Origin of the sequence: Bordetella genomosp. 13 (assembly GCF_002119665.1) — a bacterium.
GTDB lineage: Bacteria > Pseudomonadota > Gammaproteobacteria > Burkholderiales > Burkholderiaceae_B > Bordetella.
This window is the reverse complement of the sequence record NZ_CP021111.1, coordinates 2,088,318-2,201,474: the sequence shown is the minus strand read 5'-3', so window position 1 is coordinate 2,201,474 and position 113,157 is coordinate 2,088,318. Positions and strand designations below refer to the sequence as shown.

106 protein-coding genes and 2 tRNA genes (2 of these 108 running past the window's edge) are annotated in these 113,157 nt (G+C 67.3%); 79 read left to right on the top strand and 29 right to left on the bottom strand.

Annotated features, from left to right (window positions below):
* Together recA and recX are read left to right on the top strand one after the other, a co-directional pair.
* Window positions 1-384: the 3' end of a recombinase RecA gene (gene recA / locus CAL15_RS09960; protein ID WP_086078449.1), read on the top strand. The gene continues 690 nt to the left of window position 1, outside the view; the window shows 384 of its 1,074 coding nt (coding positions 691-1,074); the start codon falls outside the window, past its left edge; it ends in the stop codon at window positions 382-384.
* Entirely contained in the window at window positions 384-1,049 is a 666-nt protein-coding gene (gene recX, locus CAL15_RS09955; RefSeq protein ID WP_086078448.1) for a recombination regulator RecX, read from the top strand. Before recA ends, recX begins: the two co-directional genes overlap by 1 nt.
* 265 nt (window positions 1,050-1,314) lie before the next feature.
* Here recX and CAL15_RS09950 read toward each other — a convergent pair whose 3' ends face one another.
* A complete protein-coding gene (locus tag CAL15_RS09950) occupies window positions 1,315-2,235 on the bottom strand; it encodes a LysR family transcriptional regulator (protein WP_086081024.1) in 921 nt (306 codons plus the stop codon).
* A 155-nt stretch (window positions 2,236-2,390) separates the two neighbouring features.
* On the opposite strand from CAL15_RS09950, the gene metE reads away from it, so the two are divergent.
* The 14 genes from metE (at window position 2,391) to CAL15_RS09885 (ending at window position 16,243) form a co-directional block, all read left to right on the top strand.
* Entirely contained in the window at window positions 2,391-4,739 is a 2,349-nt protein-coding gene (gene metE, locus CAL15_RS09945) for a 5-methyltetrahydropteroyltriglutamate--homocysteine S-methyltransferase (protein ID WP_086078447.1), read from the top strand.
* Between the two features lie 367 nt (window positions 4,740-5,106).
* On the top strand, window positions 5,107-5,733 hold the full coding sequence (locus CAL15_RS09940) for a DUF2889 domain-containing protein (protein ID WP_086078446.1): 627 nt from the start codon (window positions 5,107-5,109) through the stop codon (window positions 5,731-5,733).
* Window positions 5,734-5,745: 12 nt separating this feature from the next.
* Entirely contained in the window at window positions 5,746-6,906 is a 1,161-nt protein-coding gene (sucC, locus tag CAL15_RS09935) for an ADP-forming succinate--CoA ligase subunit beta (protein ID WP_086078445.1), read from the top strand.
* Window positions 6,907-7,009: 103 nt separating this feature from the next.
* Window positions 7,010-7,891 (top strand): succinate--CoA ligase subunit alpha, encoded by an 882-nt coding sequence (gene sucD, locus CAL15_RS09930; RefSeq protein WP_086078444.1) that lies wholly within the window; start codon window positions 7,010-7,012, stop codon window positions 7,889-7,891.
* A gap of 377 nt (window positions 7,892-8,268) precedes the next feature.
* A complete protein-coding gene (locus CAL15_RS09925; protein WP_086078443.1) occupies window positions 8,269-8,964 on the top strand; it encodes a YjbE family putative metal transport protein in 696 nt (231 codons plus the stop codon).
* Window positions 8,965-9,093: 129 nt separating this feature from the next.
* Window positions 9,094-9,813 (top strand): TerC family protein, encoded by a 720-nt coding sequence (locus CAL15_RS09920; protein WP_086078442.1) that lies wholly within the window; start codon window positions 9,094-9,096, stop codon window positions 9,811-9,813.
* Window positions 9,800-9,922 (top strand): hypothetical protein, encoded by a 123-nt coding sequence (locus CAL15_RS24765; RefSeq protein WP_269768321.1) that lies wholly within the window; start codon window positions 9,800-9,802, stop codon window positions 9,920-9,922. The genes CAL15_RS09920 and CAL15_RS24765 overlap by 14 nt, the downstream gene beginning before the upstream one ends.
* Window positions 9,923-9,924: 2 nt before the next feature.
* Window positions 9,925-10,869: a hydroxymethylbilane synthase gene (hemC, locus tag CAL15_RS09915; protein WP_086078441.1), complete on the top strand. Its 945-nt coding sequence runs from the start codon at window positions 9,925-9,927 to the stop codon at window positions 10,867-10,869.
* Window positions 10,870-10,882: 13 nt separating this feature from the next.
* Window positions 10,883-11,668 carry a uroporphyrinogen-III synthase gene (locus tag CAL15_RS09910; RefSeq protein WP_086078440.1) on the top strand — a complete coding sequence of 262 codons (786 nt, stop codon included), beginning with the start codon at window positions 10,883-10,885 and terminating at the stop codon, window positions 11,666-11,668.
* Window positions 11,669-11,705: 37 nt separating this feature from the next.
* Window positions 11,706-12,917, top strand: coding sequence for a uroporphyrinogen-III C-methyltransferase (locus CAL15_RS09905; protein WP_086078439.1), 1,212 nt, complete (start codon window positions 11,706-11,708; stop codon window positions 12,915-12,917).
* Window positions 12,918-12,920: 3 nt separating this feature from the next.
* Complete coding sequence (locus CAL15_RS09900) at window positions 12,921-14,603, top strand: heme biosynthesis HemY N-terminal domain-containing protein (protein WP_086078438.1); 1,683 nt, start codon at window positions 12,921-12,923, stop codon at window positions 14,601-14,603.
* Between the two features lie 3 nt (window positions 14,604-14,606).
* The gene (ppa, locus tag CAL15_RS09895; RefSeq protein WP_086078437.1) at window positions 14,607-15,137 is read left to right on the top strand and encodes an inorganic diphosphatase; all 531 of its coding nucleotides are present in this window, start codon (window positions 14,607-14,609) and stop codon (window positions 15,135-15,137) included.
* A 262-nt stretch (window positions 15,138-15,399) separates the two neighbouring features.
* Window positions 15,400-16,095, top strand: coding sequence for a fumarylacetoacetate hydrolase family protein (locus tag CAL15_RS09890; RefSeq protein ID WP_086078436.1), 696 nt, complete (start codon window positions 15,400-15,402; stop codon window positions 16,093-16,095).
* Between the two features lie 16 nt (window positions 16,096-16,111).
* Window positions 16,112-16,243, top strand: a complete 132-nt coding sequence (locus tag CAL15_RS09885) for an entericidin A/B family lipoprotein (RefSeq protein ID WP_086078435.1) — start codon at window positions 16,112-16,114, stop codon at window positions 16,241-16,243.
* A 97-nt stretch (window positions 16,244-16,340) separates the two neighbouring features.
* Here the strand turns inward: CAL15_RS09885 and CAL15_RS09880 are convergent, their stop codons facing one another.
* Window positions 16,341-18,296: a metallophosphoesterase family protein gene (locus tag CAL15_RS09880; protein ID WP_086081023.1), complete on the bottom strand. Its 1,956-nt coding sequence runs from the start codon at window positions 18,294-18,296 to the stop codon at window positions 16,341-16,343.
* 126 nt (window positions 18,297-18,422) lie between these two features.
* Entirely contained in the window at window positions 18,423-19,028 is a 606-nt protein-coding gene (locus tag CAL15_RS09875) for an NAD(P)H-dependent oxidoreductase (RefSeq protein WP_086078434.1), read from the bottom strand.
* Window positions 19,029-19,261: 233 nt separating this feature from the next.
* On the opposite strand from CAL15_RS09875, the gene CAL15_RS09870 reads away from it, so the two are divergent.
* From CAL15_RS09870 to CAL15_RS09830, 9 genes are all read left to right on the top strand, one after another.
* Complete coding sequence (locus tag CAL15_RS09870; protein WP_086078433.1) at window positions 19,262-19,528, top strand: hypothetical protein; 267 nt, start codon at window positions 19,262-19,264, stop codon at window positions 19,526-19,528.
* Window positions 19,525-20,922 (top strand): pilus assembly protein TadG-related protein, encoded by a 1,398-nt coding sequence (locus tag CAL15_RS09865; RefSeq protein ID WP_086078432.1) that lies wholly within the window; start codon window positions 19,525-19,527, stop codon window positions 20,920-20,922. The genes CAL15_RS09870 and CAL15_RS09865 overlap by 4 nt, the downstream gene beginning before the upstream one ends.
* A complete protein-coding gene (locus CAL15_RS09860; protein WP_157666634.1) occupies window positions 20,919-21,608 on the top strand; it encodes a hypothetical protein in 690 nt (229 codons plus the stop codon). Before CAL15_RS09865 ends, CAL15_RS09860 begins: the two co-directional genes overlap by 4 nt.
* Before the next feature lie 128 nt (window positions 21,609-21,736).
* Window positions 21,737-22,420 (top strand): hypothetical protein, encoded by a 684-nt coding sequence (locus CAL15_RS09855; protein WP_157666633.1) that lies wholly within the window; start codon window positions 21,737-21,739, stop codon window positions 22,418-22,420.
* On the top strand, window positions 22,417-23,259 hold the full coding sequence (gene cpaB, locus CAL15_RS09850; protein WP_086078429.1) for a Flp pilus assembly protein CpaB: 843 nt from the start codon (window positions 22,417-22,419) through the stop codon (window positions 23,257-23,259). Before CAL15_RS09855 ends, cpaB begins: the two co-directional genes overlap by 4 nt.
* 134 nt (window positions 23,260-23,393) lie before the next feature.
* Window positions 23,394-24,725, top strand: a complete 1,332-nt coding sequence (locus CAL15_RS09845; protein WP_086078428.1) for a type II and III secretion system protein family protein — start codon at window positions 23,394-23,396, stop codon at window positions 24,723-24,725.
* Window positions 24,722-26,383, top strand: coding sequence for an ATPase, T2SS/T4P/T4SS family (locus tag CAL15_RS09840; protein ID WP_198299249.1), 1,662 nt, complete (start codon window positions 24,722-24,724; stop codon window positions 26,381-26,383). The genes CAL15_RS09845 and CAL15_RS09840 overlap by 4 nt, the downstream gene beginning before the upstream one ends.
* Complete coding sequence (locus CAL15_RS09835; protein ID WP_086078426.1) at window positions 26,380-27,225, top strand: type II secretion system F family protein; 846 nt, start codon at window positions 26,380-26,382, stop codon at window positions 27,223-27,225. The genes CAL15_RS09840 and CAL15_RS09835 overlap by 4 nt, the downstream gene beginning before the upstream one ends.
* 12 nt (window positions 27,226-27,237) lie before the next feature.
* Window positions 27,238-28,104: a type II secretion system F family protein gene (locus CAL15_RS09830; RefSeq protein ID WP_086078425.1), complete on the top strand. Its 867-nt coding sequence runs from the start codon at window positions 27,238-27,240 to the stop codon at window positions 28,102-28,104.
* A 239-nt stretch (window positions 28,105-28,343) separates the two neighbouring features.
* On the opposite strand, the gene CAL15_RS24640 is transcribed toward CAL15_RS09830, so the two are convergent.
* The gene (locus tag CAL15_RS24640) at window positions 28,344-29,147 is read right to left on the bottom strand and encodes a BPSS1780 family membrane protein (protein WP_232468170.1); all 804 of its coding nucleotides are present in this window, start codon (window positions 29,145-29,147) and stop codon (window positions 28,344-28,346) included.
* A 64-nt stretch (window positions 29,148-29,211) separates the two neighbouring features.
* Window positions 29,212-30,180 carry a homoserine kinase gene (locus CAL15_RS09820; RefSeq protein ID WP_086078423.1) on the bottom strand — a complete coding sequence of 323 codons (969 nt, stop codon included), beginning with the start codon at window positions 30,178-30,180 and terminating at the stop codon, window positions 29,212-29,214.
* Between the two features lie 180 nt (window positions 30,181-30,360).
* Between CAL15_RS09820 and dusA the strand changes: the two genes are divergently transcribed.
* On the top strand, window positions 30,361-31,350 hold the full coding sequence (gene dusA, locus CAL15_RS09815; RefSeq protein WP_232468223.1) for a tRNA dihydrouridine(20/20a) synthase DusA: 990 nt from the start codon (window positions 30,361-30,363) through the stop codon (window positions 31,348-31,350).
* 92 nt (window positions 31,351-31,442) lie between these two features.
* Here dusA and CAL15_RS09810 read toward each other — a convergent pair whose 3' ends face one another.
* Together CAL15_RS09810 and CAL15_RS09805 are read right to left on the bottom strand one after the other, a co-directional pair.
* The gene (locus tag CAL15_RS09810) at window positions 31,443-31,925 is read right to left on the bottom strand and encodes a CBS domain-containing protein (RefSeq protein WP_086078421.1); all 483 of its coding nucleotides are present in this window, start codon (window positions 31,923-31,925) and stop codon (window positions 31,443-31,445) included.
* A gap of 26 nt (window positions 31,926-31,951) precedes the next feature.
* Window positions 31,952-33,280 carry a YihY family inner membrane protein gene (locus CAL15_RS09805; protein ID WP_086078420.1) on the bottom strand — a complete coding sequence of 443 codons (1,329 nt, stop codon included), beginning with the start codon at window positions 33,278-33,280 and terminating at the stop codon, window positions 31,952-31,954.
* Window positions 33,281-33,297: 17 nt separating this feature from the next.
* On the opposite strand from CAL15_RS09805, the gene CAL15_RS09800 reads away from it, so the two are divergent.
* The 15 genes from CAL15_RS09800 (at window position 33,298) to CAL15_RS09730 (ending at window position 50,550) form a co-directional block, all read left to right on the top strand.
* Window positions 33,298-33,669, top strand: a complete 372-nt coding sequence (locus tag CAL15_RS09800; RefSeq protein WP_086078419.1) for a DUF2069 domain-containing protein — start codon at window positions 33,298-33,300, stop codon at window positions 33,667-33,669.
* Window positions 33,670-33,868: 199 nt separating this feature from the next.
* Entirely contained in the window at window positions 33,869-35,380 is a 1,512-nt protein-coding gene (locus CAL15_RS09795; protein WP_086078418.1) for a protein adenylyltransferase SelO, read from the top strand.
* 197 nt (window positions 35,381-35,577) lie between these two features.
* Entirely contained in the window at window positions 35,578-36,948 is a 1,371-nt protein-coding gene (locus CAL15_RS09790; RefSeq protein ID WP_420042542.1) for a putative bifunctional diguanylate cyclase/phosphodiesterase, read from the top strand.
* Between the two features lie 36 nt (window positions 36,949-36,984).
* Complete coding sequence (gene aroC / locus CAL15_RS09785) at window positions 36,985-38,043, top strand: chorismate synthase (protein ID WP_086078417.1); 1,059 nt, start codon at window positions 36,985-36,987, stop codon at window positions 38,041-38,043.
* A gap of 95 nt (window positions 38,044-38,138) precedes the next feature.
* Entirely contained in the window at window positions 38,139-38,975 is an 837-nt protein-coding gene (locus CAL15_RS09780; RefSeq protein ID WP_086078416.1) for a M48 family metallopeptidase, read from the top strand.
* Between the two features lie 220 nt (window positions 38,976-39,195).
* Window positions 39,196-40,599: a 3-isopropylmalate dehydratase large subunit gene (gene leuC, locus CAL15_RS09775; RefSeq protein ID WP_086078415.1), complete on the top strand. Its 1,404-nt coding sequence runs from the start codon at window positions 39,196-39,198 to the stop codon at window positions 40,597-40,599.
* A gap of 11 nt (window positions 40,600-40,610) precedes the next feature.
* Complete coding sequence (leuD, locus tag CAL15_RS09770; RefSeq protein ID WP_086078414.1) at window positions 40,611-41,261, top strand: 3-isopropylmalate dehydratase small subunit; 651 nt, start codon at window positions 40,611-40,613, stop codon at window positions 41,259-41,261.
* Window positions 41,262-41,392: 131 nt separating this feature from the next.
* Entirely contained in the window at window positions 41,393-42,466 is a 1,074-nt protein-coding gene (leuB, locus tag CAL15_RS09765) for a 3-isopropylmalate dehydrogenase (protein ID WP_086078413.1), read from the top strand.
* Between the two features lie 145 nt (window positions 42,467-42,611).
* Entirely contained in the window at window positions 42,612-43,742 is a 1,131-nt protein-coding gene (gene asd, locus CAL15_RS09760; RefSeq protein ID WP_086078412.1) for an aspartate-semialdehyde dehydrogenase, read from the top strand.
* 251 nt (window positions 43,743-43,993) lie between these two features.
* Window positions 43,994-45,910 carry a type IV pilus assembly protein FimV gene (locus CAL15_RS09755; protein WP_086078411.1) on the top strand — a complete coding sequence of 639 codons (1,917 nt, stop codon included), beginning with the start codon at window positions 43,994-43,996 and terminating at the stop codon, window positions 45,908-45,910.
* Window positions 45,911-45,913: 3 nt separating this feature from the next.
* Window positions 45,914-46,717: a tRNA pseudouridine(38-40) synthase TruA gene (gene truA / locus CAL15_RS09750; protein ID WP_086078410.1), complete on the top strand. Its 804-nt coding sequence runs from the start codon at window positions 45,914-45,916 to the stop codon at window positions 46,715-46,717.
* A 160-nt stretch (window positions 46,718-46,877) separates the two neighbouring features.
* A complete protein-coding gene (locus tag CAL15_RS09745; RefSeq protein WP_086078409.1) occupies window positions 46,878-47,966 on the top strand; it encodes a TRAP transporter substrate-binding protein in 1,089 nt (362 codons plus the stop codon).
* Window positions 47,967-48,025: 59 nt separating this feature from the next.
* The gene (locus tag CAL15_RS09740; protein WP_086078408.1) at window positions 48,026-48,685 is read left to right on the top strand and encodes a phosphoribosylanthranilate isomerase; all 660 of its coding nucleotides are present in this window, start codon (window positions 48,026-48,028) and stop codon (window positions 48,683-48,685) included.
* Between the two features lie 30 nt (window positions 48,686-48,715).
* Window positions 48,716-48,792 (top strand) — tRNA-Val (locus CAL15_RS09735).
* A 279-nt stretch (window positions 48,793-49,071) separates the two neighbouring features.
* Window positions 49,072-50,550 carry an FAD-dependent monooxygenase gene (locus CAL15_RS09730; protein ID WP_086078407.1) on the top strand — a complete coding sequence of 493 codons (1,479 nt, stop codon included), beginning with the start codon at window positions 49,072-49,074 and terminating at the stop codon, window positions 50,548-50,550.
* A gap of 69 nt (window positions 50,551-50,619) precedes the next feature.
* Here the strand turns inward: CAL15_RS09730 and CAL15_RS09725 are convergent, their stop codons facing one another.
* Both CAL15_RS09725 and CAL15_RS09720 read right to left on the bottom strand, forming a co-directional pair.
* The gene (locus CAL15_RS09725) at window positions 50,620-51,006 is read right to left on the bottom strand and encodes a hypothetical protein (RefSeq protein WP_086078406.1); all 387 of its coding nucleotides are present in this window, start codon (window positions 51,004-51,006) and stop codon (window positions 50,620-50,622) included.
* Window positions 51,007-51,010: 4 nt separating this feature from the next.
* Window positions 51,011-51,757: a response regulator transcription factor gene (locus CAL15_RS09720; protein ID WP_086078405.1), complete on the bottom strand. Its 747-nt coding sequence runs from the start codon at window positions 51,755-51,757 to the stop codon at window positions 51,011-51,013.
* Window positions 51,758-52,184: 427 nt separating this feature from the next.
* Between CAL15_RS09720 and thrS the strand changes: the two genes are divergently transcribed.
* The 7 genes from thrS to CAL15_RS09685 all read left to right on the top strand — a co-directional run bounded on the left by thrS (window position 52,185) and on the right by CAL15_RS09685 (window position 58,805).
* Window positions 52,185-54,137, top strand: a complete 1,953-nt coding sequence (gene thrS, locus CAL15_RS09715) for a threonine--tRNA ligase (protein WP_086078404.1) — start codon at window positions 52,185-52,187, stop codon at window positions 54,135-54,137.
* A gap of 18 nt (window positions 54,138-54,155) precedes the next feature.
* Window positions 54,156-54,704, top strand: a complete 549-nt coding sequence (gene infC / locus CAL15_RS09710; RefSeq protein ID WP_086078403.1) for a translation initiation factor IF-3 — start codon at window positions 54,156-54,158, stop codon at window positions 54,702-54,704.
* A gap of 164 nt (window positions 54,705-54,868) precedes the next feature.
* Window positions 54,869-55,825 (top strand): glutathione synthase, encoded by a 957-nt coding sequence (gene gshB / locus CAL15_RS09705; RefSeq protein ID WP_086078402.1) that lies wholly within the window; start codon window positions 54,869-54,871, stop codon window positions 55,823-55,825.
* Between the two features lie 82 nt (window positions 55,826-55,907).
* The gene (locus CAL15_RS09700) at window positions 55,908-56,309 is read left to right on the top strand and encodes a PTS sugar transporter subunit IIA (protein WP_086078401.1); all 402 of its coding nucleotides are present in this window, start codon (window positions 55,908-55,910) and stop codon (window positions 56,307-56,309) included.
* A 92-nt stretch (window positions 56,310-56,401) separates the two neighbouring features.
* On the top strand, window positions 56,402-56,671 hold the full coding sequence (locus CAL15_RS09695) for an HPr family phosphocarrier protein (RefSeq protein WP_086078400.1): 270 nt from the start codon (window positions 56,402-56,404) through the stop codon (window positions 56,669-56,671).
* 109 nt (window positions 56,672-56,780) lie between these two features.
* Window positions 56,781-58,475, top strand: coding sequence for a phosphoenolpyruvate--protein phosphotransferase (gene ptsP / locus CAL15_RS09690; protein ID WP_086081021.1), 1,695 nt, complete (start codon window positions 56,781-56,783; stop codon window positions 58,473-58,475).
* A gap of 132 nt (window positions 58,476-58,607) precedes the next feature.
* Window positions 58,608-58,805 (top strand): hypothetical protein, encoded by a 198-nt coding sequence (locus tag CAL15_RS09685; RefSeq protein ID WP_086078399.1) that lies wholly within the window; start codon window positions 58,608-58,610, stop codon window positions 58,803-58,805.
* A 7-nt stretch (window positions 58,806-58,812) separates the two neighbouring features.
* Here CAL15_RS09685 and CAL15_RS09680 read toward each other — a convergent pair whose 3' ends face one another.
* Window positions 58,813-60,105: an Nramp family divalent metal transporter gene (locus CAL15_RS09680; RefSeq protein WP_086078398.1), complete on the bottom strand. Its 1,293-nt coding sequence runs from the start codon at window positions 60,103-60,105 to the stop codon at window positions 58,813-58,815.
* A gap of 120 nt (window positions 60,106-60,225) precedes the next feature.
* Entirely contained in the window at window positions 60,226-60,651 is a 426-nt protein-coding gene (locus CAL15_RS09675) for an OsmC family protein (RefSeq protein WP_086078397.1), read from the bottom strand.
* 226 nt (window positions 60,652-60,877) lie between these two features.
* Between CAL15_RS09675 and CAL15_RS09670 the strand changes: the two genes are divergently transcribed.
* The 7 genes from CAL15_RS09670 (at window position 60,878) to CAL15_RS09640 (ending at window position 67,557) form a co-directional block, all read left to right on the top strand.
* Window positions 60,878-61,819, top strand: a complete 942-nt coding sequence (locus CAL15_RS09670) for an ornithine cyclodeaminase family protein (RefSeq protein ID WP_086078396.1) — start codon at window positions 60,878-60,880, stop codon at window positions 61,817-61,819.
* 138 nt (window positions 61,820-61,957) lie between these two features.
* Complete coding sequence (locus tag CAL15_RS09665; protein WP_086078395.1) at window positions 61,958-63,115, top strand: ABC transporter substrate-binding protein; 1,158 nt, start codon at window positions 61,958-61,960, stop codon at window positions 63,113-63,115.
* A gap of 158 nt (window positions 63,116-63,273) precedes the next feature.
* Complete coding sequence (ehuB, locus tag CAL15_RS09660) at window positions 63,274-64,206, top strand: ectoine/hydroxyectoine ABC transporter substrate-binding protein EhuB (RefSeq protein WP_086078394.1); 933 nt, start codon at window positions 63,274-63,276, stop codon at window positions 64,204-64,206.
* Window positions 64,207-64,217: 11 nt separating this feature from the next.
* Window positions 64,218-64,862 carry an ectoine/hydroxyectoine ABC transporter permease subunit EhuC gene (ehuC, locus tag CAL15_RS09655; RefSeq protein ID WP_086078393.1) on the top strand — a complete coding sequence of 215 codons (645 nt, stop codon included), beginning with the start codon at window positions 64,218-64,220 and terminating at the stop codon, window positions 64,860-64,862.
* On the top strand, window positions 64,859-65,530 hold the full coding sequence (ehuD, locus tag CAL15_RS09650) for an ectoine/hydroxyectoine ABC transporter permease subunit EhuD (protein WP_086078392.1): 672 nt from the start codon (window positions 64,859-64,861) through the stop codon (window positions 65,528-65,530). The genes ehuC and ehuD overlap by 4 nt, the downstream gene beginning before the upstream one ends.
* The gene (ehuA, locus tag CAL15_RS09645) at window positions 65,527-66,297 is read left to right on the top strand and encodes an ectoine/hydroxyectoine ABC transporter ATP-binding protein EhuA (RefSeq protein ID WP_086078391.1); all 771 of its coding nucleotides are present in this window, start codon (window positions 65,527-65,529) and stop codon (window positions 66,295-66,297) included. The genes ehuD and ehuA overlap by 4 nt, the downstream gene beginning before the upstream one ends.
* Window positions 66,298-66,447: 150 nt before the next feature.
* Window positions 66,448-67,557 carry an NADH:flavin oxidoreductase/NADH oxidase gene (locus CAL15_RS09640; RefSeq protein WP_086078390.1) on the top strand — a complete coding sequence of 370 codons (1,110 nt, stop codon included), beginning with the start codon at window positions 66,448-66,450 and terminating at the stop codon, window positions 67,555-67,557.
* 6 nt (window positions 67,558-67,563) lie between these two features.
* Here CAL15_RS09640 and dut read toward each other — a convergent pair whose 3' ends face one another.
* The 3 genes from dut to CAL15_RS09625 form a co-directional block, all read right to left on the bottom strand.
* Entirely contained in the window at window positions 67,564-68,013 is a 450-nt protein-coding gene (gene dut / locus CAL15_RS09635; protein ID WP_086078389.1) for a dUTP diphosphatase, read from the bottom strand.
* Between the two features lie 103 nt (window positions 68,014-68,116).
* Entirely contained in the window at window positions 68,117-68,695 is a 579-nt protein-coding gene (locus CAL15_RS09630; protein ID WP_086078388.1) for a hypothetical protein, read from the bottom strand.
* Between the two features lie 14 nt (window positions 68,696-68,709).
* Window positions 68,710-69,345 (bottom strand): DedA family protein, encoded by a 636-nt coding sequence (locus tag CAL15_RS09625; protein ID WP_086078387.1) that lies wholly within the window; start codon window positions 69,343-69,345, stop codon window positions 68,710-68,712.
* Between the two features lie 112 nt (window positions 69,346-69,457).
* Here CAL15_RS09625 and CAL15_RS09620 point away from each other — a divergent pair, with 112 nt between their 5' ends.
* A complete protein-coding gene (locus CAL15_RS09620) occupies window positions 69,458-70,495 on the top strand; it encodes a metal-dependent hydrolase (RefSeq protein ID WP_086078386.1) in 1,038 nt (345 codons plus the stop codon).
* Window positions 70,496-70,510: 15 nt separating this feature from the next.
* Here the strand turns inward: CAL15_RS09620 and CAL15_RS09615 are convergent, their stop codons facing one another.
* Window positions 70,511-70,966 (bottom strand): Lrp/AsnC family transcriptional regulator, encoded by a 456-nt coding sequence (locus CAL15_RS09615; RefSeq protein WP_086078385.1) that lies wholly within the window; start codon window positions 70,964-70,966, stop codon window positions 70,511-70,513.
* 127 nt (window positions 70,967-71,093) lie between these two features.
* Between CAL15_RS09615 and CAL15_RS09610 the strand changes: the two genes are divergently transcribed.
* Window positions 71,094-72,053, top strand: a complete 960-nt coding sequence (locus CAL15_RS09610) for a nucleoside recognition domain-containing protein (RefSeq protein WP_086078384.1) — start codon at window positions 71,094-71,096, stop codon at window positions 72,051-72,053.
* Window positions 72,054-72,127: 74 nt separating this feature from the next.
* Here the strand turns inward: CAL15_RS09610 and coaBC are convergent, their stop codons facing one another.
* The 4 genes from coaBC to CAL15_RS09590 all read right to left on the bottom strand — a co-directional run bounded on the left by coaBC (window position 72,128) and on the right by CAL15_RS09590 (window position 77,806).
* The gene (gene coaBC / locus CAL15_RS09605) at window positions 72,128-73,330 is read right to left on the bottom strand and encodes a bifunctional phosphopantothenoylcysteine decarboxylase/phosphopantothenate--cysteine ligase CoaBC (protein ID WP_086078383.1); all 1,203 of its coding nucleotides are present in this window, start codon (window positions 73,328-73,330) and stop codon (window positions 72,128-72,130) included.
* Between the two features lie 147 nt (window positions 73,331-73,477).
* On the bottom strand, window positions 73,478-73,987 hold the full coding sequence (lspA, locus tag CAL15_RS09600; RefSeq protein WP_086078382.1) for a signal peptidase II: 510 nt from the start codon (window positions 73,985-73,987) through the stop codon (window positions 73,478-73,480).
* A 2-nt stretch (window positions 73,988-73,989) separates the two neighbouring features.
* Window positions 73,990-76,851: an isoleucine--tRNA ligase gene (gene ileS, locus CAL15_RS09595; RefSeq protein ID WP_086078381.1), complete on the bottom strand. Its 2,862-nt coding sequence runs from the start codon at window positions 76,849-76,851 to the stop codon at window positions 73,990-73,992.
* Window positions 76,841-77,806, bottom strand: a complete 966-nt coding sequence (locus CAL15_RS09590) for a bifunctional riboflavin kinase/FAD synthetase (RefSeq protein ID WP_086078380.1) — start codon at window positions 77,804-77,806, stop codon at window positions 76,841-76,843. Before CAL15_RS09590 ends, ileS begins: the two co-directional genes overlap by 11 nt.
* A gap of 193 nt (window positions 77,807-77,999) precedes the next feature.
* Here CAL15_RS09590 and purN point away from each other — a divergent pair, with 193 nt between their 5' ends.
* Together purN and CAL15_RS09580 are read left to right on the top strand one after the other, a co-directional pair.
* On the top strand, window positions 78,000-78,602 hold the full coding sequence (purN, locus tag CAL15_RS09585) for a phosphoribosylglycinamide formyltransferase (protein ID WP_232468222.1): 603 nt from the start codon (window positions 78,000-78,002) through the stop codon (window positions 78,600-78,602).
* Window positions 78,599-80,320 carry an RsmB/NOP family class I SAM-dependent RNA methyltransferase gene (locus CAL15_RS09580; protein ID WP_232468169.1) on the top strand — a complete coding sequence of 574 codons (1,722 nt, stop codon included), beginning with the start codon at window positions 78,599-78,601 and terminating at the stop codon, window positions 80,318-80,320. Before purN ends, CAL15_RS09580 begins: the two co-directional genes overlap by 4 nt.
* A gap of 35 nt (window positions 80,321-80,355) precedes the next feature.
* Here the strand turns inward: CAL15_RS09580 and CAL15_RS09575 are convergent, their stop codons facing one another.
* Window positions 80,356-80,748, bottom strand: a complete 393-nt coding sequence (locus CAL15_RS09575) for a hypothetical protein (protein WP_086078378.1) — start codon at window positions 80,746-80,748, stop codon at window positions 80,356-80,358.
* A gap of 242 nt (window positions 80,749-80,990) precedes the next feature.
* Between CAL15_RS09575 and CAL15_RS09570 the strand changes: the two genes are divergently transcribed.
* A complete protein-coding gene (locus tag CAL15_RS09570; protein WP_086078377.1) occupies window positions 80,991-82,199 on the top strand; it encodes a DesA family fatty acid desaturase in 1,209 nt (402 codons plus the stop codon).
* A complete protein-coding gene (locus tag CAL15_RS09565) occupies window positions 82,196-84,475 on the top strand; it encodes a UvrD-helicase domain-containing protein (protein WP_086078376.1) in 2,280 nt (759 codons plus the stop codon). Before CAL15_RS09570 ends, CAL15_RS09565 begins: the two co-directional genes overlap by 4 nt.
* A 289-nt stretch (window positions 84,476-84,764) precedes the next feature.
* Here CAL15_RS09565 and CAL15_RS09560 read toward each other — a convergent pair whose 3' ends face one another.
* Genes CAL15_RS09560 through dapC form a run of 5 tightly spaced genes read right to left on the bottom strand, consistent with a single transcriptional unit; the run spans window position 84,765 to window position 90,782 of the window.
* Window positions 84,765-86,684: an ABC-F family ATP-binding cassette domain-containing protein gene (locus CAL15_RS09560; protein WP_086078375.1), complete on the bottom strand. Its 1,920-nt coding sequence runs from the start codon at window positions 86,682-86,684 to the stop codon at window positions 84,765-84,767.
* Entirely contained in the window at window positions 86,681-87,580 is a 900-nt protein-coding gene (prmB, locus tag CAL15_RS09555) for a 50S ribosomal protein L3 N(5)-glutamine methyltransferase (protein ID WP_086078374.1), read from the bottom strand. The genes CAL15_RS09560 and prmB overlap by 4 nt, the downstream gene beginning before the upstream one ends.
* A gap of 6 nt (window positions 87,581-87,586) precedes the next feature.
* Window positions 87,587-88,729: a succinyl-diaminopimelate desuccinylase gene (dapE, locus tag CAL15_RS09550; RefSeq protein ID WP_086081019.1), complete on the bottom strand. Its 1,143-nt coding sequence runs from the start codon at window positions 88,727-88,729 to the stop codon at window positions 87,587-87,589.
* The gene (dapD, locus tag CAL15_RS09545) at window positions 88,726-89,547 is read right to left on the bottom strand and encodes a 2,3,4,5-tetrahydropyridine-2,6-dicarboxylate N-succinyltransferase (protein ID WP_086078373.1); all 822 of its coding nucleotides are present in this window, start codon (window positions 89,545-89,547) and stop codon (window positions 88,726-88,728) included. The genes dapE and dapD overlap by 4 nt, the downstream gene beginning before the upstream one ends.
* Window positions 89,548-89,585: 38 nt before the next feature.
* Window positions 89,586-90,782 carry a succinyldiaminopimelate transaminase gene (gene dapC, locus CAL15_RS09540; protein WP_198299194.1) on the bottom strand — a complete coding sequence of 399 codons (1,197 nt, stop codon included), beginning with the start codon at window positions 90,780-90,782 and terminating at the stop codon, window positions 89,586-89,588.
* Window positions 90,783-90,827: 45 nt separating this feature from the next.
* Between dapC and CAL15_RS09535 the strand changes: the two genes are divergently transcribed.
* From CAL15_RS09535 to CAL15_RS09510, 6 genes are all read left to right on the top strand, one after another.
* Window positions 90,828-90,913, top strand: a tRNA-Leu gene (locus CAL15_RS09535).
* A 107-nt stretch (window positions 90,914-91,020) separates the two neighbouring features.
* On the top strand, window positions 91,021-92,601 hold the full coding sequence (locus CAL15_RS09530; protein WP_232468168.1) for a sensor domain-containing diguanylate cyclase: 1,581 nt from the start codon (window positions 91,021-91,023) through the stop codon (window positions 92,599-92,601).
* 132 nt (window positions 92,602-92,733) lie between these two features.
* Window positions 92,734-93,018 carry a hypothetical protein gene (locus CAL15_RS09525; protein ID WP_086078371.1) on the top strand — a complete coding sequence of 95 codons (285 nt, stop codon included), beginning with the start codon at window positions 92,734-92,736 and terminating at the stop codon, window positions 93,016-93,018.
* 47 nt (window positions 93,019-93,065) lie between these two features.
* Window positions 93,066-93,386 (top strand): hypothetical protein, encoded by a 321-nt coding sequence (locus CAL15_RS09520; RefSeq protein WP_086078370.1) that lies wholly within the window; start codon window positions 93,066-93,068, stop codon window positions 93,384-93,386.
* 331 nt (window positions 93,387-93,717) lie between these two features.
* Window positions 93,718-93,921, top strand: coding sequence for a cold-shock protein (locus tag CAL15_RS09515; RefSeq protein ID WP_086078369.1), 204 nt, complete (start codon window positions 93,718-93,720; stop codon window positions 93,919-93,921).
* Window positions 93,922-94,338: 417 nt separating this feature from the next.
* Window positions 94,339-94,545 carry a cold-shock protein gene (locus CAL15_RS09510; RefSeq protein WP_086078368.1) on the top strand — a complete coding sequence of 69 codons (207 nt, stop codon included), beginning with the start codon at window positions 94,339-94,341 and terminating at the stop codon, window positions 94,543-94,545.
* Window positions 94,546-94,648: 103 nt separating this feature from the next.
* Here CAL15_RS09510 and CAL15_RS09505 read toward each other — a convergent pair whose 3' ends face one another.
* Complete coding sequence (locus tag CAL15_RS09505) at window positions 94,649-95,227, bottom strand: TIGR00645 family protein (RefSeq protein ID WP_086078367.1); 579 nt, start codon at window positions 95,225-95,227, stop codon at window positions 94,649-94,651.
* A gap of 191 nt (window positions 95,228-95,418) precedes the next feature.
* Here CAL15_RS09505 and tig point away from each other — a divergent pair, with 191 nt between their 5' ends.
* The 4 genes from tig to lon all read left to right on the top strand — a co-directional run bounded on the left by tig (window position 95,419) and on the right by lon (window position 101,560).
* Window positions 95,419-96,729 carry a trigger factor gene (tig, locus tag CAL15_RS09500; RefSeq protein ID WP_086078366.1) on the top strand — a complete coding sequence of 437 codons (1,311 nt, stop codon included), beginning with the start codon at window positions 95,419-95,421 and terminating at the stop codon, window positions 96,727-96,729.
* 2 nt (window positions 96,730-96,731) lie between these two features.
* Window positions 96,732-97,385 carry an ATP-dependent Clp endopeptidase proteolytic subunit ClpP gene (gene clpP, locus CAL15_RS09495; protein WP_086078365.1) on the top strand — a complete coding sequence of 218 codons (654 nt, stop codon included), beginning with the start codon at window positions 96,732-96,734 and terminating at the stop codon, window positions 97,383-97,385.
* 153 nt (window positions 97,386-97,538) lie between these two features.
* Entirely contained in the window at window positions 97,539-98,843 is a 1,305-nt protein-coding gene (gene clpX / locus CAL15_RS09490) for an ATP-dependent Clp protease ATP-binding subunit ClpX (RefSeq protein ID WP_086078364.1), read from the top strand.
* 275 nt (window positions 98,844-99,118) lie between these two features.
* Window positions 99,119-101,560, top strand: coding sequence for an endopeptidase La (gene lon, locus CAL15_RS09485; RefSeq protein WP_086078363.1), 2,442 nt, complete (start codon window positions 99,119-99,121; stop codon window positions 101,558-101,560).
* A gap of 208 nt (window positions 101,561-101,768) precedes the next feature.
* Here the strand turns inward: lon and CAL15_RS09480 are convergent, their stop codons facing one another.
* From CAL15_RS09480 to CAL15_RS09470, 3 genes are all read right to left on the bottom strand, one after another.
* Window positions 101,769-102,743, bottom strand: coding sequence for a tripartite tricarboxylate transporter substrate-binding protein (locus tag CAL15_RS09480; protein ID WP_086078362.1), 975 nt, complete (start codon window positions 102,741-102,743; stop codon window positions 101,769-101,771).
* A gap of 244 nt (window positions 102,744-102,987) precedes the next feature.
* Entirely contained in the window at window positions 102,988-103,635 is a 648-nt protein-coding gene (gene lexA / locus CAL15_RS09475) for a transcriptional repressor LexA (RefSeq protein WP_086078361.1), read from the bottom strand.
* 234 nt (window positions 103,636-103,869) lie between these two features.
* Window positions 103,870-105,072, bottom strand: coding sequence for an amino acid aminotransferase (locus tag CAL15_RS09470; RefSeq protein ID WP_086078360.1), 1,203 nt, complete (start codon window positions 105,070-105,072; stop codon window positions 103,870-103,872).
* A gap of 102 nt (window positions 105,073-105,174) precedes the next feature.
* On the opposite strand from CAL15_RS09470, the gene uvrB reads away from it, so the two are divergent.
* From uvrB to hscA, 8 genes are all read left to right on the top strand, one after another.
* Window positions 105,175-107,205: an excinuclease ABC subunit UvrB gene (gene uvrB, locus CAL15_RS09465; RefSeq protein ID WP_086078359.1), complete on the top strand. Its 2,031-nt coding sequence runs from the start codon at window positions 105,175-105,177 to the stop codon at window positions 107,203-107,205.
* Between the two features lie 249 nt (window positions 107,206-107,454).
* Complete coding sequence (locus tag CAL15_RS09460) at window positions 107,455-107,946, top strand: low molecular weight protein-tyrosine-phosphatase (RefSeq protein ID WP_086078358.1); 492 nt, start codon at window positions 107,455-107,457, stop codon at window positions 107,944-107,946.
* A gap of 228 nt (window positions 107,947-108,174) precedes the next feature.
* Entirely contained in the window at window positions 108,175-108,702 is a 528-nt protein-coding gene (iscR, locus tag CAL15_RS09455; RefSeq protein WP_086078357.1) for a Fe-S cluster assembly transcriptional regulator IscR, read from the top strand.
* Window positions 108,703-108,725: 23 nt separating this feature from the next.
* Window positions 108,726-109,937, top strand: coding sequence for an IscS subfamily cysteine desulfurase (locus CAL15_RS09450; RefSeq protein WP_086078356.1), 1,212 nt, complete (start codon window positions 108,726-108,728; stop codon window positions 109,935-109,937).
* Between the two features lie 33 nt (window positions 109,938-109,970).
* Window positions 109,971-110,423 (top strand): Fe-S cluster assembly scaffold IscU, encoded by a 453-nt coding sequence (iscU, locus tag CAL15_RS09445; protein WP_086078355.1) that lies wholly within the window; start codon window positions 109,971-109,973, stop codon window positions 110,421-110,423.
* 2 nt (window positions 110,424-110,425) lie between these two features.
* On the top strand, window positions 110,426-110,749 hold the full coding sequence (iscA, locus tag CAL15_RS09440) for an iron-sulfur cluster assembly protein IscA (RefSeq protein WP_086078354.1): 324 nt from the start codon (window positions 110,426-110,428) through the stop codon (window positions 110,747-110,749).
* A 3-nt stretch (window positions 110,750-110,752) separates the two neighbouring features.
* Entirely contained in the window at window positions 110,753-111,268 is a 516-nt protein-coding gene (hscB, locus tag CAL15_RS09435; protein WP_086078353.1) for a Fe-S protein assembly co-chaperone HscB, read from the top strand.
* Window positions 111,269-111,328: 60 nt separating this feature from the next.
* Window positions 111,329-113,157, top strand: partial view of a Fe-S protein assembly chaperone HscA gene (gene hscA, locus CAL15_RS09430; protein WP_086078352.1) — the 5' portion only. 109 nt of this gene lie beyond the right edge of the window; 1,829 of the gene's 1,938 nt are visible here — the first part of the coding sequence; the start codon lies at window positions 111,329-111,331; its stop codon lies off the right edge, out of view.

The window sequence follows — 113,157 nt, the reverse complement described above, 5'->3', positions numbered from 1 at the left end:
CTCGATATCCGCCGCATCGGTTCCATCAAGAAGGGCGAAGAGGTCATCGGCAACGAAACCCGCGTCAAGGTCGTCAAGAACAAGGTCTCGCCCCCGTTCAAGCAGGCCGAGTTCGACATCATGTACGGTTCGGGCATCTCGCGCGAAGGCGAAATCATCGACCTGGGCGTGCAGGCCGGCGTGGTGGACAAGGCCGGCGCCTGGTACAGCTACAACGGCAACCGCATCGGGCAGGGCAAGGACAACGTGCGCGAATACCTGAAAGAGCACCAGGACATCGCCATCGAAATCGAGAACAAGGTCCGCGAGAACCAGGGCATCGTCAGCCGCGCGTCCACCTTCACGGCCACCGCCGAAGAGGCCGACGAGGGCAGCGCCGAGTAATGCGCCGGGACGGATCCCGTCGTGCCGCGCCGGGCCGCCAAGGCCCGGTGGACTCCGGCCCGGCGGATTCCGATCCAACCGAGTTCAGCCGCACGTCCGACCGGCAATCGGGTTTTCGGTCCAGGCGCGCGCAAGGCAGCCGCCCCAGCAACCCGGACGACGAGTTCGAAACCATGGCCAGCGGCGACGCGGCCAACCCATCCAGCCCGCCCCAGCCGGCGCGCAGCGGCCCATCTCTCAAGGCGCGCGCCGTAGGCTACCTGTCTCGCCGCGAGCACGCCCGCAGCGAACTCGCGCGCAAGCTGCGTCCCTATGCCGAAGACCCCGCGCAGATCGACGCCGTCCTGGACGACCTGCAGCGCGAAGGCTGGCTGAGCGACGCGCGCTTCGCGCAAAGCCTGGTACATCGCCGCGCCCCGCAACGGGGCACCGCGCGCGTGGTGCAAGAACTGAAGCAGCACGGCGTGGACGAGGCCCAGGTGGCCGACCTGCGCGACCAGCTGCGCGCCACCGAATACGACCGCGCTCTCGAAGCCTGGCGCAAGCGCTTCGGCGACAAACCTGTCGATCGCACCGAATACGCCCGCCAGGCCCGCTTTCTGGCTGGTCGCGGCTTCGCCCACGACGTCATCCGCCGCATTCTGGGCGAGAGCGACGAAGACTAGTCCAGCCGTCTCTCCGATCCGATTGCTTGTGCCGCCGATTGCCATTGCCAGCAACAAGTGCGGGTGCTTCGGATAGCTACGGCGCGCAATGAGCATCGACTGCAAGCGCCCCGGCATTGAGAGATCTTGAGCCTGGGACATGGCGGAGGGTTCGCGCCCGCAGCGCGGAGCGCGAGGACGAGAATCCGCAGTCATGGCGCAGGCGCGCAAGAACTCAATACCGCCCCTGCACCGACTCCATCCCATACGCGACAGCTACACGCAGTCAATGCCTTGCAGCCTTGATCCCTTCCAGGTTCTTGAAGCAAACATCCCGCGCGATGGTCAGGAACTCGCCGATATAGGTCGTCTCGCTGTCCTCGGTGCGCACCGCGGCGTATAGCGTGCGCCATACGCCTTGCGGCCCAAGGTGGCATACGCGCAGCCAGCTCTGTCCCAGATACTCTGACAGCGCCCAGTTCGGCAGGGCGGCCACCCCTCTGTTGCTGGCCACCAACTGCGCGATGATCGGCGTCAGTTCCGCCTTGCGGACCGCGGCCGGTTCCACGTCGGCAGGGTCCAGGAAAGCGGTGAATACGTCCAGCCGCTGCCGATCCACCGGGTACGTGATCAATGTCTGGTCTGCCAGCTGTTCGGGACTGACGTGCCGCTCCGTGGCCAGGGGGTTCGATTCCGACACCGCCAGCACCAGTTCGTAGCGGAAGAGGGGCAGGTAGGTCACCGCTTCCAGTTGTTGCGGGTCCGAGGTCACGACCAGGTCCAGGTCGCCGCGCACCAGCGCCGGCAGCGGCGCGAACGAGAATGCAGCCGAGAGGTCCAGCGCCACGTCGGGCCATTGCACGCGGAAGGCGTCCAGCGCCGGCATCAGCCATTGAAAGCAGGAGTGGCAGTCGATGGCCATGTGCAGCCGTCCGGTGCGGCCCGCTGCCAGGCGCTGCAGCTCGCGTTCGGTGGCGCGCAGGCGCGGCAGCACGTCGTCGGCCAGCGCCAGGATGCGCAGGCCGGCAGTGGTCAGGCGGGCAGGGCGGGTGCGCCGGTTCAGCAGTGCAACACCCAGGCGCGTCTCGAGGTCACGCAACTGATGCGACAGCGCCGATTGCGTCAGGTGCAGCCGTTCGGCGGCCTCTTGCAGGCTGCCGCCGTCGCGGATGGCGGCCAGGGTTTCCAGATGTCGGACTTCGAGCATGGTTGCGAAAGCGGGCAGGCGCGAGTGGATGGGAATGCGCCATTCTATATGAGTCATCCTCAACTAATGAATGCTCAAGTTGATTTTGACTCACATTGAATCGCGCGCAGAATACCGATCCAGTTGAATCACTTTTGCCTGACTCGGATATTTACATGACTACTATTCATAATCTCGGATTTCCGCGCATCGGCGCTCAGCGCGAACTGAAGCGTGCCGTCGAGGCGTACTGGGCGGGCAAGCAGAGCCTCGACGCGCTGCGCGAGGCGGGTCGGCAGCTGCGCGCGGCGCATTGGCGCCTGCAGGCCGACCGCGGCCTGGCGTTCGTGCCGGTAGGCGACTTCGCCTGGTACGACCACATCCTGGAATGGACCACGCTGCTGGGCGCCGTGCCGGCCCGCTTCGGCCAGCCAGACGGCCAGCCCGTCACCCTGGACACGCTGTTTCGCATGGGCCGCGGCCGCGCGCCCAGCGGCACGCCGGCCGCCGCCTGCGAAATGACCAAGTGGTTCGACACCAACTACCACTACATCGTGCCCGAACTGGCGCCCGCGCAGCAGTTCCGCATCGCCCGCGACGACCTGTTCGAGCAGGTCGAGGAAGCGCAGGCGCTGGGCCTGACCGTCAAGCCGGTGATCCCCGGTCCGCTGACGTGGCTGTGGCTAGGCAAGGGTGACGCCTATGCAGAGGGCGCGTCCGATCCCGCCAAGCTGAAGCTGCTGGACGCGTTGCTGCCCGTGTACGAAGCGGTGCTGGCCCGTCTGGCCGGGCAGGGCGTGCAATGGGTACAGATCGACGAACCCATCCTGGCGCTGGATCTGCCGGCAGCCTGGCGCGAGGCCTTCGAATCCGTCTATGCACGCCTGGCATCCGCTGTCGGCGCGTCGGCTGCCGCCCCCGGGGCTGCCGTGGCCGCCGCACCGCCCGCCACACCCGTCCGCCTGCTGCTGGCCACCTATTTCGACGGCCTGAAGGACAATCTGCCCACCGTGGCCAAGCTGCCCGTCGCCGGTCTGCACGTGGACCTGGTGCGCGCGCCGGAGCAGCTGGCCGACGTGGTTGCGGCCATCGGTCCACAGCAGGTGCTGTCGGCCGGCGTCATCAACGGGCGCAACATCTGGCGCACCGACCTGGATGCCGCGCTGAGCGCGCTGGCCCCGGTCCGCGAGAAGCTGGGGGAACGCCTGTGGCTCGCCCCTTCGTGCTCGCTGCTGCACGTGCCCGTTGACCTGGCCGGCGAAACCGAATTGGACGCCGAACTGAAGAGCTGGCTGTCGTTCGCCACGCAAAAGATCGACGAGCTGAAGCTGCTGGGCCAGGCGCTGGACGGCGATGGCGACCCGGCCGTCCAGCACGCACTGGCCGCCCAGCGCGCGGCGCTGCAGGCCCGTCGCGCCTCGCCGCGCATCCATAACCCCGCGGTTGCCCGCCGCATGGCCGGCGAAGCGCAGGTGTCGCGCGAGCGCGCCGCCTTTGCCGAACGCATCGCGCGCCAGCAGGCCGAACTGAAGCTGCCGGCCTTTCCCACCACGACCATCGGCTCGTTCCCGCAGACCGCGGAGATCCGTGCGCTGCGCCGCGATTGGAAAGCCGGCATCATCAGCGATTCCTCCTACGAGGCGTCCATCCGCAAGGAGATCGAGGAAGTCATCCGCTTCCAGGAGAAGGTCGGCCTGGACGTGCTGGTGCACGGCGAGCCCGAGCGCAACGACATGGTCGAGTACTTCGGCGAACTGCTGGCCGGCTTTGCTTTCACCCGCAACGGCTGGGTGCAGAGTTATGGATCGCGTTGCGTGAAGCCGCCAGTCATCTTCGGCGACGTGGCGCGCCCCGCGCCCATGACGGTGGGCTGGTCGTCGTACGCGCAGTCGCTGACCAGCAGGCCCGTCAAGGGCATGCTGACCGGTCCCGTCACCATCCTGCAGTGGTCTTTCGTGCGCGACGACCAGCCGCGCGAGGCAACGTGCCGCCAATTGGCCCTGGCGCTGCGCGACGAAGTGGTCGACCTGGAGCAGGCGGGCATCCGCGTCATCCAGATCGACGAACCCGCCTTCCGCGAAGGCCTGCCGCTGCGCCGCGCCGACTGGCAGGCCTATCTGGACTGGGCCGTGGACTGCTTCCGCCTGTCCACCGCCGGTGTGGCCGACGGCACCCAGGTGCACACCCACATGTGCTATTCAGAGTTCAACGACATCATCGAGTCGATCGCCGCGATGGACGCCGACGTCATCACCATCGAGACCTCGCGGTCGAACATGGAACTGCTGAAGGCCTTCGAAGACTTCCGCTATCCCAACGACATCGGCCCGGGCGTATACGACATCCATTCGCCCAATGTGCCCGAAGTCGGCTGGATGGTGGACCTGATGCAGAAGGCAGCCGGCCGCCTGCCGCGCGAGCGCCTGTGGGTGAATCCGGACTGCGGCCTGAAGACGCGGGCCTGGCCGGAAACCGAGGCGGCGCTGGTGGCAATGGTGGATGCGGCCCGGCAGTTGCGCGCGTAGCGCAGGGGCGTGGCGCACGGGCGTGGCGCCGCGCCTTACGTCGCCATGCCCGCGCCGCTTTCCACGCGGGGGCGTCGATCACCCCTCTCGCAAGGGCAGGTTCTCCACCCGTGCCGGGCCCGTTACGGCCGGGACGCCGCCAGCCAGGCTCCGCCCGGCCGGCCGCTGCGTTATACTTCGTCAGATTTGCTGCTTTGCGGCAAACGGTCGGGCGCCCTGCGCAACACCAGGGCTTGGCCGTCTCCGCAAACCGCGCTTGCTACCGGCAGGAAGCCTGCCACGGACCCGGCGCGCGCAGCTCGATAGCGAAGTCGCGCCGCGGCGGGGCAGGCCAAACCCGCCGCGCGGCCAGAACCAGGCCCCATCGATGCCCTTGCCACCCCCCGACTGCCGTCGCCAACCCATCCACACGCGTACGATACGCGTGGAGTCGTATGGGCGCGAAGACGGCCTGTGGGATCTCGAGGCCGAACTCATCGACTACAAAGGCTACGACTTCACCAAGAGCGAGGGCGACGTCGTCAAGGCCGGCCAGCACATCCATCACATGCACCTGCGCATCACCATCGACGATAAATACAACATCGTCGCCGCGCAGGCTGCCTACGACGCAGCTCCCTACGATGTTCACTGTACGGCCATAGACCGGGCGTACGCTGGCCTGGTGGGCATGAACCTGCTGAAAGGGTTCCGCCATCAGGTGAAAGACCGTTTCGGCGGCATCGAGGGCTGTACCCACATGACCGAACTGTCGCTGGTGCTGCCCACCGCGGCGGTGCAGACCATGGCCGGCCGGCGCCGCGAGCAGGTGGCGGTGTCCAACCAGCGGCCGTTCCAACTGGACGGCTGCCATGCGCTGCGCACCGACGGGCCGGTAGTACTGAAGCACTACCCCAAGTGGTACGCGGGGCGGTCCGACGACCCGGCTTCGGACTCCGATCCGGACGCCGGTCAAGCGGCCACCGATACCCCTTCTTTTTCCCATACGTCCTGAGACAGGTAACACATGAAAATCCACGAGTATCAAGGCAAGGAACTGCTGAAGCAATTTGGCGTGACCGTGCCGCGCGGCATTCCCGCTCTTTCCGTCGACGAGGCCGTGGCAGCCGCCGAGAAACTGGGTGGGCCGGTCTGGGTCGTCAAGGCGCAGATCCACGCGGGCGGCCGCGGCAAGGGCGGCGGCGTCAAGCTGGCGCGCTCCATCGATGAGGTGCGCAAGCTGTCGTCCGAGATCCTCGGCATGCAGCTGATCACGCACCAGACCGGTCCGGAAGGCCAGAAGGTCAACCGCCTGTACATTGAGGAAGGCGCTGACATCCAGAACGAACTGTACGTGTCGCTGGTCACCGACCGCGCCACGCAGAAGGTCGCGTTCATCGCTTCCAGCGAAGGCGGCATGGACATCGAGGAAGTGGCCCACTCCACCCCCGAGAAGATCATCAACGAATACATCGACCCGCAAGCCGGCCTGACCGCCGAGCAGGCCAAGAAGATCGCCACGTCGATCGGCCTGTCGGGCCACTCGGTCGACCAGGCCGTCGACCTGTTCCAGAAGCTCTACAAGTGCTACATGGACACCGACGCCTCGCTGGTCGAGATCAACCCCCTGAACTGCGACAGCAAGGGCAACCTGATCGCCCTGGACGCCAAGTTCAACTTCGACTCGAACGCGCTGTTCCGTCATCCCGAGATCGTCGCCTACCGCGACCTCGATGAAGAAGATCCCGCCGAAATCGAAGCCAGCAAGTTCGACCTGGCCTACATCCAGCTCGACGGCAACATCGGCTGCCTGGTCAACGGCGCCGGCCTGGCCATGGCCACCATGGACACCATCAAGCTGTTCGGCGGCGAGCCAGCCAACTTCCTGGACGTGGGCGGCGGCGCCACCGCCGAGAAGGTCACGGAAGCCTTCAAGATCATGCTCAAGAACAAGGGCGTGAAGGCCATTCTGGTCAACATCTTCGGCGGCATCATGCGCTGCGACGTCATCGCCGAAGGCGTGATCACCGCGTGCAAGGCCGTCAACCTGGGTGTGCCGCTGGTCGTGCGCATGAAGGGCACCAACGAAGAACTCGGCAAGAAGATGCTGGCCGAGTCGGGCCTGCCCATCATCAGCGCCGACACCATGGCCGAAGCGGCCACCAAAGTCGTCGCCGCCGCCAAGTAACCATGCCCCCACGCCGCGCCCCTTCGGGGCTTGCTGCCCCCCAAGGGGGCGTCTTTTGCCTAGGGGCGGCCCGGCGTCAAAAGAAATTGCCAAGGATTCACAAATGTCGATTCTGATCAACAAGGACACCAAGGTCATCACCCAGGGCATCACGGGTAAGACTGGCCAGTTTCACACCCGCATGTGCCGCGACTACGCGAACGGCAAGGCTGCCTTCGTCGCCGGCGTGAACCCCAAGAAGGCCGGCGAGGACTTCGAGGGCATTCCCATCTACGCCTCGGTCAAGGACGCCAAGTCCGCCACCGGCGCCACCGTGTCGGTGATCTACGTGCCGCCCGCGGGCGCCGCCGCCGCCATCTGGGAAGCCGTTGAGGCCGAACTGGATCTGGCGATCTGCATCACCGAAGGCATCCCGGTCCGCGACATGCTGGAAGTGCGCAACCGCATGAAGGCCATGAACAGCAAGACGCTGCTGCTGGGCCCCAACTGCCCCGGCCTCATCACGCCCGATGAAATCAAGATCGGCATCATGCCCGGCCACATCCACCGCAAGGGCCGCATCGGCATCGTCAGCCGTTCGGGCACCCTGACGTACGAAGCCGTGGCGCAGGTCACCGAGCTCGGCCTGGGCCAGTCCAGCGCCGTGGGCATCGGCGGCGACCCCATCAACGGCCTGAAGCACGTCGACGTGCTGAAGCTGTTCAATGACGATCCCGACACCGACGCCGTCATCATGATCGGCGAAATCGGCGGTCCGGACGAAGTTAACGCCGCGCAGTGGGCCAAGGACAACATGAAGAAGCCGGTCGTCGGCTTCATCGCCGGCGTCACCGCCCCTCCCGGAAAGCGCATGGGCCACGCGGGCGCCCTGATCTCCGGCGGCGCCGACACGGCCGACGCCAAGCTCGAGATCATGGAAGCGTGCGGCATCAAGACCACGCGCAACCCGTCCGAGATGGGCAAGCTGCTGAAGTCGGTGCTGTAAGGCACCCGGCGATGGGCGCGCCGCCCGGCGCGCCTGTCAGGCGAGAACGGTCCGCTGCGGCGGGCCGTTTTTTTTGCCGCCGGGCCGCCCCAAGGCAAGAAGCGCCCCCTCGGGGCGCAGCAAGCCGTAGGCGCGGTGTGGGGGCATTTTTTTGGCCGCGCCGATGTCGCAACGTTCTGCCCGCGACCGGGCAGGCCTCTCCGCCTGTACGCAGGTTGAAACTATAATTGCCGGCTGACCTCGCGTTCTCCGCAAAAAAACCGTCGCTCGCCTCGCTCAAGACGGCCCCCGGTGCGCAGGTCTCGTGCACGGGCCGGCATTGCCGGCCATGCATGCGCGCGTCACGGGGATCCTACTCACACTAGGAAAAGAGAGGCATGGAACTGAGTTCTGCTGCGTTCTGGATCGCACTGCTCCAGATCATTTGGGTCAACATTCTGCTGTCCGGCGACAACGCCGTGGTCATTGCGCTGGCGGCGCGTTCGCTGCCGCCGGTTCAGCAGCGCAAAGCCATCGTCGTCGGTTCCGCCGCGGCCATCGTGATGCGCATCGTGCTCACGCTGGTGGCGGCCGAATTGCTGCTGCTGCCGTGGCTCAAGCTCATCGGCGCCGTGCTGCTGGTCTACATCGGCGTGTCGCTGCTGCTGCCCGAAGGCGAGGAAGAGGGCGAAGGCAAGGGCCACGGGTCGCTGCTGGCGGCCATCCGCACCATCATGGTGGCCGACCTGGTCATGAGCCTGGACAACGTCGTGGCGGTGGCCGCTGCGGCCATGGGCGACACCACGCTGCTGGTGATCGGCCTGGCGATCAGCATCCCGCTGGTCATCTTCGGCAGCACGCTGCTGCTGCGCGTCATCGAACGCTTCCCCATCATCGTCTGGGTGGGCGCGGCCCTGCTGGGCTTCATCGCCGGCGAACTGCTGGTGGGCGACCCGGCGCTGCAAGGGCCCGTCGCGCGGATCGATACCGCCCTGGGCGTGACGCAGCACGACTTCGGGTTGATGGTCGGCGTGTGCGGCGCGCTGCTGGTCCTGGTTCTGGGAAAAATTTTTCTGGCGCGGTCCAAGGCCTGACGCCTAGCTGAACTACAATAGCCGGCTTCGCCCCCCGGTGTCCCCGAATTGTTCGGGGCCCGGGGGGCGAAGCCGGTTTTCTTTTCTTGTCTCATTCCAGTCTGTACACGACGTTTCGGGGGATAGAACGTGCTCGAGTTTTTCCAGACCCTCAGCTGGGCTGCCGTATTCCAGATCATCATGATCGACATCCTGCTGGGTGGCGACAACGCGGTGGTCATCGCGCTGGCCTGCCGCAATCTCGAACCCAAGCAGCGCATGCAGGGCATCCTGTGGGGTACCGCCGGCGCCATCATCCTGCGCGTGGTGCTGATCGCCTTCGCGCTCACGCTGCTCACCATCCCCTTCCTGAAAGTCGTGGGCGGCCTGCTGCTGCTCTGGATCGGCGTCAAGCTGCTGATGCCCGAGGATGAAGGACACGACAAGATCCAGGGCGGCGCCTCCATCTGGGGCGCGGTCAAGACCATCATCGTGGCCGACTTCGTCATGAGCCTGGACAACGTCATCGCCATCGCCGGCGCGGCCCAGAACGCCCACGCCGACCACCAGATCGGCCTGGTCATCTTCGGCCTGGTGATCAGCGTGCCCATCATCATCTGGGGCAGCACGCTGGTGCTCAAGCTGATCGACCGCTTCCCGCTGGTCGTCACCTTCGGCGCGGCGCTGCTGGGCTGGATCGCGGGCGGCATGATCGTGACCGACGTGTTTGTCGTGGATCAATTCGGCGTCCAGCCGACCACGGTTAAAATCGGCGCAGAAATTATTGGCGCCCTGTTGGTCGTTGTCCTGGGACGGTGGCTGGCAAGCCGCAAAACCGTGTCCAAGGAATCCACTCATGGCTCTGCATAAGACGGCCAATCCCCAGCAATCCGAATCGGGCCTCAGCCTGCTGCAAGGCCTGTTCGTTCTCGCCGTGATCGGCGTGGTCGCCACGGTGATCGTGTCCCGGTTCATCTGACCGTGTCCGCTCCGCAACGACTGGTCATCGCCACACGCGCCAGCCGCCTGGCGCTGTGGCAGGCCGAATTTGTACGCGGCCGGCTGCAGACCCTGTACCCCGCCTGCAGCGTCGAGCTGCTCACGCTGACCACCCGCGGCGACCAGATCCTGGACCGCACGCTGTCCAAGGTCGGTGGCAAGGGGCTGTTCGTCAAGGAGCTTGAAAACGCGCTGCTGGACGACCGCGCCGACCTTGCCGTGCATTCGCTGAAGGACGTGCCGGTCGATCTGCAGGCGCCTTTCGAGTTGTGCGCCGTGCTCGAGCGCGCGGATCCCCGCGACGCCTTCGTCTCCAACGACTATGCCACGCTGGCCGAGCTTCCCGCCGGCAGCGTGGTCGGCACTTCCAGCCTGCGCCGCGAGTCGCAGCTGCGTGCCCGCTATCCGCACCTGCGGGTGCAGCCGCTGCGAGGCAATCTCGACACCCGCCTGGCCAAGCTCGATCGCGGCGAATATGCCGCCATCATCCTGGCCGCCGCCGGCCTCGATCGCCTGGCGCTGGGGCATCGCATCCGTTCGCTGCTCGAGCCCGCCGACAGTCTTCCCGCCGCCGGTCAGGGCGCGTTGGGCATCGAGATACGCGGCGATCGCGCCGACTTGCGCGGCTGGCTGGCGCCGCTCGTGCATGCGGACACCGCCGCCTGTTCCTTGGCCGAACGCGCGGTGTCGCGGGCCCTGGGCGGTTCGTGCCAGGTGCCGCTGGCGGCTTATGCGCGCGTGCAGGGCGACCAACTGGTGCTGCATGCGCTGGTCGCTTCGCCTGACGGCAACCGCATCGTGCGAGCCGAAGGGCAGGGGCCCGTCGCGCAGGCCGAGGAAATCGGCGAGGCGGCCGCCCGGCAATTGCTGGCCGACGGCGCCGACGCCATCCTGGCGTCGCTGACGCAGGACGACGCGTCATCCTGAGCGGGCGGACGCCATGTCGCGGATCGCCGTCCTGACCCGGCCCGCGGGCCGCAACGAAGCCCTGGCGCAACGCCTGGGCGCGGCCGGCTGGCAGGCCCTGTGCCTGCCGGCGCTGACCATCGAACCGCTGCCGGCCGTCGTGCCGCCGCCCATGCCGCACGATTTCCAGCTTGCGGTGTTCGTCAGCGGCAATGCCGCGCGCCTGTACCTGGACCAGGTGGAGCCCTGCCTTCGGTCGACCGGCTGGCCGCCCGGCTGCGTGGTGGCGGCCGTAGGCCCGGCCACCGCGCAGACGCTGCGCGGTGCCGCGCTGGTGGGCCAGTCCACGACCGTGTTGCATCCCCCCGCGGATGCCGACGCGCACGATTCCGAAGCACTCTGGCACATCCTGTCGACGCGGCCGATGCCGCGCCGTGCGTTACTGGTGCGCGGTACGCAGGGCCGCGACTGGCTGGCGGATCGCCTGGCCGAGCGCGGCGTGGAGGTGGTCCGGCATGCCCTGTATCGCCGCTTGCCGGCCGCGTGGTCCGCGGACGCGCTTGCGGCGCTGCGCGAATGGGCGCGGCGGGGCGTGCCGGTCACCTGGCTGCTGACCAGCAGCGAGGGCATCGCCGCTACGGCCGATGCCGTCCGTGCCGCAGGCCTGCAAGCATGGTGGAAGCAATGCCGCTTCGTGGTCACGCATCCTCGGCTGGCGCAGGTCCTGCGCGGCGCCGCCGATGACGCCCCTGGCGACATGGTGGTAAAAAACTGTATGCCTGCCGATGAGGCGATCTTCGAGGCCCTTGTTGCCGCCTGAGTCGTCGTTCCGAGCCTCCAACGAATACAATCGCGTCATGACAGACAACACCTCCGATATCCGTCCGGCCGCGCCGCCGGACGCTTCCGGCGGCGCGTCTCCCGCGCCTTCCGTGCCCCCATCCCGGCCCGAGGTTTCCTCCAAGCCTCCGCGGGCTCGCTCCGTCAGCAGCACACTCATCGCTGCGCTGGTCATTGTCGCGTTGCTGGCCATCGCCTTGGGCGGCGCGCTGTGGGCGCAGCGACGAGAGTTCCGGGCCGCAGGCCAGGAGGTCGCATCCAGGCTCGACCAGATGAACCGCGAGTTGTCGCAGGCGCGCCAGGAGGGCCGCCAGGCGCTTGCGCTGGCACAGGCGCAGACCAATCAGGTCGCCGATCTCGAGGGCCGCATCCGCGAGGTGCAGACGCAGAACAGCGCGCTGCAGCAGGCGTGGCAGACGTTCAGCAGCGGCGCCAGCGACGAGATCCTGGTCAACGACGTGGACCGCATGATCACGCTGGCCAGCCAGCAGCTGCGCCTGGCGGGCGACGTCAACAACGCCATCGTCGCGCTCGAAACCGCACAATCGCGCCTCGCCCAGGCGGACCGTCCGCGTCTGGCGGGACTGCAGCAAAGCATCAACGGCGACCTCGACCGCCTGCGCGCCGTAACCACCGTCGACATTCCCGCGCAATCGGCGCGCATCGAGCGGCTGGTCGCCCTGGTGGGACGCGCGCCGCTGCTCGTGCCCGACGACGCCGCGCCGCTCGCGCGGCCAGGCCAGTCCAGGCCCGAGGCGGCCCAGCCGGCGCCGCCGCCCGTCGATCCCACCGCCGACCTGCCGGCGGATGCGCCGTGGTGGCAGCGCTGGCGCGCTGAAGTCGAGTCCTGGCCCGGACGCGCCGGCCAGGCCGTCGCGCACGAGCTGGGCGACCTGATCCGCGTGCAGCGCGTGGACGAACCTTCCGCGCTGTTGCTGTCTCCCGAGCAGGCCACCATGGTGCGCTCCACGCTGCGCCAGCGCCTGCTGACGGTGCAGCTGGCCATGCTGATGCGCCAGCAACCCGTGTGGAAAACCGAACTGGACAATGTGCAGGACACGCTGGCGCGCTATTTCGACGAGCGTTCGCAGGACACGATGGCCGCCCGCACGCTGGCGCGGGAACTGTCGCAGGTCGAGATCGCCGTGCGCGTACCCGACGTATCCGACAGCCTCAGCACCATCGCCGCCCTGCGTGCCGCGGGCAGCAAGGCGGAAGGGCAGGACTGACGCATGCGTACCTGGCTCTGGACCCTGTTGCTGGCCGTGGTCGCGGTCGCGCTGGCCGTCATGCTGCGCCAGCATTCCGGCAATGTGCTGCTGCTCATCTGGCCGTGGCGTATCGAAGTCTCCCTGACGCTGGCGGTGCTGCTGCTGCTGGCCCTGTTCGTGGCGCTGTACGTGGTGCTGCGGCTGTTGTCGTGGCTGCTGGCCATCCCCGACCGCGTGCGCGCGTGGCGCGGCCGTCGCGCCCAGGCCCGCGACCACGAATTGCTGGAGCGCGGCTGGATCGGCATGCTGGAAGGCCGCTTCGCCCATGCCGAGAAAGACCTTACCCGCCTGTTCGGCCAAAGCAAGGTGCGCAGCCGGCGAGTGCTGGCGGCGCTGGCGGCCGCGCGCTCGGCGCACGGCCTGGGCGAGTTCGCGCGCCGCGACCGCATGATCGACGCGGCGCGTGAACAGGCCGGCGACGATCCCGGCCTGCTCGAGGCCACGGCCACCGTTGCCGCCGACATGCTGCTCGACCAGGGCAGGCCGCAGCAGGCGCTCGATACGCTGGCCCCGCTGCAGGATGGCGGCGCCCGGCATCTGCACACGTCGCGCCTGCTGCTGCGCGCCGAGACCGCGCTCGAGCATCACGAGCGTGTGTTCACGCTGGCGCGCGGCCTGTTGCGCCGCAATGCACTTGCCAAGGACGAGGGCGCGCAGCTCATCGACCATGCGGGCGCCGCGCGCCTGCGCGCCGGCATGGCCGGCGACGGCTGGCGCGTCATCTGGAAAGATCTCAAGCCCGAAGAACGCCAGTTGCCCAACATCGCACTGGCCGGCGCCGCGGCCTTCGAGTCGGCGGGCGAGGGCACCGAAGCCGCGCGCATCCTCGAGGCCGCCATCGCGGATCGCTTCAATCCCGCGCTGGTCGCGGCCTATGCGCGCTGCGACGCCGAACAGGTGCCGCGCCGCCTGGCCAAGGCCGAGACCTGGCTGCAGCAGCGGCCCACCGATGCGCACCTGCTGACCGCGCTGGGCGTGCTGTGCCTGAACGGCCAGCTGTGGGGGCAGGCCGAACGCTACCTGCAGCGCAGCCTGGCGCGCCGCAACGATGCGCAGTGCCATGCGCTGTTGGGCAGTCTCTACGACCGCCTGGACCGGCCCGTGGATGCCGTGCGCCACTGGCGCCTGGCCACCGCCGCGCACCAGGCCCTGCCGGTGCTTGCCACGGATGGCGCGCTTCCCGCGGCCGACATGGGCGCGGACCCGCATCACGTGGACGGCGAGGGCGAGTATGCGGCGCTGCTGTCCGATGAGCAGGCGCCGGCTGCAGCGCCTGTCTCCGAGCCCATGCCCGAGCAGGCGCCCGTGGTCGACTACGTGCTCGATCCCGATGCCCGCGGCGCGCGCGAACGTCCCGTGCCCGCCGACGCGCCGGCCGCCGTGCCGTCGCGCTCGGCGGTCGACATCGAAGACTACTTCGACAGCGCGCCCATCCCGCCGTCGGCGCTGGAGGCTCCCGTTTCCAGCTATCCCGCGCCGGCCGGCGCCGCCGATTCCGGTCGGGCCGCCGCGCCGACGCCTGCGCCTGCTACGGCGCCGTCGCCGGCCGGTGCCGCGGCCGTGCCGCCCGCGGCGCCCCGACCCGACGTGCCCGCGCAGCCGGACACGCGCAATCCCCATTCCCCTACAGACAACAAAGGTTGAACCATGAGTCTTGATCGCGTCGGTCCCGGCAACAAGCTGCCGGAAGACTTCAACGTCATCATCGAAATCCCCATGAATGCCGATCCCGTCAAGTACGAGGTCGACAAGGACACGGGCGCGGTCTTCGTCGATCGCTTCATGCTGACGGCCATGCACTATCCGTGCAACTACGGCTACATCCCGCAGACCCTGTCGGAAGACGGCGACCCGGCCGACGTGCTGGTCATCACGCCTTTCCCGATCCAGGTTGGCGCGGTCGTGCGCTGCCGCGCCATCGGCGTGCTCGAGATGGACGACGAGTCGGGCGGCGACGCCAAGCTGCTGGCCGTGCCGGTCGACAAGCTGTACCCGCCTTACCGCAACATCAAGACGTACGAAGACCTGCCGGCCGAAGACATCGGCCGTATCCAGCACTTCTTCGAGCACTACAAGGATCTCGAGAAGGGCAAGTGGGTCAAGGTCAAGGGCTGGAAGGGCCTGGACGCCGCGCACCAGGAAATCGTGCGCAGCGCCGAGCGCTACGCCAAGGGTTGATCCGGCGGGCCGGCCGGTGGCCGGCCATGCATTGTTCAGCTGCGCGAAAGCGGGCGGCCTGCGGGCCGCCCGTTGCGTTTTGCCGCCGGGCCGCCCCAAGGCAAAAAGCCCCCTCGGGGGGCAGCAAGCCGAAGGCGCGGCGTGGGGGCATTTTTTGCGGCGTGCCGCTCACTTTGCCGGCCGCGGGAACTAGCGTATAAAGTCGCCCATCGGCTTTCCGATCCGGCCGCGCCGCGGCCATATGCCTACAGAGGTTTCGCAGATGGATTACGTCATTGCCCCGATCCCGCCCGTGTCGCTGCCCGTGGCGGGCACCGCTGCCCGCTTCCCGGTGCGCCGCGTCTATTGCGTGGGCCGCAACTACGCCGAGCATGCCAAGGAAATGGGCTTCACCGGCCGTGAAGATCCGTTCTTCTTCTGCAAGCATCCCGACAGCCTGGTGCCGGTGGCCGATGGCGAGACCGGCACGATGCCCTATCCCTCCAAGACCTCCAACCTGCACTACGAGATGGAGCTGGTGGTGGTGCTGGACAAGGGCGGCAAGAACCTGTCGGTCGAAGCCGCCGCGCAATGCGTCTGGGGTTACGCGCTGGGTCTGGACATGACGCGCCGCGACCTGCAGGGCGAGGCCAAGAAGCAGGGCCGTCCGTGGGAGGTCGGCAAGGCGTTCGACTTCGCCGCGCCCATCGGCCCCGTCCATCCGCGCAGCAAGGTCGGCACGCTCGACAAGGGCGCGATCTGGCTGGATGTGAACGGCGAGCGCAAGCAGTCCAGCGATGTGTCGCAGATGATCTGGAACGTGGCTGAAAGCATCGCCTATCTGTCCGGCCTGTTCGAACTGCAGCCGGGCGACATCATCTTCACCGGCACGCCGGAAGGCGTGGGCGCCGTCGTGCAGGGCGACGTCATGAGCGGCGGCGTGGAAGGCCTGGGCGAACTGCGCGTGCGCGTCGCCTGACAACGAGGTTCGAATCGTGCGCACAAAATTCATGCTGACCGCGCTGGTGGTCTTCGGTCTGGTGCTGCAGGGCTGCAACACCGTGTCCGGCATGGGCAAGGACATCCAGCGCGCCGGAAGCGCCATCAGCAACGCGGCAGATCGCTGAGCCGCGCATCGTCGCGGAACGAGAAAACGCCGCCCCTCGGGGCGGCGTTCGCTTTGTCGCGCGCAGGCGCCGACGCTGGCGCGCCGGCCCCCTTTGATCAGTCGCGGGCGACGACGGCGAACTGGCCGTCTTCTACCAGGCGGGCCCAGAAGGCGCTGCGGGCCGCATCGAAACCGACCAGCGTGCCGCCCGCGCAGGCGCCGTCCACGTCGGACGGAATCGTGCCGGACAGGAATTCGGTGCGATACGCCTGCGCGCTGACGCATTCGGCGTCGGTCAGCGCCACCCAGGTGCTGCCGTCCCAGCGAGCCAGCATGGCGTCCTGGGCCGCCACGTCCGCGGGCAGCGAGAACTCCAGCACGTACTTGTGGCCGGTGTCGCCGGCCTGCAGGCGCCAGTCGCGGGTGGCCCCCGCCGGCAGAGTGACCGGCTGCTTGCCCATTTCCGAACCATCGCCATAGCTGCCGGCCAGGCCGACGTCCACGGTGATGTCCTTGATCGCACCGTACGGGTCGGTGTAGATGCCGCTCTGGCCGCTGATGCCCGACACCGCCAGCGTGTCGGACAGCGCGCCGGCCTCGCGCGTCTTCCACGACAGCGTGACATGCTTGCTGAGGTCGATGGTGGTGGCGCGGATCTCGACTTCTTCGTCCGGCGTGCCCTCGTCGATCACTCGCGCGCGCTGGCTGTTGTTCAGGTTCGGACGCCAGCTTTCGTGGCGGATGAACATGTAGCGGTACATCAGCGATTCGAGCTCGCGGTTGGTGCCGGCGAAGGTCACGCCCGGTTCGACCGCCATGGCCCGCGTGCGGGTGTCGTAGCGGTTGAAGACTTCGTTGCGGCCATCAAGCAGGCGCGCGCTCTGGCCCGAGGGAGAGGCGCACGGGGCGGTGCGGTATCCCGGGTCGTACATGTTGTTGGCCTGGATGCCGGCCGGGATGCTGCCCGGATACACGATCTTCTCGCAGCGCGTGGTGGTGCGCGTGTAGCGGTCGAACAGGCGCCAGTCGGGCGAGGCCAGCTCCCTCGGGCCGTCGCTGTTGGCCAGCACCGTGTGCGGGGCGTAGTAGGCGCGATAGTCCACCGCGGGGCCCTGGATGGTGAAGACCGAGACGTTGGTGTCGATGGGACCCACCGATTCGCTGGCCATCTTCACCATCACGGTGTTCTGCACCTGCTCGTGCTCGCCGTAGCGGTTCTCATAGCCCTTGTAGGCGGCGCTGCCCGCGACGATCTGCGTGAACTGGCGCTGCGTGATGTCGCGGATCTGGCTGCGCGAGTACATGTGCTCGTGGCCCGAGACGTACACCACGTCGTTGGCGGCGAACAGCGTGCGGTACTTGTCGTAGACCTCGCGGAACGCCACATCCGAGGGCTCGGACAGATAGCCTTCCAGGATCTTCTCGCGCAGCATGCCGTAGCGGTTGCCGACGAACGAATTGTGCGTCATCAAGATGATGTGGTCGACCCGCTCGCGATGCGCGTCGATCTGCGCCTCGACGAAGTCGTACGCGAAGGGCAGCCAGTCGTACGACAGGTTGATGAACAGGACGTTGTCGCGTACCACGGCGTAGTTCTTGTACTTCGAGCCGGGCATGTGCGTGGCGTCGGCAGGGATCAGGTCGCCCACCGTGTCGAAATAGTCCTGGTCGATGCCCTTGTTGTCATGGTTGCCCATGATGGGCAGCAGCGTCACGCGGTCGGTGTATTCGTCGGCGATGGCGCGCCATTGCGCATATTCGGCTTGCGTGCCGTTCTCGGTCAGGTCGCCGGCCATCAGCACGATCTCGGCGCCTTCCTGCACAAGCTTGTCGAGCGCGGCGCGCATGGGGTGTTCGGCCACGCCCGAAGAACTGCCCTGCGTGTCGGGCAGGACGCCCACGCGCAGAATCTTTTGTTCGGGTTGAGGTTGCGGCGCGGGGGCGGGTTCCGACACGTCCGGACCTTCCGCGACATCGTCGTCCCGGTCCGAGTCGCTGCCGCAGCCCGACAGGGCGAGCAAGCCGCAGGCAATTGCACCGATCCGTTTGCGGTAGTGGAGGCTGAAAGGCATGATCACGAGGCTCACTCTTACTTTGGGCTGAAAAGAGGGCCAGCGTAAGAAGTTGTAATGACTCGGGCGTGACGTTGCGGCCGAGCCACTGTCATGCCGCCTTCCCCGGCTTGTCACAGTCGCCGGCTAGGCATCCGTGCCGGGTGCACTGAACAGCCGCTGCCCGAGGGACCGCGCCGTCTCGAAATGGGCGTCCGGAAACGTGCCGTCCTGGGGAAGCAGCAGTTGTGACGTGACGACGGGGGCGCCGCAGTAGCCGAAGATGCCATGATCGATGCCGGTTTTCATGGCTGCCGTGTAGCCGTGCTTTTCGTAGGTGCGCATGTCGGCTCCGCCCACCGCCACCAGATGGACGCGCAAACGGCCCAGCAGCTTTTCGAGCTTCGCGCCGGGCACGTCGCGATAGGCCCAGCCGTTGACGAACACGCGGTCTATCCATCCTTTGAGCAGCCCGGGAAACGACCACCAATAAACGGGATAGACCAGCACCAGATCGTCGGTTCGATCGAGGCGGGCGTGCTCGGCGAGCACGTCGGCGGGCGGCCCGGCCTGTCCGCGGAACTGTGCGACGTCCCCCGCGTTGAATCGCGGGTCGAAACCTTCCGCGCTGAGGTCGGCGATCTCGAACGTGTGGCCGGATCGGGACGCTTCGATGCCGCGCGCCACCTGGCCGGCAACGGCGTGCGTGAGGGACTGAGGATCGGGATGCGCGATGACAATGAGTGCGTGCATGAAAATCTCTCGTTCAGGATTTGTACCTACTGATAGTAACCTACTTTTGGTAGGTTCGCGTTGTGATCGAGAGGCGACGTCGCGCGGGGTGATGGGTGTAGCGACGATGGCTGATATGAGCGCGCCGGTCAACGCCTGTGCGCGCTTTCATCGCCCTCGGTATCTGCGAATAGCCCAGCCGCCCGGGCCCGACCATACTGCCCTCCATGTTCATCACTACCTACGGAGGGCTCATGCAAGTCTACAAACGGCGCCAGCGTGGCCAGGGCATGACCGAGTACATCATTGTGGTGGCCCTCATCGCGGTCGCCGCCATCGCGGTCTATCAGTTGTTCGGCCAGGTCGTGCGTTCGCAGACGGCGGCCATGGCGCGCGAGCTTGCCGGCCAGGACGGCTCGGCGCAATCGCGCGAGGCTCGCACGGCCGGCACCACGGCCGCAGAGCAGACCAAGTCGCGTTCGCTGCAATCGTTCACGGGCAATGCCCAGGCCGCGAAATGAGGTCCTTTCCGTGTGCGCCGCAGCGCTGCGCAGGGCAGGCCCTCGTGCCCGCGCTGGCGTTGCTCGGCCTGTGCGGAATCGCGTGGGTAGGCATGTACAACGTGGGCCAGACGGCGGCCGCACGCACCCGTCTCACCCATGCCGCCGATGCGGCGGCTTACTCGGCGGCGTTGGCGCAGGCGCGGGCGCTGAATCTGCTGGCGTATGTCAATCGGGCGCAGGTGGCGCACCAGGTCGCCATGGCGCACCTCGTCACACTGGCTTCCTGGGCCCAGTTCTCGGGCACGCAGGCGCAGCGCCGCGCCATGGGCAATCCGCCGGCCTATCTGATAGGCGCCTTGTTCGGTGAAAAGGCCTTGCAAGGGTACGCATCGGCACAGGCCACGTCATCCATGGCGCAGCAGTTCGCGCGGCGCCATCAAGAACACGATGCGCTCGTCCATGACACGCTCGTCCAGGTGGCACGGCGGCAGGTGGGTCAATTGCCGGCGCAGCGCGCCGCTATGCTGCGCGCCGTGCTGCAGGCCAACTATCCCGAGTGGGGGCGCGCAGCGGGCGGCGCGTCCGGGTCCGATCACGCTGCAGGCCCGCGATATCGCATGCTGGACGACAACTGGGCCGGTTTCGTGAAGGCGCAGCCCGGCCATCGAGCCGACGGTGTCTCGCAGATGGTGCGCACGGCAGCGGCGCGTTATGCGTTCCTGCGCCCGCGCGACATCACCCGACGCGGGTCATGGATCGTACACCGCCAATGTCCCGAGAAACGGCATGAGTTCCGCCGCCGCGGCACCACACAGATGGACGCGCGCGGACGCTGGTCGGCCACCGACACGCTGTCCTACCACGCGGTTCGGCGCAACAACACCATCGGCTGCTATTTTCGCGAGTACGCCACGGGTTGGGGGCTGGCTGGCAATGTTGCGGGCACGCCTGTAGAGCGCGCGCCAGAGGATTTCTCGCAAGAGGATTTCTGGCGTTGGGTCGACAAGAACACCGCATGGGACATCTTCGGCGGACAGAGCAATCCGCTGGCCACCGCCTACGCGGGCATGGCGCGTGTGTCCGTGGCCGGACGTGGACTGCCCGACTTCCACGAGGCGGCATCCGATCGCGCGGACGCTCCATTGCGGCTGGCCATCGCGGTCCGCCAAGATGCCGCCGAACTTCCCGTGTCCGGCGGAGCCAGTTCGGTTGCTGTGGCGGGTCGCCATGGCTGGCGGGCGTTGCGCGGCGGGTCGCTCACGGTCGCGGCTGCGGCGGAGACTTTCTTTTCGCGGCCCCAGGCGCGCGAGGACGGCCGCGACGAACTGGCTACGCTGTTCAGGCCATACTGGCAGGCGCGTCGCGCGGCCGTCACGGCGCAGGAACTCGCCACCGCAAGGACGCAGCCATGAGCTTGCCTGGTCACTCGCGGCCGCCTCTGCGTATGGGCCGCGCGCGGCATGCCGCGGCGTCGCCCCTGCGCCAGCTCGGACAGGGCACGGTCGAAGCCGTGCTGGCCGCCGCAGCCATGGCGGGCCTCGCCTGCGCCATCGCGTGGATCGGCCGGTTGCAGTTCCAGGCGCTCGAGGTATCCCAGGCGGGACGCTTGGCCGCATTCACGGCCGCACGGGCGCCGTCGGCGGCACGCGCCGACCACGGCACGTCCGTGTCGGTGTCGCGTACGTCCTCCTCTTCGCCGACCGCGGCCGGCGGCGACGATGCGGTGGGTCGCCGGTTGGCGCTCGAGTGGCTGCGCGTCGATGACGGGCTGGTGGCGGCACAGGCGCAGCGCCGTGTCGCGCCGGACGTGGGGTGGGAGGCGGCCGCGGGCGTCGCCGCCCCCACGTCGCTGTGGCGCCATACCGCTGTCGCAATCGGCGCCGGGCATGCCGAATCCGATGCCCATACACAGCAGCGCCTGACGGCCAGCGTGGCGGGCTGGTCGCGCACCGCGGACGCGTCGCGCCGTCTGTCCAACGCTTTGCAGTCGCGTGTAAGAAACCTCGATGCGGCATGGGGCGGACGCAGGCCGGGTGACGACTGGGTGTCCGCCTGGGCTGATCTGGCGCCGGCTGGCCGTGTCGCCGTCAAGCGATAGGAGTTCCCATGCAAAGCCGCCATCCATCGCAGCGTTGGGCCCATCCGGTTCGCGTCCCGCGTCGCCGCGCAACACGGCGGCTTGCGCCAGCGCGTCTCTCGCTGGTGTGCGCGCAGCCGTTGCTGGCCATGGCGGTTCACGCGGCCCCGCCCGCGGCAACGGCGGCCAACGATATCGCGTGGTCTCTGCCGAAGGGCGCCGTCCAGACTGTACTTGCGCGGCATGCCACCCTGTACGGCGCGCCGGCTCACATCACATACTACGAGGCGCCGTCCAGCGTATCGGCAACGATCGCGCACCTGCGCTCGCATCACCCCGAACTCGGCGACCTCACCGTGCTGCAGGGCATGGCGGTGCTGTCGGATCGAAACCCGGAGTGCCTCAGTACGGCCACCGTTACCGGTGTGGGTCCGGCGCGCAGCGCCGGAACACTGTCGCGCGTGTGCTGGCCGGCGGCTCGATCGCAATCGTCGGCTGGCCCCGACTGGCTGCCCGCCGGCGCGCAGCTGGCCTTCGATTTCTCCACGCAGGAAACCGCCGGCCGGCACCGCCAACAGATCTGGCGGCACGCCGAAGCGCCAGGCGTGGTGCGAACCGCGGTGCGGCGCAATCTGCTGCGGTCCGGCTGGACGCCGGCGCCGCTTGACGCCGACGGCACCCAGGAGTGGGTGCGCGCCGCCGTCGTGATGGCCGTGGACATCGTACCGGCGGGATCGGGCAGCGCCATCGTGACGGGTACGCAGTTTGTCCAGATATCGCCCGCGCCCAATGTGCCGCAGGCTCACGTAGCCAGCGGCGAGGAGGCTCGATGACGCTGGCGGGCCTGATGCAGCTGGCTCGGGCGTTCGGCGGCTATCTTTTCGCCGCCGTGGCCGGCCTGGTCGCGGCCTGGGCCGTGCGCGAGCATATCCAGCAGCGCACACTCGAGCTCGAAGCCCAGGGGCGCGTGCCCATGGTGGCGCGCCTCGTGGCCGCGGCCGATCTACCCGCCGGCACGGCGCTTGGCATGGCCAGCCTGGCGGTGCGCGACATTCCCGCCGCGTGGGCCGCCTCCGATTCCATTGCGCCCGAGGCGCTCGACCAGGTCGAGGGCGGTGTGCTCGCCCTGCCGCTGAAAGCGGGCGAAACGGTATTGCAGCATCAGGTGTTGCGCCATGCCCCCGCGCAGCCCGTGGCGGGGCAGTTGCAGGCCGGCCGCCGCGCGCTCAGCCTGCCGCTGTCCGAGATACGGGATCTTCCGCACCCCGTGCGGCCCGACGACCGCATCGATCTGTTCGTGTCTTTCTCGCACGATGGCCGCCAGTTGACGATGCCGCTGCTGCAGGGCGGCAGGGTGATTGCCGTGGACACAGGCGCCGACGGCACGCCGCCCAGCATCACGCTGGACGCCTCCGTCCGCGATGCCATGAAGGTGGTGGCGGCGCGCCAGGACGGCGTTCTCACCGCACTGCTGCGTCCGGTCGAGGATGCGTCCGGCCATGCCGCCGAGGGCGGGGTACACGACCTGCCTGGCATGCTGGGCCTGCGCCGAGCGGCCAGGCCCGCGCCCCGGCAGGTCGACATCATCTATGGCGACCGTGTCGACGTCATGTCGGGCGCCGCATCCGGATCGGCAGGGCCTGCGCACGAGTTCGGAGCGGACTTGCCATGATGCGCACGGGCTCATCCCGATCAGGACGCCGCTGGCGTCACGTCTACGCGGCGGTGCTGGTGACCCTGCCGATACAAGTGCTGCACGCCGAGCGAGCGGTGCAGGCGGCGCCAGGCGGTCGCCCGTCTACGGCGATGCCGGCGGCCGCGCAAGCCGACATGCCTGCCACTGACATCGAACTCGAGGTCGGGGAAAGCCGCGTGCTGGCCGCACCCGGCGCGCACCGGGTAGCGGTGGGCAATGGGCAGGTGCTTACCGCGATGGCGGCGGATGAGCGCGAGGTCGTGCTGTTCGCTCGCCAGGAAGGTACGTCTACCGTGCACGTATGGGCCGGCAAGAGTGCGCCCGTGGCGTACACCGTGCGCGTCTATGCCGCCGGCCTGCGGCGCATGCGAGCCGAGGTGGACAAACTCCTCGAAGGCATACCCGCCGCGCGCAGCGTGCAGGTCGGCGGCAACATCGTCATCGAAGGCAATGACCTGTCCGACGATGACCGTGCGCGCATCGCCGCCCTGGCGCAGCGCTACCCCGGCATTCTCGATTTCACCGGCCAGGTGGGCTGGGACCGCATGGTGCTGTTGGATGTACAGGTCGTCGAACTGCCCAGTTCCCGGCTGCTCGAGTTCGGCGTGCGCTGGGATCCCGCCACTCAAGGAGGCTTGCAGGCAGGCCTTGCGTGGGACGGCGGCTCGGCGGCGCGGGCGCTTACCGAGCGGCCCGGCCAGCCGCCGCTGGCCATGCCGATGCCCACCGGACGCGCCGCCGGATACTTCGGCGTCAATGCCATGCTGGCCGCCAGTCTCGGTGCGCTGGCGCAGCGTGGCGAGGCCGTGCTGCTGGCGCAGCCGCAATTGCTCGCGCGCAGCGGCAGCACGGCCTCGTTCCTGGCGGGCGGAGAGGTTCCCTACGCCACGACCGACCGCGACGGCGGCAGCAACACGCAATTCAAGCCATACGGCGTGTCCTTGCAGATCACGCCGCGCATCGACCGCAACGGCACCATACGCTCGCGCATCGAGGTCGAAGCCAGTTCCATCGATGCTTCCATGAGCCTGCCGTCCGGCCCGGCGCTGCGCACGCGTCGCGCCATGACCGAGTTCAACGTGCGTTCCGGACAGACTCTCGTGCTGGGCGGATTCCTGTCGCGAGAGCGCGCGACCGAGCGCAGCGGCTTGCCGCTGCTTTCCGATATCCCGCTGCTGGGCAGTCTCTTTTCCACCCGCCGCTCGCAGACCCGCGACACCGAGCTGGCCATTTTCGTCACGCCCAGCATCGTCTCGCCCGACTACGCGGGTTTCGACCAAAGCGTACGTCAGGCGCAGGGCGTGTTGCAGCAGGCCTTCCCCGATCCGCCGCAGATTGGCCCTCTGCCGCCAGCCGCGTCGGGCCGCGGCTGGAGCAGTCCCGATGGCGCGGGCTCGCAATGGGTGGTGCCTCCTTACACGCAATCTTCCGGAGCCTTCTGACCATGCTCGAACTGGAACTCACCTTCGAAGATGGAACGCAGCGCCTGCACCGTGGCGCGCCGCCCATCACCATAGGCCGCGCCGCGCATTGCGCCGTACGCATCGCCAATTGGCGGGTGGGCAAGCAGCACGCGACGCTGGCGGTGCGCGGCGACAGCATCGTGCTCGAAGACCTGGGCACGCTGGCGGGCACCATGGTCAACGGCACGCGCATTGCCACGCATGCCCCGCTGATGCCCGAAGACCGCATTCTCATCGGCCCGTGCCAAGTGCGCGTGCGCCTCGATCCGAACGCTGGCGGCGCGACCGATGATTCGTGCGATGAACATGCCGTTGCGCCGGCCGGCGTTGCCGACGCGCAAGCGGAACCGCGCGATCCGATGCAGGACGCCATGGTGCTGCTGCCGTATCACAAGCGCCTGCACGCCGCCTTGCTGCAAGCCCTGGATCTGCGGCGGCGGGACGTGGCCGGCATGAGCGACCAGGCGCTGCGGGCCGAGGCGCAGAAGCTGCTGGACGACCTGGTCGGCCAGGACGGCGACCTGCCATCACATGTCGATCGGGCCCGTCTGTGCCGCGCCGTGCTGGACGAGGCTGTAGGACTAGGCCCGCTGGAATCGTTGCTGGCGGACCCCGGCATCACCGAGATCATGGTCAACCGCCACGACGAGGTATATGTCGAACGCGGCGGCACGCTGGCGCGCCATGCCGCGGTCTTCAGCAGCGAACAATCGGTGCGCTGGGTGATCGAGCGCATCGTCGCGCCGCTGGGGCGGCGCATCGACGAAAGCTCGCCCATGGTCGATGCGCGGCTGCCCGATGGCTCGCGCGTCAATGCGGTGATACCGCCCATCGCCATACGGGGCCCCAGCCTCACCATACGCAAATTCCCCATGCGTCGGCCGCACTTGCCCGACCTGGTCCGCAATGGTTCGCTCGACCCCGCCATGGCGGGACTTCTGATGCTCTGCGTGCGCCAGCGCAAGAACATCGTCGTGTCGGGCGGCACCGGCTCCGGCAAGACCACGCTGCTCAACATTCTTTCCAATACCATTCCCGACGGCGAGCGTATCGTCACCATCGAAGACGCCGCCGAGCTGCGGCTGCATCACGAGCACCTGGTCTCGCTCGAGGCCCGGCCTCCCAACCTGGAGGGCAGGGGCAGGGTGGACATCCGCGATCTGGTGCGCAACGCACTGCGGATGCGGCCCGACCGCATCGTGGTGGGCGAATGCCGCGGCGCCGAAGCCTTCGACATGCTGACGGCCATGAACACCGGGCACGAAGGCTCTCTCACCACGCTGCATGCCAATTCGCCGCGGGACGCTCTGGGCAGGCTCGAGGCCATGACGCTGATGGCCGGCCTGGACCTTCCGCTTGCGGTGGTGCGCGAACATATCGCCTCCAGCATCGACATCCTCGTCCAGCAGGCGCGCCTGTCGGATGGCCGCCGGCTGGTCACGGCCATCGTCGAAGTCACGGGAATGGAAAGCGGCCGCATACAGTTGCAGGAGCTGTTCCGCTACGATCCCGTGCGCGGCTTCGTCGACACCGGCTTGCGACCGACCTTCATGGACGGTTGGCAGGGCGATGGCCCCGACGCCCGCGGCGCGTTGGCCGCGGTCTACACGAATGCCGTGCAGGACGGTTCGGCATGACGTGGCTGGCCTTCGTCATGGCGGGCATGGCGGTGGCGGCGCTGGCATGGCACGCGCAGGCCTGGGTGCGCCCCGCCTTGCAGCGCTACCGACAGGTGTACACCCACGAGGCAGGCGTCAAGCTTGACGAGATATTCCTCTTCATCGATCCGGCGCAGCTGTGGCTCGCGGCGGTCGTGTGCGGCGCGCTGACGGGGCTGCTTGCCTGGGCCGGCACGCAAAGTCTGCTGGCGGCTGCCATCGCCGGCGCTCTGGCGGTGCGCGTACCGGCACGACTGGTCGAAGGCCTGCGCCGCCATCGCCTGCGGCGTTTCGAGCGACAGCTGCCGGCGGCATTGATGTCGCTGGCGGGCGGCTTGTCGGCCGGGGCCAGCCTGGCCGTGGCACTGAAGCACATCGTCGAGCAGAGCGAAGCGCCGCTGTCGCAAGAGTTCGGATTGATGCTGCGCGAGCAGCGCCTGGGCGTGCCGTTCGCGAGCGCGCTCGAGAACCTGCAATCGCGCGTGCCCTCGGATGCGACAGTATTGGTCGTGGCTGCGCTGCGGGTCGCCTCGCAGACCGGCGGCAACCTGGCCGAAGCCCTTGAACGCATCGCCGATACGCTGCGGGCACGTTTGCAGCTGCAGGGCAAGGTTCGCGCGCTGACGGCCCAAGGGCGCATGCAGGCGTGGATCGTGGGCGCCTTGCCCATCCTGTTGGCCGTGGTGCTGAACCGCCTCGAACCGCAGGCCATGGCGGTCCTGTGGCATACGCCGCTGGGCTGGTCCGTGGTGGCCGTGGTGGCCGTGCTGGAAGTGGCGGGCGTGTTGTTGATCCGCCGCATCGTCGATATCGATATCTGAGGACGGGCGTTCATGTTCATCGCCTTGGCAATGGGATTGGCGGGCCTGTGTGCCGCCCTGGCGGCATACGCGATCTGCGTCCCGCTGTGGCGCGGACAGCGGCCGCCGCGCCTCGAGCCGCCCCTGCCGTGGTGGTGGCGGGCCGCGTGGCCCTGGACATCGTGGCTGGCCCGCATCGCCGGACCTCTGCTGTCCTGGCGTGCACGCGCGCGCTGGCAGCGCCTGATGGAGCGCGCGGGCTTGCCGCCGCAGGTAACCGACCGCGACCTGGCCGCGCTGGCGTGGCTGGCTTCGCTTTGCGCCGGTTGCGCCGCGGCGGCGATCGCATGGCGCATGCAGCTCCAGGCGCTCGTGCCTGCGGCCGCCGCGGCGGCCCTGGCCGGCGTGCTGCCGCGCCTGTGGTTGCGCCGAGTGGCGATCCACCGTCGGCTTCGTATAGACCGCGACATGCCGTTCGTGCTGGACCTCATGACGCTGTGTGTCGAGGCCGGGCTCGGCTTGCACGGCGCGCTGCAGCAGTCCGTGCAATGCGCGCCGCCCGGGCCGTTGAAGGAAATCCTGGGCGGCGCGCTGGCCGATATGCGTGCCGGCATGGGCCGCACGGCGGCGCTGAAGGCCATGGCGGCCCGCAGCGGCAGTTCTTCGCTGCAGGCCTGGGTGGCGTCGCTGGCGCAGGCGGATACGCTGGGAATGAGCTTGGGGCCATTGATGCGCGGACAGGCGGCGCAGTGCCGGGCCGACCGTTTCCAGCGCGCCGAGCGCCTGGCCATGGAGGCGCCGGTGAAGATGTTGTTGCCCTTGATCGGCTGCATCTTTCCCTGCACCTTCATCGTGCTGGGCTTCCCGATAGCGCTGCAACTGTTGCCGGCCCTGGGATGACTGCCATGGCGACCTCGCTGCCCGCCGATCGCCTGCGCCTGCTGTCCCTGGGCACACCGTGCGCCCGGCTGCTGGGCCTGCTGCCGCGCAGGCGGCCGCCCGGGCCACGCAGCGGCGTCTTGCTGCGCCCGTGCCGGGGCGTCCATACGGCGGGGATGGCCTACGCCATCCAGGTGGCCTTCATCGACCGCAACGGCCGGGTTCTGCGGGTGAGGACGCTTGCGCCCTGGCGTGCGGCCCTATGCCGTGGCGCCGTCGCGGTCGTCGAGACCCGTGCTGGCGTCATCGCTGCCGAAGATGGTGGTATAGGCCGGATAGAAGCTGCTGTACAGCACGCCGCCCGCCGCGATGTTCACCGGCATCTGCAGCGCATTCATCAGCGGCGCGGGCAGGCCGGCCGCCACCAGTAGACCGGTAGCCAGGTCGATAAACATGAAGATCAGCGCCCACGCCACTCCGTACACCAGGAAGGCCCACTTGTTTCGCCAGCAGGCCACGCCCGAGAAGAACAGCGCCTGCGTCATGCGCAGGCCATGCCACGCCACCAGCACCGGCGCATGCCAGAAAAGGGCCGCGATGGGCAGGTACAGCAGGGCGAACAGTATCAGGGGCTCGCGCATGGCGGCCAGCATGGGGCCGATGTCCTTGCTGGCCGTGGCCAGGTTCACGCCCTCGGCGATATTGCCCGCGAAGGGCAGCACCGCGACGATCTCGGCGGCCAGCACCGCGGCCGCGTACAGCATGCCCATCATCGACAGCTTCTTGAACACGCCGGGCCGCTGCAGCGGCTTGGGCCACATCGACGGCAGCATGGTGCGTCCCGCTTCGATGTGCTTGGACGCCGACAGGCTCATCAGCGCCACGATGGGCATCAGAACGGGCAGAAGCAACGGCCCGATGGGCAGCGTCAGCGCCGCGAACAGCACGAACAGTCCCACCACCATCGACCAGGTGAACATGGCCAGCGGCTGCTTCAGGAACAGCTGCAGGCCAGTACGTATCCATTGCCAGCCGGCGCTTGCGGGTAGCGATGCTGCTTGCATGAGTCTTCTAATGAATGAGGTATGCGAAGGCGCGCGTCATGTTCGATTATGCGTATGCCCGGGCTCAGGGCAAGGCGGGCAGGGCGCCACGGTGGCGCGCCAGCAACACACGCTCGAAATGTCGCGGATCGTGCGGCTTCAGCGTCTGCGCCGGGCGCGGCACGTAGAAATCGTACAGGCGGGACACCCAGAAGCGCAGCGCCGCGGCCCGCAGCATCAGGGGCCAGGCCTGGCGCTCATCCTCCGTGAACGGCCGCTGGGCCGCATAGGCGGCCAGCCATGCCTGCGCCAGTCCGGGCACGAACTCGCCAGTGTCGCGCACGATGCACCAGTCATTCACGCTGACGGCCACATCGAACAGCCAGGTGTCGCAGCCCGCGAAATAGAAATCGATGATGCCGCCCATGCGCGGCGCCTCGAACGTGCCGGCGAACAGCACGTTGTCGCGGAACAGATCGCAATGGGCGGGACCCGAGGGCAGCGCGCGCCAGGTGGCCGTTGCGGCCGCTTCGGTCTGCGCGGCCAGTTCGTTCTGCAACAGCGCGGCCTGGTCGTCCTGCATGAAAGGCAGCACCTTCGGCACGGTCTGCTGCCACCAGGCCAGGCCGCGCAGATTGGGCTGGACCAGCGCAAAATCGCGCGCGGCCAGGTGCGCGCGCGCCAGCGTGTCGCCGGCCAGGCTGCAGTGGGCCGCGCCCGGCGCAGGTTCGTAGCCGCCCGGCAGACGGCTGACGATGGCGCAGGGTTTGCCATGCAGGCTCGTCAGACGGGTGCCGTCGCGCAGCGTCTGGGGCTCGGGCACCGGAATGCCGCGCTGGGCGAGGTGGTGCATCAACTCGATGTAGAACGGCAACTGCTCTTGCGTCAACACCTCGAACAGGGTCAACACGTACTCGCCGTGAGTCGTATGCAGGAAATAGTTGGTGTTCTCGATGCCGGCCGTGATGCCGCGCAGCGACACCAGGTCTCCCAGTTGGTAGCGCGTCAGCAGCGCGCGTGCGTCATCGTCGGATACAGGAGTGAATACGGCCATTGGCGAAAGCGGAGGGGTTTGGCGGACGCGCAAGCCGCACCCGGAGCGGCTCGCGGCGCAATTTTAGACTACGCCGCACGGGCGCCCGCGCACGGGCCGGCTCGCCGTAAAATACCGGCATTCCCGCGTTCCCCCGAGCAATTCTTGGACTCCTCCGACTGGCGGCTCTGCGTCGCCCCGATGATCGACGTCACCGATCGCCATTGCCGCTTCTTTCACCGGCTTCTGGCGCCGCGCGCACGCCTGTACACCGAGATGATCACCACCGGCGCCCTGATGCACGGCAATGTGGCGCGTCACCTCGACTTCGACGCGGCCGAGCATCCCGTGGCCCTGCAACTGGGCGGCAGCGAACCCGACGCGCTGGCGCAGGCCGCGCGGCTGGGCCGTCAATGGGGTTACGACGAGATCAACCTCAACTGCGGCTGCCCGTCCGAACGCGTGCAGCGCGGCGCCTTCGGCGCCTGCCTGATGGCCGAACCGGCTCTGGTGGCCGATTGCATCAAGGCCATGCAGGACGCCGTGGACATCCCCGTCACGGTAAAGCACCGGCTGGGTCTCGACTACGACGACTCGTACGATTTCGTGCGCGACTTCGTGGGGCACCTCTACGAAGTGGGGTGCCGGGTGTTCGTCGTCCATGCCCGCAATGCCGTACTGAAGGGCCTGTCGCCCAAGGACAACCGCGAAATCCCGCCGCTGCGCTACGACGCGGTGCGCCGCCTGAAGCAGGATTTTCCGGATTGCGTCATTGTGCTCAATGGGGGGCTGGCCGACGCAAGCCAGTCGCTGCAAGCCGCCGAGGACTTCCATGGCGTGATGCTGGGCCGTGCCGCCTGGCATACGCCGCGCGTGCTGTCCGAGGTGTCGCTGCGGCTGTGGCCTGCCACGCGCCTGCCCACCGACGCACAGGTGGTCGATGCCATGACCCGCTACGCCGCCGACCAGGTGGCCGCTGGCGTGCCGCTGAGGGTGATCGTACGGCCCATGCTGGGCCTGGTGAACGGACAGTCGGGTGCGCGCCGCTGGCGCCGCATGTTGTCGGACCCTCGGCAGTTGGCCGCCAACGATCCCGGCCTGATCTACGAGGCGTGGCGTACCTTGCATGGGCCCGACCGCGACCGCCGCGACTTCGAGCCCGACGTCGAACCGCCGCTGGCGGCTGCGTAATCCCCTATCGATCCCGATCGATCCCTATCGGTCCACTCGGCCCCGCCTGGTGCGTCGCGCGCGCCCCGGCTTGCCGCCAGCGCGGGCGAGCTTCAGGACCTCGACTGCTCGGCCTGCTCGCTTTCGTTCTCGCTGCTGTCCATGGGCCAGTCGCGGATGTAGGCCTTCAGCATATTGTTCTCGAATTGCTGTGCGGCCACGATGGCTTGCGCCATGTCGTAGAACGAGATCACGCCCAGCAGCGTGGGACCGTCCATGACCGGAATGTAACGCGCATGTTTCTCCAGCATCAGCCGCTGTACTTCGTCGGCGCTGGTGTTGGGCGTGACGCTGACCGGCGCATCGTCCATGATGGCGCGGATGGTGGTGTTGCCCAGCGCGCCGCCGTGCGTGTGCATGTGGCGGATGATTTCGCGGAAGGTCAGCATGCCCACCAGCATGCCGGCCTCCATGATGACCAGCGAACCGATGTCCTGTTCGCTCATGGTCTGTACGGCCACTGTGACCGGCGTGTCGGGCGATGTGGTGTATAGCGCGTTGCCCTTGACGCGCAGAATCTCGCTGACTTTCAACATGGCTTCCTCCTTGGGAACTCGCGTTCCTACTTCTTGCCCGCTTCCAACGTGACCACGGCCGCAGCTGGCCGCGCCGTGGCGTCATTCGCCGTATTGTGCGCCTGTCCGGCGAGTTCTTCCAGTGAAGGAGGCGTGCTGCAAAGCACACTCGCGACAGCGGCCGACAGGGCGGGGTCGTCCCGGACGCGCCGTTGGCGCCGGTCGAGGAGGAATTCGTCGAACACCGGCGCCAGCGTGGTGGTGCGCGGGTCGCAGGCCAGGATCCAGCGCTGGTCGGCGGTGCGCGCCACCAGGCCCATGTCTTCCAGGCCGTCCAGCACGTCGTTCAGCTCGTCATGGTTGAGCTGCAGCTGCTTGACCAGCTCGGCGGTGCTCAGGCCGACAGGCGCGCCGCCCTGCGCGCGACGCAGCGAGCGCAGCACATTGACCGCGTCGATGAAGGCCGCCCCGGCCTGGCGGTTGATCTCCCAGCGCCCCAGCCGGATCAGCGGCAGGCTGGCCGCCACGGTGGCGCCGAACAGCACCGCCAGCCACGAGAGATACAGCCACAACAGGAAGATGGGCAGCGTGGCGAACGCGCCGTAGATGACCGTATAGGTCGGGAAGCGAGTCAGGTAATAGGCGAACGCCGACTTCATCACTTCAAGAAGGAGGGCGGTGCCATACCCGCCCACCAGGGCGTCGCGCCACAGGATCCTGCGGTTGGGCACCACCACGAACAGCGCCGAGAAGGCCAGGCCCGACAACAGCAGCGGAATGAAGGAAATGGCCAGGCTGACGATCTCGGGCACGTCCTGCACCAGTCCCATCGATTCGCGCGCCACGAACGAGGTCGCCCACAAGCTGGCTCCGGCCGCCAGCGGCCCGAGCGTGATCACCGACCAATAGACAAGCACGCGTTGCGACAGTGGTCGCTGTCGCTTCACATGCCAGATGTCGTTGAACGACTGATCGATGGTCATGATCAGCAGCACCGACGTGACGATGAGGAAGGCGCCGCCGATGGCGGTCAGGCTCGATGCTTGCTGAGCGAATTGATTCAGATACCCCATGACGTTGTCGGAAACCGATGGGGGCATCAGGTTATGGCTGAGGAAGTCCTCCAGCGCGACGCGGAATTCCTGGAAAAGGGGAAAGGCGGTGAACAGGGATAGCGCCACGGCCAGCATCGGCACGATCGCCAGCACGGTGGTGAACGTAAGGCTGGACGCCACCTGCAGCAGCTTCTGTTCTTCGGCTCGCTGCGCGGCGAAACGGAAAACCTTGCCCAGGCGGGCCAGCCAGGTCTGGCGCCGCGAGCTGGGAGGGCGGGCCTCCTCGTTGACGCCAGGGGCGCGCTCGGCCGGATGCTTCATCAGGCGATAATAGCAGCATGACTGTCGCATTGAACCCGACCCTACGCCGTGTGGCATCGGTCGCGCTGGTGGCCCTGTTGCTGCTGTGCGTGGCCTGGGAACTCTTCCTGGCACCGATACGCCCCGGCGGATCGTGGCTGTTCCTGAAGGCCCTGCCGCTGGCCTTCCCCCTGCGCGGCGTACTGCGCGGCGACGTATATACCTACCAGTGGGCGTCCATGCTGTCGCTGCTGTACCTGATGGAGGGAGTGGTCCGCGCCATGTCCGACCCGCAACCCGCCTCGGCCGCCCTGGCCGTCGTCGAGATCGCGCTGTCGGCCACATTCTTCCTCGCCGCCATCTGCTACGTGCGCCCCGCCAAGCGCGCAGCCCGAAGGGCGGAAGCATGAGCGTCGCCCGGCCGTCCGAAGACGCTCATGCCGCAGCCCGCAGGGCGGAGGCCGCCACGATACGCGTCGCCCGGCCGTCCGAAGACGCTCATGCCGCAGCCCGCAGGGCGGAGGCCGCCATCACCTGTGTCGCCCGGCCGTCCGAAGGCGCTCATGCCGCGGGTGTCCTTATCGTTGCCCTCCGGGCGAAGGCAGTCCAATGACCACTTTCAGCCGTTCCGATCCGCACACCCCCGGCCCTTGTGCCCGTACTCTGCACGACCTCCAGACCGACAATTCCTTTGCCGCGCTGCCTTCGGCCTTCTACACCCGCCTGGCGCCGCGGCCCTTGACCGAGCCGCGCCTGCTGCATGCCAATGCCGAAGCCGCTGCCCTGATTGGCCTGGATCCGGCCGTGCTGCACACTCCGGAATTCCTGGCGGTGGCGTCGGGCATGGCGCCGCTGCCCGGCGGCGACACGCTGGCGGCCGTCTACAGCGGACACCAGTTCGGCGTCTGGGCTGGCCAGCTCGGCGATGGGCGCGCGCATCTGCTGGGCGAAGTGCGCGGTCCGCGGGGCAACTGGGAGCTGCAGCTGAAGGGCGCCGGCCGCACGCCATACTCGCGCATGGGTGACGGCCGCGCCGTGCTGCGGTCTTCGGTGCGCGAGTATCTGGCGGGCGAAGCCATGGCGGGGCTGGGCATTCCCACCACGCGCGCGCTGGCCCTGGTGGTTTCCGATGACCCCGTGTTGCGGGAAACCGTCGAGACCGCCGCCATCGTCACCCGCATGTCTCCAAGCTTCGTCCGGTTCGGCTCGTTCGAGCATTGGGCATCGTTGCGCCAGACCGACATGCTGCAGACACTGGCCGATTACGTCATCGACCGTCATTACCCCGAATGCCGCGACGCGCAAGGCGAGCACGGGGCGCTGCTGGCGCTGCTGGACGAGGTGACGCGGCGCACCGCGCGCCTGATGGCCGACTGGCAGTCCGTCGGCTTCTGCCACGGCGTGATGAACACCGACAACATGTCCATCCTCGGCCTGACGCTGGATTACGGTCCTTATGGCTTCATGGACACGTTCCAGCTCGGCCACATCTGCAATCACACTGACACAGAAGGGCGGTATGCCTGGAATCGCCAGCCGTCGGTGGGCTTATGGAACCTGTACCGGCTGGCCGGCGCATTCCACGCCCTGGGGGCGGACGCCGAGGCGCTGCGCGGCGTGCTGGACGGCTATGAAACGGTGTTCACGCAGGCCTTCCAACAGCGCCTGGCCGCCAAAGTCGGCATCCAGCAGTGGCGGTCCGACGACGAAGGACTGCTGGACGATCTGTTGCGTCTGATGCACAACGGCCGTGCCGACTTCACCCTGGCATTCCGCCGGCTGGCGCTGGCCGTGCGGGGCGAGACGCAGCCGTTCCTCGATCTCTTCATCGACCGCGCCGCCGCCGGCGAATGGCTGACGCGCCTGCAGGCGCGCCACGCCGCCGATGACATGCCGCCCGAGGCGCGCGCCCAGGCCATGGACCGCGTCAACCCCCTGTATGTATTGCGCAACCACTTGGCCGAGCAGGCCATACGGGCCGCGCAGCAGGGAGATCCGGGCGAGATCGACACTTTGCTCCAACTGCTGCGGAACCCGTATGTGGCTCAGGCGGGTCGCGAAGCATACGCCTCCCTGCCTCCCGATTGGGCTGCCGGGATCGAGGTCAGCTGCTCGTCTTGACGCGCGTACCGAGCCGTGTGAACGCGTCGCGGCACGGGTAGCGCGGAGAAGTAAATGGAAAACATTTGATAAATGTGCCATTTGGACGTAACCAAATCGGAGATAATTCGGCTGCACCCGGCGGGTGCGAGTGCTATTGGCTAATCGCAAGACAGTCCGCGCCCTCCATCGGCGCGAGATTCATCAAAGGGGTCTTCGTGGGTTGGAGTGACCTGGTCGGACAGAGGGGCGTATCAGCATTGCTGTTGCTCGTCATCTGTGTCCTGTTCCTGTGCAGGGAACTCGTGCTGCGCCGACGCATGGCACGCGACAGCCTCACCGGCGCCCTGACGGTCGACGCATTGCATCGCCGCATCCAGCCCTCCCTGCAGCGGGGCCGCGAGCAGCCGGGCGCCATGTTCCTGATCCAGGTGGTGCATCACGCCGAACTCAGCGCCATGCTGGACATCGCCGACAACAAGGCGTTGCAGGCGATGGTGGCCGATCGGCTTCGGCACGTCGCGCCCGATTGCCTGGTGGCGCGCTACGCCTCGTATTCCTTCCTGGTGTGGGCGTCGGACACCGACCGCTGGGCCGCCCGCGAGCTGGCGCCGCACATCATCGAGCAGCTTTCATGGCCGTACGAGATGCACGGCCAGCCGCTGCTGGTCGAGTTCAGGCTGGCGGTGGCCCTGTATCCCGACCACGGCAGCAGCATCGAGGAACTCGAGCGCAGCCTGCTGCTGGCCATGCTGCACGTCGAGGAAGACAGCGAATCCGCATGGACCATGTTCGAGCCCGCGATGCTCGAGCGCCAGCGCCACTTCCGCGGGCTCGAGCACGACCTGCGCGTGGCGCTGGCGTCCTCGTCGATGGAGCAGTTCGAGGTCTTCTTCCAGCCGCTGTGGGACAGTCCCACGGCCACCATCAAGGGGTGCGAGGCGCTGTTGCGCTGGCGCCATCCCACGCAGGGCGAGATATCTCCCGCGTTGGTCATCGAACTGGCCGAACGCACCGGCCTGATCGTGCCGCTGGGCGCGTGGGTGCTCGAGACCGCCTGTTCGCACGCCGCGGACTGGCCGGGTTCCTGGCAACTGCACGTCAACCTTTCGGTGCGGCAGATGTACTCCGCAGCGCTGCCGGTGCAGGTCAATCATGCGCTGGCGGCCAGCCGCCTGCCGCCCAACAGGCTGGTGCTGGAGATCACCGAATCGCTGTTCATCTCGCAATACGACCGTCACGTCGCCACCATGAACAGCCTGCGCGCGCGCGGCATCGGCGTGGCGCTGGACGATTTCGGGGTGGGCTATTCCAGCCTGACGCATTTGCGCAAGCTGCCGCTGGACTGGGTCAAGCTGGACCGCGGCTTCATCGCCGACATCGAGACCGACGCGGTCAGCCGCGACGTGGTGCTGTCCGTGCTGGTGATGTGCCGGGCCCTGGGCCTGACCGTGGTGGCCGAAGGCGTGGAAACCGCCGGGCAGCGCAAGATACTGGATGCGCTGGGCTGCCATCTGATGCAGGGTTTCCTGCTGGGTCGGCCCAGTCCGGCGCAGGACATCCGGGATCTCGCGGCGTCGATGTCATAATCGAGGCTCGCTTCAGCCTCGAATCCCCCTGCACCCATGTCCGGCAATACCCTAGGCACTCTGTTCCGCGTCACGAATTTCGGCGAATCGCATGGCCCGGCCATCGGCTGCGTAGTCGACGGCTGTCCTCCCGGAATGCCGCTCGCCGCCGAGGACATCCAGCTCGAACTCGACCGCCGCCGGCCCGGTACCTCGCGCCACGTCACGCAGCGGCAAGAGGCCGACCAGGTGGAAATCCTGTCGGGCGTGTACGAAGGCGTCACCACGGGCACCCCCATCGGGCTGCTCATCCGCAATACCGACGCGCGCAGCAAAGACTATTCGGCCATTGCCGACACCTTCCGACCGGGCCACGCCGATTATGCCTACTGGCGCAAGTACGGTCTGCGCGATCCGCGCGGCGGCGGCCGGTCCTCGGCGCGGCTTACCGCGCCCACCGTGGCCGCCGGCGCCATCGCCAAGAAATGGCTCGCCAGCCAGCACGGCACCGTGGTGCGCGGCTACATGAGCCAGCTCGGTCCCATTTCCATTCCGTTCGTCGCCTGGGACGACGTGCCGGCCAATCCTTTCTACGCGCCGAATGCCGCCATCGTGCCCGAGCTCGAGGCCTACATGGACCAGTTGCGCCGCGATGGCGATTCGGTGGGCGCGCGCATCGAAGTCGTGGCCGAGTCGCTGCCCGCGGGCTGGGGCGAACCGCTGTACGACAGGCTCGACGCCGACATCGCCCACGCGATGATGGGCTTGAACGCCGTCAAGGGCGTCTCCATCGGCGCGGGCTTCGACTGCGTCGCGCAGCGCGGCTCCGAGCATGGCGACGAAATCACGCCCGAGGGTTTCGTCACCAACCACGCGGGCGGCGTGCTGGGCGGCATTTCCACCGGGCAGCCCATCACGGTGTCGCTCGCCATCAAGCCCACGTCCAGCATCCGGGTCGAACGCCGCTCGGTGAACCGGGCGGGCGATCCCGTCATGGTGCAGACCCTGGGCCGTCACGATCCTTGCGTGGGCATCCGCGCCACGCCCATTGCCGAGGCCCTGCTGGCGCTGGTGCTTATCGACCACGCGCTGCGCCATCGAGGCCAGTGCGGCTGATACGCCGCATCCGCCGGCCTACGGCTTCATTGGTACGCGGGGTGCTGTCGGATGTCCCCGCTTCATGCAGAACCCACGCATATACGGAGGCGACGATGCGCGCTTGGAGACGGATACAGTGGATTTTGGCGGCCGCCGGCCTGGCGGCCACGGCGGGCTGCGCCTCGGTCAACACGACGCAGTCCGGCGCGGTCGGGGTCGACCGCAAACAGTACATGTCCAGCCTGGTCTCCGAGCAGGCGCTCGAGCAGGAGGCCGGCAAGCAGTACAGCCAGATACTCGAGCAGGCCCGTGCGAAGAATCTGCTTGATCGCGATCCGGCCCAGGTGGCCAGGGTCGACGGCATCGCGCGCAAGCTGATTGCCCAGGTCGGCGCGTTCCGGCCCGACGCTGCCCAATGGGCATGGGAAGTCCACGTGCTGTCCACCGACGAGATCAATGCCTGGTGCATGCCGGGCGGCAAGATCGCGGTCAACACGGGTCTGCTGTCGAAGATACAGCCGACCGATGCCGAGCTGGCCGCCGTGATGGGGCACGAGATCGCGCATGCGCTGCGCGAGCATGCGCGCGAGCGCGTGTCGCAGCAGATGGCCACCAGCATGGGGCTGCAGGTGTTGTCCATCGCCCTGGGCACGCCCAGCGTCACCGACCTGGGCGGGCGGTTGACCGAAGTGATGTTCACCTTGCCCAACAGCCGCACCCACGAGACCGAGGCCGACCGCATGGGCGTGGAGCTGGCCGCTCGGGCAGGCTACGACCCCCGTGCCGCGATCACCCTGTGGCAGAAGATGGGCGCGGCGCAATCGGGCAATGCGCCGCCGGAGTTCCTGTCCACGCACCCCTCGGCCGACACCCGCATGGCCGAACTGCAGAGCGCGTCGCAACGCGTGCTGCCGCTTTACGACCAGTCCAAGAGCGGCGCCGCACGCTGATCGGCGCATGCGCGGCGCGCCGGGGCATCATGTTGTGCCCGGCGCGGCAGGATGCCGCGCGACCCTCATGGGGGTACTTGAAGTACTAGTATCCATGGTTACGTTGTACTAGGTTCAGCGGCTGGGCATAATTCAGTGATGCCGCGGTTGTCTGCACCGGCAATGGCGTACGCCAGCGCCCGCAGGCACAAGGCGGACCGTTCACTCGCAGAGCGCTTCCATGGCCCAAACCCTTTACGACAAACTCTGGGACGCCCACGTCGTCCACCAGGAATCCGACGGCACCTGTCTGCTGTATATCGACCGTCACCTGCTGCATGAAGTCACCAGTCCGCAGGCCTTCGAGGGCCTGGCGCTTGCCGGGCGCAAGCCATGGCGCACCAGCGCGAACCTGGCCGTGGCCGACCACAACGTGCCGACGCTCAACCGCGCGGGCGGCATCGACGATCCGATCTCCAAGCTGCAGGTCGACACCCTGGATGCCAACTGCGACAAGTACGGCATCACCGAATTCCGCATGAACGACCTGCGTCAGGGCATCGTGCACGTCATCGGACCCGAGCAGGGCGCCACGCTGCCGGGCATGACGGTCGTGTGCGGCGACTCGCACACCAGCACCCACGGCGCGATGGGCGCCCTGGCTTTCGGCATCGGCACCTCCGAGGTCGAGCACACCCTGGCCACGCAGACTTTGCTGATGAAGAAGGCCAAGAGCATGCTCATCAAGGTCGAAGGCGAGCTGCCCTTCGGCTGTACGGCCAAGGACGTCGTGCTGCACATCATCGGCGTGATCGGTACGGCCGGCGGTACGGGCCATGCCATCGAGTTCGCCGGCAGCACCATCCGCTCGCTGTCCATCGAAGGCCGCATGACGGTGTGCAACATGGCCATCGAAGCCGGTGCGCGCTCGGGCATGGTCGCGGTCGACGAAAAAACTATCGAGTACTTCCGCGGACGTCCCTTCTCGCCCACCGGCGTGCTGTGGGACCAGGCCGTTTCGTACTGGCGCACCCTGCGCAGCGACGAGGGCGCCAGGTTCGACCGTGTGGTCGAGATCGATGCTCGCACCATCACGCCGCAGATCACCTGGGGCACCTCGCCTGAAATGGTGCTGCCCGTCGATGCGCGGGTGCCGGATCCCGACCGCGAGAAGGACGAGGTCCGCCGCAGCGGCATGGAGCGCGCGCTGCAGTACATGGGCCTGAAGCCCAATACGCCGCTGACGGACATCCGCGTCGACCGCGTGTTCATCGGCTCGTGTACCAATTCGCGCATCGAAGACCTGCGCGCGGCCGCCGTCGTGGCCCGCGGCAAGCGCGTGGCGTCCAACGTCAAGCAGGCCATGGTGGTGCCCGGCTCGGGGCTGGTCAAGCAGCAGGCCGAGCGCGAAGGCCTCGACAAGATCTTCATCGAGGCGGGCTTCGAATGGCGCGAGCCCGGCTGCTCGATGTGCCTGGCCATGAACGCCGATCGTCTCGAACCCGAAGAACGCTGCGCCTCGACGTCGAACCGCAACTTCGAGGGCCGGCAGGGGCAGGGCGGTCGTACGCACCTGGTCAGTCCGGCCATGGCCGCGGCCGCCGCCGTGGCAGGCCATTTCGTCGACGTCCGTTCGTTCCGCTGAGAGTCCGATCCATGCAAGCATTCACCCAACACGAAGGCCTGGTGGCCCCGCTCGATCGCGAGAACGTCGACACCGACCTGATCATCCCGAAGCAGTTTCTCAAGTCGATCCAGCGCACGGGCTTTGGCCCGAACCTGTTCGACGAACTGCGCTATCTCGACCATGGCGAGCCCGGCATGGACAACAGCAAGCGTCCGCTCAACCCGGATTTCGTGCTGAACCAGCCTCGCTACCAGGGCGCCTCGGTGCTGCTGGCCCGCAAGAACTTCGGCTGCGGATCGAGCCGCGAGCACGCGCCGTGGGCGCTGACGCAGTATGGCTTTCGCGCCATCATCGCGCCGTCGTATGCCGACATCTTTTTCAACAACAGCTTCAAGAACGGGCTGCTGCCCATCGTGCTGTCCGAGTTCGAGGTGGCGCGCCTCTTCGACGAGGTCAAGGCGTTCCCGGGCTACAAGCTGCGCATCGACCTGGACCGTCAGGTAGTGATTGCCGCCGATGGCCGCGAGATGTCGTTCGACATCGACGAGTTCCGCAAGTACTGCCTGCTGAACGGTTTCGACGACATCGGCCTGACGCTGCGCCACGCCGACAAGATCCGCGCGTTCGAAGCCGAGCGCCTGGCGCGGCATCCCTGGCTGGAAGGCCGCGCAGGCGTGTAACGCATGCGGCCCGGCGGCATGTCCTGCCGTGGGGCCGTCCGAAGACAAAACGGCTCCTTCCGGAGCAGCAAGCCGAAGGCGCGGTGGGATTCCAGCATCCGCGGCCTTCGTCAGACGAACAGGATTTATTCATGACGCATCAAATTGCAGTGCTGCCCGGCGATGGCATCGGGCCTGAAATCGTCGAGCAGGCCGTGCGCGTGCTGGGCGCGCTGGGCCTGCCGCTGGAACTGCGCCAGGCCCCGGTGGGCGGCGCCGCGTACGACCAGTTCGAGCATCCCCTGCCGCCCGCCACGCTCGAACTCGCCAAGCAATCGCATGCCGTGCTGTTCGGCGCGGTGGGCGACTGGAAGTACGACAGCCTGCCTCGCGAGTTCCGGCCCGAGCAGGCCATCCTCGGCCTGCGCAAGGCGATGGGCCTGTTCGCGAACCTGCGTCCGGCCATTCTTTATCCCGAGCTGGCCAGCGCCTCGTCGCTCAAGCCCGAGATCGTGTCGGGCCTCGACCTGCTGATCATCCGCGAACTGACCGGCGACATCTACTTCGGCACGCCGCGCGGCGTGCGCACGGCCTCCGACGGCGCGTTCGCCGGCGAGCGCGAGGGCTACGACACCATGCGCTATGCCGAGACCGAGGTGCGGCGCATCGCGCGCATCGGGTTCGAGGCCGCGCGCAAGCGCAGCAAGAAGCTGTGCAGCGTCGACAAGGCCAATGTGCTGGAGACCTCGCAGTTCTGGCGCGACCTGGTCATCGAAGTCAGCCGCGAATACCCGGACGTCGAGCTGTCGCACATGTACGTGGACAATGCCGCCATGCAGCTGGTGCGCGCCCCGCGCAATTTCGACGTGATCGTCACGGGCAACCTGTTCGGCGACATCTTGTCCGACGAGGCCGCCATGCTGACCGGCTCCATCGGCATGCTGCCGTCGGCATCGCTGAACTCCACCGGCCAGGGGCTGTACGAGCCCAGCCACGGTTCGGCCCCCGACATCGCCGGCAAGGGCATCGCCAACCCGCTGGCCACCATTCTGTCGGCCGCCATGCTGCTGCGCTATTCGCTGGAACAGGCCGCGCAGGCCGACCGTATCGAGGCCGCCGTGCGCAAGGTGCTGGCGTCGGGTCTGCGCACCGCCGACATCTACGAGGAAGGCACGACGAAGGTGTCGACCGAGCAGATGGGCGACGCCGTGCTGAAGGCTCTTTAAAGCCCGGTCTCACATCGGCGCCGCGGTGTTGCTTGCGCAACACCGCCCGCCCGATTCGCCGCCGCCTTCGGCAGCGGCGCGCACATTCTGATAAATTGGCAGAAATCCCCTCTCTTTTCACATACTTACTTTCGAGCTCTTCAAGATGACGCAAGCAGTAGGCCTCGTCGGTTGGCGCGGCATGGTCGGTTCGGTTCTCATGCAGCGCATGCGCGACGAAAACGACTTCGCCCTGATCGAACCCGTGTTCTTCTCCACCAGCAACGCTGGCGGCGCCGCCCCCTCGTGGGCCGACGGCGCGGGCCCGTTGCAAGACGCCTACGACATCGAAGCGCTCAAGAAACTGCCCATCATCGTCACCGCCCAGGGCGGCGACTACACCTCCGAGGTCTACGGTCGCCTGCGCAAATCGGGCTGGCAGGGCATCTGGATCGACGCCGCCAGCACCCTGCGCATGGCCGACGACGCCATCATCGTGCTCGATCCGGTCAACCGTCCGGTCATCGACGCCGCCCTCAAGCGCGGCGTGCGCAATTTCATCGGCGGCAACTGCACCGTCAGCTGCATGCTGATGGGTCTCGCCGGCCTGTTCAACAACGACCTGGTCGACTGGATGACCTCCATGACGTATCAGGCCGCCTCGGGCGGCGGGGCGCAGCACATGCGCGAACTGCTCACGCAGTTCGGCATCCTGAATCAGGCCGTGCGTCCGCTGCTCGACGACCCGGCGTCGGCCATCCTGGAAATCGACCGCGGCATCCTCGCCGCGCAGCAGGACGACTCGCTGCCGCGTGAGCACTTCGGCGTTCCGCTGGGCGGCAACCTCATTCCCTGGATCGACAAGGACCTGGGCAACGGCGTGTCGCGCGAAGAATGGAAGGCCGGCGCCGAGACCAACAAGATCCTGGGGCGCGGCGAAGCCTTCGGCACGCCCGCCACCCCGATCGACGGCCTGTGCGTGCGTATCGGCGCCATGCGCTGCCACAGCCAGGCGCTCACCATCAAGCTCAAGCGCGACGTGCCGCTGGACGAGATCAACGACCTCATCGCGCAGGGCACCCAGTGGGCCAAGGTCATTCCCAACACGAAGGAAGACACGGTCAAGGCGCTCACCCCCGTGGCGGTCACCGGCACGCTGGATATCCCCGTGGGTCGCCTGCGCAAGCTGGCAATGGGTCCCGAGTACCTGGGCGCCTTCACGGTCGGCGATCAGCTGCTGTGGGGCGCGGCCGAGCCGCTGCGCCGCATGCTGCGCATCGCGTTGGCCGAGGCCTGACGCCAGGCGGACCAGCAGGGCGTTCCGGCTGCCATGATCTTCCGGCGCGGCCGGGGCGGCCCTCGCCAGCCTATGGTTTCCGAGAGCACCCGAGGGTGCTCTCGCGCCTTGTGCGCGGCGATTCCGCATGACAACGGGATTGCAGGTTTGAACGTCATGTCCGATGCCTTTACACTTTCGGGCTGCGTTTTCCGGCAGCGCACCCATGCCGTATCCGACGATCACGAAAAGCAGACAGGGAATCCCGGCTCATGACTTCGCACCCGCGCGGCTTGCATCACGCTCCCCGTAACAAGGCGCTCGGCCTGGCCGTCGCGCTGGCCATTGGCGCGGGCGCATGCGTGGACGCGCAGGCCGCGCGTGCGGGGCACGCGCGCGTCGTCTCCGCGCCGGGCGCGCCGATGCAGATCGAGATACCGCTGCTGGAACTGTCGGCCGATGAGGCCGCCACTCTGCAGGTGCAGTTGGCCGATGCGGCCGCGTGGCAGCGCGCCGGCCTGCAGCCGCCGGCCCCGTTGGCCGATACGCGGGTCAGCGTCGAGGGCACGCAGCCCGATTCCCGCATGCTTCGCATCCGCGCCACGCAGCCCATCACCACCGAAACCGTCGACCTGCTGCTCGAGCTGCGCTCCAGCGCGGGGCAGCGGCAGATGCAGGTCACGCTGCTGGTGCCCGCGCGCGACGCGGCTGCCGGCGTGCGGCGGGCGTCCGTCGGCCAGCCGGCGGCGTCCACGTCCCGCGGCGTGCAGGAGATCACGGTGCGCTCGGGCCAGACCTTGTCCGGCATTGCGGTCCGGCATGCGGTGGCCGACGCTTCGCTTTACCAGATGCTGGCCGCGCTGTGGCAGGCCAATCCGCAGGCCTTCATCCAGAACAACATGAATCTGGTGCGCGCCGGCGAATCGCTGAAGATTCCCGACGCCGCCACCGTGCGCGCCATCGATCCCGCCGAGGCGCGACGCATCTTTCTCGAGCACGTCGCCGCGTACGAGCGATACCGGGGCCGCCTGGGCGCCGTCGGCCAGGACGTCGCACCGGCGGCCGGCGCGGATGGCGCCTCCGGACAAGTAGAACGCGCCAACGGCGGGCAGGCGTCGGTGCAGCCCGCCGCCCGGGACCGCCTGCGTCTATCCAATGCAAGCGCCGCCCAGGGCGCGGCGGGCTCCGACGCGTCCGCGGACGCGCGAACGTCCGACGAACGCGCCATCGACGATGCGCGACAGCGCGTCGACACGCTGCAGTCCAACGTGGATGCCTTGCGAGGTGCGGCAGGTGCGCAGCAGGGCGGTCGCGCCGCCGTGGGCGGCTCGGGCCCAGCCACAGCATCAGGATCAGGTGCTGGAACGGGTCAGGGATCGGCGGCGCCGACGACAAGTGAACAACCCGGTGGCACGCAGGCCGCTGGCGGGGCGGGTACAAGCGCATCCGGAGGCTCGGGACCGACGGGACAATCCAGTACCAATGCAGCCAGCGGAGCATCCGGCGGCGCCGCACCGGAAGGCGCAGCGCCTGGCGGCAGCGCCGCGGGCAGTGCGGGCTCTGCGGCCGGTGGTGCCGCCGCAGGCGGTCCGGCAGGCGGAGGGACGGCGGCCGGTAGCGGAGCGGCGGCCGGTAGCGGAGCGGCGGCCGGTGGCGCCGCTTCGACCGGCGCGGCGTCGGGCGCCGCGCCCGCCAGCGCCGCCGCAGGCAGCGGCGGCTCCGACTCCGGCGCCGCATCGCCGGCTCCGGGCGCCGCGGCGCCGGCGGCCAGCGGGCCTGCCGGCGGACAAGCCTCCGGCGCTCCCGCCGGCACCTCGGGCGGCAATCCGGCAACTGGCTCGGCGCCCGCGGCAGGAAGCGCCGCCCCGGGTTCGGCAGGCAATCCCCAGCCCGGGCAGACCGCCACGGAGGCGGGCACGTCGGCGGACAGCCAGGCCAAGGACGGCATGCCATCCTGGCTGGCCGACAACCTGCTGGCCGTGGTCACCGCGGTGCTGGCCCTGCTGGTGTTCATCGTCGCGTGGATGCTGCGCCGGGCTGGCGCGCGCCGCAGCGACGAGGTCGAGGCCGTCGACTATGGCGATCCTCCGCCGTTCGACAGCCGTGCGTTCAGCCGCAAGCTCGACGCCATCGACTTGGACCTGAATCACCCGCCCACCGACGAGCCCCCGCCCGGCCGTCGCGCCTGAGCCATGCCACGCATCGCCCTGGGCCTGGCCTACGACGGATCGGCCTGGCAGGGCTGGCAGACACAGCCTCACGGCCAGACCGTGCAGGACAGCCTCGAAGCCGCGCTGGGCGCTTTCAGCGGCACGCATCGTCCGGTGCCCACGATCTGCGCGGGCCGTACCGATACCGGCGTGCATGCGGCGTCGCAGGTGGTGCACCTGGATACCGACCTCAGCCGGCGGGATGAATCGTGGGTGCGCGGCGTCAATGCATTCCTGCCTCCCAGCATTTCGGTGCAGTGGGCGCAGTCCATGTCCGACACTTTCCATGCGCGCTTCTCGGCGCGCTCGCGCACTTATGTGTACGTGCTGTGGCGCGGGCGTGTCCGTCCGGCGCTGTGGACGGGACGCGCCGGCTGGTGTTTCCAGGCGCTGGACGTGGACGCCATGCGTGCCGCCGCGCAGGCCTTGATCGGTGAACACGACTTCTCCAGTTTCCGCTCGTCGCAATGCCAGGCGCGCCATCCGGTGCGCACGCTGCATCGCCTGGACATCGACGAACGAGGCCCGTTCGTCGTGTTCACGCTGCGGGCCAATGCCTTCCTGCACCACATGGTGCGCAACCTCATCGGCGCATTGCTGCAGGTGGGGCAGGGCCGCGAGCCCGTCGAGTGGCTGGGCGAGCTGCTGCGCGCGCGCGACCGCCGGTTGGGCGCGCCCACCTTCGCGCCGGATGGCCTGTATCTGGCGGATATCGAATATCCCGCCGAATTCGGCCTGCCGCGGCAGGATCCTGGCGTAACGCAGCTCGCGCCTTTCATCGGCTGATGTTGCCTGAGCGATCCCTCGCGTACCGCGTGGCCTGATCGCTTCGGGAGGTTCCGGATATCATCGAGGAGGAGAGCGGCCGCCGATCCGGCTGCCGCGCGACGCCTGACGACGTATCGGGCGCCGCACCTGCATAATCTTCCTGCACCGGAGAGACTGCATGCAACGCCGATCGTTTCTTCGCCACGCCTCGCTGGGCGCCGCCGGCGCCGCCCTTGCCGCGCCCGTCATTGCGCAGGATGCTCCGGTCGTGCAATGGCGCTGCGCATCGGGCTTTCCCCGCACGGCGCAAATGATATCCGGCGCCGCAGATCAGATGGCCCGCTACGTCAGCGAGGCGACCGATGGCGGTTTCACGATCCACATCCACGCGCCTGGCGAGATCGCGCCGGCGCAAGGCGTGCTGGACGCCGTCCAGCAAGGTGTCGCCGACTGCGGTCATTCGGCTTCGTGCCACTACTACGACAAGGACCCGGCACTGTGCTTCGACGGCGCGGTGCCGTTCGGGCTGAACACGCGCCAGATGAGCGCATGGATGCGCGCCGGCGACGGCCTCGAACTCACGCGCAAGGTGTTCGACCGGTACGGCGTGCTCAACTTCCCATGCGGCTATACCGGCACGCAGATGGGCGGCTGGTTCCGCTACGAAATCAAGTCAGTCGAGAATCTGAAGGGCCTGAAGTTCCGGACCGGCGCGTTCGCGGGCGCGGTGTTGAAGCGATTGGGCGTTCTGGCGCAGCACACCGAGCCGGAAGGCATACGTGCGGCTCTGGAAGCCGGCAGCCTCGATGCGGCCGAATGGATAGGACCGTATGACGACGAGACGCTGGGGCTGCACCACGCAGCACGCAATTACTACTTCCCGGGCTGGTGGGAGGGCACGCTGCAGATATCGCTGTACGTGAATCGCGCGGCCCACGACGCGCTGCCCAGGCGCTACCAGTCGGTGCTGACGCAGGCCTGCGCAACGGCGGGCGCCGACATGGTCGCGCGTTACGACGTCGAGAACCCGGCCGCATTGCGTCGACTGGTCTCCCAAGGTACGCAACTGAAGGCCTTTCCGAAGGCCGTGATGGATGCGTGCTACCAGGAGGCGTTGGCGCTCTATGCCGAGCTGGCTGCCGCCGATCCTCTGTTCGCGCAGCTGTACGACAGCATGGTCGCGTTTCGTGACGCCGAAACTCCATGGCTGCGGCTGGCCGAAGGCAGCTATGACGCGTTCATGGGCACGCTGCCGCCGCGCCGCTGAGGGGCCATGCCTTACACTGGCAGGGAATCGAATCCATCGCCTGCCATTCTTTGTTTTTCATGCGCACCCGAATCAAGATCTGCGGCCTGACACGCGAGGCGGACCTAGAGGCCGCCATCCAGGCCGGCGCCGATGCCGTCGGCTTCGTGTTCTACCCAGGCAGCAAGCGCTATCTCGCTCCGGCGCGCGCCGCCGAACTGCGGCGCCGCGTGCCCGCGTTCGTCGACGTGGTGGCTCTCACGGTCAACGCCTCGCATGCCGACATGCGCGCGATCCTGGACGAAGTCGGCCCCGATCTGCTGCAGTTCCATGGCGACGAGTCTCCGGAAGAATGCCGCCTCCATGCACGACGCTACCTGCGTGCGTTCCGGGTCGGGGCGCCCGGCCTTGAAAGCGCCGCGGCGCTGGCCGCGCACTGTGCGCAATATGGCGATGCGGCAGGTTGGCTGTACGACAGCTACAGCGCGGGCTATGGCGGCAGCGGCCTGGCATTCGACAGGGCGCTGCTGGCCCCGGTGCAGGCGGCCGCGGCGGCGCGTCCGGTGGTGTTGGCCGGCGGCCTAACGCCCGACAACGTGGCTCACGCGGTGCGCGACGTGCGCCCGTGGGCGGTGGACGTCAGCAGCGGCGTGGAAGAGGGCCCGGGCGTGAAGTCAGCGGCTCGCATACGCGCATTCGCGGATGCCGTCCGCCAGGCCGATGCCGATTTGCACAACTGACCAGACGCATATATAATCTTTTTTCTCTGCAGGCGGTTAGCTCAGATGGTTAGAGCGCTACGTTGACATCGTAGAGGTCGTTGGTTCGATTCCAATACCGCCTACCAACCGAATCAGCTGCAATTGCTGTGCACCCGCGTGTTCCAATGGGTTGTTCGGCAGTTGTGAATTAAGCAGTAAACGCGAATTAAGCAGTAAACGCGTCAAGCATCAAAGCAAAAAGCCGCAAAATCCAGATGGATTGGCGGCTTTTTTGTTTTCCGGTTGCGGGTCCCGCCAGCGCCTCGGGCATTCTCGCCGCGCCATGCAGCCGACCGATTTACACCCCCGCTCAACCGATCTATAACCGGAACGACTCCCTTTTCTTCGCGATTCTGGAGCGTGACATGGCAGGTAGAGTACTCGTGGTCGGCGCCGGCCCCGTGGGGCTCACCATGGCGTGCGAACTGGCGCGCTTCGGCATTCCCTTGCGCATCATCGACAAGGCCGGGCAGCGTACCGACAAGTCGAAGGCCCTGGTGTTATGGAGCCGCACGCTGGAGCTGCTGGATCGTGGCGCCAACGGCGCCGCGCCCTTCGTCGAGGCGGGCCACAAGGTCCTGGCGGTGGACTTCATCAGCGGCGATCAGCGCATCGGCCGCGTCAGCATGGAGCACGTCGACACGCCCTATGCTTATGCGCTGATGCTGCCGCAGAGCGACACCGAGCGGCTGCTGGAAGAGCGGCTCGCCAGCCTCGGCATCCACGTCGAGCGCGGCGTGGAAATGACGGAGTATCAGGCCGGCGTGGCCGGAATCACGGCTGCTTTGCGCCATCCCGATGGCCGCGCGGAGATCGCGGTAGCCGAATGGCTGGTGGGTTGCGATGGAGCGCACAGCATCGTGCGCCATACGCTGGGCGTGCCTTTTGCCGGCAAGACCATGGACAGCGACTGGATGCTGGCCGACGTGCACATGAGCGGCTATCCATGCCCCGATAGCGAGGCATCGGTCTACTGGCATCGCGATGGGGTCTTCGTGATCTTTCCTATTCGGCCTGGCCGGTATCGATTGCTGGCCGATCTGCCGTCGTCCGGCGCCCCGCAGCCACCCGTGCCCACGCTCGATCAGGTTCAGGCCATGATCGACCGAAGGGGTCCGCCGGGCACGAAGGTGAGCGATCCCATATGGCTGGCGGGGTTCCGCATCAACGGCCGCAAGGTCGCGGGATACCGTTCGGGGCGCGTCTTCCTGGCGGGCGATGCGGCGCACGTCCATAGCCCCGCGGGGGGCCAGGGCATGAACACCGGCATGCAGGACGCCTTCAATCTGTCATGGAAGCTTGCCATGGTGATCCACGGCGCCTGCGGCGATCAACTGCTCGACAGCTATACGCACGAGCGCAGCGCCGTGGGGGACGAGGTGCTGAAGACCGCGGAGCGGCTGACCGAGGTCGGCACGATGAAGAATCCTCTGGCTCAGCACGTCCGCAATCTGGTGGGACACGTCATGCTGGGCCTGCGGCCCGTGCAGCGCAAGTTCGCCGACACCATGTCCGAGGTGGCCATTGCCTATCCGGAAAGCCCGTTGAATGGCCCGGCCGCGCCTGGCGTCAGTCCCAAGCCGGGCGAGCGTGTGACGCCGCGGCAGGACGCCAGGGATTCCCATCCGGGGGCGCCGCGCTTCGCGCTGCACGCAGCGCCGTCGCAGGACGTCGCGGAGTTGATCGCCCAGTATCCGGCCTTGCTGCATGCGCCGCCGCGTGGTCCGCTGCATGCCGATGCGATGATCCTGGTGAGGCCGGACGGCTACGTGGCGTGCTCCGCACAGGCAGTGGCGCCCATTCGGTCATACCTGGCCGCGCTGGAGGAAGGGCGCAAGCAATAGTGGGTGGCGTCTGCCGCACCCGCGTGCGGCGGGCGGATCGGACCCGGCCAGGCCGCCGCGTCTCAGCAATCAGACCTGCAAAGCCTGCAGCGCCGCGTGCAACTGCGCATCCAGTCGCTGCAGGCCTGACTGCACGTGCTGCAGGGCCTGTGCCGCCCGTCGTCCATGCGGGTCATCCAGCAATGCGGCGCGCGCGTCATCGAGCTGTTCGACCAATGGATGTCCGGTGACGCAAAGCATGCACACCGCGCCCTGGATGTGATGCAGCCGCTGGGCGGCCGCCAGCGGATCTCCGCGCAGCAAGGCGTGCTGCACATGCTGATGGTCGACCCGCATGTGTTCCACCGCCATGGTCAGCAATCTGCGCATCTGGGCTGGATCGGGGCACAGGACGCGTAGCCGCGGCAGGTCCAGCAATCCATCGTCGAAGAGAGTGTCAAGGCAGCGGGTCGGCATGGGTCTATCCTGCGACGTTGCGGGTGAACTTCTCTTTCAGGTATAGCGCCAGGGCCAGGTCGTCGGCCAGGCCCAGCTTGCGCATGGCGCGGCGTTTGTGGGTGCTGACCGTTTTCTTGCTGCGCAGCAGGCGGCTGGCGACCTGGGTGACGGAAAATCCCAGCGCGATGTGCCGCAGGATCTCGGTTTCCGCGGCCGTCAGCTGGGCATCGGGATGCTGCGGCTCGGTGCGATGGATGCGGCCGTAGGAACAGACGTAGAAGTTGCGAGGATCGGCGATGGCGGCCCGGATGATGTCGGGCACGGCGGACGGCGGCGCGGTCTTGGACAGGTACCCGTTGGCGCCGGCGCGGTAGGCCGCGAACTGGGTGTCCTGCACCCGGCCCGCCGAGAACGTGATGATGGCCATGGCCGGGTGCTGGCGGCGCAGCCTGCGGATGAAATCCATGCCGTCCCAGGGATCGTCGGGCAGGTAGTAGTCGACCACCGCGACGTCGCACGGCACTTGCCTGAGACTGGCGACGAGCTTCTCGGCCGAGGTCTCGGCATGGATGACGTCAAGGTCGGCGTTGCTGCGCAGGAAGGTGGCCAGGCCCATGGCGGTGACCGGGTGGTCGTCGAGGATGGCCACCCGCACACGGTGGCTGGGACGCGATAGCAGCATATAGCGACGGCCCACCGACGCAGTGCTGTCGCCGTCTGACAGGCGGGGAGATGGCGTGTGGGTGGCAAACGGGTGAGGTTGGGTCATGAGTGAGGCGACACGAACGACTGGACGGCGAAAACATGCGACCTGCGATAACGAACTGAGTAACTATATGTTACGTTTTTGGCGCCTCAGGGCTGAAGTGGTCGTGAAAATCAGACCGAATGAAGTCAGGCATCCACGTGTCGGGCAATCAATCGGCGATACCCGATGAAGTGCTACAATCACTGCAATCTGCGACAGCCGTGTTCCCGCCATGTGTCCGCACTGCCCGAACATCCGTTGTCTTCACGAAGACCTCCCTCTTTGCCATGCTGATGCCCGTACGAACTACCACCGGATTCTTTCGCCCCATGTCGCGTCAGTAATCCGCAACCGGGTACAGCGTGTCGAGTCAGACAGCAGCCCAGCAAGCAATCAGATCGAACGCGGCCCAGGCCGCGTTCTTCGTTTCTCACCCAGGAAGTGCCCAATGGTTCAAATCACATTGCCCGATGGTTCGCAGCGCCAATACCCGGGGCCCGTCACGGTCGCCGAGGTCGCCCAATCCATCGGCACCGGGCTGGCCAAGGCCGCGCTGGGCGGTCGTGTCACGCTCGACGGAACCGAGTCGCGGCTGGTCGACACCAGCTTTCGCATCGAGCAGGATGCGCGGCTGTCCATCGTCACCGCCAAGGACGCGGACGGCCTGGACCTGATCCGGCATTCCACGGCGCACTTGCTTGCCTATGCCGTGAAAGAACTGTTTCCCGAGGCGCAGGTCACCATCGGCCCCGTGATCGACAACGGCTTCTACTACGACTTCTCGTACAAGCGTCCCTTCACGCCCGAAGACCTAGAGGCCATCGAGAAGAAGATGACCGAGCTGGCTCGCAAGGACGAGGTCGTCACGCGCGAGGAATGGACGCGCGATGACGCCGTCAAGTTCTTCGAGAGCATCGGCGAGCGCTACAAGGCCGAGATCATCGCCTCGATCCCGTCCAATGAAACCCTCAGCCTGTATCGCGAAGGCGAGTTCATCGACCTGTGCCGCGGCCCGCACGTGCCGTCCACGGGCAAGCTGAAGGTCTTCAAGCTGATGAAGGTGGCGGGCGCCTATTGGCGCGGCGACAGCAACAACGAGATGCTTCAGCGCATCTACGGCACGGCCTGGGCCACCAAGGAAGACCAGGAAGCCTACCTGAACATGCTGGCCGAGGCCGAGCGCCGCGACCACCGCAAGATCGGCCGAGACCTCGACCTGTTCCATTTCCAGGACGAGGCGCCGGGTCTGATCTTCTGGCATCCCAAGGGCTGGACGCTGTGGCAGCAGGTCGAGCAATACATGCGCGCCGTCTATCGCGACAATGGCTATCAAGAGGTCAAGGCGCCGCAGATCCTCGACCTGTCGCTGTGGAAGAAGACGGGGCACTGGGACAACTACCGCGAGAACATGTTCACGACCGAGTCGGAGAACCGCATGTATGGCCTGAAGCCCATGAACTGCCCGGGCCACGTGCAGATCTTCAATTCGGGCCTGCACTCGTATCGCGAACTGCCGCTGCGTTATGGCGAGTTCGGCCAATGCCATCGCAACGAGCCCTCGGGATCGCTGCATGGCATGATGCGCGTGCGCGGCTTCACGCAGGACGACGGCCACATCTTCTGTACCGAAGACCAGATGCAGGAAGAGTGCGCCAACTTTACGGCCTTGTTGCAGAAGGTGTATCGCGACTTCGGCTTCCATGAAGTGCTGTACAAGGTGGCCACCCGTCCCGAGAAGCGTATCGGCAGCGATGAAACCTGGGACAAGGCCGAGCAGGCCCTGATGGACAGCTTGCGCCGCACGGGCTGCGAGTTCGAGGTCTCGCCCGGCGAAGGCGCGTTCTACGGCCCCAAGATCGAGTACACGCTGAAGGACGCCATCGGGCGCCACTGGCAGTGCGGCACGATACAGGTCGACTTTTCCATGCCCGTGCGCCTGGGCGCCGAATACGTGGACCAGAACGACCAGCGCCTGCCGCCCGTGATGCTGCACCGCGCCATCCTGGGGTCGCTCGAGCGCTTCATCGGCATGCTGATCGAGAACCACGCCGGCGCGATGCCGCCCTGGCTGGCTCCCGAGCAGGCCGTTGTATGCTGCATATCCGAGCCTTCGGCCGAGTATGCGGCACAAATAACACAAACCCTGAAAAAACAAGGCTTTAGGGTGCAGGCCGATTTGCGCGGTGAAAAAATCACTCGTAAAATCAGGGAGCATAGCCTGCAGAAAGTTCCGTATATCCTCGTCGTAGGCGACAAGGAGATGCAGAATGGGACCGTAGCGGTACGCGGTCTCGGGGGATTGGATCTTGGCGTCATCGCGCTCGACACCTTCATCGAGCGCCTGGCCGAAGACGTCGCCACCCGCCGCGCCGTACAGCAGTCCGACAGCAGTGCCGTCTAATCTTTAGGAGTCGTCAACATCGCAACTGAAAAAAGCATACGCATCAACGGTGAAATCCGCGTCCCCGAGGTGCGTCTGATAGGCCTGGATGGAGAGCAGCTCGGCATCGTCAAGATCGCCGATGCGTTCCGCCTCTCCGAGCAAAGCGACGTGGATCTGGTGGAAATCGCGCCCAATGCCGAGCCGCCGGTCTGCCGCCTGATGGACTATGGCAAGTTCAAGTATCAGGAGCAGAAGCGCCAGGCCGAGGCACGTTCGAAGCAGAAGGTCATCCAGGTCAAAGAGGTCAAGTTCCGACCCGCCACCGACGAGGGTGACTACCAGGTCAAGCTGCGCAACCTGCGCCGGTTCCTCGAGGAAGGCGACAAGGCGAAGGTTACGCTGCGCTTCCGCGGCCGTGAAATGGCGCACCAGGAACTGGGCATGCGCGTGCTCGAACGGGTTCGCGATGACCTGACCGAACTGGCTCAGGTCGAGGCGATGCCCAAGCTGGAAGGCCGCCAGATGGTCATGGTGCTGGCGCCTCGCAAGAAGGCCACCCCCGGCAAGACCGACGCCGCGGGTTGATCGACCCATCCGACGACCGGCCCGGCTGCCTCACGGCGCCGGGCCGCCTGCTTTTGCGGCAGGCCTGGTCGGTTCCTCTTGCGCCGGACCCGTGACAGCCCCATTTACGCTACCATGACCCTCTGTGTCCGCCGGTCTGGGCGGAGGTATCAACGGGTGTTCCGATGCATGTCCTGTTCGTAATCGACCCCTTGCCGCTGCTGAAGGCGTACAAGGACAGTTCCGTCGCCATGATGCGCGCGCTGGCGGCCCGCGGCCACACGCTCAGCGTCACGCTGCAGGGCGACCTGTATGTCGAGGACGGCATCGTCCAGGCACGCGCCACGGCCATCGAACTGGTCGATGGCGCCGACCTGCACGAGCATGCATGGTGGCGGGACACCGCCGCGCCGCAAGACCTGCCTCTGTCCGGCTTCGACGCGGTGGTCATGCGCAAAGACCCGCCGTTCGACATGGAGTACGTGTATTCCACGCACTTGCTCGAATACGCGCAGGCGCAGGGCGCCCGGGTGTTCAACAGCGGGGCGGCCATCCGCAACCACCCCGAGAAGCTCACCATCACCGAGTTCGCCGACCTGGCCGCGCCCACGCTGGTCACGCGCGACATGGAGCGCCTGAAGGCGTTTCATGCCCGGCACCAGGACGTCATCGTCAAGCCGCTGGACGGCATGGGCGGCACGGGAATCTTCCGCCTGCGCGCCGAAGAACCCAATCGCAACGCCATCCTGGAAACGCTGACCGACAACGGCCATCGCACCATCATGGCCCAGCGCTACATCCCCGAGATCGTCAAGGGCGACAAGCGCATTCTGCTGATCGGCGACGAGCCGGTGCCGTATTGCCTGGCGCGCATCCCGCTGGCCGGAGAAACGCGCGGCAACCTGGCCGCGGGCGGGCGCGGCGTGGCTCAGCCCCTGTCCGAGCGCGATCGCCACATCGCCGTTACCGCGGCCCAGCGCCTGGCTGGCCGCGGCCTGCTGCTGGTCGGCCTGGACGTCATCGGCGACTACGTCACCGAGGTCAACGTCACCAGCCCCACCTGCTTCGTCGAGATCACCGAGCAGACCGGGTTCAACGTAGGAGAGATGTTCGCCAAGGCGCTCGAGCGCGCCGCAGGCTGAACCGCCCATCCGCCATGACACTGTTCCGCGTCCCTTCCGCGTCCTGTCCAAAACGGTCGCGCCTCACCGGACGGGTTCCATCTTGACTGGCATCGTCATCGTGGTGCATGCGCCGCTGGGCGGCGCCATGCATGAACTGGCCAGCCACGTGCTGGGCGACGTCGTCGCCGACACGCTGGCGGTGCACGACATCCAGCCGGAGGACCAGCCCGAAGACCAGGCCCCCTCCGTGCTGCAGGACATCGTGCGGGTCGACCGCGGCGAAGGCGTGCTGGTGCTGACCGACCTCATCGGCGCCACACCGGCCAACATCGCCAAGCGGGCCGTCGCCGACGCGCAGGCGCAGGGCATACGCTGCTGCGTGCTGGCCGGCCTCAACACGCCCATGCTGCTGCGCGCGCTCACGTACCGCAATCTCCCGCTGGCCGAGACGCGCGAAAAGGCCCTGGCGGGCGGCGTGCAGGGCTGCTTGCAGGTAGACTGACGGGCAACGCTTTTGCCCTATCATCCCGATTGCAAGGGCTACCCGCGCAAACGCATGCGCCGCGCCGGCCTGTATCGTGGTCCCAGGATCCTATGCCTAGTTCAGACATCGTCATCAGCAACAAACTCGGGCTGCACGCGCGCGCTGCGGCCAAGCTGACGCAGCTTGCCAGCCGCTTCAGCAGCGAGATCTACATTTCGCGCGGCGCCAAGCGCGTCAACGCCAAGAGCATCATGGGTGTGATGATGCTGGCGGCCGGCATGGGCGTCACCGTGCGGCTCGATGCCAGCGGCAGTGACGCCGAGCAGGCACTGGCCGAGATCCAAACCCTGTTCGACAGCAAATTCGGTGAGCACGAATAACGGAAAGAACCATCGAACGCCGGTGGATGCCGCCGCGGGCTCGGCGCCGGCCGGCGCGAATGGCTCGGGCGAACCACCGGGCACGGTGCTGGCGCTGCGGGGCAAGCCAGTGGCTCGCGGCTACGCCATCGGCCGGGCCGTCGTCATGGGAGCGGCGGCGCTCGAGGTCGCGCACTACCGCATTGCGCCGGAAGACGTCGCCGCGGAATGCGAGCGGCTGACGGCCGCGCTGCAACAGGCGCAGGACGAGCTGCTGCAGATGGCCGACACCTTGCCCGAGGATGCGCCTCGCGAACTGGGCGCCATGCTGAACGTGCACAGGCTGTTGCTGGCAGATCCGCTGCTGGCCGAGCCGGCGCTCGAGCTCATCGCGGAACGCCAGTACAACGCCGAATGGGCGTTGACCGCGCAAGGCCAGATGCTGGCCGAGCAGTTCGACGCCATGGAAGATGAATACCTGCGCGAGCGCGGCGCCGATGTCCGCCAGGTCATCGAGCGTGTGCTGCTGGTGCTGTCCGGTACGCCGGCCACCTTGCCCGATACCTGCCACGTCGACGGCGACGAGCCCCTGGTGGTGGTGGCCCATGACATCTCGCCGGCGGACATGCTGCGCCTGCGCGGCGCGCGCTTCGCCGCCTTCGTCACCGACTTGGGCGGGCCCACTTCGCACACCGCCATCGTTGCCCGCAGCATGGGCGTGCCGGCCGTCGTTGCCATGGGCAACGTGCGCCAGTTGCTGCGCGACGGCGACATGCTCATCGTGGACGGCGCCACGGGCAATGTGCTGGTCAACCCGTCGGCGCGCATACTCGAAGAGTATCGCCAGCTGCAGCAGGTGTACGCGGACGAACGCGCCGAGCTGGCGCTCCTGCGCGACGTGCCTTCGGTCACGGTGGACGGCATCGACATTGTCCTGCACGCCAACATCGAGCTGCCCGACGAGGCCCACCAGGCGGTCGCCGCGGGCGCGCATGGCATCGGCCTGTTCCGCAGCGAGTTCCTTTTCATGGGTCGCGCCACGCTGCCCACCGAAGAAGAGCAGTACGAGGCCTATGCCTCGGTGGTCAAGGTCATGGCTGGCCGGCCCGTCACCATCCGCACCCTGGACATCGGCTCCGACAAGACGCTGGACGGCGAGGCCACCGTGGCCACCAATCCGGCGCTGGGGCAGCGCGCCATCCGCTATTGCCTGGCGCGTCCCGAGATGTTTGCCACGCAGCTGCGGGCCATTCTGCGGGCTTCCGCGCATGGGCCCGTGCGCATGCTGGTGCCGATGATCGCGCACATGCACGAGGTCCATGCCACCTTCGCGGCGCTGGCTTCCGCGCGCGCCGAACTGGATGCGCGCGGGCAGGTCTATGCGCCTCATATGGAAGTGGGCGCGATGGTCGAGGTGCCCGCCATTGCCATCGCCATCGAGCCCTTCGCGCAGGCGCTGGACTTCCTGTCGATCGGCACCAACGACCTGATCCAGTACGCACTGGCCATCGACCGCGGCGATGACGAGGTGTCGTCGCTGTACGATCCGCTGCATCCGGCCGTACTGAGACTGATCGCCAACACGATCAACGTCGGCGAGCGAGCCGGCAAGCCGGTCGCGGTATGCGGCGAGATGGCCGGCGACTCGCGGTATACCCGGCTGCTGCTCGGACTGGGGCTCACCGAGTTCTCGATGCACCCGCAGCAGTTGCTGGACGTGAAGCGCGAAGTACGGCGGGCCCACTCCAATGCGCTGCGCGTGAAGGTGGCGGGGGTGCTGAACCGCGCCTTGCCGGTGGACCTGGACCAGCTCGACCAGGCCTGAGCCGCCCGGGGATTCAGGCCGGGTGTGCCCATTGCGCAACGGTATTGCGGCGTTTTCGCCGCTTCTGTGGCGACGCATCATGCAGCGGCCTAAGATGGATCATCGGTTTCCCCGCGCCTCCTGGAGAGAGCCATGATCGACACCGTCCGTACCGACGTCCGCATCGCCCCCGCACCCGTCAAGAACGCCGGGCAGTCCCTGGCCCGCTCGCGCGTGCGGCGGCTCAAGCGGCTGGGCAGCGACCTGGGCGACGCGTGGCGCGAGATCATGCAGGGCATGCAGGCCGCCCGCGAGGACCATCCCGTGATCTCGGCCTACCGGCCGCGCTGATCCTGCCTCAGAACAGCGTCTGCGCCAGCAGGTAGCCGTCCAGGAGCACGATGCCGGTGGTGGCCGCCAGCGCCGCCACGGCCCAGCCGCCCCGCAGCACATAGCGTCCCATCACGTCGCGCCGGCGGGCCAGCACCACCAGCGGAATCAACGCGAAGGGCAGCGCCAGGCTGAGGATGACCTGGCTCAGCACCAGCAGCCCGTCCGGATCGCGACCGCCCGTCGCAGCCAGCAGCGCCAGGGCAGCCACGCCCGCCACGGCGCGCGTGATCACCGCGCGGCGGCGTTCCCACCAGCCGCTGCCGGCGGGCTGGAAGCCGCGCGACAGCACGCGTCCGGCCATCACGCCCGTGATCGTGGAGCTTTGGCCCGCGGCATACAGCGCCACGCCGAATACGACCGCGGCCGCGGCCCCCAGCGTCTGCCCGATGGCGGCGTGCGCGCCGTCCAGGCTGGCCACCACGGGTCCCGAGCCTGACAGCGATGCGGCGGCGACGACCATGATGGCGGCATTGATCAGCATGGCGATGCCCAGGGAGACCATCGTGTCGTTCCGGGCGATGCGCATGGCCATCGGACGATCCGCCGCCGACAGCGCGGCCGCGCGCTGCGCGAGGGCGCCGGAATGCAGATAGAGGTTGTGCGGCATCAGCGTGGCGCCCAGGATGCCCAGTGCGATCAGAAACGCCTCGGGGTCGCGCAAGGTGTTGCCCGTGTCGGCGATGCCCGAAGCCACGTCGCCCGCCGAGGGCTGGGCCCGGACCAGCAGATAGACGAAGGCCACGGCCACCACGCCCAGCAGGACGCCGATGACCTGTTCGTGCCGGTCGGCGTTGCGGCGGGCGGCATAGAACACGGCCAGCGTGCCCAGCGCCGTCACGCCCACGCCGGCCATCAGCGGCAGGCCCAGAAGCAGGCGCAGCGCGATGGCCCCGCCGATCAGTTCGGCCAATGCGGTGGCCAGGATGGCAGCTTCGCCGGCCAGCCAGGCGCTGCGCGCAAGCGGGCGGGGCAGGTGGCGGGCGGTAAGGGTGGCCAGGTCCTGTCCGGTGGCCAGCGCCAGCCGCGCCGTCAGCACCTGGAAGCCCATGCCCAGCAGCGCCGCCGCGAACACCACGGCCAGCAGGCCATAGCCGAAGCCGCTGCCGCCTGCGATGTCGGTCGCCCAGTTGCCCGGATCGATGTAGCCGACTGCCACCAGCAGGCCGGAACCGGCCACGGCACGCAGGCCGGCCATGCGTAGTGGAGGGTGCTGGTGGGCAGCGGCGCTGCCGGACAAGGCCAGGATGAGAGTGTTCATGTTGCGGTCCTGAGAATAGTTGTTATTCTCGGGACCGCCGCCCTGACGGGCAAATTGATTTATAGAAAGGGTCCGATAGCTTTCCGCAACGCGTGGCGGATGGCCCCTTCCAGAGCGCGATCAACTCTTCAGCTTGGCGTCCATGGTGATCTTGGCGTTCAGCACCTTGGACACCGGGCACCCGGCCTTGGCCTTGGCGGCCGCTTCTTCGAAGGCTTTGGCGTCGGCGCCGGGAATCTCGGCCACGACCTTCAGGTGCACGGCGGTGATGGAGAAGCCGCCATCGGTCTTGTCCAGGGTGACTTCGGCCGCGGTGTCGATGCGGGCCGGCGTGAGGCCCGCTTCGCCCAGGATGTTCGACAGTGCCATCGAGAAGCACCCGGCGTGCGCGGCGCCCAGCAGTTCTTCGGGGTTGGTGCCGGGCTCGTCGCCAAAGCGGGTGTTGAAGCCATACGGCTGCTCGCGCAGCGCGCCGCTCTGGGTCGAGACGGTGCCTTTGCCGGTCTTGAGATCGCCTTGCCAGACAGCGGAAGCAGTCTTCTTCATAAGGGGACTCCTGGAAAGTTGGGGGCGCAATGCCGCCGGACGATAACGTGTCCATGCCGCCTGTGACGTCGTCGTGGCTGCCGGGCTGGCCGCGCCCGGATCGCAGCAGGCGACGCCGCGGATGGCCTTCCATGATACGGCGACTGGCGGGCCGGAATGTGTCCGCCAGGTTTCCGCCCGAGCGATAATGCTGCCTTCTGCAAGCAGGCAAGGGTGGGTTCGAACAATGCAGCTCATCGATACGGCGGCCACGCGCGGCGCCTTGTCCTTCGAGACGGTGATCCCCGCGCTGCGCGAGGCTTTCCGTACTGGCGCCACGGTGCCGCCGCGCCACGTGCATGCCGTCGAGTCCGGCGGGGCGCATGGCACGTCGCTGATCATGCCGGCCTGGAACGAGCAGGGCTATTTCGGCGTGAAGGTCATCAACATCTTTCCCGAGAACACCCGGCAGGGCCTGCCCGGCCTGCATGCCACGTACACGCTGTACAGCGCCCGTACCGGGGTGCCGCTTGCGCAAGTCGACGGAGACGTGGTCACGGCCTACCGCACCGCGGGGGCGGCCGCGCTGGGCGCCTCGTACCTGGCGCGCGCCGATGCGCGTACGCTGCTCATCGTGGGGGCGGGGCGCATTGCCGCCCTGGTGGCGCCGGCCATGCGGGCGGTTCGGCCGATCGACCGGGTGCTGGTGTGGAACGTGCGCCCGGCCGGCGCGCATGCGCTGGCCGACGCCCTGGTTTCGCAAGGCTGCGACGCGAGCGCCGTGGACGACCTCGAGGCCGCGGTGCGCCAGGCCGACATCGTCAGTTGCGCCACCCTGGCAACCCGGCCTTTGGTGCGCGGCGCCTGGCTGAGGCCGGGCACGCACCTCGACCTGATCGGCAGCTTCAAGCCCGAGATGATCGAGGCCCATGCCGACTGTTTCGCGAGCGCCTCGGTATACGTGGATACCGACGAAGCTCCGACCAAGGCGGGAGATCTGCTGACCGCGTTCCAGGCCGGCACGCTGCGGCGCGATGCGATTCGCGGGAATCTGTACGACCTGGTGGCGGGGAGGGCGCCCGGCCGCCGCGACGCCGCGGAAATCACCATTTTCAAGGCGGTGGGCAGCGCGCTCGAGGATCTCACGCTGGCCGCGCTGGTATACGAGGACCGGGCCGCCCGATCATGAGAAAGCCGCCCGGATGCGCCTTGCGCGTTCGCTGCGCGGCGGTCGCGGGCACGTCGGTCCATGAGGCACAATGACGCTTTGGGCCGGCCCCAACATCCGCCCGCTTCGTCCATATTGCTTTCTATATCCGGATTCTTCATGCCTCACGCGCTAGCCCGCCTTGCCGCCGTCGTCGCCATCGCGCTTCCCGCCCTGTCCGCCAATGCCGAAGTCGTCATCGGCGTGGACGTGTCCACGACCGGCCCGGCCGCGGCCATCGGCATCCAGACCAACAACGCCATCCGGTTGTGGCCGGCTACGCTGGGCGGCGAGCCGGCGCGTTATGTGGTGCTGGACGACGCGACCGACGTCAGCCGCGCGGTGCGCAATTTCCGCAAGCTGACATCGGAAGACAAGGTCGACGCCATCGTCGGGCCCAACACCACCGCCGCCGCGGTGGCGGGGCTGGACGTGGCCGCTGAAACGGGCACGCCGATGGTGGCCCTGGCCGCCTCGGCCGTCATCGTCGAGCCGCAGTCCGACCCCAAGCGCAAGTGGGTGTTCAAGATGCCGCAGAACGACACGCTGATGGCCTCGGTCCTGGTCGAGGACATGAAGCGCAAGGGCGTGCGGACCGTGGGGTTCATCGGCTTCGCCGATTCGTACGGCGACAGCTGGTGGCAGGCCTTCAACGCCGCGGCCGGAGACAGCCTGAAGATCGTCGCGCAGGAGCGCTTCCAGCGCACCGACGCCTCGGTGGTCGGCCAGGCGCTGAAGGTCATTTCGGCCAAGCCGGACGCGGTGCTGGTGGCCGGTTCCGGCACACCGGCGGCCCTGCCGCAGAAAACGCTGCTGGAACGCGGCTACTCGGGCACCATTTACCAGACCCACGGTATCGGCACGCTGGAATTCCTTCAGGTGGGCGGCAAGGAAGTCGAAGGCACGCTGTTTCCCACCGGCCCTGGCGTGGTGGCGCGCGAACTGCCCGACAGTAACCCGGTGAAGGCCGTAGCGGTGGCGTTCGCCGACAAGTACGAGGCGCAATACGGCCCCAACACGCTTACCCAGTTCGCGGGCGACGCCTATGGCGCATGGATGCTGCTGGATTCGGCCGTTGGCCGTGCGCTGAAGACCGGCGCCAAGCCGGGCACCCCCGAGTTCCGCAAGGCATTGCGCGACGCGCTGGAGAATACCCGCGACCTGGTGGTGCCGAACGGCGTGCTGAACATCTCGGCGCAAGACCACCAGGGCTTCGACGAGCGCGCCCGGGTAATGGGCGTGGTGCGCGGCGGCCGGTTCTCGTACGCGTCGCAGTAGGCCCCGGTTACCTGCGCCGCGCCGGCCGGCGTGGCGCTTCCCGGAGAGGCAGGCAGTTGGCCTGCCTTCTTTTGTGACATATCCTTCGTGCTCAAATGATTCGATGGGATATCATTTTGAGAGAATTGATCGTGTAGCAAACCCGGGAGGAAAAGAACATGGCAAGTATCGCGCACGCCGCGAAACGCATCTTGCTGACGGCAGGACTGGGGCTGGCGCTGACAGCCTGCGATTCGGGCTCAGGAACCACCGGGAACGAACCGGCCGCGGGAAAGGCCGCCACGTCCGAGGGCGCATCAGCCGACACGCTGGCAGCCGCCCGCAAGACCGGCACGATCCGCATCGGCTATGCCAACGAGGCGCCGTTCGCCTACATGGACAGCAAAGAGGCCCGCGTTACCGGAGAAGCCGTCGAAATCGCCCGGGTGGTGCTCAAGCGCATGGGCGTCAGTGAAGTGGAAGGGGTGCTGACCGAGTTCGGCTCGCTCATTCCGGGCCTGCAGGCCCGACGCTTCGACATCATCGCCGCGGGCATGTATGTCACGCCCGAGCGTTGCGCCCAGGTCGCGTTTTCCAACCCCACCTACGGGGTGGGGGAGGCCTTCATGGTGCAGAAGGGCAATCCCAAGAATCTGCACAGCTATGAGGACGTGCTGAAGAGCCAGGATGCGCGGCTGGGCGTCGTGGTGGGCGCCATCCAGGGCGACTACGCACAGAAGCTGAACATTCCGTCCGAGCGCGTCATCGTGTTTCCCGACGCGGTCAGCGCGCTGTCGGGCGTGCAGGCCGACCGCGCCGATGCCTATGCGGCCACCGCGCTCACCATCAATGACCTGATGACCAAGGTCACCGACCAGGCGGTGCAGAAGGCCGAACCCTTCACCGACCCCGTCATCCAGGGTGAGAACGTGCGCGGCTACGGCGCCTTCGCTTTCCGCAAGGAAGACCAGTCCTTCGCCGACGCCTTCAACGCCGAGCTGGCCAAGCTGATCGGCAGCGAAGAGCATCGCAAGCTGGTCGAGCCGTTCGGGTTCACCGAGAGCGAACTGCCCGGCGACGTCACGGCGGCCAAGCTCTGCGGCACGAAGTAAGGGGCCGGCATATGGACGACATGATCGCCTTGCTCGAGCCGTTGCTCGAAGGCCTGGCCGTGACGCTGCAGATCACGGTCGGCGCCGCGGCGCTGGCCGTGCCGATGGCCCTTGCCGCCGGTCTGGGCAAGATGTCGGGCAGCCGCGCCGTGCGGGCCGTCTCGACGGTGTACGTCGAAGTCTTCCGCGGCACCTCGGCCCTGGTGCAGCTCTTCTGGTTCTATTACGTGCTGCCCACCATGTTCGGCATCAAGCTGCCCGCGCTGCTGGTGGCCATCGTGGTGCTGGCCGCCAACGCCGGCGCGTACGGCGCGGAAGTGGTGCGAGGCGCCATCGCCGCGGTGCCGGCCGGGCAGCGCGAGGCCGCGTTGGCGCTCAACTTCACGCGCGCGCAGATCATGCGTCGCGTGGTGCTGCCGCAGGCGTTCTCCGCCATGCTGCCGCCTGCCGGCAACCTGCTGATCGAGCTGCTGAAGAACACCGCGCTGGTGTCGCTGATCACCATCACCGACCTGACGTTCCGCGGCCAGCTGCTGCGCAGCGATACGCTGCGCACCACGGACGTCTTCGTCGCCATGCTGCTGATGTACTTCGCGGTGGCTCTGTTGATCACGGGCGGCATCCGCCTGCTCGAACGGAGGTTCAAAGTCCGATGAACCCGATATTCGACTGGAGTTTCGCCTGGGAGATACTGCCCACGCTGGGCCAGGCCTTGATCGTCACGGTGCAGGCCACGCTGATCGGCATGCTGGTGGCCGTCACGCTCGGGCTGGTGCTGGCGCTGCTGCGGCGCTCGCCGCTGTTCATCGTGTCCGCGCCGACCGCTTTCCTCATCGAGTTCGTGCGCAGCACGCCGCTGCTGGTGCAGATGTACTTCCTGTTCTACGTGCTGCCCAGCGTGGGCGTCAGCCTGTCGCCGCTGGCCACGGGCATCCTGGCGCTGGGCGTGCATTACGCGGCGTACTGCGCCGAGGTGTACCGCGCTGGCATCGAGGCCGTGCCGCGCGGCCAGGTCGAGGCGGCTACGGCGCTGAACCTGTCGCGCTGGCGTACCGCGGTCGGCGTGACGCTGCCGCAGGCCATTCCGCCCGTGGTGCCGGCGCTGGGCAACTACCTGGTGGCCATGTTCAAGGACACCCCGCTGCTGTCCGCCATCACGGTGGTCGAGCTGTTGCAGCAAAGCAAGATGATCGGTTCCGCCACCTTCCGCTACACCGAGCCGCTTACGCTGGTGGGCGTGCTGTTCCTGGTGCTGAGCCTGGCCGCCGCCTGGTGCGTGCGGCGCGTGGAGAACCGCCTGAAACTGTATGGAGCAAAACGATGAGCGCAAGCATCCGGCTGGAAAAACTGACCAAGCAGTATGGCGACCTGCACGTGCTGCGCGGCATCGATCTCGAGATTCCGGCGGGCCAGACGGTCGCGGTGATCGGGCCTTCGGGCTCGGGCAAGTCCACGCTGCTGCGTCTGCTGATGACGCTGGACCGGCCCACCAGCGGCGACATCTTCATCGACGGCGTATCCATGTGGCGCGATGCGCAGGGCAATGAAGTCGGTCCGCATTCGGCGCACGTGCGCCGGGTGCGCGGCAAGATCGGCATGGTGTTCCAGCACTTCAACCTGTTCCCGCACAAGACCGCGCTGGGCAACGTGATCGAGGCGCCCATCCACGTCGAAGGACTGGGACGCGACGAGGCCGTGGCTCGCGGCCGCGAGTATCTCGAGCTGGTGGGCTTGGGCGACAAGCTGGATGCCTATCCCGCGCAGTTGTCGGGCGGGCAGAAGCAGCGCGTGGGCATCGCGCGCGCGCTGGCCATGCGGCCCGAGATCATGCTGTTCGACGAGGTGACTTCGGCGCTGGACCCGGAACTGGTGGGCGGCGTCCTGCAGATCATGCGCGACCTGGCGGCACAACACACCATGACGATGCTCATCGTCACGCACCAGATGAAGTTCGCCGAGCGGTCGGCCGACCGCACGCTGTTCTTCGACCAGGGCAACATCGTGGAAGACGCGGAATCCGCCACGCTGTTCAGCTCGCCGCAGGAACCGCGCACGCAGCAGTTCCTGCAGTCGGTGATCGAAGCCGAATAAGGCCGCCGCATATCCGTCACCGCGGCAGGGCGATGCGGGCGGCGGGGCCGACGAGGGGCTATGCTGCGGTGTTTCGCCCACCGTATTGCGCCCGGGCATGGCCGCTGCCGCGATGGCGGCGCGGACCGGTCCCGGTCATGAAGGAACCCCATGGCTTTGCTTTTCTCGCCGATCTCGCTCGGCAATGTCACGCTGGACAACCGTATCGTCATCGCCCCCATGTGCGAGTACTCCGCGGAAGAGGGCTGTGCCAACGATTGGCACATGATCCATCTGGGGCACCTCTCGCTGTCGGGCGCGGGCCTGCTGATCGTCGAGGCCACCGCCGTCGAGGCCGACGGCCGCATCACCCCGGGCGACCTGGGCCTGTGGTCCGATGCCACCGAGGCCGCGCTGGCGAAAGTGGTGCGCGCCATCCGGCGTTATTCCCCCATCAAGCTGGGCATCCAGTTGGGCCATGCCGGCCGCAAGGCCTCCAGCCGCGCGCCCTGGGAGGGCGGCAAGCAGATCCCGCTGGAAGAGGGCGGGTGGACCGCGCATGCGCCGTCGGCGCTGCCTCACGCCGCCGGCGAACTGCCGCCGCGCGAGCTCGACGTCCAGGGGCTGGCGCGCGTGCGGCAGGCCTTTGTCGACAGCGCACGGCGCGCCGACCGGCTCGGCTTCGAAGTGATCGAGCTGCACGCCGCGCATGGCTATCTGCTGCACCAGTTCCTCTCGCCGCTGGCGAACCAGCGCAGCGATGACTACGGCGGCTCGCTCGCCAACCGCATGCGCTTTCCGCTCGAGGTCTTCCAGGCTGTGCGCCAGGCGCTTGCGCACCGGCCGGTGGGGGTGCGGGTGTCGGCGACGGATTGGGTGGAAGGCGGCTGGGATGTCGACCAGACCGTGGCGTTCGCGCGCGAACTGAAGGCGCTGGGCTGCGACTTCATCGACGTGTCCACCGGCGGCGTGTCCCCGAGCCAGCAGATCACGCTGGGACCGGGATACCAGGTGCCGTATGCCGAAAGACTGAAGCGGGAAGTGGGCATGCCCACCATGGCCGTAGGTCTCATCACCGAGGCCGCCCAGGCCGAGCGGATCTTGCAGAACGGTCAGGCCGACATGATCGCGCTGGCGCGCGCCATGCTGTATGACCCTCGCTGGCCCTGGCATGCCGCCGCCGAATTGGGCGCGCAGGTCAAGGCGCCGCCGCAGTACTGGCGTTCGCAGCCGCGCGAGCAGAAGGCGTTGTTCGGCGAAACGCGCACGGGACAACGCTGACTGGGATCAGCCGTGGCCGGTGCTGCCGAATCCTCCGGCGCCGCGGTCCGACGCGGCGAAGTCCTCGACCACGTTGAACGCCACCTGGTGCACGGGAACGATCACCAGTTGGGCGAGGCGGTCCATGGGCTGCAGCGTGAACGCGGCGGCGCCGCGGTTCCAGGTCGAGACCATCAGCTGGCCCTGGTAGTCGGAGTCGATCAGGCCCACCAGGTTGCCCAGCACGATGCCGTGCTTGTGTCCCAGCCCGGAGCGCGGCAGGATCAGCGCCGCATAGCCGGGGTCGGCGATATGGATGGCCAGGCCGGTGGGCACCAGCTCGGTGGCGCCCGGCGCAATCGTCAGCGGCGCGTCCAGGCAGGCGCGCAAGTCCAGGCCGGCCGAGCCGGGCGTGGCGTACGCGGGCAGGAAGTCGCGCATGCGCGCATCCAGGATCTTCAGGTCTACGGAGTTCATGGGGAATGAAAGGAGACGTGGCCGGGGACGAGTCCGCCGGCGATGGGGAGAACTAGGGTACCAAAGAAGCGTGTGAGGTCTGTCGAACCCACCGCGCCGCGAGTCATCCCTGCCGGTCAGGGCGCCTAGTCAAGGTTTCCAGCGGACCGTATTTGGGCAGGACGCCTTCGCGGGCCTTGGCGCGCAACCGGCTGGCCGCCTTGAAGAGCATCAGCGCGACGAAGGTCAGGAATACTGCGGGAAAGAAGTCTTCCACTTGCCGCGGCTGCCGGTTCATCGCCTCGATCACGGTGGCGAAGGCGCTCCAGCATAGCGCCACGGCGGCGAGGGTGAGAATCAGCGCCACGCGGCGATGCGAGCTGACGCGGGCCAGCTGTTGCGCGGCCGGCGATCCGTCGGCGAAACCTCCTGGCGTGCCGCGCGCGGGAGCGGGCAGCGGCGTGGCCGTGGCGGCCGGCGCCGGCTTGTCGCTACGTCCCCAGCCGGATGCGTCGGGCCCGCCGGAGGGCTTGGCGGCGGCTGCGGCAGCGGATCTTGCGGCCGGCTTCGGGGCCGGTTCGCGCGGCCGCTGCTCGCGAGGGACAGGCTGGAGCACCTGCCCCGGCGCCGGACCGCCATTGCGGCTGAGCGACTCGACGTAGCTGGCGAAGTCGCCGTTCTTGGGTTCGCCTGGCAATGCCATGAGCCGTGCTCCGGTCAGCTGTTGTGGCGTTCGGCCACCGGGCGCCTCTTGCGCACCAGCATCGCCATCAACCACCCGCCCACCACGATGGAGGCGATCACGCCGACGACCAGGGTGATCTGCTGGGCATCCTTGGCAGCGCCCAGGCCGCGCGCGGTAAGGTATCCGGGCGCCAGCATCAGCGGCAGCCACAGCACCGCGGACAGCACGTTGGCCGCCTGGAAGCGCAGGTGATGCATGCGCATGACGCCCGCGACCGTGGGCACGGTGGAGCGCAAGGGCCCCAGGAAGCGGCCCAGCACCACCGAGGCGAAGCCATAGCGCCAGAAGAACAACCGTGCCCGCGCGACGTTGGCGCGCTGCCGGCTGAGCGGCCAGCGGCGCAGCACGCCCGGGCCAAGCCAGCGGCCGATGCCGTAAGAGATGGCGTCGCCCACCACGGCGCCGACGACGCCCCAGGCCAGTATGCTCCAGGGGTTCAGGGTGCCGGAACCGATCAGGCCGCCCGTGAGCAGCAGCAGCGCCGTGGCGGGGATGAACAGGCCGACCACGAGCAGCGATTCGCCCAGGGTCAGCAGGAAGGTGATCGGCCCCGCCCACTCCTGGTGAGTCTGGATGAAAGCGCCGATCTGATCGATGTAATGGTCCATGTAGGGGCGAAAGCCGTGAGAGCCGTGGGCATCCTGTATCTTAACGCCTGCCTGAACGGACCGCGCGGGGCGGTATCGCAGGCAGGCCATCGATTTCAGGACCGAAGTATCCATGGATTCCATCACGCAGGCAGTATTGGGCGCCGGCATACAGGGCGCGCTGATGGGGCGCTTCCAGGGCCGCAAGGCGCTGCTCTACGGGGCGGCGCTGGGCACGCTGCCCGACCTCGACGTGCTGGTGCGCTACGCCGACCCGGTCTCGTCCATGACGTATCACCGCGGCTTCTCCCATTCCGTGTTCGTGCTGACCGCGCTGGCCGGGGGCCTGGCCTGGCTGGTGCGCAAGCGCTGGCCGCAGGCGCCATACGGCGCGGGGCGGCTGTTCCTGGCGATCTGGCTGGTGCTGTTCACCCATCCCGTGCTGGATGCGTTCACGGTGTACGGCACGCAGCTGTTCTGGCCGCTGACCTGGACGCCGGAAAGCTGGTCGGCGGTATTCATCATCGATCCGGTCTACACCGTTCCCATGCTGCTGGCGGTGTTGGCTGCCGCGCTGTTCGGACTCACGGCGGGGATGCGCCGGGCCGTGGCCGTCACCGTTCTGTTCGGCGGGCTGTACCTGTTGGCGGGGCTGGCGGGCCGCTGGCATGCCGAACAGCGCGTACAGGATGAGCTGGCCCGGCAGGGCGTGCAGGTCGAGCGCGTCCTGGGCACGCCGATGCCGTTCAATACGCTGCTGTGGCGCGTGGTGGCCATCGGATCGGACGGCGCGTACTACGAGGGCATCAGCGGCTGGTTCGATCGCGCTGCGCCCGAAACGCTGCGCCTGCCGCGCCACCCCGAGTTGGCCGATGCGCTGGCCGATGCACCGCTGCACGCGCGGCTGCGCTGGTTCACCGACGATTGGCTGCGCTACGACGCCCTGGGCGATGCGCTGGTGGTCACCGACCTGCGCATGGGCATCCCGGGGTACTACACCTTCCGCTTCGTGATGGCGGAGCGCGGCGCCGACGGGGCCTGGCATGCGGTCACGCCGCGTCGCTGGCCCAGCGCGCGCGGCGGCGGCCCGGAACTGCGGCGGATGATGGACCGCATCGCCCAGGGGCTGCCCCTGCCGTTGGCAAGCTGGTCCGAGCAGGCGCTGCGGTGACGGGCGCGGGGCGGCTCAGGACGGCGCCGCCTCGTCCTTGATGGTCTGCATCACGATGTGGGTATAGAACGCGCGCACGTTCTCATCGCGGTCGAACAGACGCTCCGCCAGGGCCAGGTATTCGTCCATGTCGCGCAGATGCGCGGTCAGGATGGCCGACACCTGGCCGGTCACCATGTGGCACTGGCTTACGGCGGCCTCGTCGCGCACGCGCCGGGCGAAGGCCTGGCGCAGGGCCGCGGTGTGCTGGGCGAACTCGATGGTGACGATGGCGGTGAGCGGCCGCGCCATGCGGGCGGGATCCAGTACCGCCACGATGCGGCGGATCACGCCGGATTCCTTCAGCCGCGCCACGCGCCGCAGACACGCCGAAGGCGACAGTCCCACGCGCGCCGCCAGGGCATGGTTCGACAGGTCGGCATCCTGTCGCAGGATGTCCAGGATGCGGTGGTCGATGGCGTCGATATCCATGGCGCAAGAAAGTTGTGTGTAACCGGCGGTTTATATCAATAAACGCGCGCGCCGCAAAAGAATATCGCGTCCCTATTGTTCCGGCTCGCCGCTATGCTGGCGTCCTTTCCACCATTCCTGCACGTCGATGATTCCGTATCTGCTTCAGTTGTGGCGCCGCAGCGCGCGCCTGTTCCTGGCCCTGGTGAAGGTGATGCTGCCCGTGATGGTGCTGGTGCAGGCGGGCCAGTGGCTCGGCTGGATCGACGCGCTGGGCCGCGGCTTCGCTCCGGTGATGGCATTGCTCGACCTGCCGCCGGAGGCGGGCATGATCTGGGTGGCCAGCGTCTTCATCGGAATCTACGGCGCGATCGCGGCCTTGATCAGCTTTGCGCCCGTACTCGACCTCACGACCGCGCAGTTCAGCGCCCTTGCCGCGATGATGCTGTTCGCGCATTCGCTGCCGGTGGAGCAGGCCATCGTGCGGCGCGCGGGCGCCAGTTTCTGGGCCACCGCGGCGCTGCGCGTGGGCGCGGCGCTGGGCTATGGCGCCGTGGTCGCATGGACCTGCAAGATGGGCGGCTGGCTGCAGGAGCCGCTGTCTTTGACTTGGCTGCAGCAGTCCACGCTGGCGGGCGACACGGATCCGCATGCGTTCGGCCCGTGGCTGCGCGGCACGATTACGTCGCTGCTGGTGACCTACGCGGTGCTGGTGGCGCTGCTGGTGCTGCTGGATGTGTTGGAGCGCATCGGCGCCACCCGCTGGATCACCGCGGCCATGGCGCCGCTGCTGCGCTTGTCGGGGCTGGATCCGCGCGTCACGCCGGTCACCACCGTGGGCGTGCTGCTCGGGCTCACGTACGGCGGCGCGCTTATCATCGAAGAGGCCGAGAAACAGCAGTATCCGGCCCGCACGCGCTTCCTGGCGCTGTCGTGGCTGTCGCTGTGCCATTCGCTGATCGAGGACACGGCGCTGATGATGGTGCTGGGGGCGGATATCTGGGTGGTGCTGGCGGGCCGCGTGGTGGTAACGCTGGGGGTGGTGGCCTTGCTGGCGCGGCTGACGCGCGGGGGCGGCGAGGCCAGGCTGGGAACCAGCAGCGCGTAGGTTCGAAAGCGCCTCGCGTCCGTGATGCGCAATGCGCCGTGCACGGCGAGCGGGCTATGCTGGCCCGGGCGCTCTCAGTTCCCGGCCGGCAGCCGCGCCGCGATCTCGGCCACCAGGCGGCGCGCCGCGTCCAGCTTGGGGGCGGCGGGCAGGGGGTGCACGCCCTTGGCGTCGAACAGCACCAGCTCGGTGGTGTCGGCATCCATCACTTTGTGCGCGAGGTTGCCGACCAGCAGCGGTATGCCCTTGCGCTGGCGCTTGGCCTCGGCATGCTCGGCCAGCTTCTCGGTCTCGGCCGCGAAGCCCACACACCAGGGGCCATCGGCCATGCGCGCGACTTCGGCCAGGATGTCGGGATTAGGCTCGAATTCGAGGGCCGGCGCGCCGCCGCCCTCGCTGGTTTTCTTCAGTTTCTGGTCGCTGACGTTCTTGATGCGCCAGTCGGCCACCGCCGCCACCGCGACGAACACGTCGGCATCGGCCGCGCTGGCCATCACCGCGTCGCGCATCTGGCGCGCGGTCATCACGTGCAGCGCGGTCACGCCGCGCGGGATCGGCAGCGCGGTGGCGCCGGTGATCAGGGTGACCCGCGCGCCGGCCTCGTGCGCGGCGCGCGCCAGGGCATAGCCCGTCTTGCCGGACGAGCGATTGCTGAGCACGCGCACCGGGTCGACCGGTTCGGACGTGGGACCGGCGGTAAGCAGTACGTGGCGGCCGGCCAGCAGCTTGGGCTGGAACGAGGCGATGAGGTCTGCCAGCAACTCGTGCGGTTCCAGCATGCGGCCGCTGCCGGTTTCACCGCAGGCCTGTTCGCCCGCGGCCGGACCCAGCACCGTGACGCCGTCGGCGCGCAGTTGCGCCACGTTGCGCTGCGTGGCCGGATTGGCCCACATCTCGCGGTTCATGGCGGGCGCCACCAGCAACGGACAGGCTCGGGCCAGGCACAGCGTGGAGAGCAGATCGTCGGCCAGGCCGTGGACCAGCTTGGCCATGAAGTCGGCGCTGGCCGGGGCGATCAGCACCGCATCGGCGCCGCGCGTCAGGTCGATGTGCGCCATGTTGTTGGGCACGCGCGCGTCCCACGCATCGACGAACACGGGGCGACCCGACAGCGCCTGCATGGTGACCGGCGTGATGAAGTGCGTGGCCGCTTCCGTCATGACGACGTCGACGATCGCGCCTTGCTCTGTCATGCGCCGCACCAGTTCGGCGATCTTGTAGCAGGCAATGCCCCCGGTGAGGCCGAGGACGATGCGTTTGCGGGCGAGGTCTAGCATGGCTGCACTAGTCGTGTAGGGATCGTGCCATTATGCGGCAAAACGAGGGCCCCCACGCTGCGCCTTCGGCTTGCTGCCCCCCGAGGGGGCGCTTCTGCCTTGGGAGCGGCCCGGCGGCAGAAGGGTGTGCCCCCACGCCGCGAAGACCTACGCGCTCGCCGCGCGTGCCTTGCGGGCGCGCAGGATCTCGTCCAGCACCAGCAAGACCGCGCCGCACGTGATCGCCACGTCGGCCACGTTGAAGGCCGGATAGTACCAGTCGCGCCAGTAGAAGAGCAGGAAGTCGATGACGTGGCCGTAAGCCACGCGGTCGATCACGTTGCCCAGCGCGCCGCCCATGATCAGCGTCAGGGCGAGGCAGAAGCGCGGCTGGCCGTGCGTACGGCGCAGCAGCCAGGTGATGACCACGGCCGCGCCTATGCCCAGCACCGTGAACAGCCAGCGCTGCCAGCCTTCCTCGGAGGCCAGGAAACTGAAGGCCGCGCCGCGGTTGTACATCAGCGTGAAGTCGAAGATGGGCAGCACGTTCAGGCGCTGCCCGTACGCGAAGGCGTTTTCGAAATACAGCTTGGTGGCCTGATCGAACACGATGATGAGTGCGGCCAGGCCGAGCCAGCGTGCCAGCGGGGCGCGGGGGGCTTCTTTGGTATCGGCCATGCTTACGCCTTGTCGCGCGGCTCGCCCGAGCCGAACAGGTTGGCGACGCAGCGGCCGCAGATGTCGGGGTGCGCCGCATCCGCGCCCACGTCGTCACGCCAGTGCCAGCAGCGATCGCACTTCCTGCTGGAAGAGGGCGTGATCTGCACCTGCAGTTCGCCGCTGCCCTCGTGCACCGTGGCGCGCGAGACGATCAGCACGAAGCGCAGGTCGCCCGCCAGGCTGGCCAGCCACTCGCGGTCTTGCGCGCTGGCGTGGATGTCGACCTCGGCCTGCAGCGACGAGCCGATGCCGCCCGCGGTGCGCACCTCTTCGAGCTTGCGCAGCACCTCGGCGCGGATAGCGCGCAGGCGCGACCATTTGGCCGTAAGCGCCTCGGCGTCGCCGAACGCCGGCAGGGTGTGATAGAGCTGCGTGAAGATGGTGGCGCGCGCCGCCTCGTCCTGCTGCCGCAGGGTCGAGGCGCCCAGCACTTTCCACGCCTCTTCGGCGGTGAACGACAGGATGGGCGCCATCAGCTTCAGCAGCGCCTGCGTGATCTCGAACAGCGCGGTCTGCGCCGAACGGCGCGCGCGGCTGCCGGCCGCCGTGGTGTACAGGCGATCCTTCAGGATGTCCAGGTAGAAAGCGCCCAGGTCTTCCGAGCAGAAGGTCTGCAGGCGCGACACGGCCGGATGGAAGTCGTAGCGCTCGTAATTGCCCAGCACCTCGGCCTGCATCTGCGCCGTCATGGCCAGCGCATAGCGGTCGATCTCGAAGAGCCCGTCGTGCGGCACGGCCTGCGTGGCCGGGTCGAAGTCCGCCAGGTTGGCCAAGAGGAAACGCAGCGTGTTGCGGATGCGGCGATAGCCTTCCACCACGCGCTTGAGGATCTCGTCGGAGATGGACAGCTCGCCCGAGTAATCGGTGGACGCCACCCACAGCCGCAGGATTTCGGCGCCCAGCGAGTCGGAAACCTTCTGCGGCGCGATCACGTTGCCTACCGACTTGCTCATCTTGCGGCCCTGGCCGTCGACCACGAAGCCGTGCGTCAGCAGGGCCTTGTAAGGGGCCTGGCCATACAGCATGCAGCCCGTGAGCAGCGACGAATGGAACCAGCCGCGGTGCTGGTCCGAGCCTTCCAGGTAGAGGTCGGCGGGCCAGGAAAGCTGTTCGCCGTGCGAGCCGCCCAGATCGTGGTCCTTGCCGCCCAGCACGGTGGCGTGGGTGGTGCCGGAATCGAACCACACGTCCAGCGTGTCGCGGTTCTTCTCGTAGGCGTCGGCCTCGTCGCCCAGCAGTTCGCGCGGGTCCAGGCTTTGCCAGGCCTCGATGCCGTGCTGCTCGACGCGCTGCGCCACCTGTTCGAGCAGTTCGTCGGTGCGGGGATGCAGCGCGCCGGTTTCCTTGTGCACGAAGAAGGCCATGGGCACGCCCCACTGGCGTTGGCGCGACAGCGTCCAATCGGGCCGGTTGGCGATCATGGCGTGCAGGCGCGCGCGGCCCCATGCGGGATAAAAGGCCGTGGCGTCGATGGCCGCCAGCGCGGTCTCCCGCAGGGGCGCGCTGCCGTCGTTGGGCTGCACGTCCATGCCGGCGAACCACTGGCTGGTGGCGCGGTAGATGACCGGGGTCTTGTGGCGCCAGCAGTGCATGTAGCTGTGGGACAGCTTCACCACGTGCATGAGCGAGCCGGCGGCCTTCAGGGCCTCGACGATCTTGGGGTTGGCGTCCCAGATCGACAGGCCGCCGAACAGCGGCAGGCTGGTGGCGTAACGGCCGTCGCCCATCACGGGACTGATGATGTCGTCGTCGCGCAGGCCATGCGCCTTGCACGAGACGAAGTCTTCGATACCGTAGGCGGGCGCCGAGTGCACGACGCCCGTGCCGGCGTCCAGCGTGACGTAGTCGCCCAGGTAGATGGGCGAGGTGCGGTCGTAGCCCGCATCGGCCGACGCCAGCGGATGACGCATGCGCAGCTCGGCCAGCGCGGCGCCCTTCGCGGTCGCGATGATCTCGCCTTCCAGGCCCCAGGTTTTCAGGCACTCTTCGACGCGCTCGGCCGCCAGCAGCAGCAGCGGGCCATGCGCGGGCGCCGGCGTGACGCGCACCAGCGCATAGTCGAACTCGGGGTGCACGTTCAGCGCCTGGTTCGAGGGTATCGTCCAGGGCGTGGTGGTCCAGATGACCGCGGCGCCGTCTTCCACCGAACTCAGGCCGAAGGCCGCGGCCAGCGCGGGCTTGTCGGCGAACGGGAAGGCGACGTCGATGGCGGGATCGACGCGGTCCGCGTATTCGACCTCGGCCTCGGCAAGCGCCGAACCGCAGTCGAAGCACCAGTTCACCGGCTTCAGCCCGCGGAACACGTAGCCCTTTTTCAGGATGCGGCCCAGCGCGCGGATCTCGTCGGCTTCATTGCTGAAGTTCATCGTGAGATACGGGCGATCCCAATCGCCCAGCACGCCCAGGCGCTTGAAGTCTTTGCGCTGGCGATCGATCTGTTCGAGCGCATAGGCGCGGGCGCGCGACTGCACCTCGGCCACAGGCAGGTGCTTGCCGTATTTCTTCTCGATCTGGATCTCGATCGGCATGCCGTGGCAGTCCCAGCCCGGCACATATTGCGCGTCGAAGCCGGCCATGTTGCGGCTCTTGACGATGATGTCCTTCAGGATCTTGTTGACCGCGTGCCCGATGTGGATGTCGCCGTTGGCATACGGGGGACCGTCGTGCAGCACGAAGCGCGGGCGACCGCTGCTGGCCGCGCGGATGGCCTGGTAGACGCGGTTCTCTTCCCATTCGGCCACCCAGGCCGGTTCCCGTTTGGCGAGATCGCCGCGCATGGGGAAGGGAGTATCGGGCAGGTTGAGGGTGTTTTTATAGTCCATGAACGGCAAAGTAGGCGCGCGCGTTTCGCGCGTCTTCGGCGATGGCGGCAGTCAGGGAGAGGAGGTCGGGGAATTTCTCTTCGTCCCGCAGCTTGTGCAGGAATTCGATGCGCACGAGTTTACCGTAAGCATCGGCGGGGCCATCCAGCAAGTGCGTCTCGAGCAGCACACGGCCATGGTCTTCGACGGTGGGGCGCACGCCCAGGCTGGCCACGGCGGCACGCGGCTGCTCGCCCAGCCCCAGCACTCGCACCACGTAGATGCCCGATCGCGCGGCGCAGCGCGGCGCCACCCGCAGGTTCATGGTGGGAAAGCCCAGCTGCCGGCCGAGTTTCTGTCCGTGGATGACGTGGCCGCTGATGTGGAAAGGGTGGCCCAGCAGCTCTTGTGCGCGCTTCAGGTCGCCTACCGCCAGCGCGGTGCGCACTTCGGAACTTGAAATGCGATGGCCGTGCGGGTCGGTGACGTCGGACAGCGTATGCACCTCGAAACCGTGCCGCAGGCCGGCTTCGCGCAGCAGGTCGATGTCGCCGCTTCGTTTGCTGCCGTAGCGAAAATCCTCGCCCACCAGCAGCCACCGCGTGTGCAGTCCGTGCACCAGCAGGTCTTCGATGAAGGCGTTGGCCGACATGCTGGCCAGGCGAGCATCGAAGCGCTCGACCACCACCTGTTCGATGCCGGCGCGCGCCAGCGCCGCCAGCTTGTCGCGCAGGCCCGAGATCCGCGTGGGCGCGAGTTCGGGGCGCTGGTTCAGCGCCGCGAAGTATTCGCGCGGATGCGGCTCGAAAGTCATCACGGACGATGCCAGGCCGCGTGCCTGCGCCTCGCGGCGTACGAGCGAAAGTATGGCCTGATGGCCCCGATGGACCCCGTCGAAATTGCCGATGGTCAGGGCGCAGGGAAGGCGCCGGGCCGGCGGGGGCAGGTAGCGATAAATGCGCAGCGGTGGTTTCACGAGCGAGAGTTTACAATTTCGGGTTGCCTTGCTCATGGAAAGCCCTATCTTGCCGGATTTCTCCGCCGATTCCAGTTCCGCCGCGCATGGTGCGGCGGGCTTCCCGCAACCAGACGCCGCCAGTCCCGACGCCGCGCCGCAGCCGGGCGCCGCTCGCCGCCTCGTCATCCTCATCTCGGGCCGCGGCAGCAACATGCAGGCGCTGGTCGAGGCCTGTCGCGCCGAGGGTTGGCCCGCACAGATCGCCGCCGTCATCGGCAGCCGTCCCGATGCGGCGGGGCTGGCCTGGGCGAGCGCCCAGGGCATTCCCACGCATGCCGTCAGCCACAAGGATTTCGCGACCCGCGAAGCCTTCGACGCCGCGCTGTCCGCCGCGATCGAACCCTACCGGCCCGACTATGTGCTGCTGGCAGGCTTCATGCGCGTGCTGACGCCCGGGTTCGTGGCGCGCTACGCGGGCAGGCTGGTCAACATCCATCCGTCGCTGCTGCCGGCCTTTCCCGGCTTGCATACTCATGCCCAGGCCATCGCCACCGGCGTGCGCGTGCACGGCTGCACCGTGCATTTCGTGACCCCGCTGCTGGACCACGGGCCCATCATCGCCCAAGGCTGTGTGCCGGTGCTTGCCGACGACACGCCCGAGGCCTTGGCCGAACGGGTGCTGCAGGTCGAGCACCAGGCCTATCCCGCCGCCGCGCGCTGGCTGGCCGAAGGCCGCGTCAGCCTGCTGCCCGACCATCGGGTCGACGTCTCGGGGAATCCGCCCCGCCTGTTCATGCTGGAGTCGCCGCGATGAGCAAGTCCTCCTTCCCCCGTTCCCGTTCCGGCCGCCCCGCGCCCGGGCGCTCCGGTCCGTCGGACGCACCGCGTCGCCCGGGCGGCGCACCGCGCGGCCAGGATGCCGACGCCGGACGCGGCGATCGTTCCTTCGCCGGGGGCGACGAGCGCCGGACCGCGAGATCCTCGCGTACTTCGGCCGGCGCCGCGCCGCGCGCCGACCGTCCTCGCGTGCCGCTGGCCGCCATCCGTGTGGACCAGGTCCATCGGGTGCTGGGCGAGCTGCTGCAATGGACCTATCCGGCCGACGCGGCCCTGTCGCACTGGCTGCGTGCCCACCCCAACCTGGGCGGCCGCGATCGCGCCGAGATCGCCGAGGCCGTCTACGACGTGCTGCGCCATCTGCGCCGCTACCGGCGCATGGCCGAGTCCGGCGTGGGGCCGGCCTCGCGCCGGCTGGCTATCCTGGGCCTGGCCGCGGTGTTGGGCCAGGAGGCGCTGGCCGAGGCGCTGGATCCGGACGAGGCCGCGTGGCTGCAGCACGTGCTGCGCATCGACCCCGCCACGCTGCCGCGCGCCGTGCGCGCCAGCATGCCCGACTGGCTGGACGAGCGGTTGGGCGCCATGGACGAGCCCGAGCGCCTGATGCAGGCTTTGAACCGGCCGGCCGCGCTGGACCTGCGCGTCAATCCCTTGAAGGCCGAGCGCGATGCGATGCTGTCCGGCCTGCTGGCCGGCCCGGCGGCGCGGTACGAGCCGCAGTCCATGAAGTATTCGCCCTGGGGCATCCGCATGGCGGGGCGTCCGGCGGTGAACCGCTGGCCGCAGTTCGAGGACGGCAGCCTCGAGGTCCAGGACGAGGGCAGCCAGCTGCTGGCCCTGCTGGTGGGGCCCAAGCGCGGCGAGATGATCATCGACTTCTGCGCCGGCGCGGGCGGCAAGAGCCTGCTGCTGGGCGCGCTGATGCGCTCCACCGGCCGCTTGTACGCCTTCGACGTGTCCGCCGCCAGGTTGGCCCGCGCCAAGCCCCGCTTCGCGCGCAGCGGCCTGTCCAACGTGGTGCCGGTGGCCATCGACGGCGAGAACGATGCGCGCGTCAAGCGGCTGGCCGGCAAGGCGCAGCGCGTCCTGGTGGACGCGCCGTGCAGCGGCATCGGCACGCTGCGGCGCAATCCCGACCTGAAATGGCGACAGCATCCCGAGTCGCTGGGCGAGCTGTGCGAGCTGCAGCATCGCATCCTCAAAAGCGCCGCGCGCTGCGTCGCGCCCGGCGGACGCCTGGTCTACGCCACCTGCAGTCTGCTGGTGGAAGAAAACGCCGCCCAGGCCGAGCGTTTCCTCGCCGAGCATCCCGACTTCGAGCAGTTGGACGCGGCCGCGCTGATCAAGGCACGCTGTCCCGAACTCGAAGTGGAAGGCCCCTACATGCAGTTGCGGCCGGACGTGCATGGGACGGACGGCTTCTTCGCCGCGGTATTCGAACGTCGCAAGACACCGGCGAAGGCAGCCGGCCCGGCCGAGGCGCAGGCGCCCTTGCAGGCGCCCTTGCAGGCGCCCTTGCAGGCGGATGCCGCCGTCGCGCCAGCCTTGGTCGATCCCGTGCTGGACGGGGATGCGGCGGCTGCCGATGATGCCGGCGACCTGGATGCGGTGGTCGAAATGCCCGGGGTCGACGAGGCGACGGACGAAATTTCCGACGACGACGCCGCGCCGGTCGACAAGCCGCCGGCGGCATGACGTCGTAGGTCAAAGGGATGGCCCGTCGCGCGCCTTCAGCGGGCGCGCGGCGTCACGTTCACCTGTGAGCTGACGCGCTCCACGCGCGCATTGCGTCGTAGATAACGCACATCCCACGATATGGCGTCGATGCCGGGCTTGTCGGCCTGATACAGCACTTGCGATATGGGCACCAGCTTGTGCGGGCACCGTGTCGTGGCCGACACTTTGCCTTGCGTGCGCACCACGATCGCCTTGCCCAAGACGCCGTTGCCGGTGATGCGCACGCGCGGCGAAGCCAGGGGCCGGCAGCTCTCGGGATCGATTTCGAAGTACGTGGCAAGTACGACGCTCGACCCGCTGGGCACCTGGATCTGGGCCGCTGCCGGCATGGCGGCGGCCAGCAGCAGGACAGGAAGGAGCCGGCGCGCAGCGGTTGATGACGGCATGGAGTTCGGTGTCGGTGGGACGGTCCTTACTTTATCGCGGTATACGTTGTGTAGCAAAATGTTGGAAACACACCACGCAGCAGGCGTTCCCGCGCCGGTCGCGGCGACGATTCGCTCCCCCACGAGGCAGCGCTTAGTCATTGATTTAACTCAAGAACCTTTTTGAAACCGTGCTGTCATAACGAAGCCATGTAGGCTAAACTGCATCGGTAACCTTACTCACGAGGCTTCCTAACAGCTTTATGGATCAAGTCCTTACCTTTTTGTCCGGCGGCCTGGCCCAGGCCGAGTGGTGGCAGGTCGTCCTGTTCACGCTGGCCGTCACGCACGTCACGATCGTGTCCGTCACGGTGTTTCTGCATCGCAGCCAGGCTCACCGCGGCCTCGAGCTGCATCCGGCGGTCATGCATTTCTTCCGCGCCTGGCTGTGGCTCACCACCGGCATGGTTACGAAGGAATGGGTCGCCATTCACCGCAAGCACCACGCCAAGTGCGAGAAGGAAGGGGATCCCCACTCGCCCATGCTGTTCGGTATCTGGAAGGTACTGTTCCGCGGCGCCGAGCTGTATCGCCTCGAATCGGCCAACCGTGAAACCATGGCCAAGTTCGGCCACGGCACGCCCGACGACTGGCTCGAACGCAACGTCTACTCGCGCCACAGCCTGGCCGGCGTGCTCATCATGCTCGCCATCGATCTGGCCCTGTTCGGCGTGCTGGGTCTGACGGTCTGGGCCGTGCAGATGGCCTGGATCCCGTTCTGGGCGGCCGGCGTGGTCAACGGCATCGGCCACTACTGGGGCTACCGCAACTACAACAGCCCGGACACCAGCACCAACGTGTTCCCGTGGGGCATCATCATCGGCGGCGAAGAGCTGCACAACAATCACCACGCGCACGGCACGTCGGCCAAGTTCTCGGCCAAATGGTACGAGTTCGACCTGGGCTGGGCGTACATCAACGTGCTGCGCTTCTTCGGGCTGGCCAAGGTCAAGAAGGTCGCGCCCAAGCTGAAGCTCGATCCCGCCGCCAAGGCCATCGACCTGCACACGCTGCAAGGCATCATCACGCACCGCTATGAAGTCATGGCGCGCTACGCCGACCTGGTGAAGAAGTCGGCGCGCGAAGAGCTGGCCAAGCTGAAGAACTCGCGCCAGAAGGGCGCCGCCGATTGCCGCTGGACCATGCTGCATCGGGTGCGCCGTTGGCTGCATCGCAACGAAGACGTGCTGCAGCCCGAGCAACTGGCCGAACTCGACCAGGCCATCGCCCAGAACCAGTCGCTGTCCACCCTGGTGCAGATGCGCCGCGAGCTGGGCCGCCTGTGGGAAAGTTCCAGCGCCAGCAGCGAGCAACTGCTCAACGACCTGCAGGCCTGGTGCCAGCGCGCCCAGCATAGCGGCATCGCCGGGCTCGAGCAGTTCGCACTGCATCTGCGCCGCTACGCGGCATGATGCTGGATAAACTCAATCCCGAACAACGCGCCGCCGTTACCCTCGAACCGCAGCACGCCCTGGTCCTGGCCGGGGCGGGCAGCGGCAAGACCCGGGTGCTCACCACCCGGATGGCCTGGCTGATTCAAACAGGCCAGGCCAGCCCATACGGGCTGCTGGCCGTCACCTTCACCAACAAGGCCGCGCGCGAGATGCTCACGCGCATGACGGCCACGCTGCCGATCGATACCCGCGGCCTGTGGATCGGCACCTTCCACGGCCTGTGCAACCGCATGCTGCGGGCGCATCACCGCGATGCAGGCCTGCCGCAGACTTTCCAGATACTCGATACCGCCGACCAGCTGGCCGCCATCAAGCGCCTGCTGAAGGCCAACGGCATCGACGACGAGAAGTATCCGCCGCGCGACGTGCAGCGTTTCATCAACGGCTGCAAGGAAGACGGCCAGCGTCCTGGCGACGTCGAGGTGTGGGACAACGACAGCCACCGCCGGCGACTGATCGACATCTACCAGCTCTACGAGGCCCAGTGCCAGCGCGAAGGCGTGGTCGACTTCGCCGAGCTGCTGCTGCGCGCCTACGAACTGCTGACGCGCAATGCGCCCGTGCGCGAACACTACCAGCGACGGTTCCGCCACGTGCTGGTCGACGAGTTCCAGGACACCAACATCCTGCAGTACAAGTGGCTGCGGCTGCTGGCGGGCGGCGGCGCGAAGATCTTCGCCGTGGGCGACGACGATCAGTCCATCTACGCGTTCCGCGGCGCGCATGTCGGCAACATGGCCGACTTCGAGCGCGACTACGCGCATGGCACCGTCATCCGGCTGGAACAGAACTACCGCTCGTACGGCAACATTCTCGACGCGGCCAACGCGCTCATCTCGCACAACAGCGCCCGCCTGGGCAAGAACCTCTGGACCGAACAGGGCGAGGGCGAGCCCGTGCGCATCGTCGAGCAGCCCAGCGACGGCATGGAAGCCCAGTGGCTGGTGGACGAGGTCCGCGCGCTGATCCATGACGGCCGCGCGCGACGCGAGATCGCGGTGCTCTATCGCAGCAACGCGCAGTCGCGCGTCATCGAGCATGCGCTGTTCTCGGCCGGCATTCCGTACAAGGTTTACGGGGGCCTGCGCTTCTTCGAGCGCCAGGAAATCAAGCATGCGCTGGCCTACCTGCGCCTGATGGCCAATCCGCATGACGACACGTCGTGGATGCGCGTGGTCAATTTCCCCACGCGCGGCATAGGCGCGCGCACGCTCGAGCAACTAGCCGACGCGGCGCAGTCGCAAGGCACCAGCCTGTACGGCGCGGTGGCCACGGTGGGCGGCAAGGGCGGGTCGAACCTGGCCCAGTTCGCGCAGCTCATCGCTCGCCTGTCCGAAGAAACGCGCAACCTGCCGCTGCCCGAACTGGTCGAGCACATGCTCGATGGCAGCGGCCTCATCGAGCACTACAAGACCGAACGCGAAGGCGCCGAGCGCCTCGAAAACCTCAATGAACTGATCACCGCCGCGACGGTGTTCGCGTCGGAAGAGAACTACGACGGCTTGCCCGCGGGGCAGGTGCCCCAGGTCGCGGCGCAGGGCGATGGCGACGTGGTGCCGGTGGCCGACGGCCTCACGCCGCTGGCGGCGTTCCTGTCGCACGCCGCGCTCGAGGCCGGCGACAACCAGGCGCAGGTCGGCCAGGACGCCGTGCAGCTGATGACGGTGCACTCGGCCAAGGGCCTGGAGTTCGACGTGGTGTTCATCACCGGCCTCGAGGAAGGCCTGTTCCCGCACGAGAACAGCATCCTCGAACAGTCCGGGTTGGAAGAAGAGCGCCGCCTGATGTATGTGGCCATCACGCGCGCGCGCGAACGGCTGTACATCAGCCTGGCGCAGAGCCGCATGCTGCATGGGCAGACGCGATACGCGATGCGCTCGCGTTTCCTCGACGAGATCCCCGAACAGCACGTCAAGTGGATCACGCCGCGCGCCACGCTGCCGTCGGCGCAGCGCGAGGCCGCATGGAGCGCGGAGTGGCGCGGCGACGCCTTCGGACGCAAGTCGACCGGAACGATCGCGCCGCGTACGCCGCGCGGAATGTCCAGCGGCGTCACGGTCGGCGACAAGCAGTTCCGCATCGGGCAGGGCGTGCGGCACGCACGCTTCGGGGATGGCACCATCATCGGCCTGAGCGGGTCGGGGCAGGATGCCCAGGCGCAGATCCAGTTCCGCGATGCGGGGGCGAAGACGCTGGCGTTGGGGATAGCCAAGCTGGACATCATCCAGGGGTGAATCGTTAGCCTTGGCAGCGGCTGAGGCGCTTTGGCGTGGCGACGTGTTGATGTCGGTGTCGTCGATGGGTCGATTTGTCGGTGTCGTCGATGGTTCTCGAGGCGTCCTCGATGCGGGTTGGGCGCCCGAGCCGGGCAAGTCGCTCGGCTCGGGCGCGCCATCAGGCGCCCTCGGCCCCCTGCGGGGGCTGCCCTCGCTCCAATTGCCCGTCTCGCACGCCCAACCCGCACCGAGGACTCACGGCAGCGGCATGCGGACGAGTCGACTGCGGCGTGTGGTCGCCGCGGGTTCAGGCAGGCGACTTCTCTATGGATTCCAGGCCTTCCTGGATTTCCAGCCATTGTTCTTCGAGTTCGCCCACTTTCTTGCCCAGTTCGCCGTGTTCGGCCATGACCTGTTGGCGTTCGGTGCGGCGGGCGTCGGAGTAGAAGTCGGGGTCGGCGATCAGGGTGTCCAGGGCCTGAAGTCGCAGGCGCGACTTTTCCATTTCGGATTCGACCTTGGCCAGGCGCGTTTCCAGGGGCTTGCGCAACGCGGAGAGGCGCTGGCGCTGTTCGGCTTCGAGACGTTTCTGGGACTTGCGGTCGATGGTGGGGGTCGCCGAAGCGCTGGATGCGCGGGCGGCTTCGGCCTTCTCGGCGGCGTTGCGCGCGGCGAGCCAGTCCCGGTAGTCTTCCAGGTCGCCGTCGAATTCCTGCACCTTGCCGTCGGCCACGATCCAGAAGCTGTCGACGGTCGTGCGCAGCAGGTGGCGGTCGTGCGACACCAGCAGCATGCTGCCCGAGAATTCCGCCAGGGCGGCCGCCAGGGCCTCGCGCGTTTCCACGTCGAGGTGGTTGCTGGGCTCGTCCAGCAGCAGCAGGTTGGGCTTCTGCCACACGATCAGGGACAGCGCCAGGCGGGCTTTTTCGCCGCCCGACATCGGGCCGACCTTGCCCAGCACCGACTCGCCCGAGAAGCCGAAGCCGCCGAGGTAATTGCGCAGTTCCTGCTCGCGCGCGTCGGGCGCCAGCCGGGCCAGGTGCTGCAGCGGCGTGCTGTCCAGGTCCAGCATGTCGAGCTGGTGCTGGTGGAAGTATCCGATGGCCAACCCGCGCGAGGCGCGGCGTTCGCCGGCCTGCACGGGGATCTCTTCGGCCAGGGTCTTGATCAGCGTGCTCTTGCCCGCGCCGTTCGCGCCCAGCACGCCGATGCGGCTGCCAGCGCGCACCATCAGCGTCACGTCGCGGAGGATCGGGGCATCGGCATAGCCGGCCGAGGCCTTCTCGAGCACCAGCAGCGGATCGGGCGTGTGCTCGGGCGAGGGTATGCGTATGTCGATGCCGGCCTCGGCATGCAGCGGCGCCATGGTTTCCATGCGCGCCAGCGCCTTGACGCGGCTTTGTGCCTGCTTGGCCTTCGAGGCCTTGGCCTTGAAGCGGTCGATGAAGCTGCGCAGGCGCGCGGCTTCGCGGTTCTGGCGTTCGTACGCCACGTGGGCCTGGCGCAGCCGCTCGGCGCGCTGCGTCAGGAAGTCCTCGTAGCCGCCGCGGTAGCGCACGAGCTTGGCGTGGTCGAAGTGCAGCACCGCGCGGGCTACCGCGTCGAGGAACTCGGTATCGTGGGATATCAGCAGCACGGTGCCGGGATACGAGGCCAGCCATTTCTCGAGCCACAGCATGGCGTCGAGGTCCAGGTGGTTGGTGGGCTCGTCCAGCAGCAGCAGGTCGGAAGGCGCCATCAGCGCGCTGGCCAGCGCCAGCCGCATGCGCCAGCCGCCCGAAAAGCTTTCGACCGACCGCATCCATTCGTCGGGCGCGAATCCCAGGCCGGCCAGCAATTGCTCGGCACGCGAGGCGGCGTCCCAGGCGCCGGCCTCCGCCAGCTCGGCTTCGAGTTCGGCGATCTGCGTCCCCTGGTCGGGCGACAGCGCCGCGCGCTGGGCCTGCAGGCTGCGCAAGCGGCGGTCGCCGTCGATGACGAACTCGCGCGCCGGTCGGGCGTCGGCCGCGATTTCCTGCTGCACGCTGGCGATGCGCCAGCCTGCGGGCACTTCCAGCGTGCCGGCATCGGGGTCCAGCGCGCCCGTCAGCAAGCCGAACAGCGAAGACTTGCCCGCGCCGTTCTTGCCGACGAAGCCCACGCGCTCGCCGGGGTGCACCACGAATTCGGCGCCGTCCAGCAGCACCTTGGTGCCTCGACGCAGGGTCAATCCAGAAGCGCGTATCACGGAATCAGTTGCTCGCGGGTCAACAGCAGGATCTGGTTGGACGCCTCGGCGGTGTCCAGCCAGACCGGTTGCAGCTCGGGGAAGGCGGCGACGAAATGGTCGTGCTCGTGGCCGATCTCGAGCACCAGCACGCCCTCGGGCGCCAGGTAGCGCGGCGCCGCGCCCAGGATGGTGCGCACCAGGTCCATGCCGTCGTCTCCGCCCGCCAGCGCCATCGCGGGCTCGTGGCGATACTCGGGGGGCAGGGCGTCCATCGAGCCGCTGTTCACATAAGGCGGGTTGCAGACGATGACGTCGTAAGACTGCTGGGGCAGGGCATCGAACAGATCGCCCTGATGCAGCATCACGCGGTCCTGCAGGCCGTAGTCGTCGACGTTGCGGCGTGCCACCTCGAGCGCGCCCGGCGACAGGTCGACCGCATCGACCTGTGCGTTGGGAAAGGCCAGCGCCGTCAGGATGGCCAGGCAGCCGGAGCCCGTGCACATGTCCAGCGCGCGCTCGACGCGCAGCGGGTCGGCCACCCATGGCGCCAGGCCTTCGTCCAGCAATTCGGAGATGGGCGAGCGCGGCACGATCACGCGCTGGTCCACGTAGAAGCGGTGGCCGCGCAGCCAGGCTTCATGCGTGAGATAAGGCGCCGGCACGCGCTCGGCGACGCGGCGGTCGATCAGGTCGAGCACGCGCTCGCGTTCATTGGGCAGCACTCGCGCGTCGAGAAAGGGCTCGAGCGTGTCCAGCGGCAGGTGCAGCGCGTGCAATACCAGATACACGGCTTCGTCCCAGGCGTTGTCCGTGCCGTGCCCCAGCACCACGTGCGAGGCGTTCAGGCGCGATACGGCATAGCGCACCAGGTCGCGCACGGTTTGCAGTTCGATACGGGGGTTGGCGGCGACCATGGGGCCTCAGCGAACCGCCGGCAGCAGATTTTCCAGCGTGCGGCGGTAGATGTTCTTCAGGGGATCCAGGCTGGCCAGCTCGATGCGCTCGTTGACCTTGTGGATGGTGGCGTTGCACGGACCGAACTCGATCACCTGCGGACAGATCTTGGCGATGAAGCGGCCATCCGACGTGCCGCCCGTGGTGGACAGCTCGGCAGCCACGCCCGTCTCGGCGTGGATGGCCTGCACCAGCGCGTCGGTCAGCGTGCCCCGGGGCGTCAGGAAGGGCTCGCCCCCCAGGTTCCAGTCGAGGTCGTATTCGAGTCCGTGACGGTCCAGCACCGCGTGCACGCGCGCCTTCAGCTGTTCGGGCGTGCTGGCGGTGGAGAAGCGGAAGTTGAACAGCGCCACGGCCGTGCCCGGCACCACGTTGGTGGCGCCGGTGCCGGCGTTCAGGTTCGAGACCTGGAACGTGGTGGGAGGAAAGTACTCATTGCCCTGGTCCCATTCGATGGCGACCAGTTCGGCCAGCGCGGGCGCCAGCTGGTGCACGGGGTTGCGCGCCAGGTGCGGATACGCCACGTGGCCCTGGATGCCCTTGACGGCAAGGCGGCCGGACAGCGAGCCGCGCCGCCCGTTCTTGCAGGTGTCGCCCAGCACCTCGCCGGAAGTGGGCTCGCCCACGATGCAATAGTCGAGCTGTACGCCGCGGCGCTGCAGTTCGTCGCACACGATGACGGTGCCGTCGATCGCCGGCCCTTCTTCGTCGGAGGTCAGCAGCAGTGCGATCGAGCCGCCATGTTGCGGATGGGCCGCGACGAACTCCTCGGCGGCCACCACGAAGGCGGCGATCGAGCTCTTCATGTCGGCGGCGCCGCGGCCATACAGGAAGCCGTCGCGTTCGGTGGGAACGAAGGGATCGCTTTCCCAGCTGTCGCGCGGGCCGGGCGGCACCACGTCGGTATGGCCGGCGAAGACCGTCAGCGGCGCGCTGTCGCCGCGCCGCGCCCAAAGATTGGTGACGCCGCCGCGCGAGATGGTCTCGCAACGAAAGCCCGCGCGCTCGAGTCGCTGCGCCAGCATCTGCTGGCAATCCAGGTCATCGGGGGTGACGGACGGGCGGGCGATCAGATCGCGTACCAGGTCGAGGACGGCGCTGCCCATCAGGCCCTCAGCAGGTCGTTGATGCTGGTCTTGGCGCGGGTCTGCGCGTCGACGCGCTTGACGATCACGGCGCAGGCCAGGCTGTGCGAGCCGTCCGGAGAGGGCAGCGAGCCCGGCACCACCACCGATCCGGACGGCACGCGGCCGTACGTGATCTTGCCGGTGGCGCGATCGTAGATCTTGGTGCTTTGCGATAGGAACACGCCCATGGCCAGCACCGAGTTCTCTTCGACGACCACGCCTTCCACCACTTCGGAACGCGCGCCGATGAAGCAGTTGTCTTCGATGATGGTGGGGTTGGCCTGCAGGGGCTCGAGCACGCCGCCGATGCCTACGCCGCCCGACAGGTGCACGTTCTTGCCGATCTGCGCGCACGAACCCACGGTGGCCCAGGTGTCGACCATGGTGCCTTCGTCGACATAGGCGCCGACGTTGACGTACGAGGGCATCAGGATGACGTTGCGGGCGATGAACGATCCGCGGCGCGCCACGGCGGGCGGCACCACGCGATAGCCGCCTGCCTTGAAGGCGTGTTCGCCGAAGCCGGCGAATTTCAGCGGCACCTTGTCGTAGAACTGCATGGGCGCTTCGCCCATGACGGCATTGTCGTTCAGGCGGAAAGACAGCAGTACCGCCTTCTTGATCCACTGGTGCACGACCCAGTCGTCGCCGGTCTTCTCGGCCACGCGCAGGCGGCCCGAGTCCAGCGCGTCGAGCGTGTGTTCGACGGCTTCGCGGATATCCGCGCCGGCGTCGGTGGGGGAGAGGCTGCTGCGTTGCTCCCAGGCGTTTTCGATGGTGGTCTGCAGATCGAGAGTCATGGCGATTCGTTTTCTAGGCGGTTGACGGTAAACAGAATTCAAGAGGTGGTGCGCACGAAGCGCGCGATGCGCTCGGCGGCTTCGACGCACTGCGCCAGCGGCGCAACCAGCGCCAGCCGCACGCGGCCTTCACCCGGGTTGGCTCCATGGGCTTCGCGCGCCAGAAAGCTGCCGGGCAGGACGGTGACGCCGGTGTGGCCGTAGAGCTCTCGCGCGAAGGCGGCGTCGGAGCCGGGCGTGGGCGCCCAAAGGTAGAAGGACGCCTGCGGCATGCGCACGTCGAGCACCGGTTGCAGGATGGGCAGCACCGCGTCGAACTTCTCGCGGTACTGGCGACGGTTGCCGCGCACGTGTTCTTCATCGTGCCAGGCCGCGATGCTTGCCGCGGCCACCGCGGGGCTCATGGCGCTGCCATGGTAGGTGCGATAGCGCAGGAAGGGGCCGATGAGGGCGGCGTCTCCGGCGACGAAGCCCGAGCGCAGGCCGGGCACGTTGGAGCGCTTGGACAGGCTGCCGAAGGCCACGAGCCTCCGGTAGTCGTCGCGGCCGAGCCGGCGCGCGGCCTGCAGGCCGCCAAGCGGCGGATCGCCCTCATCGTGATAGATCTCGGAATAGCACTCGTCCGAGGCGATGACGAAGCCATGCCGGTCGGACAGCGCGAACAGCTCGCGCCACTCGTCCAGCGACATGACGTTGCCCGCCGGGTTGCCGGGCGAGCACACGAATACCAGGCGCGTCTCGCGCCATATCTCTTCGGGCACGCTGCCCCAGTCGCCGCCGAAATTCCGGGCGGGATCGGCATTGAGGTAATAGGGGCGGCCGCCGGCCAGCAGCGTGGCGCCCTCGTAGATCTGGTAGAACGGATTGGGGCAGATGACGCGTTCGTTGCCAGTGGGATCGAGCACCACTTGCGCGAAAGCGAACAGCGCCTCGCGCGAGCCCAGCACCGGCAGCACCTGCGTATCGGCGTCGGGCGCGGGGATGCTGTAGCGGTGCGCCAGCCATTGCGCAATGGCCTGCCGCAGGCGCGGCTCGCCGTGGGTGGCGGGGTACACCGACAGGCCGTCCAGGCCGTCGCGCAGCGCCTGCTTCACCGCTTCGGGCGCCGCGTGTTTGGGTTCGCCGATCGACAGGTTGATGGGCGGCATGCCGTGGGAAACGGCGTCGGCGCTGGCCAGCAGCGCGCGCAGTTTCTCGAACGGGTAGGGGTGCAGAGTGTCGAGACGGGGATTCATGGCCCACGATTTTACCAAGCAAGCTACAATAGCGGGCTTGGCTTTGCGAGGGTGGCGAAATTGGTAGACGCACCTGGTTTAGGTCCAGACGCCGTTAAGGTGTAGGGGTTCGAGTCCCCTCCCTCGCACCAGCATAGCTGCTTGGGCAAGCGCCCAGTAATCCGGCAGTTTCCAGCAGTTGCCCCACGCGCTGCCTCGGCAATAGCAATCGGCTGCATATCCTCTCGCGGAGGGCCCTATGCCGCATCCTGGCCTGCCCGCGCGACGACGGACGCGCAAGCTTCTGGCGATGTTCGCCGGCCGTGCCGCGCAAGTCATCGGCAGGCATCCGTACGCGGCGGGCTTTGCCGGCACCATGGTCGCGTTTGCCATGTCGTGCCTCATCGGCGCCATGGTGTACCTCGGCCGCAACGATGCGCTGGGCCGCGCGCGGGACACCGCCGGCAGCCTGGTTTCCATCATGTCCGGCGACCTCGAACGCAACATCGAGATCTACAACCTTTCCCTGCAAGGGGTTGTCGCCGGCGCCCAACGATCCGGCGTCTGGGAACTTCCGGCCGACCTGCGTCAGAACTTGCTGTTCGACCGCTTCACCACGGCCACCTACGTCAATGGTGCGTACGTGGTCGACGCCAACGGAGCCATCGTCGCGTCGCAGAACTACCTGATCGATCGCACCGTGCGCGTATCCGACCGGGACTACTTCCTGGTCCATCAGCGCAGTCCTTCCGTCGGGTTGTACGTTTCTCATCCATACCGCTCGCACCTGCACGACGGCCTGTACTCGGTGGCCCTGACGCGACGCATCGATGCGCCGGACGGCAGTTTCGACGGCATCGCCATGATGGAAATACCCGTCGCGGTATTCCAAAGGCTTGTCGACCGGGTCAACACCGGCCCCGCCGGCTCGGCCTTCATCGCGCTTGCCGATGGCACGTGGCTGGCGCGCAAACCGCACATCTCGGGCGGGATCGGCAGCCGCCGGGCCCAATTGCCCGCGTTCGCCAGCATGGCGATGGAGGAGCCGGGTTTTTATGTCGCGCGCTCGCGGGTGGACGGCGTGCAGCGCATCTTCACCTTCGCGCGAGTGGCGGGCAGCCCGCTGATCGTGGTGGTGGCGCCGGCCGTGGACGACGTCCTCGCCGATTGGCGCAGGCGCGGCATGATGGTGGGTGCGCTGGCGCTCGTGCTGGCCGGCGTGTTCATCCTGCTGTCGTGGCTGCTGGCATTCACGTTGCGCGACAAGGTGCGTGCACAGATCGAACTGCAACGCCTGGCCGTCACGGATTCACTGACGGGCCTCGACAATCGGCGCGCGCTCGACGGCCGGTTGGCCCAGGAGTGGGCCCGGGCTCGACGCGGCGGCGGCGAGATTGCCGCGCTCTTCGTCGACGTGGATTTCTTCAAGCCGTTCAACGACACCTACGGGCATGCGCTTGGCGACGAGGTGCTGGCGCTCATCGCGAACTGCATCGGGTTGGCCGCGCGTCGTCCCGCGGACGTGGTGGCCCGCTACGGCGGCGAGGAGTTCGCGGTGGTGCTACCCGAGCTGGACGCCGAGCAAGCTGTCACGGTGGCCGAACGGGTGAGGCGCAAGGTACAGGCCCTGGGCGTCACGCATGCGGCCAGCCCTTACGGCGTGGTGACCGTGAGCATCGGGGTGGCCAGCTGCCGGCCCGTCCAGGGCGGGACAGCGGGCGACCTGCTGCGGGCGGCCGACGTCCAGCTGTATGCCGCCAAGGGAGCGGGGCGCAACTGCGTGCGCTCGGCCGGGATGTTGCGCGACGGCGCCGTCAACCCGTCCTACAAGCCCGAATAGTTCTGCAGCGCGGCCGCAAAAGGGGCATAATATCGAACAAAGCGCAGTCTCATCAGTCCTCTAGTAAAGTCGCAAGTCATCCTCTCGCAAGCCACCCGCCAGGGTCATTTCCGCCCGGCATCCCTCGTCTCCATGCAGTACGAATCCCTGTTCTGGGCCATGGCGGCCATCGTCGCACTGGCACTGGCCGGCGGCGCACTGCTGGCTTTGCTGCCGTCCGTCGTGCATAGCCTCGCGGGCGTGCTGGCCGGCGCGCTGGTCGTGCTCGTCGCCGTGCTGATGGTCGCGCGCGAAGGCGAACTGGCGCCTCAGGCATGGCTGCTCGCGGTCGCTTCCTTCCTGTTCAGCTCGGTCATCGGCACGGCGGCCACTCTCGTGGCACGCAAGGTGTTGCGGTATCGGCGTCAAACGGGGTAGGGCGGTTTGCGCACGTCGGTTCACCCACTTTTTCAGGCACATCCCTCATGGAAATCACCAGCCGTCGGCAGGCTACGCTTGAACATGGCCTTTGCCTGGCCACCACGCTGGACGGCGCCAACCTGACGGTCTACGTCATATTGGGCGATGCCGACCTCGAAGCCATCGCGGGCATCGTTCCGCCCGAGCTGGTAGAAGCGGGAGCGAACATTCATGCGGCCGGCGTGGATGACACCACCCTGGCGCAGGAACAGATTGACCAGGTGCTCGAAAACGTCAATCCGGACGACGTCGTAGTGTTTTTCTGCGCTGACGAGAATTGTTATGGCGCGGCCCTGGATCTTCTCGGATTACCAGTAGATGACTGATTTTTGTGCTTAATCATTTTGAGTAATCCTTCTGGTTGCGTTACCATCTGTCCCCCACAACTTTGTGGGGCGGGACGGGACGCTTTTTATAATTGGGCGCTTGGTTGCCCATCATGCGTCCCTGTTTCTCTTTGTTGCATTATGGGCACGCGTTTTTGAGGATTATGTTGACTTGAGAGGGGAACCTGACGATAGTGTCGGCACACGATCCGAGGTGTTGATGTTCGTACAGTGCTGTGCCAGTTCCGGCGACCGTTATTGTTCTACTGTCCCCTCCTTGATTGATTCGTGGTCCCGGGCACTAGCCCATTAAATCTCTAGGAAATACAGTATGGAAACCGGCGTCGTTAAATGGTTCAACGCGGAAAAAGGTTATGGCTTCATTACGCCTGAGTCGGGCGGCAAAGACCTGTTCGCGCATTTTTCTGAAATCCAGGCCAACGGCTTCAAGTCCCTGGAAGAAAACCAGCGCGTCAGCTTCGTGACCGCTATGGGCCCCAAGGGTCCCCAAGCCACGAAGATTCAGGTTCTGTAAGACCTGTTCTGACCCAGAAAAAGCCCCGCAAGGGGCTTTTTTGTTGTGCGCATTTGTTATTTCGGGGCAGGGAGCTGCGCTCGCGCGCCATGGTCGCTGCCCTGCTTGTAAGCGCCGCGCCATGCGCGAATGCGACGTTACGCCCGGGCTACATGTCCTCAATGGACCCGATATCGCGTCACGCCCGCCGCGATAGCCACTTTTTTGTGTGCCATTGTAACAAACACCTCGTTGCAACCGCCTCCTGGCGTCGCGTTGACCCGCGATGTACGCGCTCCTACACTGGCTTGGCGAGATTCTCAAGCGGCATGGCTTTCAGCTGTTGCACCGGCCAGTACCGGACATTACCGGACGTCTTTCCCTACTTGATGATCTGGCGCTTCCGCGAGCAATCGCTATCAGGTTGAAGGACATTACATGGCAACAGGCATCGTCAAATGGTTCAATGCCGAGAAGGGATACGGGTTCATCGTGCCCGACGACGGCAGCAAAGACCTCTTCGCTCACTACTCCGAGATCCGCAGCGAAGGCTACAAGTCGCTGCAGGAGAACCAACGCGTCTCGTTCGAGATCGGGCAGGGTCCGAAGGGGCCCAGCGCCAAGAACATCAAGGTCACTACCTGACCCTTCCGTACCGTCGCGGCGCGTACCGCGGCGCCATGCGCGAGCAGGCATAAGAAATCCCGGCGCCAGGCCGGGATTTTTCATGAAGCGGGCGCGGGCCGTGTCAATGGTGCGCGCCGTGTCCGTTCGCTGCGCGCCCCTGACTGGGTGGGCTGAGCATGGTGAGCCGGTCGACGTAGGCGATGCCGATGGCCGACAGGATGAACACGACATGGATGATGGTTTGCCACATCACCCCTTCGGCCGTGAAGCGCGCGCCCGGCGTGCCCAGGTTGCTGACCTCGATGAAGGTGCGCAGCAGGTGAATGGACGAGATGCCGATGATGGCCATGGCCAGCTTCACCTTCAGTACGCTGGCGTTGACGTGGCTGAGCCACTCGGGTTGGTCCGGGTGCCCCTCGAGCCGCAGCCGCGACACGAAGGTTTCGTAGCCGCCGACGATTACCATCACCAGCAGGTTCGAGATCATCACCACGTCGATGAGGCCCAGCACGATCAGCATGATCTCGAGTTCGCCGAAGCTGGCGGCGTGCGTGACCAGGTGCCACAGTTCCTTGAGGAACAGCAGCACGTAGACGCCTTGGGCGATGATCAAGCCCAGATACAGTGGCAACTGCAGCCAGCGCGAACTGAAGATCAGCGCGGGCAGCGGGCCCAAGCGGCGAGGGGTGGGGAGATTCATGGGCTGGCCGGTCGTCCTGAATATGGTGTAGCTATGGTGTAGCGGGCCCCGATTTTAGCAACCCGGCACGGCGTGTGCTGCGCCGCGTCACTTGGCCGGGGAGTCACCCCGGATCGAAGGTGCGGCAGTTTCCGGTAAAATGACTCGTTTATCCGCTGTCTTCTTCTACTTCTCGGAAAATAGGTCTTTTAATGCAGCCTGTGGTTGAAACCCTCTCCGGCCTGGAGCGCCGTGTTGATCTGGCCGTCTCGGTGGCCGACGTCGAAAAGGAAGTCAAGGCGCAATTGCAGCGCGTGGCGCGCACGGCCAAGGTGCCCGGCTTCCGTCCCGGCAAGGCGCCGCTGGGCATGCTCGAGCGCAGCCACGGCCCCGGCATCCGCTACGACGTGATCAACAGTCAGGTTGGCCGCGCGTTCGAGCAGGCCGTCGAAGGTGCGCAGTTGCGCGTCGCCGGCGCGCCCACCCTCGAGCCCAAGACCGAAGGCGTGGCCGACGACACGCTGGCCTTCACGGCCACCTTCGAGGTTTATCCCGAGGTCTCCGTGCCCGACCTTTCGACGCTGTCGGTCACCCGCACCGTCACTGAAGTCAGCGACGCCGAGGTCGAGAAGACCATCGACGTGCTGCGCAAGCAGCGCGCCACGTTCGAGGCACGCGAAGATCGCGCCGCGCAGGACGGCGACCGCGTCACGCTCGACTTCGCCGGCACCATCGACGGCACGCCTTTCGAAGGCGGCAAGGCCGAGAACTTCCCGTTCGTGCTGGGCCAGGGCCGCATGCTGCCCGAGTTCGAGGAAGCCGCGCGTGGCCTGAAGGCCGGCGAAACCAAGGTCTTCCCGCTCAAGTTCCCCGATGACTACCAAGGCAAGGAAGTCGCCGGCAAGACCGCTGAATTCACCATCGCCGTGAAGGAAGTGGCCGAAGGCGTGCTGCCCACGGTCGACGCCGAGTTCGCCAAGTCGCTGGGCCAGGCCGAAGGCGACGTCGAGAAGCTGCGTGCCGACATCCGCGCCAACATCGAGCGCGAAGTCAAGACGCGCTCGCAGGCCCGCACCAAAGGCAGCGTGATGGACGCCCTCGTGGCCGCCAGCCAGTTCGACGTGCCCAAGGCCCTGGTCGACAGCGACGTCGAAAGCCGCATCGCCGCTGCCCGCGAAGAGCTGAAGCAGCGTGGCGTGCCCAACGCCGAGTCGGTGCCGATCCCGGCCGAAGCCTTCTCCGAAGAGTCCTCGCGCCGCGTGCGTCTGGGCCTGCTGGTTTCCGAGCTGGTCAAGCAGGCGCAGCTGCAGGCCAAGCCCGAGCAGGTGCGTGCCCGCATCGAGGAGTTCGCGCAGAACTACGAGCAGCCGGCCCAGGTGGTCAGCTACTATCTGTCCGACCGCCAGCGCCGCGCCGAGATCGAGGCGATCGTGCTGGAGGACAACGTCGTGGCCCACGTGCTGGGCCAGGCCAAGGTCACCGACGAGACGGTGCCTTTCGATCAGTTGATGGGGATGGCATGACAATGCAGCGATTCACCGATTTCTACGCGTCCATGCACGGCGGCTCTTCGGTCACGCCGACCGGCCTGGGGTACATCCCCATGGTCATCGAGCAGTCGGGGCGCGGCGAACGGGCCTACGACATCTATTCGCGCCTGCTGCGCGAACGGCTGATCTTCCTGGTCGGCCCGGTCAACGATACCACTGCCAACCTGGTGGTGGCTCAGTTGCTGTTCCTGGAATCGGAGAATCCTGACAAGGACGTCTCGTTCTACATCAACTCGCCCGGCGGGTCGGTGTATGCGGGCATGGCCATCTACGACACCATGCAGTTCATCAAACCCGACGTGTCCACACTGTGCACCGGGCTGGCGGCAAGCATGGGCGCCTTCCTGTTGGCGGCGGGCAAGAAGGGCAAGCGTTTCACGCTGCCCAACTCGCGCATCATGATTCACCAGCCCTCGGGCGGCGCGCAGGGCCAGGCTTCCGACATCCAGATCCAGGCACGCGAGATCCTCGATCTGCGCGAGCGCCTGAACCGCATCCTGGCCGAGAATACCGGCCAGCCGGTCGAGCGCATCGCCGTGGACACCGAGCGGGACAACTTCATGTCCGCCGAAGATGCGGTATCGTATGGGCTGGTGGACAAGGTCCTGGCGTCCCGTGCGGACGTCTGAAGCCCCGGTGTTACATACTTCGCGTCTTACCGGATGTCCTGATCCTCGGGGTGCGGCCAGTCCCCCCGTCCGCACCGCCGTCATTTTCGAGTAAGCGTTGAATGCCCCTGCCGCCTGGCGGCGGGGCTTCGGCACCAGAGATACGAAACACTTATGCCTGAAAAAAAGGGATCGGCAGACGCAAAGGTGCTGCATTGCTCGTTCTGCAACAAGAGCCAGCATGAAGTCCGCAAGCTGATCGCAGGTCCGTCCGTGTTCATCTGCGATGAATGCATCGACCTGTGCAATGACATCATCCGCGAAGAGGCGCAGGCCACTGCGCGCGCCGCGATTCGTTCCGAGCTGCCCACCCCAGCCGAGATCAAGACCTTCCTCGACCAGTACGTCATCGGCCAGACCGCGCCCAAGCGCATGCTGGCCGTGGCCGTATACAACCACTACAAGCGCATCCGCCACGGCGAGATCAAGGGCGACGAGGTCGAACTCTCGAAGAGCAACATCATGCTCATCGGCCCGACGGGTTCGGGCAAGACGCTGCTGGCGCAGACGCTGGCGCGCATGCTGAACGTGCCGTTCGTCATGGCCGACGCCACCACGCTGACCGAGGCCGGCTACGTGGGCGAGGACGTCGAGAACATCATCCAGAAGCTGCTGCAGAACTGCAATTACGATGTCGAGAAGGCGCAGCGCGCCATCATCTACATCGATGAGATCGACAAGATCTCGCGCAAGTCGGACAACCCGTCCATCACGCGCGACGTGTCGGGCGAGGGCGTGCAGCAGGCGCTGTTGAAGCTCATCGAGGGCACCATTGCCTCGGTGCCTCCGCAAGGCGGACGCAAGCATCCCAACCAGGACTTCGTGCAGGTCGACACGACCAACATCCTGTTCATCGTGGGCGGCGCGTTCGACGGCCTCGAGAAGGTCATCCGCGACCGCACCGAGAAGTCCGGCATCGGCTTCTCGGCGGCCGTGCGCGCCAAGTCCGAGCGCGGGGTGGGCGAGCTGTTCAGCGAAGTCGAACCCGAAGACCTGATCAAGTTCGGCCTCATCCCTGAGCTGGTGGGGCGTCTGCCCGTGGTGGCCACGCTCGACGAACTCGACGAGGCGGCACTGGTGCAGATCCTCACCGAGCCCAAGAACTCGCTGGTCAAGCAGTTCCAGAAGCTCTTCGCCATGGAAGGCGCCGAACTCGACGTGCGTGCCGGCGCCCTGAAGGCCATCGCCCGCAAGGCGCTCAAGCGCAAGACCGGCGCCCGCGGCCTGCGTTCCATCCTTGAAGGCGCGCTGCTGGACACCATGTACGACCTGCCTTCGCAGGGCAACGTCAAGCGCGTCGTGCTGGACGAGGGCGCCGTCGAAGGCGAAGGCAAGCCCCTGCTGATCTATGCCGACGACCAGGGCGGCGAAACCGAAACCAAGCCCTCGCGGAGCGAGGTCCGCAACGCGGCGGCCTGACGGACGCGCCGTGCCCGTGCGCCCGGCCCGCCTGCCAGGCTGTCACGCCGGGCCCGCAGCTTGCTGGCCCATACCTTCACCAGGTGTGGGTCGACCGGCGGCAGAGCTTTCAAGAGAAACCCGTCGCGACGGGTTTTTTTGCATCTGTCACGACCAATGCCTACCGCTGCTTGAATTTTCGGCTATTGTTCCCATATCAGACGTAACCGAGCGGTGTACGCCGGCGCGCCGGCAGCACCGTCCCCAATACGCCGAGTCAAATCGAGGAATCCCTTATGTCTGCCAGCCAGACCCTGCCTTCAGAACCCATCGACCTTCCGCTGCTTCCGCTGCGCGATGTCGTGGTGTTTCCGCATATGGTCATCCCGCTGTTCGTCGGCCGGCCGCGTTCCATTCGTGCTCTCGAGGTCGCCATGGAGGCGGGCAAGAGCATCATGCTGGTCGCCCAGAAGTCGGCCGGCAAGGACGATCCCACTCCTGAGGATGTGTACGAGATCGGCTGCGTGGCCGGCATCCTGCAGATGCTGAAGCTGCCCGACGGCACCGTCAAGGTGCTGGTCGAAGGCACGCAGCGCGCCCGCATCGACAGCATCGAAGACGTCGACTCGCACTTCACCTGCCAGGTCACCCCCATTGCGCCCGACGCCATGCAAGGGTCCGAAACGGAAGCCCTGCGCCGCGCCATCGTCGCGCAATTCGAGCAGTACGTGAAGCTCAACAAGAAGATCCCGCCCGAGATCCTCACCTCGCTGGCCGGTATCGATGACGCCGGCCGCCTGGCCGACACCATCGCCGCGCATCTGCCGCTCAAGCTCGAGCAGAAGCAGGCCATGCTCGAGATCACCGGCACCGCGCAGCGCCTCGAAGGCCTGCTGACGCAGCTGGAAACCGAGATCGACATCCTGCAGGTCGAGAAGCGCATCCGCGGTCGCGTCAAGAAGCAGATGGAGAAGAGCCAGCGCGACTACTACCTGAACGAACAGGTCAAGGCCATCCAGAAGGAACTGGGCGAAGGCGAAGAGGGCGCTGATCTCGAAGAGCTGGAAAAGAAGATCATCGCCGCGCACATGCCCAAGGAAGCGCGCAAGAAGGCCGATGCCGAGCTCAAGAAGCTCAAGCTGATGTCGCCCATGTCGGCCGAGGCCACCGTGGTGCGCAACTACATCGACACGCTCATCAATCTTCCCTGGAAGAAGAAGAGCAAGATCAACAACTCCATCGTCAACGCCGAGAAGGTGCTGGACGATGACCACTACGGTCTCGAGAAGGTCAAGGAACGCATCCTCGAATACCTCGCCGTGCAGCAGCGCGTCGACAAGGTGAAGGCTCCCATCCTGTGCCTGGTCGGGCCTCCGGGCGTGGGCAAGACCTCGTTGGGCCAGTCCATCGCGCGCGCCACGAACCGCAAGTTCGTGCGCATGGCGCTGGGCGGCGTGCGCGACGAGGCCGAGATCCGCGGCCACCGTCGCACGTACATCGGCTCCATGCCCGGCAAGATCCTGCAGAACATGAGCAAGGTCTCCGTGCGCAATCCGCTGTTCCTGCTGGACGAGATCGACAAGCTCGGCATGGACTTCCGCGGCGATCCCTCGTCGGCGCTGCTCGAGGTGCTGGATCCGGAACAGAACCACACGTTCCAGGACCACTACATCGAAGTCGACTTCGACCTGTCGGACGTCATGTTCGTGGCCACCAGCAACACGCTGAACATCCCGCCGGCGCTGCTGGACCGGATGGAGGTCATCCGCCTGTCCGGCTACACCGAGGACGAGAAGATCCACATCGCTCGCGACCATCTGCTGCCCAAGCTGATGAAGAACAACGGCGTGAAGGATGACGAACTCACGGTGGACGACAGCGCGCTGCGCGACATCGTGCGCTATTACACCCGCGAGGCTGGTGTGCGCGCGCTGGAACGCGAGATCGGCAAGATCTGCCGCAAGGTGGTTAAGAAGCTCCTGAGCCAGAAAGACCAGGCCGAGAGCGGCGCCGCCGCGCCCGTGACGGTCGACGCCGACAACCTGAACGACTATCTGGGCGTGCGTCGCTACACGTTCGGCATGGCCGAAAAGGAAAACCAGGTGGGCCAGGTTACCGGTCTGGCGTGGACGGAAGTGGGCGGCGACCTGCTGACCATCGAAGTCGCCGACATGCCGGGCAAGGGCAACATCCAGCGTACGGGCTCGCTCGGCGACGTGATGAAGGAATCGGTCGAAGCGGCCCGCACCGTGGTGCGTTCGCGTGCTCGGCGCCTGGGCTTTGCCGACAGCGTGTTCGAGAAGCACGACATGCACGTGCACGTGCCCGAGGGCGCCACGCCCAAGGATGGTCCGTCGGCCGGTATCGCCATCACCACGGCGATGGTCTCCGCGCTGTCGGGCATCCCGGTGCGCGCCGACGTCGCCATGACCGGCGAGATCACGCTGCGCGGCGAAGTCCTGCCCATTGGCGGCCTGAAGGAAAAGTTGCTGGCGGCCCACCGCGGCGGCATCAAGACGGTGCTGATCCCCGAGGAAAACGTGAAGGACTTGGCCGACATTCCGGACAATGTCAAGAACTTCCTCGAGATCGTGCCGGTCCGCTGGATCGACAAGGTGCTCGAGCTGGCGCTGGAGCGCCTGCCCGAACCGCTGGCGGAAGAAGAGGCCGTCAAGGAATCCATGGTGGCCAAGCCCGTCGAGCCGTCGAGCTCCAGCGACACGCTGATCAAGCACTGAAAGAGGCCCAGCCTCCAGCGGTGTGAAAAGGGGCGCAGTCCGCAAGGATTGCGCCCCTTTCTTGTTCGTGCTGCCGCTTGCTAGCCGTGCAATACGAACCGCTCGTTGCTCTTGAAACCGGCCAATATGGGAATGCGCTGGCCCGGCTGCACATGAGCCGGCGCTTGGGTCAGCATTGGAAACGGGCCCGTGCGCACATGGGCACTGATCACTCGATGCGCGCGCCGGCGGCTTTCACCACCTCGCCTGCCTTCTTCCAGTCGTCCTTCAGCAAGGCCTGGAAGCGGGCGGCCGGCAGCGAGCCGGCTTCCACGCCGAGGCCGGCCAGCCGCTTCTGCACGGCCGGATCCTTCAGCACTTTTTCCACTGCGGCGTTGATGCGTTCCACCTCCGCGGACGGCGTGCCGGCCGGCGCCAGCAGGCCCAGCCACGAATCGAACACGTAGCCAGGCAAGCCGGCCTCGGCCACGGTGGGCAGGTCGGGCAGGAACTGCGAGCGCTGCTGGCCGGAGTAGGCCAGCAGCTTGACGCGCGGGTCGTTGCGATAGGCCAGCATGCCTACGGTGGCGCCCGTCACCACTTCCACACGGCCGGCCAGCAGTTCGGTGACGGCGTCGCCGGTGGATTTGGTGGGAATGTGTTGCAGCGTCAGGCCGGCCTGCGCGGCCAACAGCGCCGTGGCAAGGTGCGATGCGCTGCCGTTGCCGGCGGAGGCGTAGTTCAGTTTGCCCGGCTGTGCGCGAGCGCGTTCGATGAGGGTGTTCAGACTGTCGATGCCGGACGGCGCGGACACGCCCACCACATAGCCCGTGGTGCCCACATACGATACGCCGACGAAGTCCGCCACGGGATCGTATGGCAGCTTGGCGTATAGATGGCCGGCCAGGTGATGGCTGGCGGCGGCCAGTACCAGCGTGTTGCCATCGGGCGTGGCTCGGGCAACCTGTGCCGTGCCCAGGCTGCCGCCCGCGCCGGCGCGATTCTCCACCACCACCGTGGCTTTCAGTTCCTGCCCCAGTTCATTGCTGAACGTACGGGCCACGGCGTCCTGCGTGGCGCCCGGGCCGTACGGCACGATGATGCGGATGACACGCTCGGCGTGCGCCGTGCCGGCCATGCCCGCGAGCAGGGCGGCGATGGCGCCCGCCAGTTTCAGGCGGGAAAAACGAAAGGGAAACTTCATTGCTGAGTCCTGGATGTAAGGTTTGCTGCCACGCGCGCGGTGGGCGGCGAACCGGCGATCTTATCGAGTGGCCGGTGGCGGGCCAAAGACAAAAACGCAATAAACATAGGCGCAGGCACGGGCCGGATCATGTGCGGCACCGGGCGGCGCATGCAAGAAGCCCTCGACGGGCGGCGCCGCGTCGAGGGCTTTCAGTTGGCCGGGTGCGCCGCCTTCATCATGGATGCATGGCGGGTTGGCGCGATCAGTGCAGGGCGTGGGTGCGGATCAGGCCGACGGCGACGCCTTCGAGCGCGAAGTCTTGCCCGGGCTCGACAATGATGGGGGAGAAGTCGGGGTTTTCGGGCAGCAGCTCGATGCGGCCATTGGCGCGCTGCAGCCGCTTGACGGTGACATCGTCGTCGATGCGAGCCACCACGATCTGGCCATTGCGAGCTTCGGAGGCCTTTTTGACGGCCAGCAGGTCGCCTTCGAGAATGCCGGCATCGCGCATGCTCATGCCGCGCACCTTGAGCAGATAATCGGGCGCCTGATCGAACAGGGCGGGGTCCACGCCGACTTCGCGCTCGACGTGCTCGGCGGCCAGCATGGGACTACCCGCCGCCACGCGGCCGACCAGGGGCAGCAGCAGGTGGGCGAGCGTCGTGACGGCAGAGGGCGCCGCGACGGTTTCGTCGGCCGCCTTGAGACGAATGCCGCGCGAGGCGCCCGCCGTGAGCTCGATGGCGCCCTTGCGCGCCAGGGCCTTCAGGTGGTCTTCGGCAGCGTTAGGCGAGCGAAAGCCCAGCGCCTGGGCGATCTCGGCGCGGGTGGGCGGAAAGCCGGTGCGCGCGACCGTCTGGCGAATGAGGTCGAGAATTTGCTGTTGGCGTTCCGTGAGTTTCGTGGCCATGGCGATGATCCGGGTAGCGCTGGACGCGGACTGTATGTATATACAGCGCCATTCTGGGGGACGCAGCAGAAAATTGCAAGGCGCGCCAGGGCGCGGTTTGTTTCAACACAAATCCGCGGCGGTGCGCGTCTCGACGTTGCGTCCGGGCGAATGACTGCGCTGCCGAAGCTGCCATGACACCGCACACGAAAACGGGGCCCGCAGGCCCCGTTTCGCAGCGCAATGCCGGCCGCCTTACTTGATGACGGCAGCGATGGCGGCAGCGACCGTGTCGATGTTGCGGCTGTTCAGCGCGGCCACGCAGATGCGGCCCGTGCTGATCGCGTAGATGGCGTGCTCTTCGCGCAGGCGATCGACCTGCTGGGCCGTGAGACCCGAGTACGAGAACATGCCGCGCTGGCGCAGCACGAAACTGAAGTCCTGCGTGGCGCCATGCGCCTTGATCTTGTCCACCAGTTGCTGGCGCATCAGGCGGATGCGGTCGCGCATGCCGGCCAGTTCCTGTTCCCACATCGCGAACAGCTCGGGCGTGTTCAGGACCGTGGACACGACCGTGCCGCCATGGGTGGGAGGATTGGAGTAGTTGGTGCGGATGGTGCGCTTGAGCTGGCTGAGCACGCGCGCGGCCTCGTCCTTGTCGCCAGCGACCACGGTCAGGGCGCCCACGCGTTCGCCGTACAGCGAGAACGACTTCGAGAACGACGAGCTGACCAGCATGGTGATGTCCAGGTCGGCGAACAGGCGCACCACCGCGGCATCTTCCTTCAGGCCCGCGCCGAAGCCCTGGTAGGCGATGTCCAGGAACGGGACCAGATTGCCAGCCTTGACCACGTCGGCGATCTGCTTCCATTGCTCGGGCGTGGGATCGACGCCCGTGGGGTTGTGGCAGCACGCGTGCAGCACCACGATGGTCTGTGGCGCGGCGGCCTTCAGGTCGGCCAGCATGCCGTCGAAGTTCAGGCCGTGCGTGGAGGCGTCGTAGTAGCTGTAGGTGCCCACCGGAAAGCCGGCGCGCTCGAACAGCGCACGGTGGTTTTCCCAGCTGGGATCGCTGATCAGCACCTTGGACTGCGGCAGCAGTTGGCGCAGGAAGTCGGCGCCGACCTTCAGCGCGCCGGTGCCGCCCAGCGCCTGGGTGGTGAGGACGCGGCCGGCCGCGGCCAGCGGCGAGTCGGCGCCCAGCAGCAGCGCCTGCGCGCCCTTGTTGTAGCCCGCGATGCCTTCGATGGGCAGGTAGCCGCGCGCCGCGGCCGCCTCGATGCGCGCCACTTCGGCTTTGCGGACGGCGCCCAGCAGGGGAATGCGCCCTTCGTCGTCGTAGTAAACGCCCACGCCCAGGTTGACTTTGCCGGGGCGGGTATCGGCGTTGTACTGCTCATTCAGGCCAAGAATGGGATCGCGCGGCGCGAGTTCGACGGAAGCGAAGAGGTTGCTCATGGGCGTTGAATCGGTGGGTGGACGCACTACCGGGTGCTGTGGATAATGGGGGGTTTACCCCGACAGAATGTCTTCATACAGACATCTTGGAAAAAGTCTAGCATGCCGCCCGATTCCGGATACGTCGACTACCCCGGCAGCCCCTTTCACCTGTACCAGCCCTATCCCCCCGCGGGGGACCAGCCCACGGCCATCGAGGGCCTGGTGCAGGGGGTGCAGGACGGCCTGATGTACCAGACGCTGCTGGGCGTCACGGGCTCGGGCAAGACCTACACCATGGCCAACGTCATCGCGCGGCTGGGACGGCCGGCGCTCGTGCTGGCGCCCAACAAGACGCTGGCGGCGCAGCTGTACGCCGAGATGCGCGAGTTCTTCCCGCGCAATGCGGTCGAGTACTTCGTCTCGTACTACGACTACTACCAGCCCGAAGCCTATGTGCCGACGCGCGACCTCTTCATCGAGAAAGACTCGTCGATCAACGAGCACATCGAGCAGATGCGGCTGTCCGCCACCAAAAGTCTGCTGGAGCGGCGCGACACCGTCATCGTGGGCACGGTCTCGTGCATCTACGGTATCGGCAATCCCGGCGATTACCATGCCATGGTGCTGATCCTGCGGGCCGGCGACCGCATCTCGCGCCGCGAGATCCTGGCGCGCCTGGTGGCCATGCAGTACACGCGCAACGATGCCGAGTTCACGCGGGGCACGTTCCGCGTGCGCGGCGAGACGGTGGACATCTTTCCGGCGGAAAGCCCCGAGCTGGCGCTGCGCATGACGTTGTTCGACGACGAGGTCGAGACGCTGGAGCTCTTCGATCCTCTTACCGGCCGGGTGCGCCAGAAGCTGCCGCGCTTCACCGTATACCCGGGTTCGCATTACGTCACGCCCCGCGAGACGGTGCTCAGGGCCATCGAAACCATCAAGGAAGAGTTGCGCGAGCGCCTGAAGCAGCTCACCTCCGACGGCAAGCTGGTCGAGGCGCAGCGGCTCGAGCAGCGCACGCGCTTCGATCTCGAGATGCTGCAGGAACTGGGCTTCTGCAAGGGCATCGAGAACTACTCGCGCCATCTGTCCGGCGCGGCGCCAGGCGAGCCACCGCCGACCCTCATAGACTATCTGCCGGCCGACGCGCTGATGTTCATCGACGAAAGCCATGTCACCATCGGCCAACTGGGCGGTATGTACCGCGGCGACCGCGCCCGCAAGGAAACGCTGGTGCAGTACGGGTTTCGCCTGCCGTCGGCGCTGGACAACCGTCCGCTGCGGCTCGAAGAGTTCGAGGCGCGCATGCGCCAGTGCACCTTCGTATCGGCCACGCCGGCCGCCTATGAACAAGAGCACGCCGACAACGTGGTCGAGCAGGTAGTGCGGCCCACCGGCCTGGTCGACCCGGTGGTCGAGGTGCGGCCGGCGCGCACCCAGGTCGACGACCTGCTGGGGGAACTGAAGCAACGCATCGCGGCGGGCGACCGGGTGCTGGTGACCACGCTGACCAAGCGCATGGCCGAAGACCTGACCGACTTTCTCACCGAGCATGGCGTCAAGGTGCGCTACCTGCACTCGGACATTGACACGGTCGAGCGCGTGGAGATCATCCGCGACCTGCGGCTGGGCACCTTCGACGTGCTGGTCGGCATCAACCTGCTGCGCGAGGGGTTGGACATTCCCGAGGTCTCGCTGGTGGCGATCCTTGATGCCGACAAAGAGGGCTTCCTGCGTTCCGAGCGCAGCCTGATACAGACCATCGGCCGGGCCGCGCGCAACCTGAATGGCCACGCCATCCTGTACGCGGACCGCATCACGGACTCGATGCGGCGCGCCATGGACGAGACCGAGCGGCGCCGAACCAAGCAGCTGCAGCACAACCAGGAGCACGGCATTACCGCGCGCGGCGTCAGCAAGGCCGTGCGCGAACTGATCGACGGGGTGGTGGCGCCGGCCAGCCACGACACGCTGGAAGCCGCCGTGCCGGCCGAAGCGCTGACCGACGAGAAGGCGATGGCCCGCGAGATCAAGCGCCTGGAAAAGCAGATGATGGACCACGCTCGCAACCTCGAATTCGAGCAGGCGGCCGCGGCCCGGGATGCGTTGAACGCGCTGAAGAAGCGGGTGCTGATGGATGGGGCGGTGTAGACCTTTGGTCCACGGCAAGACCGCCGCGTCGTTACAGATACGGGGTGCGGAATGCCTCGGCGGGCCGTTTCCGAAGGCCGCCGCCATTATGCCTTTCAAATGGCTGTCAGGGCCCTTGTCACGTTCCTGTCATGGCGTCTAATTGGTTGATTCAACTGAAGAAATTGACGTTTTAAATGACGCGTAACGATATAACCGAAATGCAAAAAACGCTTGCTATATTCCGGGTTTTCCCGCACACTTGACCCCATGATGACCAAGGTACTTTTCGTTTGCATGGGCAATATCTGTCGCTCGCCGAGCGCAGAGGGTGTGTTTCGCCACCTGGTGAACGACGCCGGGTTGGCTGATGTCGTGCGGATCGACTCCGCCGGAACCCACGCTTTCCACCTCGGCGAGGCCCCCGATGCCCGGGCACTGGCTGCAGCCCGCAAGCGCGGCTATGACATCACCCATTGCGAGGCCCGTCAGGTTACCGCGGATGACTTCCGCGAGTTCGACCTTATCCTGGCCATGGACTGGGACAACCTGTCCGCTCTCCAGCAGCAATGCCCCAAGGCTTATCAGCACAAGCTGATGCTGCTGATGCGCTTCGCGAACGAATTCGAGGAAGCCACGGTGCCGGATCCGTATTACGGCGGCCCCGAGGGCTTCGGCAAGGTGCTCGACTACCTGGAAGACGCCTGTCAGGGCGTGCTCGAACTGGTGCGCAAACGCGCTACCCAGTATCAGGCAGCCTGATCGGCGGGGCCCTCCGCGCGGCATAGTGCGGGCAGGCGGCGCCTGCCTCCGTTCGGTCCGCGGGCATAGTCCCCAGCTGTTTTCCCATACCGCGCCCAGGCGCGGTTTTTTCCGCCCTAGTGGCCTAGCAAATTACTCGGGAATTTGCTATACTTGAGGCAATTACTCAAGTATTGGGCCGCCTGAAATAAAACTTCGGGCGATTTTACGGATACACAGGAAACCACCATGCGGCTAACTACCAAAGGGCGTTTCGCCGTAACGGCCATGATCGATCTGGCGATGCGGCAGCACAGCGGTCCGGTCACGCTCGCGGCCATCAGTCAGCGCCAAAACATCTCGCTGTCCTACCTGGAGCAGCTGTTCGGCAAGCTGCGCCGCCATGAACTCGTGGACAGCGTGCGCGGCCCCGGCGGCGGCTATTCCCTGGCCCGCCTGGCGCGCAACGTCACGGTGGCCGACATCATCTTCGCGGTGGACGAGCCGCTGGACGCCACCAGCTGTGGCGGCAAGCGCGACTGCACCAGCGGCAACGACGGCCGCCCCGGCAAGTGCATGACGCACGAACTCTGGGCCACCTTGAATCGCAAGATGGTGGACTACCTCGATTCCGTTTCCCTGCAAGACCTGGTGGACCAGCAGCGCGTACGCCAGCTGCAAGAGGCCGCCAACCAGGCGCAGGAATGCTCGGTGCGCGTCAACCGCGTGGGTGGCGGCCAGCCGGCCGCGGCGGTCGAGGCGAACGCCGCCGTATAAGAACGAAAGCAGGAGTTGCACACATGACCTCTCGTCCGATCTATCTCGATTATTCGGCGACCACGCCCGTCGACCCGCGCGTGGTCGACAAGATGATTCCCTGGCTGTATGAACAGTTCGGCAATCCCGCGTCGCGCAGCCACGCGTTCGGCTGGGCGGCCGAGGACGCCGTCGAAAAGGCCCGCGAGGAAGTCGCTAAGCTGGTCAACGCCGACCCGCGCGAAATCGTCTGGACCTCCGGCGCCACCGAGTCGGACAATCTCGCCATCAAGGGCGCGGCCAAGTTCTACGCCGAGCGCGGCAAGCACATCATCACGGTCAAGACCGAGCACAAGGCGGTGCTGGACACCTGTCGCGAACTCGAGCGCCAGGGCTTCGAGGTCACTTACCTCGACGTCCAGGAAGACGGCCTGATCAGCCTGGATGCGTTCAAGGCCGCGCTGCGTCCGGACACCATCCTGGTATCGGTGATGATGGTCAACAACGAGATCGGCGTCATCCAGGACGTCGAGACGATCGGCGAAATCTGCCGCGAAAAGGGCATCGTGTTCCACGTCGATGCCGCGCAGGCCACCGGCAAGGTCGAGATCGACCTGCAGAAGCTCAAGGTCGACCTGATGTCGTTCTCGGCGCACAAGAGCTACGGTCCCAAGGGCATCGGCGCGCTGTACGTGCGCCGCAAGCCGCGCGTGCGCATCGAGGCGCAAATGCACGGCGGCGGCCACGAACGCGGCTTCCGTTCGGGCACGCTGGCCACGCACCAGATCGTCGGCATGGGCGAGGCCTTCCGCCTGGCCCGCGAGGAAATGGGCACCGAGAACGAGCGCATCCGCATGCTGCGCGACCGCCTGTATGCGGGCCTGACCCAGATCGAAGAGGTCTACGTGAACGGCAGCATGGACCAACGCGTGCCGCACAACCTCAACATCAGCTTCAACTATGTCGAGGGCGAGTCCCTGATCATGGCCATCAAGGAACTGGCCGTGTCCAGCGGGTCTGCCTGCACGTCGGCCAGCCTCGAGCCGTCGTACGTGCTGCGCGCCCTGGGCCGCAACGACGAACTGGCGCACAGCTCCATCCGCTTTACGCTGGGCCGTTTCACCACCGAGCAAGAGGTGGACTTCACGGTCGAGCTGATCAAGGGCCGGGTGGGCAAGCTGCGCGACATGTCGCCGCTGTGGGAAATGGCCAAGGAAGGCATCGATTTGAATTCCGTGCAGTGGGCGGCGCACTGAGCCGCGCCGGCGTAGCAGTATTGGAGATACATCATGGCATATAGCGACAAGGTTCTGGATCACTACGAAAACCCCCGCAACGTGGGCTCGTTCGACAAGGGCGACGACTCCGTGGGTACGGGCATGGTGGGCGCGCCCGCCTGTGGCGACGTCATGAAGCTGCAGATCAAGGTCGGCCCCTCGGGCGTGATCGAGGATGCGCGCTTCAAGACCTACGGCTGTGGTTCTGCCATTGCTTCCAGCTCGCTGGTCACCGAATGGGTGAAGGGCAAGACGCTGGACGAGGCGATGGGCATCCGCAACACGCAGATCGCCGAAGAGCTGGCGCTGCCGCCCGTGAAGATCCACTGTTCGATCCTGGCCGAGGACGCCATCAAGGCGGCGGTGCAGGACTACCGCACCAAGCACGGCGCTTCGGCGCCCGCGCAGGAATCGGAGTCCGCGCCTGCAATGGCCGCCACGGCAATGGCCGCCACGGCGAACTGATCATGGCCGTTACCCTGACCCAGCAAGCGGCCGGCCATATCGGCCGCTACCTGACCAAGCGCGGCAAGGGCATCGGCCTGCGCCTGGGTGTGCGCACTACGGGCTGCTCGGGGATGGCCTACAAGCTCGAGTACGTCGACGAGGCGGACAGCAACGACCAGGTCTTCGAAAGCCATGGCGTGAAGGTCTTCGTCGATCCCAAGAGCCTGCCGTACCTCGACGGTACCGAACTGGACTACGCGCGCGAAGGCCTGAACGAGGGCTTCAAGTTCCGCAACCCCAACGAGAAGGCGACCTGCGGCTGCGGCGAGTCGTTCACGGTGTAGGCCTTGGCGGCGGACGATCACTTCAGCCTGTTCGGGCTGCCGGCGCGTTTCGAGCTGGATGCCGGGGCGCTGGAGCGCGCCTGGCGCGAGGTGGCGGCGCAGGTGCACCCTGACCGCTACGCCACGGCCAGCGCGGCCGAGCGGCGAGTGGCCATGCAGTGGGCGGCGCGCGCCAACGAGGCGTACCGGCAACTGCGCGATCCGCTGCTGCGAGCGCGCTATCTGTGCGAGCAGGCAGGTGTCGACCTGCAGGCGGAAAGCAACACGGCCATGGAGCCCGCCTTCCTGATGCAGCAGATGGAATGGCGCGAGAAGCTCGACGAGGCGCGCGACGATCCCGCGGCGGCCGCCGAGCTGCGGGGCGAGCTCGAGCAGGCCCGGGCGCAGATGCGCGGCACGCTGGTCGAGCTGTTGGACGTGCGCGGCGATACCGCGCAGGCCGGCCTGAAGGTGCGCGAGTGGATGTTCATCGAGCGGCTGGCGCAAGAGCTGGCCGCGGTGCAGCCCTTGCATCAGTAGCCGGCCAGGCCGGCGATCCAGCCCGTCCGCGTTTACACAGACCAAGAATTCGAGCGAGATATGGCTTTACTGCAGATTTCCGAGCCCGGCGAATCGCCCGCGCCGCACCAGCGCCGGCTGGCGGTGGGCATCGACCTGGGCACCACCAATTCCCTGGTGGCCGCGGTGCGCAGCAGCGTGGCCGAGGTACTGAACGACGCCCAGGGCCGGCCCTTGCTGCCGTCCGCGGTGCAATACCTGTCTGGCGGGCGTGCCATCACCGGCTACGACGCGCTGGCGCAGCAGGCGGCGGATCCGCGCAACACCGTCGTGTCGGTCAAGCGCTTCATGGGCCGTACGCTGGCCGAGGCGCAGGCCAGCGGCGCGCCGTACGAGTTCGTCGATGCGCCGGGCATGGTGCGGCTGCGCACGGTGCAGGGTGACCTTAGCCCCGTCGAGGTGTCGGCGCAGATCCTTGCCGTGCTGCGCCAGCGCGCCGAAGACGTGCTGGGCGACGACCTGGTGGGCGCGGTGATCACCGTGCCCGCCTATTTCGACGATGCGCAGCGGCAGGCCACGCGTGATGCGGCTCGCCTGGCGGGCCTGAACGTGCTGCGCCTGCTGAACGAACCCACGGCCGCGGCCATCGCCTATGGCCTGGACAACGCTGCCGAGGGCGTCTACGCCGTCTATGACCTGGGCGGCGGCACGTTCGACGTGTCCATCCTGCGCCTGACGCGAGGCGTGTTCGAGGTCATCGCCACCGGCGGCGACACGGCGCTGGGCGGCGATGATTTCGACGCGGCCATCGTGGAGTACGCGTTGCGCACGGGCCGATCGGCCGTGGCCTCTGGCAAGCCCGGCTCGCAGTCCTCGGCGTCCAACCCTGAAAGCTCCGCGTCGACCGACGCGCCGGCCGGCCTCAGCCTGGCTGATCGCCGTCGCCTGCTGGTGGCCGCGCGCGCGGCGCGTGAAGCGCTAAGTTCGCAAGACCAGGCCCGACTCGAGGTGGCGCTGGACGATGGCAGCGCGATTGCGTTGGAGCTGACCCGCGACCAGTTCGAAACCCTGGCGCAGCCCCTGGTGGCGCGCACGCTGGACAGCGCGCGCCGCGCGCTGCGCGACGCGGCCCTGGCGCCCGCCGACGTGCGCGGAGTGGTCATGGTGGGCGGTGCCACGCGCATGCCGGTGGTGCGGCGCGCCGTGGGCAAGCTGTTCGGCACCGATCCTCTCGTCGACCTGGACCCTGACCAGGTGGTGGCGCTGGGCGCCGCGCTGCAGGCCAATCTGTTGGCCGGCAATCGTGCGCCGGGCGAGGACTGGCTGCTGCTGGACGTGATTCCGCTGTCGCTGGGCCTGGAAACCATGGGCGGGCTGGTCGAGCGCATCATCCCCCGCAACAGCACCATCCCGGTGGCGCGGGCGCAGGAATTCACCACCTTCAAGGACGGCCAGAGCGCCATGAGCCTGCACGTGGTGCAGGGCGAGCGCGACCTGGTCTCCGACAGCCGGTCGCTGGCGCGCTTCGAGCTGCGCGGCATTCCGCCTATGGTGGCGGGCGCGGCGCGCATCCGGGTCACTTTCCAGGTGGACGCGGACGGATTGCTAAGCGTGACGGCCCGCGAGCAGAGCACCGGCGTAGAGGCCGCGGTCACCGTGAAGCCTTCGTATGGGCTGTCGGACGACGAGATCGCCGGCATGCTGGCCGACAGCATGGCGCAGGCCGACAGCGACGCCCGCGCGCGCATGCTGCGCGAGCAGCAGGTCGAGGCGCGGCAGCTTGCCGAATCGGTGCGCGCGGCCCTGCGCGCGGATGCCGACCTGCTGTCCGACGACGAGCGCGCCCGCGTCGACCAGTGCCTGGCCCAGGCCGATGCGGCAGCGGACATGGAGGACGTCGAAGCGGTGCG

Coding starts and splice junctions, on each gene's coding strand:
- CAL15_RS09675 (WP_086078397.1), bottom strand. CDS start 60,651: ATGAAGAAGACTGCTTCCGCTGTCTGGCAAGGCGATCTCAAGACCGGC.
- iscR (WP_086078357.1), top strand. CDS start 108,175: ATGCGGCTAACTACCAAAGGGCGTTTCGCCGTAACGGCCATGATCGAT.
- CAL15_RS09900 (WP_086078438.1), top strand. CDS start 12,921: ATGCGTACCTGGCTCTGGACCCTGTTGCTGGCCGTGGTCGCGGTCGCG.
- CAL15_RS09685 (WP_086078399.1), top strand. CDS start 58,608: ATGATCGACACCGTCCGTACCGACGTCCGCATCGCCCCCGCACCCGTC.
- lon (WP_086078363.1), top strand. CDS start 99,119: ATGTCTGCCAGCCAGACCCTGCCTTCAGAACCCATCGACCTTCCGCTG.
- ehuC (WP_086078393.1), top strand. CDS start 64,218: ATGGACGACATGATCGCCTTGCTCGAGCCGTTGCTCGAAGGCCTGGCC.
- CAL15_RS09680 (WP_086078398.1), bottom strand. CDS start 60,105: ATGAACACTCTCATCCTGGCCTTGTCCGGCAGCGCCGCTGCCCACCAG.
- lexA (WP_086078361.1), bottom strand. CDS start 103,635: ATGGCCACGAAACTCACGGAACGCCAACAGCAAATTCTCGACCTCATT.
- clpX (WP_086078364.1), top strand. CDS start 97,539: ATGCCTGAAAAAAAGGGATCGGCAGACGCAAAGGTGCTGCATTGCTCG.
- ehuA (WP_086078391.1), top strand. CDS start 65,527: ATGAGCGCAAGCATCCGGCTGGAAAAACTGACCAAGCAGTATGGCGAC.
- CAL15_RS09520 (WP_086078370.1), top strand. CDS start 93,066: ATGGAAATCACCAGCCGTCGGCAGGCTACGCTTGAACATGGCCTTTGC.
- CAL15_RS09630 (WP_086078388.1), bottom strand. CDS start 68,695: ATGGCATTGCCAGGCGAACCCAAGAACGGCGACTTCGCCAGCTACGTC.
- CAL15_RS09510 (WP_086078368.1), top strand. CDS start 94,339: ATGGCAACAGGCATCGTCAAATGGTTCAATGCCGAGAAGGGATACGGG.
- CAL15_RS09640 (WP_086078390.1), top strand. CDS start 66,448: ATGGCTTTGCTTTTCTCGCCGATCTCGCTCGGCAATGTCACGCTGGAC.
- CAL15_RS09835 (WP_086078426.1), top strand. CDS start 26,380: ATGACGTGGCTGGCCTTCGTCATGGCGGGCATGGCGGTGGCGGCGCTG.
- CAL15_RS09720 (WP_086078405.1), bottom strand. CDS start 51,757: ATGACCCAACCTCACCCGTTTGCCACCCACACGCCATCTCCCCGCCTG.
- CAL15_RS09800 (WP_086078419.1), top strand. CDS start 33,298: ATGACTGTCGCATTGAACCCGACCCTACGCCGTGTGGCATCGGTCGCG.
- ehuB (WP_086078394.1), top strand. CDS start 63,274: ATGGCAAGTATCGCGCACGCCGCGAAACGCATCTTGCTGACGGCAGGA.
- dut (WP_086078389.1), bottom strand. CDS start 68,013: ATGAACTCCGTAGACCTGAAGATCCTGGATGCGCGCATGCGCGACTTC.
- coaBC (WP_086078383.1), bottom strand. CDS start 73,330: ATGCTAGACCTCGCCCGCAAACGCATCGTCCTCGGCCTCACCGGGGGC.
- CAL15_RS09830 (WP_086078425.1), top strand. CDS start 27,238: ATGTTCATCGCCTTGGCAATGGGATTGGCGGGCCTGTGTGCCGCCCTG.
- CAL15_RS09625 (WP_086078387.1), bottom strand. CDS start 69,345: ATGGACCATTACATCGATCAGATCGGCGCTTTCATCCAGACTCACCAG.
- CAL15_RS09925 (WP_086078443.1), top strand. CDS start 8,269: ATGGAACTGAGTTCTGCTGCGTTCTGGATCGCACTGCTCCAGATCATT.
- CAL15_RS09860 (WP_157666634.1), top strand. CDS start 20,919: ATGAGCTTGCCTGGTCACTCGCGGCCGCCTCTGCGTATGGGCCGCGCG.
- CAL15_RS09565 (WP_086078376.1), top strand. CDS start 82,196: ATGATGCTGGATAAACTCAATCCCGAACAACGCGCCGCCGTTACCCTC.
- CAL15_RS09725 (WP_086078406.1), bottom strand. CDS start 51,006: ATGCCGACCCGCTGCCTTGACACTCTCTTCGACGATGGATTGCTGGAC.
- CAL15_RS09580 (WP_232468169.1), top strand. CDS start 78,599: ATGAGCAAGTCCTCCTTCCCCCGTTCCCGTTCCGGCCGCCCCGCGCCC.
- CAL15_RS09795 (WP_086078418.1), top strand. CDS start 33,869: ATGACCACTTTCAGCCGTTCCGATCCGCACACCCCCGGCCCTTGTGCC.
- sucD (WP_086078444.1), top strand. CDS start 7,010: ATGTCGATTCTGATCAACAAGGACACCAAGGTCATCACCCAGGGCATC.
- CAL15_RS09880 (WP_086081023.1), bottom strand. CDS start 18,296: ATGCCTTTCAGCCTCCACTACCGCAAACGGATCGGTGCAATTGCCTGC.
- CAL15_RS09870 (WP_086078433.1), top strand. CDS start 19,262: ATGCAAGTCTACAAACGGCGCCAGCGTGGCCAGGGCATGACCGAGTAC.
- CAL15_RS09665 (WP_086078395.1), top strand. CDS start 61,958: ATGCCTCACGCGCTAGCCCGCCTTGCCGCCGTCGTCGCCATCGCGCTT.
- CAL15_RS09695 (WP_086078400.1), top strand. CDS start 56,402: ATGCCTAGTTCAGACATCGTCATCAGCAACAAACTCGGGCTGCACGCG.
- CAL15_RS09450 (WP_086078356.1), top strand. CDS start 108,726: ATGACCTCTCGTCCGATCTATCTCGATTATTCGGCGACCACGCCCGTC.
- recX (WP_086078448.1), top strand. CDS start 384: ATGCGCCGGGACGGATCCCGTCGTGCCGCGCCGGGCCGCCAAGGCCCG.
- CAL15_RS09865 (WP_086078432.1), top strand. CDS start 19,525: ATGAGGTCCTTTCCGTGTGCGCCGCAGCGCTGCGCAGGGCAGGCCCTC.
- clpP (WP_086078365.1), top strand. CDS start 96,732: ATGCAGCGATTCACCGATTTCTACGCGTCCATGCACGGCGGCTCTTCG.
- cpaB (WP_086078429.1), top strand. CDS start 22,417: ATGACGCTGGCGGGCCTGATGCAGCTGGCTCGGGCGTTCGGCGGCTAT.
- CAL15_RS09575 (WP_086078378.1), bottom strand. CDS start 80,748: ATGCCGTCATCAACCGCTGCGCGCCGGCTCCTTCCTGTCCTGCTGCTG.
- CAL15_RS09740 (WP_086078408.1), top strand. CDS start 48,026: ATGCGCACCCGAATCAAGATCTGCGGCCTGACACGCGAGGCGGACCTA.
- CAL15_RS09950 (WP_086081024.1), bottom strand. CDS start 2,235: ATGCTCGAAGTCCGACATCTGGAAACCCTGGCCGCCATCCGCGACGGC.
- lspA (WP_086078382.1), bottom strand. CDS start 73,987: ATGGCCGATACCAAAGAAGCCCCCCGCGCCCCGCTGGCACGCTGGCTC.
- CAL15_RS09530 (WP_232468168.1), top strand. CDS start 91,021: ATGCCGCATCCTGGCCTGCCCGCGCGACGACGGACGCGCAAGCTTCTG.
- CAL15_RS09570 (WP_086078377.1), top strand. CDS start 80,991: ATGGATCAAGTCCTTACCTTTTTGTCCGGCGGCCTGGCCCAGGCCGAG.
- ehuD (WP_086078392.1), top strand. CDS start 64,859: ATGAACCCGATATTCGACTGGAGTTTCGCCTGGGAGATACTGCCCACG.
- CAL15_RS09940 (WP_086078446.1), top strand. CDS start 5,107: ATGCCCTTGCCACCCCCCGACTGCCGTCGCCAACCCATCCACACGCGT.
- CAL15_RS09905 (WP_086078439.1), top strand. CDS start 11,706: ATGACAGACAACACCTCCGATATCCGTCCGGCCGCGCCGCCGGACGCT.
- CAL15_RS09910 (WP_086078440.1), top strand. CDS start 10,883: ATGTCGCGGATCGCCGTCCTGACCCGGCCCGCGGGCCGCAACGAAGCC.
- iscA (WP_086078354.1), top strand. CDS start 110,426: ATGGCCGTTACCCTGACCCAGCAAGCGGCCGGCCATATCGGCCGCTAC.
- CAL15_RS09515 (WP_086078369.1), top strand. CDS start 93,718: ATGGAAACCGGCGTCGTTAAATGGTTCAACGCGGAAAAAGGTTATGGC.
- CAL15_RS09745 (WP_086078409.1), top strand. CDS start 46,878: ATGCAACGCCGATCGTTTCTTCGCCACGCCTCGCTGGGCGCCGCCGGC.
- CAL15_RS09890 (WP_086078436.1), top strand. CDS start 15,400: ATGGATTACGTCATTGCCCCGATCCCGCCCGTGTCGCTGCCCGTGGCG.
- ileS (WP_086078381.1), bottom strand. CDS start 76,851: ATGGACTATAAAAACACCCTCAACCTGCCCGATACTCCCTTCCCCATG.
- CAL15_RS09610 (WP_086078384.1), top strand. CDS start 71,094: ATGATTCCGTATCTGCTTCAGTTGTGGCGCCGCAGCGCGCGCCTGTTC.
- CAL15_RS09470 (WP_086078360.1), bottom strand. CDS start 105,072: ATGAGCAACCTCTTCGCTTCCGTCGAACTCGCGCCGCGCGATCCCATT.
- leuD (WP_086078414.1), top strand. CDS start 40,611: ATGCAAGCATTCACCCAACACGAAGGCCTGGTGGCCCCGCTCGATCGC.
- CAL15_RS09855 (WP_157666633.1), top strand. CDS start 21,737: ATGGCGGTTCACGCGGCCCCGCCCGCGGCAACGGCGGCCAACGATATC.
- CAL15_RS09730 (WP_086078407.1), top strand. CDS start 49,072: ATGGCAGGTAGAGTACTCGTGGTCGGCGCCGGCCCCGTGGGGCTCACC.
- sucC (WP_086078445.1), top strand. CDS start 5,746: ATGAAAATCCACGAGTATCAAGGCAAGGAACTGCTGAAGCAATTTGGC.
- asd (WP_086078412.1), top strand. CDS start 42,612: ATGACGCAAGCAGTAGGCCTCGTCGGTTGGCGCGGCATGGTCGGTTCG.
- CAL15_RS09820 (WP_086078423.1), bottom strand. CDS start 30,180: ATGGCCGTATTCACTCCTGTATCCGACGATGACGCACGCGCGCTGCTG.
- CAL15_RS09810 (WP_086078421.1), bottom strand. CDS start 31,925: ATGTTGAAAGTCAGCGAGATTCTGCGCGTCAAGGGCAACGCGCTATAC.
- leuB (WP_086078413.1), top strand. CDS start 41,393: ATGACGCATCAAATTGCAGTGCTGCCCGGCGATGGCATCGGGCCTGAA.
- CAL15_RS09460 (WP_086078358.1), top strand. CDS start 107,455: ATGATGACCAAGGTACTTTTCGTTTGCATGGGCAATATCTGTCGCTCG.
- CAL15_RS09615 (WP_086078385.1), bottom strand. CDS start 70,966: ATGGATATCGACGCCATCGACCACCGCATCCTGGACATCCTGCGACAG.
- thrS (WP_086078404.1), top strand. CDS start 52,185: ATGGTTCAAATCACATTGCCCGATGGTTCGCAGCGCCAATACCCGGGG.
- uvrB (WP_086078359.1), top strand. CDS start 105,175: ATGCCGCCCGATTCCGGATACGTCGACTACCCCGGCAGCCCCTTTCAC.
- CAL15_RS09780 (WP_086078416.1), top strand. CDS start 38,139: ATGCGCGCTTGGAGACGGATACAGTGGATTTTGGCGGCCGCCGGCCTG.
- CAL15_RS24765 (WP_269768321.1), top strand. CDS start 9,800: ATGGCTCTGCATAAGACGGCCAATCCCCAGCAATCCGAATCGGGCCTC.
- dusA (WP_232468223.1), top strand. CDS start 30,361: ATGATCGACGTCACCGATCGCCATTGCCGCTTCTTTCACCGGCTTCTG.
- dapD (WP_086078373.1), bottom strand. CDS start 89,547: ATGACTCTCGATCTGCAGACCACCATCGAAAACGCCTGGGAGCAACGC.
- CAL15_RS09620 (WP_086078386.1), top strand. CDS start 69,458: ATGGATTCCATCACGCAGGCAGTATTGGGCGCCGGCATACAGGGCGCG.
- CAL15_RS09805 (WP_086078420.1), bottom strand. CDS start 33,280: ATGAAGCATCCGGCCGAGCGCGCCCCTGGCGTCAACGAGGAGGCCCGC.
- metE (WP_086078447.1), top strand. CDS start 2,391: ATGACTACTATTCATAATCTCGGATTTCCGCGCATCGGCGCTCAGCGC.
- aroC (WP_086078417.1), top strand. CDS start 36,985: ATGTCCGGCAATACCCTAGGCACTCTGTTCCGCGTCACGAATTTCGGC.
- purN (WP_232468222.1), top strand. CDS start 78,000: ATGCAGGCGCTGGTCGAGGCCTGTCGCGCCGAGGGTTGGCCCGCACAG.
- dapC (WP_198299194.1), bottom strand. CDS start 90,782: ATGAATCCCCGTCTCGACACTCTGCACCCCTACCCGTTCGAGAAACTG.
- leuC (WP_086078415.1), top strand. CDS start 39,196: ATGGCCCAAACCCTTTACGACAAACTCTGGGACGCCCACGTCGTCCAC.
- CAL15_RS09480 (WP_086078362.1), bottom strand. CDS start 102,743: ATGAAGTTTCCCTTTCGTTTTTCCCGCCTGAAACTGGCGGGCGCCATC.
- prmB (WP_086078374.1), bottom strand. CDS start 87,580: ATGGTCGCCGCCAACCCCCGTATCGAACTGCAAACCGTGCGCGACCTG.
- tig (WP_086078366.1), top strand. CDS start 95,419: ATGCAGCCTGTGGTTGAAACCCTCTCCGGCCTGGAGCGCCGTGTTGAT.
- CAL15_RS09845 (WP_086078428.1), top strand. CDS start 23,394: ATGCCGGCGGCCGCGCAAGCCGACATGCCTGCCACTGACATCGAACTC.
- CAL15_RS09875 (WP_086078434.1), bottom strand. CDS start 19,028: ATGCACGCACTCATTGTCATCGCGCATCCCGATCCTCAGTCCCTCACG.
- iscU (WP_086078355.1), top strand. CDS start 109,971: ATGGCATATAGCGACAAGGTTCTGGATCACTACGAAAACCCCCGCAAC.
- ppa (WP_086078437.1), top strand. CDS start 14,607: ATGAGTCTTGATCGCGTCGGTCCCGGCAACAAGCTGCCGGAAGACTTC.
- CAL15_RS09505 (WP_086078367.1), bottom strand. CDS start 95,227: ATGAATCTCCCCACCCCTCGCCGCTTGGGCCCGCTGCCCGCGCTGATC.
- CAL15_RS09670 (WP_086078396.1), top strand. CDS start 60,878: ATGCAGCTCATCGATACGGCGGCCACGCGCGGCGCCTTGTCCTTCGAG.
- gshB (WP_086078402.1), top strand. CDS start 54,869: ATGCATGTCCTGTTCGTAATCGACCCCTTGCCGCTGCTGAAGGCGTAC.
- CAL15_RS09525 (WP_086078371.1), top strand. CDS start 92,734: ATGCAGTACGAATCCCTGTTCTGGGCCATGGCGGCCATCGTCGCACTG.
- CAL15_RS24640 (WP_232468170.1), bottom strand. CDS start 29,147: ATGCAAGCAGCATCGCTACCCGCAAGCGCCGGCTGGCAATGGATACGT.
- CAL15_RS09755 (WP_086078411.1), top strand. CDS start 43,994: ATGACTTCGCACCCGCGCGGCTTGCATCACGCTCCCCGTAACAAGGCG.
- truA (WP_086078410.1), top strand. CDS start 45,914: ATGCCACGCATCGCCCTGGGCCTGGCCTACGACGGATCGGCCTGGCAG.